Origin of the sequence: Nocardia sp. CNY236 (assembly GCF_000482385.1) — a bacterium.
In the GTDB taxonomy this organism is placed as follows: Bacteria; Actinomycetota; Actinomycetes; order Mycobacteriales; family Mycobacteriaceae; genus Nocardia.
Map to the genome: position 1 here is coordinate 288,358 of NZ_AXVD01000001.1, position 99,584 is coordinate 387,941.

Annotated in this window: 95 protein-coding genes, 4 tRNA genes and 5 pseudogenes (1 of these 104 running past the window's edge); 50 read left to right on the forward strand and 54 right to left on the reverse strand. The window is 64.8% G+C overall.

Annotation, left to right across the window (positions count from 1 at the left end; translation table 11 throughout):
* A protein-coding gene (gene pks13 / locus K940_RS0101280; RefSeq protein WP_081706079.1) for a polyketide synthase Pks13 crosses the window boundary here: on the forward strand, positions 1-762 show its 3' portion. Its footprint begins 4,617 nt before the window's first position; the window shows 762 of its 5,379 coding nt (coding positions 4,618-5,379); its start codon lies off the left edge, out of view; its stop codon occupies positions 760-762.
* On the forward strand, positions 759-2,303 hold the full coding sequence (locus tag K940_RS0101285) for an acyl-CoA carboxylase subunit beta (protein ID WP_028476032.1): 1,545 nt from the start codon (positions 759-761) through the stop codon (positions 2,301-2,303). The genes pks13 and K940_RS0101285 overlap by 4 nt, the downstream gene beginning before the upstream one ends.
* Before the next feature lie 79 nt (positions 2,304-2,382).
* Here K940_RS0101285 and K940_RS0101290 read toward each other — a convergent pair whose 3' ends face one another.
* A complete protein-coding gene (locus K940_RS0101290; RefSeq protein WP_028476033.1) occupies positions 2,383-2,880 on the reverse strand; it encodes a peptidylprolyl isomerase in 498 nt (165 codons plus the stop codon).
* A gap of 195 nt (positions 2,881-3,075) precedes the next feature.
* Here K940_RS0101290 and K940_RS0101295 point away from each other — a divergent pair, with 195 nt between their 5' ends.
* Complete coding sequence (locus K940_RS0101295; protein WP_028476034.1) at positions 3,076-6,441, forward strand: arabinosyltransferase domain-containing protein; 3,366 nt, start codon at positions 3,076-3,078, stop codon at positions 6,439-6,441.
* 133 nt (positions 6,442-6,574) lie between these two features.
* On the opposite strand, the gene K940_RS32795 is transcribed toward K940_RS0101295, so the two are convergent.
* From K940_RS32795 to K940_RS26550, 6 genes are all read right to left on the reverse strand, one after another.
* Positions 6,575-6,733, reverse strand: a complete 159-nt coding sequence (locus K940_RS32795; protein WP_196812066.1) for a hypothetical protein — start codon at positions 6,731-6,733, stop codon at positions 6,575-6,577.
* 304 nt (positions 6,734-7,037) lie between these two features.
* Positions 7,038-7,475 (reverse strand): NUDIX domain-containing protein, encoded by a 438-nt coding sequence (locus K940_RS26540; protein ID WP_051406771.1) that lies wholly within the window; start codon positions 7,473-7,475, stop codon positions 7,038-7,040.
* 44 nt (positions 7,476-7,519) lie between these two features.
* Positions 7,520-7,849, reverse strand: a complete 330-nt coding sequence (locus K940_RS26545; RefSeq protein WP_036527067.1) for a hypothetical protein — start codon at positions 7,847-7,849, stop codon at positions 7,520-7,522.
* Positions 7,839-8,102 (reverse strand): hypothetical protein, encoded by a 264-nt coding sequence (locus K940_RS0101315; protein WP_028476035.1) that lies wholly within the window; start codon positions 8,100-8,102, stop codon positions 7,839-7,841. Before K940_RS0101315 ends, K940_RS26545 begins: the two co-directional genes overlap by 11 nt.
* Positions 8,099-8,305, reverse strand: a complete 207-nt coding sequence (locus K940_RS0101320; RefSeq protein ID WP_028476036.1) for a hypothetical protein — start codon at positions 8,303-8,305, stop codon at positions 8,099-8,101. Before K940_RS0101320 ends, K940_RS0101315 begins: the two co-directional genes overlap by 4 nt.
* 144 nt (positions 8,306-8,449) lie before the next feature.
* Positions 8,450-8,890, reverse strand: coding sequence for a hypothetical protein (locus tag K940_RS26550; RefSeq protein ID WP_051406772.1), 441 nt, complete (start codon positions 8,888-8,890; stop codon positions 8,450-8,452).
* 231 nt (positions 8,891-9,121) lie between these two features.
* On the opposite strand from K940_RS26550, the gene K940_RS0101335 reads away from it, so the two are divergent.
* The 4 genes and pseudogenes from K940_RS0101335 to K940_RS0101355 all read left to right on the forward strand — a co-directional run bounded on the left by K940_RS0101335 (position 9,122) and on the right by K940_RS0101355 (position 11,555).
* The gene (locus K940_RS0101335) at positions 9,122-10,021 is read left to right on the forward strand and encodes a helix-turn-helix transcriptional regulator (protein ID WP_036527202.1); all 900 of its coding nucleotides are present in this window, start codon (positions 9,122-9,124) and stop codon (positions 10,019-10,021) included.
* Positions 10,018-10,407 (forward strand): DUF397 domain-containing protein, encoded by a 390-nt coding sequence (locus K940_RS26555; RefSeq protein WP_036527070.1) that lies wholly within the window; start codon positions 10,018-10,020, stop codon positions 10,405-10,407. Before K940_RS0101335 ends, K940_RS26555 begins: the two co-directional genes overlap by 4 nt.
* Positions 10,408-10,766: 359 nt before the next feature.
* Positions 10,767-10,916 (forward strand): annotated as a pseudogene (locus tag K940_RS33410) (transposase); the annotation flags it as partial.
* A gap of 405 nt (positions 10,917-11,321) precedes the next feature.
* On the forward strand, positions 11,322-11,555 hold the full coding sequence (locus K940_RS0101355; RefSeq protein WP_028476038.1) for a hypothetical protein: 234 nt from the start codon (positions 11,322-11,324) through the stop codon (positions 11,553-11,555).
* Positions 11,556-11,789: 234 nt separating this feature from the next.
* On the opposite strand, the gene K940_RS0101360 is transcribed toward K940_RS0101355, so the two are convergent.
* Together K940_RS0101360 and K940_RS0101365 are read right to left on the reverse strand one after the other, a co-directional pair.
* Positions 11,790-11,975 carry a hypothetical protein gene (locus K940_RS0101360; RefSeq protein WP_028476039.1) on the reverse strand — a complete coding sequence of 62 codons (186 nt, stop codon included), beginning with the start codon at positions 11,973-11,975 and terminating at the stop codon, positions 11,790-11,792.
* Positions 11,976-11,984: 9 nt separating this feature from the next.
* Positions 11,985-12,932, reverse strand: coding sequence for a YafY family protein (locus K940_RS0101365; protein ID WP_028476040.1), 948 nt, complete (start codon positions 12,930-12,932; stop codon positions 11,985-11,987).
* A gap of 190 nt (positions 12,933-13,122) precedes the next feature.
* On the opposite strand from K940_RS0101365, the gene K940_RS0101370 reads away from it, so the two are divergent.
* Positions 13,123-14,067: an alpha/beta fold hydrolase gene (locus K940_RS0101370; protein WP_028476041.1), complete on the forward strand. Its 945-nt coding sequence runs from the start codon at positions 13,123-13,125 to the stop codon at positions 14,065-14,067.
* A gap of 230 nt (positions 14,068-14,297) precedes the next feature.
* Here K940_RS0101370 and K940_RS32800 read toward each other — a convergent pair whose 3' ends face one another.
* From K940_RS32800 to K940_RS0101410, 8 genes are all read right to left on the reverse strand, one after another.
* Positions 14,298-14,477 carry a hypothetical protein gene (locus tag K940_RS32800; RefSeq protein WP_028476042.1) on the reverse strand — a complete coding sequence of 60 codons (180 nt, stop codon included), beginning with the start codon at positions 14,475-14,477 and terminating at the stop codon, positions 14,298-14,300.
* A 142-nt stretch (positions 14,478-14,619) separates the two neighbouring features.
* Positions 14,620-15,165, reverse strand: a complete 546-nt coding sequence (locus K940_RS0101380) for a hypothetical protein (protein ID WP_155980706.1) — start codon at positions 15,163-15,165, stop codon at positions 14,620-14,622.
* Between the two features lie 4 nt (positions 15,166-15,169).
* Entirely contained in the window at positions 15,170-16,378 is a 1,209-nt protein-coding gene (locus K940_RS30615; RefSeq protein ID WP_051406773.1) for a hypothetical protein, read from the reverse strand.
* Positions 16,375-16,674, reverse strand: a complete 300-nt coding sequence (locus K940_RS0101390; protein WP_028476044.1) for a hypothetical protein — start codon at positions 16,672-16,674, stop codon at positions 16,375-16,377. Before K940_RS0101390 ends, K940_RS30615 begins: the two co-directional genes overlap by 4 nt.
* A gap of 99 nt (positions 16,675-16,773) precedes the next feature.
* A complete protein-coding gene (locus K940_RS26570; RefSeq protein WP_036527073.1) occupies positions 16,774-20,106 on the reverse strand; it encodes an arabinosyltransferase domain-containing protein in 3,333 nt (1,110 codons plus the stop codon).
* 122 nt (positions 20,107-20,228) lie between these two features.
* Complete coding sequence (locus K940_RS0101400; protein WP_028476045.1) at positions 20,229-22,178, reverse strand: arabinofuranosyltransferase; 1,950 nt, start codon at positions 22,176-22,178, stop codon at positions 20,229-20,231.
* Positions 22,179-22,417: 239 nt separating this feature from the next.
* Complete coding sequence (locus K940_RS0101405) at positions 22,418-23,179, reverse strand: decaprenylphospho-beta-D-erythro-pentofuranosid-2-ulose 2-reductase (protein WP_028476046.1); 762 nt, start codon at positions 23,177-23,179, stop codon at positions 22,418-22,420.
* Between the two features lie 16 nt (positions 23,180-23,195).
* A complete protein-coding gene (locus K940_RS0101410; RefSeq protein WP_028476047.1) occupies positions 23,196-24,683 on the reverse strand; it encodes an FAD-binding oxidoreductase in 1,488 nt (495 codons plus the stop codon).
* A gap of 117 nt (positions 24,684-24,800) precedes the next feature.
* Here K940_RS0101410 and K940_RS0101415 point away from each other — a divergent pair, with 117 nt between their 5' ends.
* Complete coding sequence (locus K940_RS0101415; protein ID WP_081706080.1) at positions 24,801-25,253, forward strand: GtrA family protein; 453 nt, start codon at positions 24,801-24,803, stop codon at positions 25,251-25,253.
* Between the two features lie 9 nt (positions 25,254-25,262).
* Here the strand turns inward: K940_RS0101415 and K940_RS0101420 are convergent, their stop codons facing one another.
* Positions 25,263-27,449, reverse strand: coding sequence for a molybdopterin-dependent oxidoreductase (locus K940_RS0101420; protein WP_028476049.1), 2,187 nt, complete (start codon positions 27,447-27,449; stop codon positions 25,263-25,265).
* 157 nt (positions 27,450-27,606) lie between these two features.
* Positions 27,607-28,092: a hypothetical protein gene (locus tag K940_RS0101425; RefSeq protein WP_028476050.1), complete on the reverse strand. Its 486-nt coding sequence runs from the start codon at positions 28,090-28,092 to the stop codon at positions 27,607-27,609.
* Positions 28,093-28,287: 195 nt separating this feature from the next.
* On the opposite strand from K940_RS0101425, the gene K940_RS26575 reads away from it, so the two are divergent.
* On the forward strand, positions 28,288-28,764 hold the full coding sequence (locus K940_RS26575) for a DUF4282 domain-containing protein (protein ID WP_081706081.1): 477 nt from the start codon (positions 28,288-28,290) through the stop codon (positions 28,762-28,764).
* Positions 28,765-28,967: 203 nt separating this feature from the next.
* Complete coding sequence (locus K940_RS0101435; protein ID WP_028476051.1) at positions 28,968-29,843, forward strand: helix-turn-helix transcriptional regulator; 876 nt, start codon at positions 28,968-28,970, stop codon at positions 29,841-29,843.
* A gap of 30 nt (positions 29,844-29,873) precedes the next feature.
* On the opposite strand, the gene K940_RS0101440 is transcribed toward K940_RS0101435, so the two are convergent.
* On the reverse strand, positions 29,874-30,302 hold the full coding sequence (locus tag K940_RS0101440; protein ID WP_028476052.1) for a MarR family winged helix-turn-helix transcriptional regulator: 429 nt from the start codon (positions 30,300-30,302) through the stop codon (positions 29,874-29,876).
* Positions 30,303-30,388: 86 nt separating this feature from the next.
* On the opposite strand from K940_RS0101440, the gene K940_RS0101445 reads away from it, so the two are divergent.
* A complete protein-coding gene (locus K940_RS0101445) occupies positions 30,389-31,852 on the forward strand; it encodes an MFS transporter (protein ID WP_028476053.1) in 1,464 nt (487 codons plus the stop codon).
* Positions 31,853-32,256: 404 nt separating this feature from the next.
* The gene (locus tag K940_RS0101450) at positions 32,257-33,291 is read left to right on the forward strand and encodes an alpha/beta hydrolase family protein (protein WP_081706082.1); all 1,035 of its coding nucleotides are present in this window, start codon (positions 32,257-32,259) and stop codon (positions 33,289-33,291) included.
* An 82-nt stretch (positions 33,292-33,373) separates the two neighbouring features.
* Here the strand turns inward: K940_RS0101450 and K940_RS0101455 are convergent, their stop codons facing one another.
* Both K940_RS0101455 and rfbA read right to left on the reverse strand, forming a co-directional pair.
* Entirely contained in the window at positions 33,374-33,925 is a 552-nt protein-coding gene (locus K940_RS0101455; RefSeq protein WP_028476055.1) for a dTDP-4-dehydrorhamnose 3,5-epimerase family protein, read from the reverse strand.
* A gap of 2 nt (positions 33,926-33,927) precedes the next feature.
* Positions 33,928-34,830, reverse strand: a complete 903-nt coding sequence (gene rfbA / locus K940_RS0101460) for a glucose-1-phosphate thymidylyltransferase RfbA (protein ID WP_028476056.1) — start codon at positions 34,828-34,830, stop codon at positions 33,928-33,930.
* 122 nt (positions 34,831-34,952) lie between these two features.
* Between rfbA and rfbB the strand changes: the two genes are divergently transcribed.
* Both rfbB and K940_RS0101470 read left to right on the forward strand, forming a co-directional pair.
* On the forward strand, positions 34,953-35,969 hold the full coding sequence (gene rfbB, locus K940_RS0101465; protein WP_028476057.1) for a dTDP-glucose 4,6-dehydratase: 1,017 nt from the start codon (positions 34,953-34,955) through the stop codon (positions 35,967-35,969).
* Positions 35,970-36,101: 132 nt separating this feature from the next.
* Positions 36,102-38,015: a glycosyltransferase gene (locus K940_RS0101470; protein WP_028476058.1), complete on the forward strand. Its 1,914-nt coding sequence runs from the start codon at positions 36,102-36,104 to the stop codon at positions 38,013-38,015.
* A gap of 64 nt (positions 38,016-38,079) precedes the next feature.
* On the opposite strand, the gene K940_RS0101475 is transcribed toward K940_RS0101470, so the two are convergent.
* The 5 genes from K940_RS0101475 to K940_RS0101495 form a co-directional block, all read right to left on the reverse strand.
* A complete protein-coding gene (locus K940_RS0101475; protein WP_028476059.1) occupies positions 38,080-38,931 on the reverse strand; it encodes an NAD(P)-dependent oxidoreductase in 852 nt (283 codons plus the stop codon).
* Between the two features lie 164 nt (positions 38,932-39,095).
* A complete protein-coding gene (locus K940_RS0101480; protein ID WP_231390203.1) occupies positions 39,096-40,109 on the reverse strand; it encodes a glycosyltransferase in 1,014 nt (337 codons plus the stop codon).
* Positions 40,102-40,941, reverse strand: a complete 840-nt coding sequence (locus tag K940_RS0101485; protein WP_036527079.1) for an ABC transporter ATP-binding protein — start codon at positions 40,939-40,941, stop codon at positions 40,102-40,104. Before K940_RS0101485 ends, K940_RS0101480 begins: the two co-directional genes overlap by 8 nt.
* Before the next feature lie 11 nt (positions 40,942-40,952).
* Positions 40,953-41,783, reverse strand: coding sequence for an ABC transporter permease (locus tag K940_RS0101490; protein ID WP_028476062.1), 831 nt, complete (start codon positions 41,781-41,783; stop codon positions 40,953-40,955).
* A 223-nt stretch (positions 41,784-42,006) separates the two neighbouring features.
* A complete protein-coding gene (locus tag K940_RS0101495) occupies positions 42,007-42,612 on the reverse strand; it encodes a bacterial proteasome activator family protein (RefSeq protein ID WP_028476063.1) in 606 nt (201 codons plus the stop codon).
* Between the two features lie 250 nt (positions 42,613-42,862).
* Between K940_RS0101495 and K940_RS0101500 the strand changes: the two genes are divergently transcribed.
* Positions 42,863-44,065, forward strand: a complete 1,203-nt coding sequence (locus K940_RS0101500) for a cysteine desulfurase-like protein (RefSeq protein ID WP_028476064.1) — start codon at positions 42,863-42,865, stop codon at positions 44,063-44,065.
* 39 nt (positions 44,066-44,104) lie between these two features.
* Here the strand turns inward: K940_RS0101500 and K940_RS0101505 are convergent, their stop codons facing one another.
* Complete coding sequence (locus K940_RS0101505) at positions 44,105-45,109, reverse strand: NAD(P)H-quinone oxidoreductase (RefSeq protein ID WP_028476065.1); 1,005 nt, start codon at positions 45,107-45,109, stop codon at positions 44,105-44,107.
* Between the two features lie 242 nt (positions 45,110-45,351).
* On the opposite strand from K940_RS0101505, the gene K940_RS0101510 reads away from it, so the two are divergent.
* Both K940_RS0101510 and K940_RS0101515 read left to right on the forward strand, forming a co-directional pair.
* The gene (locus K940_RS0101510; protein ID WP_369797451.1) at positions 45,352-45,762 is read left to right on the forward strand and encodes a MarR family winged helix-turn-helix transcriptional regulator; all 411 of its coding nucleotides are present in this window, start codon (positions 45,352-45,354) and stop codon (positions 45,760-45,762) included.
* Positions 45,763-45,786: 24 nt separating this feature from the next.
* A tRNA-Ser gene (locus K940_RS0101515) sits at positions 45,787-45,874 on the forward strand.
* A 32-nt stretch (positions 45,875-45,906) separates the two neighbouring features.
* Here K940_RS0101515 and K940_RS26580 read toward each other — a convergent pair.
* Positions 45,907-46,380: a tyrosine-type recombinase/integrase gene (locus K940_RS26580; protein ID WP_369797446.1), complete on the reverse strand. Its 474-nt coding sequence runs from the start codon at positions 46,378-46,380 to the stop codon at positions 45,907-45,909.
* 249 nt (positions 46,381-46,629) lie between these two features.
* Between K940_RS26580 and K940_RS26585 the strand changes: the two are divergent.
* The 4 genes and pseudogenes from K940_RS26585 to K940_RS0101540 all read left to right on the forward strand — a co-directional run bounded on the left by K940_RS26585 (position 46,630) and on the right by K940_RS0101540 (position 49,559).
* Positions 46,630-47,812, forward strand: a pseudogene (locus tag K940_RS26585) (IS701 family transposase).
* Positions 47,813-47,897: 85 nt separating this feature from the next.
* The gene (locus K940_RS0101530) at positions 47,898-48,230 is read left to right on the forward strand and encodes a hypothetical protein (protein ID WP_028476067.1); all 333 of its coding nucleotides are present in this window, start codon (positions 47,898-47,900) and stop codon (positions 48,228-48,230) included.
* Positions 48,208-48,729, forward strand: a complete 522-nt coding sequence (locus K940_RS31345) for a DUF6879 family protein (RefSeq protein ID WP_231390204.1) — start codon at positions 48,208-48,210, stop codon at positions 48,727-48,729. Before K940_RS0101530 ends, K940_RS31345 begins: the two co-directional genes overlap by 23 nt.
* Positions 48,726-49,559: a helix-turn-helix transcriptional regulator gene (locus K940_RS0101540; RefSeq protein WP_028476069.1), complete on the forward strand. Its 834-nt coding sequence runs from the start codon at positions 48,726-48,728 to the stop codon at positions 49,557-49,559. The genes K940_RS31345 and K940_RS0101540 overlap by 4 nt, the downstream gene beginning before the upstream one ends.
* A gap of 129 nt (positions 49,560-49,688) precedes the next feature.
* On the opposite strand, the gene K940_RS34060 is transcribed toward K940_RS0101540, so the two are convergent.
* Positions 49,689-49,775, reverse strand: coding sequence for a helix-turn-helix domain-containing protein (locus tag K940_RS34060; protein WP_155980719.1), 87 nt, complete (start codon positions 49,773-49,775; stop codon positions 49,689-49,691).
* Between the two features lie 222 nt (positions 49,776-49,997).
* On the opposite strand from K940_RS34060, the gene K940_RS34065 reads away from it, so the two are divergent.
* The 3 genes from K940_RS34065 (at position 49,998) to K940_RS0101555 (ending at position 52,800) form a co-directional block, all read left to right on the forward strand.
* Positions 49,998-50,333: a GntR family transcriptional regulator gene (locus K940_RS34065; protein WP_081706084.1), complete on the forward strand. Its 336-nt coding sequence runs from the start codon at positions 49,998-50,000 to the stop codon at positions 50,331-50,333.
* 282 nt (positions 50,334-50,615) lie between these two features.
* Positions 50,616-51,647, forward strand: a complete 1,032-nt coding sequence (locus K940_RS0101550; protein ID WP_028476071.1) for a HoxN/HupN/NixA family nickel/cobalt transporter — start codon at positions 50,616-50,618, stop codon at positions 51,645-51,647.
* A gap of 76 nt (positions 51,648-51,723) precedes the next feature.
* Positions 51,724-52,800 carry an alpha/beta hydrolase family protein gene (locus K940_RS0101555; RefSeq protein WP_028476072.1) on the forward strand — a complete coding sequence of 359 codons (1,077 nt, stop codon included), beginning with the start codon at positions 51,724-51,726 and terminating at the stop codon, positions 52,798-52,800.
* Between the two features lie 74 nt (positions 52,801-52,874).
* Here the strand turns inward: K940_RS0101555 and hisC are convergent, their stop codons facing one another.
* Complete coding sequence (hisC, locus tag K940_RS0101560; RefSeq protein ID WP_028476073.1) at positions 52,875-53,948, reverse strand: histidinol-phosphate transaminase; 1,074 nt, start codon at positions 53,946-53,948, stop codon at positions 52,875-52,877.
* 135 nt (positions 53,949-54,083) lie between these two features.
* Between hisC and K940_RS0101565 the strand changes: the two genes are divergently transcribed.
* The 3 genes from K940_RS0101565 to K940_RS0101575 all read left to right on the forward strand — a co-directional run bounded on the left by K940_RS0101565 (position 54,084) and on the right by K940_RS0101575 (position 55,076).
* Positions 54,084-54,791, forward strand: a complete 708-nt coding sequence (locus K940_RS0101565; protein WP_028476074.1) for a dienelactone hydrolase family protein — start codon at positions 54,084-54,086, stop codon at positions 54,789-54,791.
* An 88-nt stretch (positions 54,792-54,879) separates the two neighbouring features.
* Positions 54,880-54,969, forward strand: a tRNA-Ser gene (locus K940_RS0101570).
* Positions 54,970-55,003: 34 nt separating this feature from the next.
* Positions 55,004-55,076, forward strand: a tRNA-Arg gene (locus K940_RS0101575).
* Between the two features lie 49 nt (positions 55,077-55,125).
* Here K940_RS0101575 and K940_RS32805 read toward each other — a convergent pair.
* Both K940_RS32805 and K940_RS32810 read right to left on the reverse strand, forming a co-directional pair.
* Positions 55,126-55,476 (reverse strand): hypothetical protein, encoded by a 351-nt coding sequence (locus K940_RS32805; RefSeq protein ID WP_051406776.1) that lies wholly within the window; start codon positions 55,474-55,476, stop codon positions 55,126-55,128.
* 66 nt (positions 55,477-55,542) lie between these two features.
* Complete coding sequence (locus K940_RS32810) at positions 55,543-56,079, reverse strand: hypothetical protein (protein ID WP_051406777.1); 537 nt, start codon at positions 56,077-56,079, stop codon at positions 55,543-55,545.
* A gap of 292 nt (positions 56,080-56,371) precedes the next feature.
* Between K940_RS32810 and K940_RS0101585 the strand changes: the two genes are divergently transcribed.
* The gene (locus K940_RS0101585) at positions 56,372-56,746 is read left to right on the forward strand and encodes a hypothetical protein (RefSeq protein WP_196812067.1); all 375 of its coding nucleotides are present in this window, start codon (positions 56,372-56,374) and stop codon (positions 56,744-56,746) included.
* A gap of 412 nt (positions 56,747-57,158) precedes the next feature.
* Here K940_RS0101585 and K940_RS0101590 read toward each other — a convergent pair whose 3' ends face one another.
* Complete coding sequence (locus K940_RS0101590) at positions 57,159-57,941, reverse strand: hypothetical protein (protein ID WP_028476076.1); 783 nt, start codon at positions 57,939-57,941, stop codon at positions 57,159-57,161.
* 112 nt (positions 57,942-58,053) lie between these two features.
* Complete coding sequence (locus K940_RS0101595) at positions 58,054-58,263, reverse strand: hypothetical protein (protein ID WP_155980707.1); 210 nt, start codon at positions 58,261-58,263, stop codon at positions 58,054-58,056.
* A 422-nt stretch (positions 58,264-58,685) separates the two neighbouring features.
* Here K940_RS0101595 and K940_RS0101605 point away from each other — a divergent pair, with 422 nt between their 5' ends.
* A complete protein-coding gene (locus tag K940_RS0101605; RefSeq protein ID WP_028476078.1) occupies positions 58,686-59,159 on the forward strand; it encodes an NUDIX domain-containing protein in 474 nt (157 codons plus the stop codon).
* Positions 59,160-59,489: 330 nt separating this feature from the next.
* On the opposite strand, the pseudogene K940_RS32815 reads toward K940_RS0101605, so the two are convergent.
* The 4 genes and pseudogenes from K940_RS32815 to K940_RS0101625 all read right to left on the reverse strand — a co-directional run.
* Positions 59,490-59,576: pseudogene (locus K940_RS32815) on the reverse strand (acetoin dehydrogenase); the annotation flags it as partial.
* A 104-nt stretch (positions 59,577-59,680) separates the two neighbouring features.
* Positions 59,681-60,349, reverse strand: coding sequence for a DsbA family oxidoreductase (locus tag K940_RS0101615; RefSeq protein WP_028476079.1), 669 nt, complete (start codon positions 60,347-60,349; stop codon positions 59,681-59,683).
* Between the two features lie 32 nt (positions 60,350-60,381).
* Positions 60,382-61,293, reverse strand: coding sequence for an NADP-dependent oxidoreductase (locus K940_RS0101620; RefSeq protein ID WP_028476080.1), 912 nt, complete (start codon positions 61,291-61,293; stop codon positions 60,382-60,384).
* A gap of 172 nt (positions 61,294-61,465) precedes the next feature.
* Positions 61,466-62,827, reverse strand: a complete 1,362-nt coding sequence (locus K940_RS0101625) for an MFS transporter (RefSeq protein WP_028476081.1) — start codon at positions 62,825-62,827, stop codon at positions 61,466-61,468.
* 460 nt (positions 62,828-63,287) lie between these two features.
* Between K940_RS0101625 and soxR the strand changes: the two genes are divergently transcribed.
* Positions 63,288-63,749 carry a redox-sensitive transcriptional activator SoxR gene (gene soxR, locus K940_RS0101635; RefSeq protein ID WP_028476082.1) on the forward strand — a complete coding sequence of 154 codons (462 nt, stop codon included), beginning with the start codon at positions 63,288-63,290 and terminating at the stop codon, positions 63,747-63,749.
* 367 nt (positions 63,750-64,116) lie between these two features.
* Here soxR and K940_RS0101640 read toward each other — a convergent pair whose 3' ends face one another.
* Complete coding sequence (locus tag K940_RS0101640) at positions 64,117-65,736, reverse strand: MFS transporter (protein WP_028476083.1); 1,620 nt, start codon at positions 65,734-65,736, stop codon at positions 64,117-64,119.
* 154 nt (positions 65,737-65,890) lie between these two features.
* On the opposite strand from K940_RS0101640, the gene K940_RS26595 reads away from it, so the two are divergent.
* On the forward strand, positions 65,891-69,142 hold the full coding sequence (locus tag K940_RS26595) for a BTAD domain-containing putative transcriptional regulator (protein ID WP_036527083.1): 3,252 nt from the start codon (positions 65,891-65,893) through the stop codon (positions 69,140-69,142).
* A gap of 80 nt (positions 69,143-69,222) precedes the next feature.
* Here K940_RS26595 and K940_RS0101650 read toward each other — a convergent pair whose 3' ends face one another.
* The 4 genes from K940_RS0101650 to K940_RS0101665 are packed head-to-tail and all read right to left on the reverse strand — an operon-like array spanning position 69,223 to position 72,210.
* Positions 69,223-69,948 (reverse strand): maleylpyruvate isomerase family mycothiol-dependent enzyme, encoded by a 726-nt coding sequence (locus K940_RS0101650; RefSeq protein WP_028476084.1) that lies wholly within the window; start codon positions 69,946-69,948, stop codon positions 69,223-69,225.
* A complete protein-coding gene (locus K940_RS0101655; RefSeq protein WP_028476085.1) occupies positions 69,945-70,625 on the reverse strand; it encodes a DUF998 domain-containing protein in 681 nt (226 codons plus the stop codon). Before K940_RS0101655 ends, K940_RS0101650 begins: the two co-directional genes overlap by 4 nt.
* A 38-nt stretch (positions 70,626-70,663) precedes the next feature.
* Positions 70,664-71,080: a very short patch repair endonuclease gene (locus K940_RS0101660; RefSeq protein ID WP_028476086.1), complete on the reverse strand. Its 417-nt coding sequence runs from the start codon at positions 71,078-71,080 to the stop codon at positions 70,664-70,666.
* Positions 71,077-72,210 carry a DNA cytosine methyltransferase gene (locus tag K940_RS0101665; protein WP_028476087.1) on the reverse strand — a complete coding sequence of 378 codons (1,134 nt, stop codon included), beginning with the start codon at positions 72,208-72,210 and terminating at the stop codon, positions 71,077-71,079. The genes K940_RS0101660 and K940_RS0101665 overlap by 4 nt, the downstream gene beginning before the upstream one ends.
* Positions 72,211-72,540: 330 nt before the next feature.
* On the opposite strand from K940_RS0101665, the gene K940_RS0101670 reads away from it, so the two are divergent.
* From K940_RS0101670 to K940_RS0101680, 3 genes are all read left to right on the forward strand, one after another.
* A complete protein-coding gene (locus K940_RS0101670; RefSeq protein ID WP_028476088.1) occupies positions 72,541-73,791 on the forward strand; it encodes a KasA/KasB family beta-ketoacyl-ACP synthase in 1,251 nt (416 codons plus the stop codon).
* 110 nt (positions 73,792-73,901) lie between these two features.
* Positions 73,902-75,809, forward strand: coding sequence for a long-chain-fatty-acid--AMP ligase FadD32 (gene fadD32, locus K940_RS26600; RefSeq protein WP_155980720.1), 1,908 nt, complete (start codon positions 73,902-73,904; stop codon positions 75,807-75,809).
* Between the two features lie 139 nt (positions 75,810-75,948).
* Positions 75,949-76,560: a putative glycolipid-binding domain-containing protein gene (locus K940_RS0101680; protein ID WP_081706085.1), complete on the forward strand. Its 612-nt coding sequence runs from the start codon at positions 75,949-75,951 to the stop codon at positions 76,558-76,560.
* A gap of 9 nt (positions 76,561-76,569) precedes the next feature.
* Here the strand turns inward: K940_RS0101680 and K940_RS0101685 are convergent, their stop codons facing one another.
* On the reverse strand, positions 76,570-77,520 hold the full coding sequence (locus tag K940_RS0101685) for a prephenate dehydrogenase (RefSeq protein ID WP_028476090.1): 951 nt from the start codon (positions 77,518-77,520) through the stop codon (positions 76,570-76,572).
* A gap of 58 nt (positions 77,521-77,578) precedes the next feature.
* On the opposite strand from K940_RS0101685, the gene K940_RS0101690 reads away from it, so the two are divergent.
* From K940_RS0101690 to K940_RS0101700, 3 genes are all read left to right on the forward strand, one after another.
* Positions 77,579-78,118 carry a tRNA adenosine deaminase-associated protein gene (locus tag K940_RS0101690; RefSeq protein ID WP_028476091.1) on the forward strand — a complete coding sequence of 180 codons (540 nt, stop codon included), beginning with the start codon at positions 77,579-77,581 and terminating at the stop codon, positions 78,116-78,118.
* 45 nt (positions 78,119-78,163) lie between these two features.
* Positions 78,164-78,598: a nucleoside deaminase gene (locus K940_RS0101695; protein ID WP_036527221.1), complete on the forward strand. Its 435-nt coding sequence runs from the start codon at positions 78,164-78,166 to the stop codon at positions 78,596-78,598.
* A 63-nt stretch (positions 78,599-78,661) separates the two neighbouring features.
* Positions 78,662-78,749: transfer RNA gene (locus K940_RS0101700), tRNA-Ser, on the forward strand.
* 231 nt (positions 78,750-78,980) lie between these two features.
* Here the strand turns inward: K940_RS0101700 and K940_RS30630 are convergent.
* Positions 78,981-80,003, reverse strand: a pseudogene (locus K940_RS30630) (tyrosine-type recombinase/integrase); the annotation flags it as partial.
* A gap of 3 nt (positions 80,004-80,006) precedes the next feature.
* On the reverse strand, positions 80,007-80,546 hold the full coding sequence (locus tag K940_RS30635; RefSeq protein ID WP_231390205.1) for a helix-turn-helix domain-containing protein: 540 nt from the start codon (positions 80,544-80,546) through the stop codon (positions 80,007-80,009).
* Between the two features lie 119 nt (positions 80,547-80,665).
* On the opposite strand from K940_RS30635, the gene K940_RS0101715 reads away from it, so the two are divergent.
* From K940_RS0101715 to K940_RS0101750, 8 genes are all read left to right on the forward strand, one after another.
* Positions 80,666-80,866, forward strand: a complete 201-nt coding sequence (locus K940_RS0101715) for a hypothetical protein (RefSeq protein ID WP_028476094.1) — start codon at positions 80,666-80,668, stop codon at positions 80,864-80,866.
* Positions 80,863-82,866, forward strand: a complete 2,004-nt coding sequence (locus K940_RS26610; RefSeq protein ID WP_231390206.1) for an AAA family ATPase — start codon at positions 80,863-80,865, stop codon at positions 82,864-82,866. Before K940_RS0101715 ends, K940_RS26610 begins: the two co-directional genes overlap by 4 nt.
* Positions 82,863-83,240, forward strand: coding sequence for an HNH endonuclease (locus K940_RS26615; protein WP_051406780.1), 378 nt, complete (start codon positions 82,863-82,865; stop codon positions 83,238-83,240). Before K940_RS26610 ends, K940_RS26615 begins: the two co-directional genes overlap by 4 nt.
* Positions 83,237-84,703, forward strand: coding sequence for a terminase large subunit domain-containing protein (locus K940_RS0101730; RefSeq protein ID WP_028476095.1), 1,467 nt, complete (start codon positions 83,237-83,239; stop codon positions 84,701-84,703). The genes K940_RS26615 and K940_RS0101730 overlap by 4 nt, the downstream gene beginning before the upstream one ends.
* Complete coding sequence (locus tag K940_RS26620) at positions 84,700-85,938, forward strand: phage portal protein (protein WP_036527090.1); 1,239 nt, start codon at positions 84,700-84,702, stop codon at positions 85,936-85,938. The genes K940_RS0101730 and K940_RS26620 overlap by 4 nt, the downstream gene beginning before the upstream one ends.
* A 24-nt stretch (positions 85,939-85,962) precedes the next feature.
* Complete coding sequence (locus tag K940_RS0101740) at positions 85,963-86,388, forward strand: hypothetical protein (protein WP_028476096.1); 426 nt, start codon at positions 85,963-85,965, stop codon at positions 86,386-86,388.
* 103 nt (positions 86,389-86,491) lie between these two features.
* Positions 86,492-87,334 (forward strand): phage major capsid protein, encoded by an 843-nt coding sequence (locus K940_RS0101745; RefSeq protein WP_028476097.1) that lies wholly within the window; start codon positions 86,492-86,494, stop codon positions 87,332-87,334.
* Entirely contained in the window at positions 87,334-87,657 is a 324-nt protein-coding gene (locus K940_RS0101750) for a hypothetical protein (protein ID WP_028476098.1), read from the forward strand. Before K940_RS0101745 ends, K940_RS0101750 begins: the two co-directional genes overlap by 1 nt.
* 10 nt (positions 87,658-87,667) lie before the next feature.
* Here the strand turns inward: K940_RS0101750 and K940_RS33880 are convergent, their stop codons facing one another.
* Together K940_RS33880 and K940_RS0101760 are read right to left on the reverse strand one after the other, a co-directional pair.
* A complete protein-coding gene (locus tag K940_RS33880) occupies positions 87,668-87,790 on the reverse strand; it encodes a hypothetical protein (protein WP_255342568.1) in 123 nt (40 codons plus the stop codon).
* 26 nt (positions 87,791-87,816) lie between these two features.
* The gene (locus tag K940_RS0101760; protein ID WP_028476099.1) at positions 87,817-88,014 is read right to left on the reverse strand and encodes a hypothetical protein; all 198 of its coding nucleotides are present in this window, start codon (positions 88,012-88,014) and stop codon (positions 87,817-87,819) included.
* Between the two features lie 251 nt (positions 88,015-88,265).
* Between K940_RS0101760 and K940_RS0101765 the strand changes: the two genes are divergently transcribed.
* Both K940_RS0101765 and K940_RS31375 read left to right on the forward strand, forming a co-directional pair.
* A complete protein-coding gene (locus K940_RS0101765; RefSeq protein WP_036527093.1) occupies positions 88,266-89,384 on the forward strand; it encodes a helix-turn-helix domain-containing protein in 1,119 nt (372 codons plus the stop codon).
* A gap of 543 nt (positions 89,385-89,927) precedes the next feature.
* Positions 89,928-90,086, forward strand: a pseudogene (locus K940_RS31375) (phage major capsid protein); the annotation flags it as partial.
* 13 nt (positions 90,087-90,099) lie between these two features.
* Here K940_RS31375 and K940_RS32165 read toward each other — a convergent pair.
* From K940_RS32165 to K940_RS0101785, 3 genes are read right to left on the reverse strand one after another with little or no spacing between them, the layout of a single operon-like run.
* Positions 90,100-90,405 carry a hypothetical protein gene (locus tag K940_RS32165; protein ID WP_028476101.1) on the reverse strand — a complete coding sequence of 102 codons (306 nt, stop codon included), beginning with the start codon at positions 90,403-90,405 and terminating at the stop codon, positions 90,100-90,102.
* An 18-nt stretch (positions 90,406-90,423) separates the two neighbouring features.
* A complete protein-coding gene (locus tag K940_RS32170; protein ID WP_155980709.1) occupies positions 90,424-90,576 on the reverse strand; it encodes a hypothetical protein in 153 nt (50 codons plus the stop codon).
* The gene (locus K940_RS0101785; RefSeq protein WP_155980710.1) at positions 90,573-90,758 is read right to left on the reverse strand and encodes a hypothetical protein; all 186 of its coding nucleotides are present in this window, start codon (positions 90,756-90,758) and stop codon (positions 90,573-90,575) included. Before K940_RS0101785 ends, K940_RS32170 begins: the two co-directional genes overlap by 4 nt.
* Positions 90,759-90,975: 217 nt before the next feature.
* On the opposite strand from K940_RS0101785, the gene K940_RS0101790 reads away from it, so the two are divergent.
* Positions 90,976-92,202, forward strand: coding sequence for a helix-turn-helix domain-containing protein (locus tag K940_RS0101790; RefSeq protein ID WP_028476103.1), 1,227 nt, complete (start codon positions 90,976-90,978; stop codon positions 92,200-92,202).
* A gap of 521 nt (positions 92,203-92,723) precedes the next feature.
* Here K940_RS0101790 and K940_RS26625 read toward each other — a convergent pair.
* Positions 92,724-95,678 (reverse strand): ATP-binding protein, encoded by a 2,955-nt coding sequence (locus K940_RS26625; RefSeq protein WP_231390207.1) that lies wholly within the window; start codon positions 95,676-95,678, stop codon positions 92,724-92,726.
* Between the two features lie 2 nt (positions 95,679-95,680).
* Positions 95,681-98,458 (reverse strand): DUF1156 domain-containing protein, encoded by a 2,778-nt coding sequence (locus K940_RS0101805; RefSeq protein ID WP_028476105.1) that lies wholly within the window; start codon positions 98,456-98,458, stop codon positions 95,681-95,683.
* A 319-nt stretch (positions 98,459-98,777) separates the two neighbouring features.
* On the opposite strand from K940_RS0101805, the gene K940_RS0101810 reads away from it, so the two are divergent.
* Positions 98,778-99,389 (forward strand): TetR/AcrR family transcriptional regulator, encoded by a 612-nt coding sequence (locus tag K940_RS0101810; protein ID WP_028476106.1) that lies wholly within the window; start codon positions 98,778-98,780, stop codon positions 99,387-99,389.
* The last annotated feature ends 195 nt before the right edge of the window (positions 99,390-99,584 follow it).

The window sequence follows — 99,584 nt, forward strand, 5'->3', positions numbered from 1 at the left end:
GGAAGCAACACCCTGGTGTACGAGCCGTTGCTGAAGCGGCTGCCCGACGGTACGCCGATGTACGGTTTCGAGCGGGTCGACGGAGATATCGCCGAGCGTGCGCGCCAGTACGTGCCGGAGCTACGCAAGCTCGGGGGCGATGGGCCGTTCGTGCTCTATGGCTGGTCGCTGGGTGCCGTACTGGCCATGGCCTGTGCGCAGCTCCTGCGCGCCGACGGCGCAGATGTGCGTGTGCTCGGCCTGATCGACCTGGCGATCCCGAGCAAGCCCGAGGACAACAGCGCCGAGGAGCGGATCCGGCGTATCGAGCGGTATCAGGAATTCGCGAAGCGGACCTACAACGTGCAGGGCGATCTTCCGCCCGAGCAGGTGCGGGAACTGGCCGCGGCATCGGATGACGAGCAGATCGCGAAGATCGGCGAACTCGCAAAGATGAGCGGCGCGAAGATCCCTGGCGGCGTCCTGGAACACCAGCGCACTTCCTGGATCGAGAGCCGCGCACTCCAGCGGGTCCAGCCGACCCGCTATGACGGTGATGTGGTGCTCTACCTCGCCGATCGCTACCACGACGGCGCGATCGAATTGGAGCCCCGGTTCGGAGAACGACTACCGAATGGTGGCTGGGACGACTACCTACCGAATCTGGAAATCGTGCACATCCCCGGCGATCATCTGCAGATCATCGATGAACCACGCATCGGCACGATCGGGGCCGACCTGACCGCGAAGCTCGCCGCGATCGAGGCGAAAGGGAGCAAGTGAGCACTACTGCTGAGAAACTCGCCGACCTGCGCGCGCGGTTGCACGCGGCGCACGAGCCGGCGGGGGCAGCGGGGGGGGCCAAGCGGGCGAAAAAGGGGATCCCCAGTGCGCGCGATCGGATCGATATGCTGCTCGATCCGGGCACGTTCGTGGAGGTCGGCGCACTGGTACGCAATCCGAGCGACCCCGCCGCGCTCTACGGCGACGGCGTCGTCACCGGGTACGGCGCGGTGGACGGGAGACCGGTGGCGGTCTTCTCTCACGATCAAACCGTGTACGGCGGTTCGGTAGGGGAGATGTTCGGTCGAAAGGTGGCCGGCATCCTGGAATACGCGGCCAAGGTCGGTTGCCCTGTGGTCGGCATCAACGACTCCGGTGGGGCTCGCGTGCAGGAGGCGGTGACCTCGTTGGCCTGGTATGCGGAGCTGGGTCGGCGTCAGGAGCCGCTGTCGGGCTTGGTCCCACAGATTTCGATGATTCTCGGCAAGTGCGCGGGCGGCGCCGTCTATGCCCCGATCAACACCGATGTGGTGGTCGCGACCGACGAAGCGTACATGTTCGTCACCGGTCCGAAAGTGATTCGTGAGGTCACCGGCGAGGATGTCAGCCTCGAGGAACTCGGTGGGGCGCGCAGCCAAGCCGAGTACGGCAACATTCATCACGTCGCCCCGGACGAGGCCGCCGCATTCCAGTGGGTGCGCGAGTACCTGAGCTATCTGCCGACCAGCTGCCAGGAAACACCGCCGATCGTGAATCCGGGGTTGGAGCCGGAGACCACCGACAGCGACCTGGAACTGAACTCGGTCGTCCCGGATTCCGACAATGCCGGCTACGACATGCACGACATCCTGGTGCGCATCTTCGACGACGGCGCGTTCCACGAATTCGGTGCGTCCGCGGGCCGCAATGTCATCACCGGTTTCGCCCGGGTCGACGGGCGTAGCATCGGCGTGGTCGCCAATCAACCGATGGTGTACGCGGGTGCGCTGGATGCGCGCTCGTCGGACAAAGCGGCCCATTTCGTGCGCTTGTGCGACGCATTCGACCTTCCCTTGGTGTTCGTCGTCGACACGCCCGGGTTTCTGCCCGGAGTGGACCAGGAGAAGATCGGCGTGATCAAGCGGGGTGGCCGGTTTCTGTTCTCGTTCGTCGAGGCCACGGTGCCGAAGGTGACCGTGGTGATCCGCAAGGCGTATGGCGGTGGCTACGCCGTCATGGGGTCCAAGCAACTCGGTGCGGATGTCAATTTGGCGTGGCCCACCGCACGGATCGCGGTGATGGGCGCCGAGAGCGCGGTCAGTTTGATGGGGGGCAGACAAATCGAGTCCGCTCCGGAGGAGCAACGCGCGGCCATCCGCCAGCAGATGGTCGACTTCTACAACGCCACCATGGCGACGCCGTGGGTGGCCGCCGAGCGCGGATACATCGATGCGGTCATCGAGCCGTCGGCGACCCGGCTGGAGTTGCGTCGAGCGCTACACCTGTTGCGGGACAAGTCTCTTCCCCGCAATCCGCGCAAGCATCATCTGCTGCCGTTGTGACGACGGTCGGCCACACGGAATTCGAGTCGGGCCGTACCCCAAGGGGCGCGGCCCGATTCGTCTCGCACGACGCGAACGATCAACCGATGCTGGCGGATTCGATGACGACGTCGTCGACCGGCACGTCCTGATGCATCCCCGCCGACGCGGTGGCGACGGCGGCGATCGTGTCCACTACCTCGGCGCCCTCGGTCACCGCGCCGAAGACGGTGTAACCCCACCCGGCGGCGGTCGGCGCGGAATGGTTGAGGAAGTCGTTGTCGGCGATATTGATGAAGAACTGCGCGGTCGCCGAGTGCGGGTCGTTGGTGCGCGCCATCGCGACGGTGTACTTGGCGTTCTTCAGCCCATTGTCGGCCTCGTTCCGAATCGGGTCTTTGGTGCCTTTCTGGCGCATGCCCCGCTCGAAGCCGCCACCTTGAATCATGAAGCCGGGAATGACGCGGTGGAAGATCGTTCCGTCGTAGTGGCCGGCGTTCACATAGTCCACGAAATTACGCACGGTGGCCGGCGCCTTGTGTTCGTCCAACTCCAAGACGATCGGGCCGTGGTTCGTCGAGATATTCACCTTGGTCATACCCCTACCTTTCCATCGTGGCCGGCAACCCTCGGCAGCGCGGGGTCGGTTACCTCGGTGCGGCGGATTCTCGATGTCTTTCTTCGCGTCGCGACACACCATTGCGCCCGTCGGCTCCGAACATTGTGAGGGGCGCGAATCTCTTCGGCCCGCGCTGCGCTCGTGCGGGCATACGGGGAGATACCATTGCCAATCGTGCCCGACGTCGCCACCGCTGTTTTGACCAAGCCTGCTACCGCCCCGGCGGTGGCCCGGCACGATTTCCGTACCGCCCGACTGCTCGCGCTGGTCGTGGGGCTGGCCGGTGCAGTGCTGGCCTTGGCGACGCCGTTCCTGCCGGTCACCCAGACAACCGCGGTGCTGAGCTGGCCACAGAACGGGACGCTGGGCAACGTGCAGGCGCCATTGATGTCCCAAGTCCCGATCGACCTGAACGCCACGATTCCGTGCGCCGCCATTGCGCAGCTGCCCGAGTCGGGCGGCATGCTGCTGGCGACCGCTCCGCCACAGGGCGACCGGGCCGCACTGGAAGCCATGTTCGTGCGGGTGTCGCAGGACTCGGTGGATGTCGTCGACCGCAATGCGGTGGTGGTCTCGGCCGACCGGGACCGAATGAACGAGTGCACCACGTTGACCATTGCCTCGGACAGCAACCGCACCTCGGCGGTGTTCGAGGGGCTTACGACGCGAGTGCAGCGCCAAGTCCCGGGTGGGGCGCCGGGTGACACCGAAACGGTCGCTCTGCCGGTGCAGGGGCAACTGGACGGCGACTTGCGCCCGCAGATCGTCGGGGTGTTCTCCGACCTGCAAGGCGCTGCGCCCGCGGGACTGAGTGTCCGCGCCACCGTGGACACCCGCTTCTCCTCCACCCCTTCCGTGATCAAACTGGTCGCGATGATCGCGGCGGCATTGTGCACGCTGTCCGCCCTGGCTGCGTTGGCCCGACTGGACACCAGTGACGGGCGCGGGCACCGCAGGTTCCTACCGGCGAAGTGGCTGAAGCCGACCTGGGCCGATGGCGCCGTGGTCGGCACCCTGGTGGTGTGGCACTTCGCGGGGGCCAACACCTCGGACGACGGTTACATCCTCAGCATGGTGCGGGCGGCGCCGCACGCGGGCTACATGGCGAACTATTTCCGCTGGTACGGCGTGCCCGAAGCGCCGTTCGGCTGGTACTACCAGGTGATCCAGGTGTTCGCGGAGATCTCCACGGCCAGCCCGTGGGTGCGACTGCCCGCCCTGGCCTGCGCGGTGTTGTGTTGGATGGTGATCAGTCGCGAGGTCGTGCCGCGGCTCGGTCGTGGCGTGCGTACCAGCAAGGTGGCGCTGTGGACCGGTGGTCTGGTGTTCCTGGCGTTCTGGCTGCCGTTCGACAATGGTCTGCGCTCGGAACCGATCGTGGCGTTGGGCGCGCTGTTGACCTGGGTGTCGATCGAGCGCGCGATCGCGACCGGCCGCCTGCTGCCTGCCGCGGTTGCGGTCGTGGTGGCCGCATTCACCTTGGCCGCTGCCCCGACCGGCTTGATGTGCATCGCGGCGTTGCTCGCCGGTATCCGGCCATTGGTGCGGATCGTGGTGCGCAAGCACCGGGAATTCGCCGCGCGGGGTCTCGGGCGGTGGAGTTCGACCTTGCCGCTGCTCGCGCCGTTCGCCGCGGCCGGCTTCCTCGTGCTGACAGTGGTCTACAGCGACCAGACCTTCGCGGGCATCCAGGAAGCCAATCGGGTGCGTCAGCTCACCGGTCCGAACCTGAGCTGGTACGAGGACTACCTGCGTTACTACTACCTGTTCGTGGAAACCGTCGACGGGTCGCTGTCGCGGCGCTTCGCCTTCCTGGTGATGTTGCTGTGCCTGTTCACCACCATGTTGGTGCTGTTGCGCCGCCGGCGGGTCCCGGGCATCGCCAGCGGGCCGACATGGCGGCTGATGGGGGTGGTGTTCGGAACCATCTTTTTCATGATGTTCAACCCGACCAAGTGGACCCACCATTTCGGCGCCTACGCCGGTATCGCGGGTTCGCTGGCGGCGGTCACCGCCGTCGCGGTGTCGGCGAGCGCGTTGCGGGCCCGCAAGAATCGGGCGATCTTCCTGGCGGGTCTGCTGTTCGTGCTCGCGATCACATTCTCCGGCATCAATGGCTACTGGTATGTGTCCAGCTATGGTGTGCCGTGGTTCGACAAGCGCATCTCGCTGCAGGGCTACCAGTCCAACACCCTGATGCTCCTGTTGTTCGGTGTGGCGCTCGCACTGGTCGCGTGGTACGCGCTACGTGAGGACTACACCGCGCCGCAGCCGTCGGCGAAGTCGCCGCGCGGTAGACGGATTCGCCGGTTCGCGGCGATTCCGCTGACCGTGATCGCCGCGCTGATGGTCGCGCTCGAGGTGCTGTCGCTGGTGAAGGGCGCGGTTTCGCAGTATCCCGCGTATTCGTTGGCTCGCTCGAACGTCGCAGCACTCGGCGGTGACACCTGTGGGCTGGCCAGCGACGTGTTGGTGGAACCGGACCCGAACGAGGGCCGGCTGCAGCCGATCATCGATCCGGCGAATCCACCGACCGATCCGGCGGACCCGTTGGCCGGGGTCGACCCGGTCGGTTTCGACCCGAACGGCGTGCCCGACGACTTGTCCGCCGACACCGTGGTGGTGAAACCGGGCACCGGCAATACCTCCACCCAATCGGTCGGCGCCGCGTTCGCCGAAGGGCAGAGTGCGGGCACCGGCGGCGGACAGGGCGCGCGCGGGGTCAATGGCAGCACTGTCGCGCTGCCGTTCGGTTTGGACCCGGCGACCACCCCGGTGCTCGGCAGCTACCAGGACGGCATGCAGCAGCCGGCGGAGATCACCTCGAGTTGGTATCAGTTGTCCCCTCGTTCGCAGGACCGGCCGCTGGTGGTGCTTTCGGCAGCGGGTCGCATTCTGTCGTTCGACGACACTGGCGCAATGACCTACGGCCAGTCGCTGACGGTGGACTATGGCAAGCGCATGCCCGATGGTCGGGTGCAGACGCTGGGGACCTACTTGCCCCGGGACATCGGCCCGTTCCCGTCATGGCGCAATCTGCGGGTGCCGCTGGATGAGATCGCTCCCGACGCCGATGCGGTACGCGTCGTCGCCAAGGACCCGATCCTGATCGGTGACCAGTGGCTGGCGTTCACTCCGCCGCGTATGCCGAAACTGCAGTCGCTCAACAGCTTCCTGGGATCCGAGCAGCCGATCCTGCTGGACTGGGCGGTCGGGCTGCAGTTCCCTTGCCAGCGCCCGTTCGACCATCGCAACGGCGTGGCCGAGGCGCCCGGCTACCGGATCCTGCCGGATCGTCCACTCGCGGTCAGCTCGACCAACACGTGGCAGGCCCAGGAATTCGGCGGGCCGCTGGGCTTCGCACAGATGTTGGCGGCCTCGACCACAGTGCCCAGCTACTTGAAGGACGACTGGGCACGCGACTGGGGTTCGTTGGAGCGTTACGACCAGTACGACCGCACCGCGGTCCCGGCCGAACTGGAGACCGGCACGGCTACTCGCTCGGGCCTGTGGTCCCCGGGAATGTTGCGAGTGTTCTGAGGCACGGTCGCGGCCGACTCGAACACGACGCGGCCGACTCGAACACGGCGCGGCCGACTCGAACACAGCGCCGCCGCGCGGGGCGATACCCGGCGCGGCGGTTGGACCGTTCGTCCGGCGGCGCGAACGAGGTTCAGGACCGCAGACGAACACCGAGTTCGCGGCGCAGCACCTCTTGCGAGGGGAGTCGGTCGAGCACGCGAAGCACCGCGGGGCGCAACTCTCGCTGTTCCTCTTCGTTGAGGAGTCCGACAAGGTCGCTGAGTTCCATTTGATCGAATGCGGTCGTCATGTGAATCACATTAGAGGTCGCAGCCCGATTCGTCCGAAAATTATATCCGCACAGGTGAGAGTGCCTTTTCCATACCGTACAACCGGTTTCGTTGGAGTCGGCCGGTGCGTTGGGAGCGCCACGGCCAGCGGTGTCGGAGTGAGGGCCGAAAATCCACGATCAGCCGATCTATCGAACCCGCTGTACCGCGGCCAAATCAGTGGCCGGCCCGGCCGCGCCTTCACCGAAAGTGAGCCAGGGCCAATCGCCTGACGGTCGACACCCAATGCCGTGAAGCTAGCGGGTTACAGGTCCGCCGACCAGGTCAGCTCATCTCAGTTGGCCGGCTGTTGCTCGTTTCGGATCTGGGTGAAGTAGCTGGCCAGCATTTCGTTTTCCTCGAATCCGAGAACAGTCGCAGCCACCTCGGCCTCGCTGAACCAGCGCAACTGTTGACCCTCGTCAGAACGATCCCGCTCAGATCGAGGTCGAGGCAGGTGCGGAAGGTGTGCTCGAGCAGGCCCCAGCGACGCTCCCGCGTCACATGGTGCTCGACCTCGGCCGGGTCCAGCACCACCCCGATCTCCTCCTCGATTTCGCGGATCACACCTTCTTTCGGCGTTTCGCCGGGTTCGCGGTAACCGCCCAGCAGTGCCCACATTCCGGGACATGGGATATCGGGCTTGTCGTCGCGCAGGAACAGCAGAATCTGGTTGTCGGAGTTGCGGATGATGATGTTCGAACCCTCGGCCGTGATCGCCATTCAGTTGCTCCTTGTAGTGGTTGGTTGGTCCTCGGGCATCGACTTCACTGCTCGAGAATGTCGTGAGCACGATCGATGGCCTGTTCCTCGAGTAGGTCGGCGTATTCCTCACCGTCGTAGCACCATCCGTCGGCGCCGAGGATCGACCAGGAACCGTCGATGTTGTGTAGGTGGCCGATGGGGTCGCGCAGCGACATCTGTGTGTGTCTCGCGCTGCGGATGTAGGTAGAAGCGGTGAGTGCCTGCAGGCACTCGCCGCCGTGTCCGCGGTGGATGCCGAGGACGAATCGGGCCTGCTCGAGAGAGGTTGGTGCGGTCTCGAGGGCGCAGTCGTTGTACTGGTGTCGCCACAGATCGTGGAGTTCAGTGCTCATCGCGCGGACGTCCTGATCGTCGTGGGGGGACACAGACGTGACGCCAGTAGTCGCGGCGCACCGCGTCCCACAGGCGGTCGAGTTTCGGGAATCGTTCCCGTGATGTCACCAAGTCCGGTGCGGCGGTGGGGGTATCGATCGCTATCAATGGTGGACCCGGTGCCGTGGTGGCGACGCGCATGATGCGGATGCGGGCGTTGTCCCACCGCCACACGGCCGTCCATCCGTCGCACTCGGTGCGATACTCGATCATTTCCCCACCTCTTCGTGCCGCGGATCGTGTGGTCGGTCGCCTTCGCTGTTCCCGGTCCGACGCTGGGACGGTTCGGAATTCAACCCCTGCAGGCCCTCTACAACCCGGGCCATCACATCGGCTGGAGGCAGCTCGAACGGGTCCGTCGGAAAGCCGTATTCGGCGGCGTACGCGCCGGGAGTTCGGTGCTGTGGCTTATTCATTCGGAGCCTCTAACTGACTGAAGTCGGCGGCATTGCTCACCAACGTGTTTCGGCCTCGCCGGGTGATCTCGTAGCCCCTTTTGGGCGCGAACTCGCGGATCTGAGCGACGGAGCGGGTGCCTTCGTCCTGGCCCATCTGAGCTATCACGCCGCTAACTCCAACGGGATGGCGAATACTTCGCGCATCTCCAGATGAAAGCCATTGTGTGGATCCATGTTCCACCGCCTGTATCCCGACCGTTCATCGGTCGGCGAAGGCAGCACAATCCAGTCCGATGCGGCACCAGCGTTCAATCGCAGCAGGACGTCGGCGACCACGTACTCATAGCCATCGGCCGGACCGGTCAGGATCGTGCAACTCCCCGATCGTGGATGCGCGATCACCGGCCCCGGTCGTCCATGTGCCGTCAACACCGCCTGCACCAGCCCCGCAACACGTGCTGGCACAACGAGACCGCCGACCGGACCTGAGTAGAGGATGATCCGGCCCAGTGCTGGCATCACCACCACCGGCAGCCCCAGCGTCGCGCGGTAACGCAGACACCGTCCCATCGCGGGATCGTGAAGCTCCAGTCCTGAAGTCATCGCCCCACCTCTGCATACCTGCGGGGATTCGGTGCCCCCGGCCACATCGACAGTGTTCTACAGGCTCATACCGATTGACAATAGAACAAATGAGATTGACCCAAAAAACTTTGTACTGAGTAGCATTGGAGATATCCATCCAGACCCACTCGGAACAGTGTCTTGCTTATTGACTGGTGCTCGACGTTTAATTGGGTGGTACAACTCCTCGACCCGAAACGGGAGGTAGGCGTGTCCTTGGAGACTGTCGGCAGCGCCTTGATTCGCCGTCACATCGGTAGGCGATTCGCGGATCTGCGCACCAAGGCCGGGTTGTCACAACAGCAGGCCGCCGACCGCTTCCAACGCGGTCGCACCACGATCGTCCGGATGGAGGACGGCGATCCCGCCGTCAGGTTCCGAGAGAGCGACGTGGTCACGATGCTCGACACCTATAGAGCAAGCACCGAGGACCGCGTGTTGCTGCTCGCACTCACCGCAGAGACCCGCAACGGGAACAAGAAGGGCTGGTGGCACGACTACACCGAAAGCGGCCTCCCGGAATGGTTCAGCCTGTACGTGCTACTCGAGGACTCCGCCGCCTCGATTCGAAAGTACGAGTCCGAGCTCGTGCCCGGCTTGTTGCAAACCGAGCGATACGCCGAGATCAGTGCCTCTACACCGAGCGGCTATCTCGATACTGGCGAGATCCGCCGGCGCGTCGAGGTCAGAATGGAACGGCAGAACCTACTCGCCCGACCCCACGCACCCAAACTCGACTTCATCCTCAACGAGGCCGTCATACGCCGACCGGTCGGCGATGCCGAGGTGAGGGCCGAGCAGCTTCGACATCTGTTGGCGATGGCAGGGCGGCCGGGCATCACCGTACGGATTCTGCCGTATTCCGCAGGCTTCCACGGCGGGATGGCTGCCAGCGCCTTCAACCTGCTGGGCTTCCCGGCCGGTCCACACGGCGAGCCTTTGGAGCCGCCGCTCGCCTATGTCGAGACACTGACCGGCGCAATGTATCTGAACAAGCCGGATGAGGTCGCTGCCTACGAATTGGTGTGGCGCGACCTGAAGAAGAAAGCGCTCAGCGTCGCGACCTCGCGAGAAGTCATCGAAGAAGCACTGAAAGGACTCGAGAAATGACCAGCTCTGCCACCCAGTGGCGCAAGGCCACCGCAAGCAACAACGGGGGTGACTGCGTTGAACTCAGGTTCACCGAAGACGGGGTGCTGGTCCGCGACAGCAAATACATTCGCGACCCGGCGAACGACCCGGCCGCCGCACCGACGATCACGATCCCGGTGTCGTTGTGGCCCGCGTTCCTCAACCGCGTAGCAGCCGACGCCAATGGTGGGGACAAGGATCAGCGGCTCCCGCTCATCGTGCACTCCGCCGACGGAACCACTCGCCTTCACGCAGCTGATGGCGTGGTTCTCGCCTACACTGCCCGCGAGTGGGACGCGTTCATCGATGGTGTTCTCCGCGGCGAATTCGAACCCACCCCCACCCCCAGCCCCCTGCCAGTCTGATTGCAGGGGCTCAGGCCTACCTCGGGCCCGGCATCAGCCGGGCCCGAGAACCTCGTTGAACAGCAAAATCGTTCGGGCCGCACGGCGCAGGGCGAGCATGTGCAGGATGGCGTCACGCGGTACCGAATCCTCTGCCGATGCCCCGCCGTCACCTACTCGGAAGCGAGTTCATCGACGCTCGCACCTGCCTCGGCCTTGCGAGATCGAAGGCGCTGCAATACCGTCCACTGGCGGCATCCGGATCCGGGTGAAACTGTTGATGTCGAAATCCGCCCCACGGGCATAGAGGGCATCTTACGTGGGTGTAATTCGTTGTCGGGCATAGTGCGATCCGTGGTCGACAGGCTTGCTCGAAGATTGTGCCGGATGCGTTGTGGGACATCGTGAAGCCACTGCGACAGGAGTTCGAACCCAGACCACAGGGTGGTGGGACCGTGCCGGTGGACGAGCGGGCGGTGTTCGTGGTGAGCACTGGTTGCGGGTGGCGGCATCTGCCCGCCTCGTTCGGGTGATCCGCCGGCAATGGTGACGGATGATTCCGGCCACGTAGGTGAGAGTCGGGCGTGACAACGGCAGCGCGGCGCGGTTGAACAACATGGAAGCCTCTGGTAGATAAGTTATCTCGGTCGATCAACTCATCTACCAGGAGCCTCACCAATTTCCAGGTCGACACGGCAGTCGAGGCTCAGAATCCTTCGCCTCGAGCGCTACTGCAGTTCGCCGGTTTGCCTGAATTCGGAAAGAAATTCGGTTACATCTGCCGGGACATCATCATCTAGCGGAGGCTCGATGCCGAATTCGAGTGGAGTGCCGAATTGTGTCGGCTCCGTGGGTTCACCTTCTTCACCCATTAGGGGTGTTCAGGTCGGAAATAAATGAGCCAATCTCGGCGCGTTATTTCTATGAATAGCCTCATGGGGACGACCGGCGAAGTCGTGGGTCATCCATATGTCATGGAACACCATGATATTGGCGACTGGTTCCCTGCTGTTGAATTCTACCGAGAACAAGAGCAGGGAGTCTTCGACATGTTGACATCCATCTTCGTCGAGCCAGGTGCCCGGGCCGGAGACGTGCAGTCTACCGATCACTGCATTGTCGTCTATTTTCAGGAGGGCGTGCCGATCGGAGAGAATCGAGCACTCTAGGGTCGTCGATCTTGCCCGCGACAGGTACCTTCGACTTCGCCCTCGGAACCATTCGCCCTTCCGATATCCAATCGCACTGAATTTCACTGGGAATGAGCAATTGATAACGCTCGGCTATGGTAGCGATGCGTCCGGCCATAGCAATTGATGCAGAGGGACCGTACTGTGTCGAGTTCGGGAACCAGTACCACATGAAGCTCCAGTGATCAGCTCGCATCAGTTTCGGCGGTGTCATCATATGTAGCCTTCGAGGTCGGTGATATCGGCCTGCTCGAAGGCGGTGCGGTCGATCACTGGATCCAGATCGGCCGTGTTTCGGGCGAAATCGATGTCGACGATCCCGACGACCCGGGTGTTCGGCTCCCACTTCAGCACATGGTGCACGTAGTTCGCGACGATGAAGCCCGCTGCGCCGGTCACGAGCGGGCCTCAGCCGTATCGCTCGACGAGCGCGTTTCCGATCGAGGCCAAGTGGTCTCGCACACCCTCAGGGCCGGTCACCTCGAGCCATTCGACCTGCCAGGCGAGCTCGCCGGCGAGCACGTACTCGTCGCGGCCGCGGATCACGACCTCGATGCGGCCGTCGGGCGTGGAACGTCCCACTTGGAGTCGAGCGCCGAGCGCCATGCGGAGCAGTCCTATCCCGTGGGGTGCGCATACTGCCTGGATTTCGAGGGGTGTTCGCTTGCGGTCGACCTCGTCGGCGATCTCGCGCCAGCTTTCGGCGAGGTCGAAGTCCTTGGGGCGGTGCACCGGATCATCGGTTGGGTCGAAGGACGACACGCGGTCGATCCGGAAGGTTCGCCGGCCGGCGTCGGTGTTGCAGACGAGGTACCACGACGGACCTTTGGCGACGATGCCCAGCGGGTGGACGGTTCTTTCGGTTTCGGCGCCTTTGCGGTCGACATAGCCGAGTCGCACCTGGACGCCGCGGATCACCGCGTCTTGGAGCTCATCGAGGAAGCGAGGTGCTCGGTGCTCGGCCCGATTCGACCCCCATTGTTGTGGGTCCATGACCACCGACGACGCTGCCGACTCTGCCTGTACTCGGAACGGCTCCGGCAGAGCGTGGACGAGTTTGCGCAGGGCTGCCTTCACGGCCGGCGTCGCAGCCGACGCCGGGCCAGCGACCAGGAACAGCGCACGGGCCTCACTCGCGGTCAACCCGGACAAGTCGGTGCGGGCGCCGCCCACCAGACGCCAGCCGCCGCCTCGGCCCTGCAGGGAGTACAAGGGCACCCCGGCCATGGCCAGGGCATCGAGGTCACGGCGGGCGGTGCGCTCGGAGACCTCGAGCTCTTGGGCGATCTCTGCTGCTGTTACCTGCTCTCGCCGTTGCAGTAGCAGAAGGATGGCCACTAGTCGGTCTGTTCTCATCCTCACAACTTTTTCACATAAAACCGGTCATAGGGTGACCGGTTTCGCGCGTCAAGATAGCGACATGACTTCACCGACGAGTTCCACTGCCCGCGACCGAGTCGGCCCTTGGTCGATCAGGGGTGCGCCGACGCTGTCTTCGGCCCCCTACGTCGTCTGATCACCCTGGAAAAGATAGAGAGGAAATGCAATGTATGACCCAACCGACTTTCCCGAGCCCACCATCATCCCGGTCAACGGTGTGGAACTCGAAGTCTTCGAAGCAGGCCGGAAGAATGCCGGAAAGCCCATTGTGCTCTGTCACGGCTGGCCGGAGCACGCCTTTTCCTGGCGTCATCAGGTGCCCGCCCTCGCCGATGCCGGCTACCATGTCATCGTTCCCAATCAGCGGGGCTACGGTAACTCGTCGCGTCCGACCGAGGTGACCGACTACGACATCGAACACTTGTCAGGGGATCTCGTCGGACTTCTCGACCACTTCGGATACGAGGATGCTACTTTCGTCGGTCATGATTGGGGTGCGTTCGTCGTTTGGGGATTGACTTTGTTGCATCCGGACAGGGTCAACAAGGTGGTGAACCTGAGTTTGCCGTACCAGGATCGTGGAGAAAAGCCCTGGATCGAGGGTATGGAGGAAGTGCTCGGCGGCGATTTCTACTTCGTCCATTTCAATCGGCAGCCGGGTGTCGCGGATGCTGTGTTGAACGAGAACACCTTCCAGTTCCTGCGTAACCTGTACCGGAAGAACGAGCCGCTCACCGCGCCTGCGCCGGGGATGATGATGATCAACCTCGCCAGGGCACAGACACCGCTCGGTGAGCCGTTGATGAGTGACCGTGAACTGGCTGTATTCGTGTCCGCTTTCGAATCGACGGGGTTCACCGGGAGTATCAACTGGTACCGGAATCTGGACCGGAACTGGCAACTGTTGGCGGATGCGGACCCGATCATCCACCAGCCGGCACTCATGATCTACGGCGACCGGGATCTGGTCGCGAAGTCGCCAACACTGGCCGAGTCCGTACCCAATGTGGAAGTGGTGGAGTTGGATTGTGGTCACTGGATCCAGCAAGAAAGGCCGGATGAAACAAACCAAACGATTTTGAAATGGCTGGAACAGCAGGATTCCGCCTAGAATGGGTATCCCATAGTCTGAGCCCTTCGATGGCGAGCGCCATCGCGAATGCGGATCGGTAGGCGAGGGCGAGCTGGTCGTCGAAGGTAGCGACGGCTCGCCATTGTCTGGCCGCTCTGACCTGCCCGCTGTGCAGCAGCCCTCGGTAGACCATCAGCGCCCGAAAGCAACCCAATTCCAACTCCGACCAGCGAAACACCCGCGACAGCTTAGACTTGTTTGCGCGGGAATCAGCGAACTCTTTGCAAAGAGAAGGCGATACCGACCAGAATCAGATACCACGTGCCGGCGACAGCTGCTGCCACCAGAGGTAGTACGATCGTATCCAAAGTCCGTACTCCATCGAGATGAACTGCGGGATCAGCGCCACAAAAGGCCAGCAATGTCGAGATTCCCGTCACCGCGGCCATCGACTCGTGATGACCGCCTTATCCGGTCCCGGAGATATCGCCACGAAAAGCATCACGCCGGCGAACGCGACGTACCGCGCGGCAGACGACATCAGTGGACCTTGGGACCCGTGAATCGACATTTTCGCAGCCGGTGAGTGATCTAGCTGCCTGTACTCGCGGGTCGGAAGAACCCGAGTTGGCCCGGACGTGGAGCTTTGGGTTCGAGTACGGTGTCGGGCCGAAGGACCTCCACGTCGCCTAGTAGGCCGAACAAATTTCTGCCCGAGTAGGAGCGCACCGATTGCTTCGGAGTCGTGCCTTGGATGAAGACGTAGTACTCCACATGGTCGCGTGCGTCCCAGTTGAAGTCCCAAAGATGAAGCCAGCAGTAGTCCGGCAGCTCTGACCGTGCGTTCAGCCGGTCCCTTCTCGTCCCTTCGTAGACGACCACCATACGATCCCAGTCATCGGACCATTGAGCGGCAGCGGTCAGCTCACCGAGCGAGACGGGTTCGGGTTGCGCAGATTTCGTCCGAACCACCTGTTCGAGTGCGACGGAAGAACCGAGTGCTTCGGTACGTTCCTCTAGGTCGAAGGTCCCAGAGCAGTTGGTACCCAAGCCATTACCCAGGTTAGGACTCGAACTACATCCAGCAGCAACGACAACCGCGAGAACTCCGACAGCGGCGAACTGACTCACACGCATCCGATCACCTCTCGGCCGTCAGCGGTATGTCCGCCGTCTCCGGAGACGACGTTTGGCGCACTGGCACACGGTTGCTCCATTCGATTTGCTTGTCTTGATTGATCACGATCGCTTGACCGGTGTCGATCTTCTCCTGTACCAATCGCTTCAGCTCTGCGGGTGTGGCATTTGGGTGTTCGACCGCGATTTGCCTCCCGATGTCGTTGTTGTAGAGGTCCATAGCCTCTCGATGTGGAGGATTCGCACCGATTCCCTCATGTGCGGTCGCGAAGTCTCTGGTCCACTCTTCACCGTAACGCTGTGTCATCAAGGCATTCCAGTACATGTGTCGGTAGGCATCGCCGTGACCATCGTGCATCGCCCGATCGTCCCCGGGAATCAGGAATACCTCGTTGGCGGCTTCCTCGGCTGCCGACCGGAAATCAAAAAAGTCCATCAGGCGGTTGATTCCGTCCGGGTAGGCGAGCTGCTTCGAAAGCAGAGCTATCTCTTCCGGTGTCATAAACGTGGGTTGGAAGTCCGGCTCAACAGCGCGAATTCCCTTCAGCACCAAACCAGATGGCCACAGTTCGGCACCCGATTCCGAAGGGTCGGTCTGGTATTTGGTCAGAATTTCGGCGAGTTCAGGGTCGGTTGGCATCGGCGTGGACCCGCGTTGCACGTCGGGTGACAACTCTTCGAGCCAGCGACGGATCTGCTCCGCACCTTCCTTGTCGATCTGCTGGATGTCGGTCAGTGCCGAACGGATCGCCGTTGTAAGGAGCAGCTCTCGACCTTCTTTTTCGATCAACCCTTCTGGTCCGAACTTCAGCAGCACTTCCGCATTCGACATCCTGGAGTCGACTGCGCCATCGTCTCGTACGAAGAAGTCGAACTTCGAGTCCTCCGCGTCGGCCTTCTTCTCCCTGATGAGGTCGATGTGTCCTACGAGCGCATCGATTTGGATGACGATCTCCTGCTGAATGTCGATGAGGACTTGTGCGGTTCGCCGGGCGTCGTTGCGGTCCTTGATGGCTCGATTGCGGGCGTTGTTCCCGGTGTCGCCCTTCCAATAGGGGTTCGAGTCGCCGATCAGCCAGGCTGCCTCGTAGGCCTCGGCATCGAGCTTCCGAGCCGTGTCTGCGAGATTGTTCGCGATCTGTACCGCCGGCCGTGGATCCCATCCGAGGACAATTGGAACCGTCAGGGCATCGACATAGGCGCCGCCGCTCATCGCTGGCCGACCTCGTGGAGTCGCTGCGCGTTCTCCTGATCTTGTGCAACGATTCGATCGACCACAGTCTCGGTGATGTCGGCGAACTCGCGCAGGCGTCGAGAGTGGAATCCGATGACCTTGTTCAGCGCTTCTGCAATCGCATCGACGTTCCGACCGATGTCGGACCGTTCCAAGGTGGCTGCCGCAGTGAGCCCTGCTGCAATCGGATCGAGCTTGGCGATCGAATCACCGTGATCACGTACAGTTCTGGCCAGACTGCGAGCTCTTTCGGGTTCGAGATCGAGATTGCCCACCGCTCCCCCTTTGTCGTTTGTCGGTGTAGGTGCCCAGAGTACCGACGCGTGGTTCACCTACGGGCAATAGGGAGCGGGTTCCATCAGGGTCGATGGCGGTCACCGAATCCGGATCGGGTCGTCGCTGGCCAGCCCGCTGCGTGTTTCGACCGTGACGTCGATGGTGGCGGGCGGGGCGTCGCGACGGTAGGGCGTGAACTTCTCCAGCGAGCCCCAGTCCCGACCCCAGTCGTGGTCGAGGTAGCTCGGCACAGTTTGTGCCCGCAGTAACAGGTCGGTCCAGCCGAGCGGTCCGCCACCGATGTCGTCCTGCCAGGCGTTGGACGCATCGGAACCGACTCGATCGGGCAGGATGCGCCACTGCGGGATCTCGGCGACCCCGTCGACGTGGTCGAAGGGTCGCTGGCAGGGGAACGCGAGCCCGACGTGCCAGTCGAGCAGTACGGGTTCCTGTGAGCCGATCACCGAATCGAGTGTGGCCAGTCGGGGCAACCGTGGCGGTGTGACGGCGAGCCACTGCTCGGGCGTGATGTCGTTGTCGATCGCCACCAGTCGCACCGCGTTCACCTCGGCGGGCACTCTGCTCAGCGGTACCCGGAGGTTGCGCCAGGAGGGCGCCGGCCCGATGTCCAGTGGATCGACCGAGCCCAGTATGCGCACGTCGCCGTCGGCGTTGCGCACGCCGTATTCCACCGACAGCTGCTGACCGTAGGTGAACACGCCGTCGGCGTCGACGGACCGAATCCGGCCCGCTGCGGTGATCGCGAGCACCTGGTAGGCGGGATCTTCACGCATGCCCTCGGTCAGGTCGAGCCGATACCACTGCGTGGTCAGCCGGGCTTGTCGTTGCTCGTTCTCCTGGTAGCTGCCGAGCACGGGAGTCGTGGCCGGGTCCAGGCCGAAGGGCAACGCCACCGTGCTGCCGTTGACGCCCGCGCGGTCGGTGGTGCCCCCTCCGGTGCCCGCTCCGGTGGTGCGTGTGGTGGTGTTCTCCGCGTCGGCATTCACCGAGTTCGCACCGCCGGTGACCGTTTCTTCGGCATCGGCGGTGAGATCGCGGGCCACCCCGTTCGGGGTGAATCCGCTGTTCTGCGCGGCCAGTCCGGCGGCAGGTGTGCCGGTATAGGGACGCAGCAGCGAATCGGCGGTGTCGGTTTCCACCAGCACCTCGTTCGCCAGTGCGCACGAATCTCCGCGCAGTGACTGCAGATTGGACTTGGCGATCGAGTACCCCGGGTACTGCGAGACTGCGGCCTTGGCCAGCGAGGCGACTTCGAATACCACGAGGAAGGCCGCCGCGATGGTCAGCGGCGCCGAAGCCCAGCGATCGAGTCGGCGTGGCTGAGCAGCGATCTGTCGTTGGTACGGTTCGCGATAGTGCTGCCAGATCGCCACCAGCAACGCGATGCCGCACAGCCCGAGGAACAGCGTCGACAAGCCCTTACCCGCGATCAGGGGCGCCTTGTCCCACCAAGGAACACCGAAGCTGGACACATACCACCAGCCATTGGGTCCGGTGAAGGTCACCGCGAGCAGAAACAGCACCGCGGCAGCGAACAGAGTGCGATTGCGCGGCGAGCGAATGCCGTTGGCGCCCACGGCGACTGCCGTCAGCGCGGCCAGCGACCCGGCCAGTCCGGCGTACACACCGAAGTGATGAGTCCACTTGGTGGGGGTGAACATCATCAGCAACAGCGACGCGAAGACGATGCCGAGGATCCGCACCGACGGGCCGCGCGAAGTTCCGGGAATTCGTCCCTTGCGCAACACCTGCAGGACGCAGACCAACAGACACAGCAACATCACCAGCACGCCGAACCGTCGCGCCAGCGAACCGTCGGGCGCGAGCGTGAGCAATGCGTCCCACCGGGTGCGCTCGTCGAACCACGGCGCGTTCGGTCCGACGATGGCACGTACGCGAGTGGCTTCCAGAACCGTCGCCAAGGTCTGGTCCGCGAAGATCACTACCAATACCAGCGTGCCCGCCGCGAGACCCGGCGCGAATAGCGCCGTGAACCGGAACATCGTCCTGGCCCGGGATGGCCGGCGTCGGTCCGCAGGAGAGTCGGTGTCGGATGCCGATCCAGTGGTCACGGCGTCCGGCCCCAGCCGTGCGGGGACTGCGCCGCGCACCCGCCGCAGCACGATCAGCAGCACAGGCCGCGATCCGGCGATCAGCGCCGCGACACAAATCAGACCGGTGGGGCCGGCAGCCAGGGAGAATGCCGCGATCAACACCGCGATCGCGGCAGGAAGCAACCGGCCGGTCGCAATGGCGCGTTCGATCGAGCACCAGGTCAGCAGGGCGCCGGCCGCGATCAGCGGTTCTGGGCGCAGACCGTTGTCGTAGGGCAGCCAGAACGCGAGGAAGACCAAACCCGCGGTCCACAGCGCTATGGGGTTGCGCCGTATCCGGGCGCCCAGGCGCGGTAGAACCTCGCGGCTGATCACCAGCCAGCACACGACCCCGGCGGCCAAGGCGGGCAGGCGCATCCACACACTGGCGTCGGAAATCCGTGTCATCCAGGCCAGCACTTCATACGACCAGCCGAACGGCGCCTCCGGCACGGCGAACCATCGGTAGTAGTTCGCCATATAGCCGGAGTGCTCCGAAGCCCGCGCCATGTTCAGGATGTATCCGTCGTCGGAGGTATTGGCCCCGATGACATGCCACAGCGCCAATGTGCCCACCACGACTGCGTCGGCCGCGGTGACTCGCCACCAGTGTGCCGGTAGGAACCTCCGTGCCCTGCGGCCGTCACCGGTATCGAGCAGGTGCAACGCGAGCAAGGCCAGCAGCGTGAACACGGTGGCGGCGACCATGGCGGTCAGCTTCAGCGGGGTCGGCGTCGAGGAGAAGCGGGAGTCGATATCGGCATGCACCTGCGTGCCGCCGAGCCGGCCGGCGTCCAGGTCGGTGAACAGGCCCACCAGTTGCGGGCGGACGTCTCGCTCGACCACCGACCGCAGCGGTGCACCGTCCGGTCCGGAGACTCCGGGGATTTCCGCGACCGTCGCAGCAGCGCTCGACTCGATCGTGAGTGCGGTACAGGATTGGATCGCACTCAGCGGCGTCGATATCAGGGGAATATCCCGAAGCACCACCGAGAGCGCCCCATCATCGACCGACACGACCAGCCCGGCGCTGGTGGCCTGCCCAGATGCCATCGGGACGGTGGACAACAGGGTGACGTCCGTGCCGGCCTCGCGCGCCACCGAACACGGCACCGTCGCACGCAGTCGCAGCGGCTCGTAGGAAACCAAGGGCATGGCGACGCTGGTCGCGCCGGGCTGGGGCCAGTCCAGGGTCGCCCGGTCCTGTTCCACGGGCAGTAGGGGAGTCAGTAGTGCCAAGGTGAATCCGAGCAGTCCGCAGACGACGGCAACAGCGCGGTAGCGCGTGAACGCTCGAGAAGATCGGTCCGGTCGCACGGTGGTTGATGCTAGCTACCGTATGGTCGGTGGCCACTCATCGCGGCGGTGATAGCTCCGGTGGTCGAGCAGTGGGGTCCGCGACCGCGACCTCGGCACCTGCTTGCGCGCCGTCGGAAGGATCAGTCGCGGATCGTGACCAGGGTGAACGGACCGATATCGGAAATGGCGAACCGTGGGTCGTCGAACAGCGCCTTCGGGAAGCTCACGGTGTAGCGCGACACGTTCGGGTCGTTCGGGTAGACATCCTTGGCCAGTCGGAGGGTGTAGGCATCGCCGCTGCGTCGGAACAGGAACGCGTCCGGCGCACGCCACGGGATGCTCGCCAGTGCGTCGAGCAATTCCTGTGGCGTCTGCGTCTCGGTCCATCTTTCGATCGCCGCGGCACGCCCCGCGAAGTCGGCCAGCGGGTTGGCGTAGTGCGAGGTGAGTGCCTGGAAGCCGAGATAGGGGTAGATGGCGAGGAAACTGGTGTCGGCGGTGAGCACCACGGTGTCCCCGCGCGGGCGGTCGGTTCGGGTGGTGAGGGCTGCGTCTACTCGGTCGTAGAACGACACCGACGACGGTGCACGCTCGTCGGCCCGATAGCCGTCGCCGTCGGTGTCGGTGTAGGCGGTGGTGATTTCCGGCGTGAGTATCCGGGGGATGTCCTGGGTGAACGCCAGCGCCCCGGCGACGGCCACCACGATCGCCACCAACCGGAACCGAGCGGGCTCGTTCAACGCTCGATGGATCGCCCGCGCGCCCTCCACGAAACCGAACGCACCCGCGACGGCGAGCAGAACCAGAAGGACCGGTTCCAGCCGGAACGACAGCAGAGTGATGCCCACCGCGGTCGCCGCCATGGACAGCAGTGTCCACAGGTAGATTGCCGCCACGCCGATGGCCAGAGCCTGCGCCCGGCGTGAGGACGCGGTGCGCAGCACCAGCCACACGGTGCCGAGCAGGCACAACGCCCCCAGCAGTGAGAGTTCGAACATGGGCAGCGGCAGGCGCGCCCCTGATTCCGGCAGGTAATGCAACGCGCCGCCGGAGCTGGCAGTCGTGTCGCGCGCCGCCCGTACCAGGTACGGCGCCCAGACGACCAGCGCGACCAGTCCGGCGATCACCCCGATCACCACGACCTTTGTCAGCGCAGGCACGGCAGCACGCCATCTGGTGGGTCCGACGCGTCCTCGGGCCTGTGCCATCCGGTCGGAGTCCTGATCACGTACCGCCAGGATGGCCGCCACCAGACCCATCAGGCCGATCGCGAATGTGGCCAACAGGCAATACAGGGTGTAGAAGGCGGCCGCTGCGCCGAGGAACAGCCCGGTGCCGACGACCGCGCCCCAGCCCCCAGCGGTGGGATATCTGCCGCTTTCGGGTATCGCCGCGCCGTCCGATGGCCGATGCAGCGCGCCCCACGCCAACACCAGAGTCGGGGGAAGAAGGAGCAAGATGACCGCACTGTAGGGCTCCGGAGCGGCGTACGCGATGGTGACTGCGGTGCTCGTCGCGGCGACCGCGACCGCCCAGTCGGCGCGAATGAGCTTCGACCACAGCACCAGCCCGACGGCAGCGGCCACGGCCAGGAAGCCGATCGCATACGGTTTGAACGCTTCCCAGCCCTCCATACCGAGCACATTCGCCACCCGGCCGCCGATCCAGAACCAGCCGGCCGGGTAGGCCGGCGGTAGGTCGGCGTAGGTCATATCGCGCAGCGCGGCGGAGTCGGTGAGTCGGGTGAGGAATTCGGTACGAAATTCCTGGTCCACCGAGATGCCGAACAGATACAGCTTGGTCGCCGCGAGCGGCATACCGAGCGTTACGGTCACGAAGGTCGAAATCCCCGTCCACGACAAGAGTTTCGCCACCCAGGGCCATCGGTGTAGCCGCAGCAGTGCGGTCGCCGCAATCAGTAGCACCGCCGCCGCGACCTGACCGACAGTGGTCATGGCCTTCGTGACGTTCGAGGAGTTGAACGCGGGCCACTGCACTGTGGAAAACGCGACGAGCCCCATGGCTGCCACGACAGCGGCGACAACGGCCGCGAGCACGGCCTCCCCGAGTCCGGAGACGACCTGCCGCACCAGTAGCGGCGCTCGCCCGGGCACCGGATCGGTCGCCCGCGACGGCACATCCCCGATCGCGGTCGCGGTACTCACGAGATCGCTCCGTGTCGGGTGCTCATCGGACCACGCCGCGGCGGGTGCACGTGGGCTGCTCGCATGGGCCCTCCGGGTTGACTGGTGTCGGCTGCGTCAGACGATAGATGCCCGCGCGACCAGAACGATCGCGCGGGCATCGGTCTCGATCCCTACTGCCGGTCTCAGAGAGGCAGTTTGCGGAAGATTGTTCGGGGAATGTGCCGCAGCACCATCATCACGTAGCGGAACGCGCCCGGCGCCCAGACCAGCTCTTTGCCCTTCTGGGAGGCCGAAACAGCCAGCGACGCAACGTCTTCCTTGTCGACGGTGAGCGGGGCTTCCTGAATGTGCGCCGACATTCGGGTACGGACCTGGCCGGGGCGAATCACCAGTACCCGCGGGCCGTGGGGGCGCAGTGCCTCCCCGAGGCCGAGGTAGAAGCCGTCGACACCGGCTTTGGTCGAACCGTAGACGAAGTTCGACCGCCGCACCCGCTCGCCAGCCACCGAAGACATGGCAATGATCCGGCCGTAGCCTTGAGCCTTCATCTTTTCCCCGACCAGCACACCGACCGATACCGCCGCGGTGTAGTTGATCTCGGCGATCTGCACCGCTTTGCGCTGATCGCGCCATAGCTGCTCGGCATCGCCGAGCATGCCGAAGGCGACAATGGCGACGTCCACGTCGCCGGCGTCCCAGGCCGCGTCGATCACCTTGGGGTGGCCTTCGGGGTCGAGAGCGTCGAAGTCGATGACATCGACGTGCTGTGCGCCTGCGGCCTTCATCTGGGCAACCGCGTCGGACCGCAACGGATCGTCGGGCAACGCTGCGAGGATGATGCGTGCGGGCGCCTTTTTCAGGTACTCCGCGCAGATTGCCAGGCCGATCTCCGACGTGCCGCCCAGCAGCAGAATCGACTGCGGGTTACCAACGGCATTGATCATTTCGTAGAACCTACTGTCACTGAAGTTCCAGCCTTCTCGCCATATCGGACATGAAAACGCCTGTAGGATCGACATTTCTGCGGACTTTGATCCATTCGTCGATCCGGGGATACATCTGGTGAAACGTCTCCGCGGTGGTCCGGGAGTCCTTCGCGGTATATAGTCGCCCGCCGAACTCGAGCACTCGCCGATCCAGTTCGCTGACCAGTTCATTGAGACCGGGCTTGATCGGGAAGTCGACGCAGATGTTCCAGCCCGGCATCGGGAAGCTCAGCGGAGCCTGATTGCCCGGCCCGAACAGCTTGAACACATTCAGCGCAGAATAATGCCCCGATGCCTGGATATCGATGATGATCCGCTTGAATTCCTCGACCGCCGCGATCGGCACCACGAACTGATACTGCAGGAAACCGTTGGAGCCGTAGCCGCGGTTCCACTCCGCGATCATGTCCAACGGGTGATAGAACTGCGTCAGATTCTGCACTTTGCCGGTATAGGTTCCGCCCATCCGGTAATAGGCTTCGCCGACCGACATCAGCGTCAGCTTGTTCATCGTCCAGTTCGGAAAGATATCGGGAACGGTCATCAGCTGCGGAGCGTCGAACTTCAGCGGCTTGCGCTGCAGTCGTTTGGGAAGTTCGTCGACCGTCGCCAGCCTTCCGCGGGTGATCGTGGCCCGGCCGAGCTTCGGTGGAGGGTTGATCACGTCGAACCACGCGCTCGAATAGGTGTAGTTCGCTTCGCTGCCGTCGCTGTGCGCGGCGATCGTCTCATCGAGGGTCGTGGTCTTGACACCGTCGTTGAGAAAATAGGCGGTCTCGGTCGGCGTCATCTCGATGGTCGCGCGCAGGATGATGCCGGTGAGCCCATTGCCGCCGACGGTCGCCCAGAACAGCTTGGTATTGCGCTTGGGCGTCAGGTGCATGATCTGCCCGTCGGCGGTGAGCAACTCCATCGAGCGCACATGGTTGCCGAAGCTGCCTTCGCTGTGATGGTTCTTGCCGTGGATATCGGAGGCGATGGCGCCTCCGATGGTCACTTGGCGGGTACCGGGCAGCACGGGGACCCAGAGACCGAACGGCAGCGCGGCCCGCATGAGCTGGTCCAGGCTGACCCCGCCGTCCACGTCCACGAGCCGGGAGTCGCGGTCGATGCGATGGATGGCGTTCAGTGCGGTCATGTCGATGACCAGGCCGCCCGCGTTCTGGGCGTGGTCACCATAGGATCGGCCCAGGCCGCGCGCGATCACGCCGCGACGTAGGTGGGCGGGCTTGCTGTCGTTGTCCTCGGCGACCATGGCAACAGCCTTGGCGATCAGCTCGGGATCGCTGGTCGAGAGCACTTCGGAAGAGGTAGGTGCGGTGCGACCCCACCCGGTCAACGTGCGGGTGCGGGTGGGGAGTGCAAACGCATTCCCCGTGGCCGGGTCCTCGGTCGTGACGCCGGTCCGGTTGTCGTTCCCGGTTGTCGTGGTGGCGGTCGGAGCTTTCGTGGACATCGGCATAGAGGCTACAGGCATGACGCCGAATTCGGCTGTGGTCATTGTGCCCATTCGGTCGGGACAACCGTCGGTGCGGAACCGAATCGGTGTCCGGGCCGCCACGCGGTTACGCTCGTCGGCGTGCAAGCCGAACCGCACCTGCCGCTGCCGGTCGAGTTGCCGCTGGTCGACGAGCCCGGCGGCACCGATGTCGGCCTCAAGACACAGATCGTCCGGTTCACTCTCACCGGCGGATTCTCGGCGATCGTCGACTACGGGCTCTACAGCCTGTTGCTCGGCGTGGTCGGCCTCCCGGTCGGTGTCGCCAAATCGATCGGCTTCGTGGCGGGCACCACAACCGCCTACCTGATCAACCGCCGCTGGACCTTCCAGGCCCCACCCAGCCGAGTTCGCTTCCTCGCGGTGGTCGCGCTCTATCTGGTCACCTTCGCGGTGCAGGTCGGCATCAACCAGGTGCTGTACCACACCTTCGACGAGTCGTGGTGGCGCCAGCCACTGGCCTTCGTGGTTGCCCAGGGCACGGCAACGGTGATCAACTTCGTCGTCCAGCGCACGGTGATCTTCAGGCTCTGAGGCAGGCGCTCATGCCGGGACCAGCGTGATCGGGACACCATTGAACACCGCGTTGCCGGATGGCACGTCGAGCACCGAATCATCGGTCAGCACATTGGCATTGACGCCGGCATGGGCACGGGCCACCGTGTGCGTCAGCTGGGAATGACCCCATCCGTGCGGGAGACTCACGACTCCGGGCATGATCGTCTCGGTTGGTTCCAGCGCTACGGTCAGCGTCCCGGCCGCGGACTTGACCACAGCCCGGTCACCGAGTCCCAGCCGCGCCACATCGGCGGGATTGATCTGCAGGGTGCAGCGGTTGGACCCACCCATCAGCGGCTCGATATTGTGCATCCAGCTGTTGTTGGACCGTAGTTGCCGTCGCCCGATCAACACCATCTCCGGCGCCACTGTGGTGAGTTGGCTACGCAACCGCGACACATCGTCGAGGAGCTGCTGCGGCGCCAGGTCCACCCGCGCGCTCGTGGTCAGCAGCACGTCGGGCAGGCGCGGCTGTAGGGGGCCGAGGTCGATGCCGTGCGGATTGTCCAGCAGCGTGCGCAGATTGAGCGTGCCGCCGTTCCAGTCACCGTAGGGTCCGATCCGCAGCATGAGGTCGATGCGCTGCTCGGTGGTGTCCTCACCGAGGAGTTCGTCACGCCGATCGGCGAGCTGCATCTTCTGCAGTAGTCCCATGATGACGAGTTCGTCCGCGGCGGCCATCGGGTCCGCGCCGTCGGCGGCGCTGTGCGGGGCGCCGGTCAGTGCCGCGGCCAGGCGAGCCACGACGGCCGCCTCCGAGGGCCGATCCCCCAGCGGCACGAGTGGACGAGAATAGCGGGCGTAGTTGCGTACGGCGAACCGCAGCAGCGCGAAATCGTAGTGCGGTGACTGCGTCGGTCGCGGCGGCGGCAGGATCACATCGGCGTGCCTGGTCGTTTCGTTTACATAGCGGTCCACGCTCACCATGAAGTCGAGTTGGGCGAGCGCGGTGTCCAGGCGGGCGCCGCTGGGTGCGGACAGCACCGGGTTCCCGGCAACGGTCACCAGCGCACGAATCCGGCCCTCCCCCGGTGTGAGGATCTCATCGGCCAATGTTGCCACCGGCAGTTCGCCCATGGCCTCCGGCAATGCACGCACCCGGCTGGTCCACCGCCCGGTGCGGAATGGTTTCGTACGCACGATCCCGAGCGCGGCCGCGGTGGCGAACATGGCCCCACCAGGTGAATCGAGGTTGCCGGTCAATGCGTTGATCGCATCGACGAGCCATTGCGTGATCGTGCCGAATTCTGCTGTGCAGGTGCCGATTCTGGCATAGACTGCCGCGGTCGGCGCGGCGGCCAGTTCTCGAGCCAGCCGCTCGATCGTCGATGCGGGTATTCCGGTGCGCGCCGCCACCGTCGGCGGATCGAAGGGCGCTGCGGCCGCACGCAATTCGTCCAGGCCGGTCGCCTCGATGCGCAGATCGAGCAGGTGCTCGGCGAATAGCGTGTGCACGATGCCGAACAGCAGATACGCATCGCTACCTGGCTGGATGAACAGGTGCTCGTCGGCGATCTTCGCGGTGCGCGTCACTCGTGGATCGACCACGACCAATCGGCCGCCTCTGCGCCGCAGCGCCTTCAGCCTGCCCGGGAAATTCGGTGCAGTGCACAGCGAGCCATTGGATTCCAGCGGGTTCGCTCCGAGCATCAACAGATAGTCGGTGCGGTCCAGGTCGGGAACGGGCACGGCCATCGGGTCGCCGAACATCAACCCACTGGCCACCTGCTTGGGCATTTGGTCGGCGGTGGTGGCCGAAAAGATGTTCTTCGTGCCCAGTGCCCGCAGCAACATCGGCACGTAGAGCATGCCCGCCACGGTGTGTGCGTTCGGATTGCCCAGATAGGCCCCGGCGGATTGTTTCCCGTATTCGGCGACGACAGCCGGAAACTGCTCCGCGATGTAGTCGAAGGCATCGTCCCAGGACACTCTGCGCCAGGTGTCGGTCGCGCGGTCACGGACCAACGGTTCGGTCACCCGGTCCGGGTCTTCGTCGAGCTGTCCGAAGCTGGCCCCTTTGGGGCACAGGAAACCATTGCTGAACGGATCGTTCTGATCGCCGCGAACCGCGACCACGTGGTCGTCGGCATCCAGAGTGAGCTCAAGTCCGCAGACTGCCTCGCAGAGCGGGCAGGTTCGCAGGTGAGTGCGGGATTGTGTGATCGGGGCCATAACCCATTCTGGCGTCCGGCGGTGGAACTGAAAAGACAACCCGCCGTGATCCGACCATCGGGGGTGATCGGTCTGTGTCCGGACCGGCGACGCCGGAGGGGCGCCCACGCCCCTCGTCGGCCCGGCCGGCGGGGCCGGACCCCAACGGAGGCTGCGGTCAGCAGGCGATTGTCAGCTTCGTGCGATGTGCGGCAGAGCGTACGGCTGCCGAAATCGCCACGACCGGCGGCACCCAGCGAGCCTCGGCGGGCGAGATGCCCCACGCAGCCGAACCGGCCGACAGGTATGTGGGGGGCAGCGGAATGCCCGCGCCCTCGGTGTACACGGTGGCGCCTGCCTCGCGCAGGGCCTGCAGCGCCATCGCCGCTTTGCGGGTGCCGGTGACCAAGTGGATCTCGCGGCGCGCTGCGCCCGGTATCTCGATCACCGGGCCGGACAGATCGTTCGCGTGCAGGAACCGGCGCACCTCGCCGGCTAGTTCGCCGGTGACCTCGATACCGGACACGCCGTCATCGGTGATCAGGCTGAGACCGTTGGCCGTTTCGGCGACCGTCCATCCGCGCTGGGCATAGTCCCGCGCGGCGGCGGTCATGTCGGCCGCCGGGACGGAAGTCGGAAACGTGGTGCGCACTGTGTTCTCCATTCCCCGAAGATCCTTGGATCCTGCATTCATGGTCGTATCGCCGGGGGGCTCGGCGAGCGTTACGCATTCGCCGTACCAATCTTCGAACTGTTGCCTACATCTCACTTTTCGGCCCCGGGTGCTCGTGGGACAACCACCCGTTGTCCGCAGGCTTCCAGGTAGAAGCGAATGGTGCGAGCAGGGAGGATTCCCGGCATGAGCGATGAATCCAACGGCGCGGGCGCTTCGACCTCTGATGGGCCGGCGGATACGAAGGGCGGTCAGACGCGTACGTGGTGGATCGCCGCCGTGGCGGACGCCTTGCTGGATGTGCAGTTCCGTCGTCCGGTCACGCGTACGTTGTTGCCGTTGGCCTACATACTCGGCCTCGTATTCGCCTGCGTCGCGCCGATCGTGTCGACCGTTTCGATGTGGCGTGTGTCGGTCCCGCTCGGCGTGCTCGCCGCCCTACTCGCGGTGCCCCTCGGTGTGTGCATTGCCGCGGTGGTTCGTCTGACGCTCGAGTTTCTGGTGAACGTCTCGCGGCTGGCGAATCGGGTACAGCACATCAGCGAGCTGGCAGATGATTTGTTTCAAGCGCTGTCGGATGTTGCCGAACCGGTCAACCAGCTCTCCGAAGACGTTCGGGCGGTACAATTCTGGCGCTTCCGTAGAGGGAACTCACGCAGGTAGGGAACGAAAACCCATCGTGTCGTCGCAATCTGGCATGTAGGCGACAGTGGCATCACTGAGCCGTGCGTAGTTGCCGGCGTCGGTTTCGCTGTGAACAATGCTGTTCGGACGCCCGAAATATACATCGTGGTGTCCGAAACAGGCTGGCCGTATCGCCGACTGGACGCAGTCGGCCCGGCCGGGTATGGCAATGAGGGGGAAGCATGGCTTTACCGCAAGGAACGACCGGATCGACCATGCCGCGGCGGCAGCTCGGCCGGTGGTTGCGTGATCTTCGTAACCGGGCCGAGATGACGACGCGGGTGGCTGCGCGGAAACTGGAGTGGTCGGAGGCGAAGATCTGGCGAATCGAGACCGGTCAGACTTCGCTGCGCACTCTCGATGTCGAGGCGATGTGCAAGATCTACGGTGCGCCGAAGGATCTGTTCGAACCGCTCGCGGCGTTGGCGCGCGACACCAAGGCCAAGGGGTGGTGGACCACCTACAGCGATGTGATTCCGGAGGGATTCGACGTCTATATCGGACTGGAGGAGGCGGCCAACCGGCTGTCCGGCTACGAGAACGAACTCGTGCCCGATCTCCTACGGACCGAGAGCTATGCCCGCGTGGTGCTCGCCGAGATGAATCCGAAGCTCTCCGAGGCCGAGGTGGAGCGCAGCGTCCGGCTGGGGCAGGCCAGACAGTCTCGCGTCACGCGGGCCGATGTGCCGCTGCAGGTGGACCTGCTAATCAGTGAGGCAGCGTTGCGGCGGTGTATCGGAGCCCCGGCGGTGGCCGCCGAGCAGCTCGACCACCTGCACCGCATGTGTCAGCTACCGAACGTTCGTATTCGGTTGTTGCCCACCGATTGCGGCTACCACGACGGCATGAGTTCGGGTCGTTTCGTGCTGCTGGAGTTCCCCACGGTGTACTCCGGCACGCTGCCCGAACCCCCGGTCGTGTACCTGGAGTCGTTCACCGGTCCGATCTACCTGGACAAAGACAATGACGTCGCGCGCTTCCGCGCAGCGTTGGACAATATCGAAGCGGCCGCCGTCGACGCACGCGCCGGCATCGAGGACGCGCGTCGAGCGCTCTGAGTCGATGTGCACGAGGCCGCGAGGTGTGAGTCAGCAATACGGCTGACTCGGTAGCTCCCAGGTATCGCTGAGGATTGCTCGGTGGGTCGGCTGGGCCTGGGCGTGGACCTCGCGGCCTCTATCGGTGGCGCATACCGTGATGGCGCGGCGGTCTTCGGGGCACATGATTCGCCGCACCAAACCGTCGCGCTCGAGCCGCGCTACCGCCCGTGACAAGGCGCTTTGGCTCAGATGGATGTCCGCGGCCAGTTCGCTCATGCGGTAGTCGTCACAGTCCGCGTCCATCAGCCGATCCAGTGTTTCGAATTCGCTGAGCCCGATCTGGTGCTGCTCCTGCAGCGCTTTCTCCAACGCAGAACTCACCACGGCGTGCCGATCGAGCAAGGCGCGCCATTCTCCGACCAGTCTGCCGGGTTCAGCGCTGCGTTGCGCGGGGTACTCGGCGGACTGCTTCGGCATGGCCTCATCCTAGCGACCGCCCAACTCTCATGCCAACACATTTAATGCAGTTGCATTTAATGCCAGCGCATGTAATTGTCATTCGCATGACATCACCAGCGCCGAGTACCGCCACTCGGATCACCGATTCGACGAGATGGCCCATCCGCCTGTGGGGCATGCTGATCACCCTGTGCGTCGTCCTGTTTCTCGATGGCCTGGACGTGTCGATGATCGGCGTCGCGTTGCCCTCGATCGGGGCGGAGCTCGATCTGTCCACGTCCACGTTGCAGTGGCTGGTCAGTGGTTACGTGCTCGGATACGGCGGGCTGCTCCTGCTGGGTGGACGCACCGCTGATCTGCTCGGGCGGCGCAAGGTCTTCCTGATTGCGCTGGCCGTCTTCGCGCTGGCCTCGTTGGCCGGCGCCATGGTCAGCTCCGGGCCGCTGTTGATCCTCACCCGCTTTCTCAAGGGTGTCGCCGCCGCGTTCACTGCGCCGACGGGCTTGTCCATCATCACCACCAACTTCGCCGAGGGTCCGGCACGGAACAAGGCACTATCCATCTATGTGGTGTTCGGTGCAGGCGGATACTCCTCGGGGCTTTTGTTCGGCGGCCTGATGACGAGTATCGGTTGGCGGTGGACCTTCCTGCTCCCGGTGCCGATCGCGCTCGCTGCGCTGGCAGCGGCCATCGTGCTCGTGCCCCGAGACGAGCACACCGAGGAAGGCGGCCACGACCTGCTCGGCGCTGTGCTGTCCACCGCGGCCATGTTGCTGCTGGTCTACACCGTGGTCGCCGCGCCGGACGAGGGATGGGCCTCGGTTCGCACGATCGGCTCCTTCCTCGCCGTCACGGTCCTGTTCGGCGCATTCGTCGCGGTGCAACAGCGAACACCGTTCCCCTTGGTCCGGCTGAGCATCCTGCGCAAATCCTCGCTGGTGCGCGCATGCCTGGCGATCGTTGCGTTGGCGGGCTCTTACTTCAGCTGGCAATTCGTCGTGACGCTGTACCTGCAGGACACCCTGGGGTGGTCACCGCTGAAGCTGGCGTTGGCGCTGCTGCCGGTGGGTCTGCTGGTCGTGCTGTCGGCCTTCTTCTCCGACAGATTGGTCGACCGGTTCGGTACCGGACCGGTCATCGCTACCACGCTGACGACAATGGGCGTCGGGTACCTGCTGTTTCTCCGACTGGACACCAGCCCGTCCTACCTGACGATGCTGTTGCCGGCCGTGCTGCTCATCGGGGTCGGCTGGGTCGGCTTCGGAGCGATCAACATCCAGGCGACCAGTGGCATCGACGACGACGAACAAGGTTTGGCTGCCGGCGTGTTGCAGACTGCGACGCAAGTCGGCGCGGCCATCGTGCTCGCAGTGACCACCGCGATCATTTCCTCCGGTATCCACGACGACACCTCTGCGGGCGGGATGCTCGACGCGTATCGCCCCGGCCTGCGGTTCGCTGCGGGTGTGGCCATCGTCGGCGCGCTCGTGGCTCTGTTGGCCCTGCTACCCAGGCGTCGCAACGAGGAGCGGCGTTCGGTCGAAAAGGATCTCGAACTCGTCAGCTGAGTCGCGTTCGACCCCTTTGCGCGGTACGTCCGGCAGCGCATGCTGCCGGACGTACCGCGTTTTTCGGGCGCCCCACGCACCGCGGTCGGTCGCGCCATCCGGTGGATCACGTGGGGCCTACCGTGCAAAGACCACTGCGCGCCGAGTGGAACCAGCGCCGGGTTCGGCGGGACACTGTGAGTCGGGCACGATAAGGTCACAGCACAACCAGAACGCGCGCAGAGAGATTTCTATTGTCGTGACTCGACCTTGCTAAGGCCTCGGCAGTCGAATATCGTCCAGCGAGCGGACTATCGGCATGGTGTGCTTCCGTTTCGTGCCGGAAGTCGGGTTCGGTACGGCGGTGGGCTCACCTGCACAACCACCAGCGCGATAGAGCGAGCAGCAGAAAGAGAGCAGTATTCATGCGTTTCGGCAGGGCGGCTGCGCCGAGAGGAACGGGACCGGTACGACGAAACAGCCAGCGCGGCTGGCGTACTCGTGTCCTAGCCCTGGGTGCTGCCGCATTCGCATTACCGCTCGCAGCCAATGCGGCATACCCCGCAGTCACGTCCGCCGCCCCCATTCACAGCCCGGTCCACCGCGCGCCCGCGGCCGGATTCGAGGAACTGATGGTTCCTTCCTCGATGGGCCCGGTGAAGGTGCAGGCGCAGTGGGCGAAAAATGGTGGTAGCGCCGCAATTTACCTGCTCGACGGGCTACGGGCGCTCGATGATCGCAATGCGTGGTCGTTCGAGACCAATGCCGGGGAGATGTTCGCCAACGACAATGTCAACCTCATCATGCCGGTTGGCGGTCAGTCCAGCTGGTACGCCGATTGGGTCAAGGCCAGCAACACCAATGGTCAGAAATACACCTACAAGTGGGAAACCTTCTTGACCGACGAACTTCCGCGGTTCCTGGAGGGTTACGGCGTTTCACGGACGAACAACGCAGCTGTCGGGTTGTCCATGAGCGCCCCGGCCGCACTACGGATGGCCGCGCTGCACCGCGATCAGTTCAAACATGCCTCCGCATTCTCCGGGCCACTGAACTGGGGCGCACCTGGTATGCGTGAGGCCATGCGGGCCATGATGCTCTCCGCAGGCCGCTACAACGTCGATTCGATGGCCGCGCCGTGGAGTCCGCAGTGGCTGCGGATGGATCCGTATGTGTTCGCACCCGAGTTGCGTGGTGTGCCGCTCTACATTTCGGCCGCCAGTGGCCTGCCCGGCGAGTTCGATCGACCGAACTCGGCGGTGGGAGCGTTCCACACGTCGACGGCCATGGGTATCGAAGCGATCGCATTGGTGACCACCCGCTCGTTCCAGCGTCGTCTCAACTCGCTCGGCATTCCCGCCGTCTACGACTTCCCCGCCCGGGGAACACACACCTGGAAGTACTGGGAAGAACAGCTCGGTAAGGCCAGGCCGCACATCTTGAACGCTCTGCACGGCTGAGCAATCAGCCGCTGCGGACGCCCGCACCTCTGCCGAGAAACCGGCCGCCCGTACGGGCGGCCGGTTTCGTGTCATGTGTGAGTCATGCCTTCCACGGCGGAGCCGCGGCGTCCTTGGCGGAGCGAATGAACTCCAGTGGCCGTCCATCGCGACCCACGGTAGGCCAGTCGATCGCCAAATCACTGTCGAAGGCATCGATTTCGCGGTCGAACTCCGGCGAATACTCCAGGGAGCACAGGTACATCACGGTCGAGTCGTCTTCGAGTGAGAGGATCGCGTGCCCGAGCCCAGGAGAAAGATAGACCGAACGTCGATCGATATCGTCGAGTACGACGCTGTCCCAGCGGCCATAGGTCGGAGAGCCGGGCCGCAGATCGACGACGACATCCAGTAGTGCACCGCGCACGCAGGTCACGTACTTCGCTTGGCCCGGCGGGTCTTCTGTGTAGTGAATCCCTCGCAGCACGCCTGCGGCTGAAACCGAGCAGTTGATCTGGTGTAGATCGAACGGCTGGCCGACCACCTTTTCGAATTCGGTGGATTTGAACGACTCGACGAATACGCCGCGTCGATCTTCGAACTGTATCGGTGTGAACTCCCAGGCGCCGGGAACAGCCAATTCGCGTACCCGCAGTGTCATGGAATCAGGTCCCCTGTGCCTCTATGAGTCGGTGGGTCGGTTTCCCCGAGCAGGCCGAGCAGGTAACTGCCGTAGCCGGACTTGATCAACGGCTTGGCCAGTGCACGCAGTTGCTCGTCGTCGATGAAGCCCTGCAGCCACGCGATCTCCTCGGGGACGTTGATCTTCAAGCCTTGGCGTTGTTCGATGGTACGCACGTAGTTCGCGGCATCCAGCAACGAGTCGAAGAAGCCGGTATCCAGCCACGCGGTACCGCGCGGCATCACCTCGACCTGCAGCTTTCCCTGTTCCAGGTAGGCGCGGTTGATATCGGTGATCTCGTATTCGCCGCGTGCGGACGGCTGCAGTCGTCGAGCGATCTCGACGACTTCGTTGTCGTAGAAATACAAGCCCGGAATCGCATAGTTCGATCGCGGTTGCGCTGGCTTCTCCTCGATGGAAATGGCTCTCCCGTCTGCGAATTCGATGACCCCGTACGCGCTGGGGTCGGCTACTTGGTAGGCGAACACCGCCCCGCCCTCGACATCGTGGAAGCGATACAGGCTGGTGCCCAGGCCAGGGCCATGAAAAATATTGTCGCCCAGGATCAACGCGACATTGTCGGTTCCGATGTGGTCGGCTCCGAGGACGAAGGCTTGTGCGAGGCCGTTCGGCTCCGGTTGCGCAGCATAGTCGATAGAGATGCCGAACTGCGATCCGTCGCCCAACAATCGACGGAACGCCGCGGCGTCTTCGACGGTCGTGACAACCAGTATTTCTCGTATTCCTGCTAGCATCAGTGTGGACAGCGGATAATAGACCATGGGCTTGTCGTAGACCGGGACCAGCTGTTTGCTCACCCCGCGGGTAATCGGATGGAGCCTCGATCCGGTACCCCCAGCCAAGATGATTCCTCGCACGAGCCCCAGTCTCGCAGGAGCGACCCGGATCGACTGCATAGGGGTCGCTGCGTGGTGACCAGCACATGTGCGGCGTCGCCGCACGCCCAATCGAATGGTCGATTCCCACGTAGAGTCGTGGAGTGCGATTGCTCGTCACCGGAGGCGCCGGATTCATCGGCGCGAACTTCGTTCACCACACCGTGTCCAACCATCCCGAGACCACTGTCACAGTCCTGGACGCGCTCACCTATGCGGGGAATCGGGCCTCACTGGACCCGGTGGCAGACCGGATCGACTTCGTGCACGGCGACGTCGCCGATCTCGATCTGGTCGACGACCTGGTCGGCCGCGTGGACGCGGTCGTGCACTTCGCCGCCGAGTCGCACAACGACAATTCTCTCGCCGAGCCGTGGCCCTTCGTGCAGAGCAACATCATCGGTACCTACGCCTTGTTGCAGGCAGTGCGCCGCCATGACGTGCGATATCACCATGTGTCGACCGACGAGGTCTATGGTGACCTGTCACCGCAAGCCCAGGCGTTCACCGAGACCACGCCATACAACCCGTCGAGCCCCTACTCGGCCACCAAGGCGTCGAGCGACCTGCTGGTTCGCGCGTGGTCGCGGTCGTTCGGCGTGCGCGCGACCATCTCCAACTGCGGTAACAATTACGGTCCCTACCAACACGTGGAGAAGTTCATCCCGCGCCAGATCACCAACCTGATCGATGGGGTTCGCCCGCGGCTCTACGGTGCGGGGCATCAGATACGTGACTGGATACATGTCGACGACCACAACCGTGCCGTGTGGGAGATCCTCCACCGCGGTAGGGTCGGGCAAACGTATCTGATCGGCGCCGATGGCGAACTCGACAACAAATCGGTGGTGCGGTCGATCCTGGCGGCCTTCGGGTGGGACCCGGATGATTTCGATCACGTCACCGACCGTCCGGGGCACGACCGGCGTTACGCGATCGACGCGTCGCTGTTGCGCAGCGAACTCGGCTGGCAGCCGCGCTACGTGGACTTCCGCACCGGATTGGCAGCTACCATCCAGTGGTATCGCGACAACGAATCCTGGTGGCGTCCGGCCAAGGCCGACACCGAGCGCGCCTACCGCGAGGCAGGCGAACGGATCTGCTTCGCGGTGAGGGACTGAAGGCCGCGACGCCACTGGGGGCGTGGTCACACAGCAGGCATGGACATGGGTGGGTTGGTATCCTCGGCCCCGCCGAAAGGCATCCAGGGGCGTGTCTGTCCCGTCCGGAACACCGAGAACTTCGAGGATTTCATGGATCCGTCGGCTACCGAGGCCGCTATCGAAACACACGATCATCCCACAGCCGGCGATGCGCCCGCCGCATTGCGCGTCGACCACAGAGCGCCCGACCGGCTCGTGCTGCAGCGCGGTATCTTCACCGGACCGTCGGCTCGAGTGAGTGACGAACTCTACGTCGTCGTCGAGGGTGGTGCTCACCGGCAACGGTCGACTCTGCGAATGGACGAGGGGTCGACCGGGCACACCAACACCTACTTCGGTCGGTTCGCCGCCAGCTACTGGCAGCGCTGGACCACGGTGACCGAGGTGCGCGCCACCATGGTGCTCGATGTCGCCGCGACTGCGAACATCCGACTGGTCGCCTCCGATATCGCTGGTCACCGCCGGATCATCGACAGCGCCCGGGTCGAGGGCAGCGGGCCGGTGACGCTGTCCACCGCACTCGACCAGTATGTCGACGGTGGCGCATTGTGGCTGGAATTCGATGCCGTGGGCGGCGCGCTCACCGTCGGGGAGCTGACCTGGAGCGCTGACGCCCCGAAACGGGTGCGCCCGGTCGCAATCGCCATCTGCACCTTCAACCGCGCGGACGACTGCGCCGCGACCGTCGCCGCACTCTCGTCCGACCCGACCGTTCTCGCGGCGATCGACGCGGTGTACGTCATCGACCAGGGCACCGATGTGGTCGAGAATCGGCCGCGTTACCAGCACGTGGCGCCGATCTTCGGGGACAAGCTGCGCTACATACGCCAACCCAACCTGGGCGGCGCGGGTGGTTTCACTCGTGGGCTCTACGAAGTGTCCGCGGTCACCGAGCATGCCGACGTCATCTTGATGGACGACGACATTCTGTGCGAGCCGGAGACCGTGCTGCGGCTGAACGCCTTCGCCAACCTCACGGTCGAGCCGACGTTGGTCGGCGCGCAGATGCTGTTCCTGCTCAATCCCGACTATCTCAACGTCGGCGCGGAGGAAGTACACCTGCACCGGTTACGCCACGGGCAGCGCGTGCCGAAGGCCCTGCGCAATACCAGCATGGTAACCAAGAACCAGGAGCGCCGAGTCGACGCCGGCTACAACGCTTGGTGGACCTGTCTGATCCCGGCCGAGGTCGTCGCGAAGATCGGCCTGCCGATTCCGATCTTCTTCCAATGGGACGATGTCGAATACGGTATCCGGGCGCGCGAGCACGGCTTCGCCACGGTCACGCTGCCCAATGCGGCGGTATGGCACGCGGACTTCTACTGGAAGGACTACGACGACTGGGCGCGCTACTTCAGCACCCGCAACTCGCTGATCGTCGGCTCACTGCATTCGGACCTGGATGCTTCGCGGATCGCTCGCTTCGTGTTTCGAGAGTTGGCCGAACACTTGGTCGCGATGCAGTACGGCTTGGTACACACCATCCTGCAGGGAATCGAGGACTTCCTCGAAGGACCGAAAGTCCTGCACGACGGCGGCGTCGCCGCGCTGAAGGCCGCACGCACCAGCCGAGACGACTACCCTGAGACGATCAAGCATCCGGCCGCGTCGCCACCGGTCCGATCGGCCGATATCCACGTCCGGCGTGCCGGTGGCGAACCCAGCCGGACGACGCTGGTGTTGCTCAAGCGTGTGATTGCGCAATGGTTGGGCCGAACGCAACCCGGCCTCGTCGGCATCACGCGCGAAGACGCACATTGGTGGCACGTGTCGCTGTTCGACCATGTGGTGGTAACCGATGCCTCGCAGTCTGGCGTGCGGGTGCGCACCCGTGACAAGGCTCGCGCCCGTCGACTGCTGTGGCGCACGGTGCGTGTGCTGCGCCGCCTGCGCCGGGAACTGCCCACCGTGCAGGCACAGTACCGTGCTGCGATGCCGGACCTGTCGAGCCGCGCGAACTGGGAGCGGCTCTACGGCCTCACCGAAACCCGGACGAATCGGTAGCTGCTCACGTCCTGTTCCTCGAACTCACGCGATGGCCGCACGCCCGGGCGTGCGGCCATCCGGTTCAGAGGAACAAGTCGGGGGTGAGTTCGCCGTCGCCCGGAGTCACTCGGTATTTGTCCAGGTCGGTGATGCCGTGGGCAGCCAAGACGTCGTCATCGATGAAGAAGTTGCCGCTGGTTTCCTTGCCGGGGGCGGTGATCACCAGGTAGGCCGCGTCGGCGTAGATGTCGGGTGTCCGCGAGGTAGAGACCATATGCTCCCCGCCGAGCAGGTTCTGCACCGCGGCCGTTGCGATCGTGGTGCGTGGCCACAGCGAATTGACGCCGATCCCGTCGCCTTTGAGTTCCTCTGCCAGCCCCAGTGTGGTCAGCGACATTCCGTACTTGGCGATGGTGTACCCCAACGACGCGCCCGCCCATTTGGGATCCAGGTTCAGTGGCGGGGACAGGGTCAGAATGTGGGGGTTGCGGCCGGTCCGGGCCGATTCGCGCAGATGCGGGATGCTCAGCTTGGACAGCAGGAAGCTGCCTCGGCAGTTGATGTCCTGCATCAAGTCGTATTTCTTCATCGGCAGCATCTCGGTGGGCGACAAGTCGATCGCAGAGGCATTGTTCACCACGATGTCGATGCCGCCGAAGCGTTCGACCGTCCGGCGCACCGCTTCGGCCACCGATTCGTCGTTGCGGACATCGCCGACGAAGGGCAGCACCTGCCCGCCCGCTGCTTCGAGCTCCGCGGCGGCGGTGTGGATGGTGCCGGGAAGCTTGGGGTGCGGCTGGTCGGTCTTCGCGATCAGGGTGATGTTGGCGCCGTCGGCTGCAGCGCGTTTGGCAATCTCCAAACCGATGCCGCGGCTGCCGCCGGACATGATCATCGTCCGTCCGGCGAGCGTCGTGGATCCCGGTTCCGTCATGTGACCTGCTCCTTCGTGTATGCCGCGGGCAGTATGCCCGCGGCTGGGCGCGCTGGTACATCGAGCGCAATCCCTCCTATGCAATCAGTTGCATAACGGTCGCGCAACGGCCCCTCGCGGCGGACCCGTCGACCCGCCGGCGATGCGTCGACGAGCCACCTGCGTCAGTCCGGCTTGCCGAACTGCTCGTTGCGGCCCAGGGAACGCAGGTGGAACCACTCGCGCAGCCCCGCAGGGTCGCGCCGGGTGACGAGAAAGAACCAGGAGAAGCGGATCCATTCCTGGGGAAGAAGCTTGCGCATTCCGGGTTGGGACATGAGATACCCACGGTTGCGGTAGGTGAAATACCGTTTCACGGGGTCATCGGGATACTGCGTGTGCATCCGGCCGCCGAGGATCGGCTTGAACTCGGCGGCGCCGTTCGGATGCAGATACGCCGTCTGGAGGCAGGTACCGAACGGGAGGCCGGAGCGGACCAATCGGCGGTGTACTTCGACCTCGTCGCCACGTACGAACAGTCGCAGGTCCGGCACGCCGATGAGGTCGATCGCCTGGGTGGAGATCAGAGCGCCGTTGAACAGCGAGGCAATTCCGGGCAGGAAGTCCTGGTCGCCGAGTTCGGAGCGCAGTCGCCGCCAGACCACGCCGCGGCGCAGCGGGAACGCGAGACGGTCCGGCTCATCGATGTCGCACACCACCGGGGACACCTCCACCAGGCCGTGCCGGTGTGCGCAATCGAGGAGGGCGGACAGCACGTCGGGGCCCTCGGGTCTGCCGTCGTCGTCGGCGAGCCACACCCAGTCGGCGCCCAGGCTCAGCGCGTGCAGCATGCCGAGCGCGAACCCGCCGGCTCCACCGAGGTTGTGTGCCGAGCCCAGATACGTGGACTCCACCGGCTGATCATCCACCAACGCCGCGACCTCGGGCTCGTTGGCGTTGTCGATCACGATCAGGTGATCCACCCGCCGGGACTGAGAGGTGAGCGCTTTCAGCGACCGCGCCAACAGTTCGTGGCGTTGGTGGGTGACCACGACGGCGACGACGCGGGCATCGGCGCCCGTGGGTGTCGTTACGACGGGATGGCCAACCGGAGCGCCGGAGTGGTCTTCGGCCCGAGGGTCGACCTGGGCCTGCGCTCCACGGTCGATCGGGGTGTTCTGCCCGGTCGGCTCACTCATTCCTGATTTCGCTCAATTCTCGTTCGGTTCCCAGGGTCTGTTCGGCCTGCATTTCGCGTAGCACGGTTGCGACATGGTTTCCGGCTTCGGGTCCCTCATAGGCTCGCACTACTTCTTCGATACCGCCACGCAGCCGGATCCGCCCGTGATCGATCCACATCGCCGTATCGCACAGTTGTGCGAGGAACTCGTTGGAGTGGCTGGCGAAAACCAGGAGTCCGGACCGTTGTACCAATGCCTGCAACCGAAGCCGGGCTTTTTTCATGAATTCCGCGTCCACCGCGCCGATGCCCTCGTCGAGAAGCAAGATTTCCGGATCGATCGAAGTGACCACGCCCAATGCGAGGCGAACACGCATTCCGGTGGAGTAGGTGCGCAGTGGCATGGACAAGTACTCGCCGAGTTCGGTGAAGTCGGCGATCTCCTCGATCTTCGACAGCATTTGTTTGCGCGTCTGACCGAGAAACAGCCCACGGATGATGATGTTCTCGTAGCCGGAGATCTCCGGGTCCATGCCGACACCGAGATCGAAGACCGGCGCAACCCGGCCACGGATGCGGGCACTGCCGCGCGAGGGCTCGTATATCCCCGAAAGCAGCCGTAGCAGTGTCGATTTGCCGGCGCCATTGTGCCCCACCAGGCCGATCCGGTCGCCTTCGCGCAGCGAGAGGGTGATGTCACGTAGTGCTTCGACCACGACGACGTCGGACTCGTTGCGGCCGATGGCGCCACCTGCCTTGCCGAGGAAAGCCTTCTTCAACGAGCGTGACTTGGCGTCGAAGATCGGAAACTCGACCCACGCGTCCCGGGTTTCGATACTCACTCGACTCATCGGGGGCGCTCCTAAACCCAGTACGGTACGCGCGAACGGTACTGCTTCATGGCGAAGATCGCCACGCTCCAGCCGACCAGGGTGATCGCGCCGACGATCAACCAGTGCCGCAATGCCTGCGGCTCGCCGAGCAGGGGCGCCCGGACGATTTCGAGATAATGGAATGTCGGCACGAGTTCTGCGAGCTTGGCGCGGTCTCCGGCGCCGACCTGTGATTCCAGGGTTTTGGTCGTCCACATCACCGGGGTCAGCACGAACAGCATCAGGGTGGTACTGCTGAGAATCGGCGCGATGTCGCGGTAGCGGGTGCTGAAGATGCCGAACACGATCGACACCCACATGGAGTTCAGAAAGATCAGCGCGATCGCCGGGATGGCGAGCAGGCTGGCCGGCTCGAGGTGGCGCCAGACTCCGAACGCGGCGAGCATCACCAGGTAGATGACCATGTTGTGCGCGAAGAACAACAGGTGTCGCCACACCAACCGGTAGACGTGCACGCTCAGCGCCGAGGGAAGTTGTTTGATCAGGCCTTCGTTGGCGATGAAGACTTCGGAGCCGTCCAGAATGCTGGCGTTGATCACATTCCAGACGATCAGCCCGACGGTCACATACGGCAGATATTCCAGCAGCGGCTGGCCGAGCAGCGCCGCGTACAGCACACCCATCGCCGTCGCCTGCAGACCGGTGGCGATGGTGATCCAGAACGGGCCGAGCACCGAACGTCGGTAGCGCTGCTTGATGTCCTGCCAGCCGAGCGACAGCCACAGCTCGCGTTGGGCGAACCCGCCGGTGAAGTCGTTCACGGCACGCTTGAACGTCTGCGAATCCGACACGACCGTCATCGCGAACGCCCCGGAGTGCGGCGTCTGGGTGTTCGACGGCGCGCTGCCATCCGGGGGTGCGCTGCCATCCGGGGGTGCGTGGTCATCGGAACCGACGGGGCTCTCTTCGGGACGCCCCGCACTCGGATCGGGCACCGAGTCGGAACGAGCGGCAGCGGCGGGCACGGTGCACGAGACTACCCTTGCGGCTTTCGGCGCCTGCGTGCCATGCACATCGCCGGTCTCACAAGTACTGGCCGGAGCCGCCGGTGAGTTGACTCGGATGACCGCCGGCCGCTTCGCCACCGTGGATCCCAGGAGGCAGCGCACCCTGGCGCATCTGTTCGAGTTGGGCGCGTGCGGCCATCTGCTGGGCGAACAACGCAGTCTGAATGCCGTGGAACAAGCCCTCCAGCCAGCCGACCAGCTGCGCCTGCGCAATGCGCAGCTCGGCGTCGGATGGGACGGTGTCGTCGGTGAAAGGCAAGGTCAGCCGCTCGAGTTCCTCACGCAGTTCGGGCGCGAGACCTTGTTCCAACTCGCGCACCGAGGACTTGTGAATCTCCTTGAGCCGATTGCGGCTGGCGTCGTCGAGCGGAGCCGCGCGTACCTCTTCGAGCAGCTGTTTGATCATGGTGCCGATCCGCATGACCTTCGCCGGTTGTTCGACCATATCGGCCAGCGATTCGCCCGAATCGTCCTGCTGTTCCGAGTCTTCCCGTTTGTCGCGATCGGCTACGACGCGCGCGGCGTACTGTGCTTCCGATACGGCTGTCGCCGGGATGGCCAACGGCCTGCCGTCGGGTCCGACGACGACGGTACGGTCCGGTGTCTCGTCCGCGTGGGTCATGGTCCCCATCATGTCGCGTCCGCCACGAACGCGCTAAGTCGGTGTCTGCTGCCTGGAACGCAGCGACAACGGCCGGGTCGTGTGGCCGGCGTCGCGGCTCGGAAGCGGCGTTCTATTCTGTTCGGGTCCGTGTGGTTCGGATTTGTCGAAAGTCGGTCACCATGCTGAGTCTCGAGTTGCTGTGCGCCCGCCCGGCGGCGGAGGGGAACGCGGTTACCCAGGCTCGGCCGCTGCCCTTAGAGTGGCCAGCATGACTTACGACGTCGCAAGGGTTCGGGGCTTGATACCGTCCCTCGGCGACGGTTGGATTCATCTCGACCCGCTGGCGGGCATGCTGGTGCCGGATGCGGTATCCCGTGCCGTGTCAACGGGTTTCCGGACTTCTTCCTTTTCACATATCGGTCGCGATGGCGCAGCTGTGCGCAGCGCAGCGATTTTGGAAGCGGCGCGCGCTGCGGTGGCCGATCTGGTCGGCGGCGAACCGGCGGGTGTCGTGCTCGGCCCCGATCGTGCAGTGTTGTTGGCATGGCTTGCCGAATCGCTCAGCTCCCGGCTCGGACTCGGCACCGGCATCGTGTTGTCCCGATTGGACGACGAAGCCAACATTGCGCCCTGGCTGCGCATCGCCAATCGCCATGGCGCCCATGTGCGCTGGGCCGAGGTGGAGATCGAGACCTGTGAAATGCCCTCGTGGCAGTTCGAGGAACTGATCGGCCCCACGGCGCGATTGGTCGCGCTCACCGCCGCCTCGCCGATCGTCGGCTCGGCGCCCGCGGTTCGGGTCGCCGCAGACCGCGTGCACGAGGTGGGTGGCTTGCTCGTAGCCGACGCGTTCGGCGCCGCACCTTACGCGCTGATCGATATCGATGAGCTGAACGCCGATGTGGTGGCGTTGAGCGCGCCATCGTGGGGTGGACCCCAGGTCGGCGCGCTGGTCTTCCGCGACCCGGCGTTCCTGGACCGGATTCCGTCGATGTCGTTGAACCCGTATGCCAAGGGCGTCGAACGGTTGGAGGTGGGCGGGCACCAGTACGCGCTGCTCGCCGGTCTGACCACCTCGATCGACTTCCTTGCCGGGCTGGACGAGCGGGCGCGCGGCACTCGACGCGAGCGTCTGGAGATGTCGATCACTTCGCTGCAGGACTACCACGATCAATTGTTCGAGTACTTGATGGACGTGCTGGATGCGATCCCCGGCCTCACCGTGATCGGACGCGCGTCCACCCGAATCCCGGCCGTCAGTTTCACGCTCACCGGGATGCAAGCCGAGAAGGTCGCCGCGAAACTGGCCGACAGCCGGATCGGCACGGTGAGCGGGGTGCACGGCGGCGGCAGACTGTTGGACGCACTCGGGGTCAACGACGAGGGCGGCGCGGTGACGATCGGTCTCGCCCCGTACACCACCAGGTTCGAGATCGATCAGCTCGGCCGAGCGCTGGTCGGACTGGGCTGAGTGGCGGTCGGGGAGCAGCGGTGGCGTAGAGCCCCGGACTCAGAGGTCTCGCACGCGCAAGATCACTTTGCCGAACACGGTCCCGGAATCCAGCAACCGATGTGCTGCGGCCGCGTCCTCGATGGGCACCTCGGCGCCGATGACCGGATGGATGCTGCCGTTGGCGATCAACGGCCACACGTGCCGGCGTAATTCGGCGATGATCTCGGCTTTACTGCCAACGCCGGTCGGGGGGCGCGATCGGATGGTGGTGGCGTGGACCGTGCCCCATTTACGGAGCAAGGCAGCCAGATTCAGCTGCGCGCTCACTCCACCCTGCATGCCGATCACCAGGAGTCGCCCGTGGTCGGCCAGAGCGTCGACATTGCGTTGCAGGTATGCCGCGCCCATGTTGTCGAGGATGATGTCGGCGCCGGGACCGGCAAAGCCCGATTCCTCGGCGCGTATCGCGGCGACGAAGTCCTCTTCTCGGTAGTCGATCAGCACGCTTGCCCCCAACTCCGCGCAGCGCGCCAGCTTCTCTGCGGATCCGGCGGTTACCGCGACTCGCGCGCCGAGTGCGTTCGCGACCTGAATCGCATGTGTGCCGATCCCGCTGCCACCGCCATGGATGAGCACCAGGTGACCCGCCTGCAGACGCGCGGTCATCACGAGGTTCGACCAGACAGTGGCCGCAACTTCGGGCAAACCGGCGGCGGCGCCCAGGTCGACGCCCGCAGGGATGGGCAGCACCTGTGTTGCGGGGACTGCGACTCGTTCGGCGTAACCCCCGCCCGACAGCAGCGCACACACCCGATCGCCGACCGCCCAGTCGCGTACGTCGTCGCCGAGCTCGGTGACGACGCCGGAGCATTCGAGGCCGATGATCTGGCTGGCGCCCGGAGGGGGCGGATAGAACCCGCCGCGCTGGAGCAGATCGGCTCGGTTCACACCGGCCGCGGCCACCTCGATCACCACGTCACCCCGATTGGGCGTCGGATCGGGCGCGTGGCGCCAGGACATCACCTCGGGTCCACCGAACCCGTTCGAATCGATGGCATGCACACCGTGATCATGCTCCGTGGGGACCGCACGCGCCCGCTCGAGCACCCGACGGCGTGTTGGTGAAGTGCCTGTCGTCCCTCGGCGCTGCCCTCGCTTCCCGCGCAGTCGCGTGCTGACCTGCGGTACTCCACGGTACTCCCCATTTGCCGCCGCATAGAATGTCGGGCGTGTATCCCGAACGTCGAGTGGTGACCGAGCCCCAATGGCTCACCCCGGCGCAGCAGTACGCGTGGCGCGCATTGATGGACGGCCATCAACGCCTGATGGCGGCGTTGAACCGACAGCTTCAGCGCGACAGCGACCTGACCATCGCCGAATACCGGATCCTGGTCTTGCTCTCCGAGGCCCCTGGACGCTCGCTGCGGATGAGCGAACTCGCTGATGGAGTGCTGTCTTCGCGCAGCAAACTGACCCACCAAATCCAGCGCCTGGAATCTCAACAAATGGTGCGCCGCAACACCTGTGTGGAGGACGGCCGCGGCGTGCTCGCCGAACTCACCGACGAAGGCATGCGCCGGCTCGAGGCAGCTGCCCCCGGCCATGTCGAAGCGGTCCGCCACCACTTCGTCGATTTGCTCGCCCCGGACCAACTCGAGGTGATCGCCGAAGTCTTCGGGAAGGTCGACAAGGAAATCGGTCAGCACCCTGGTTGACCGGTCCGTTACGATCATGTGCCTGGAGACGTGGCAGAGCGGCCGAATGCACTCGCCTTGAAAGCGAGCGTCGTGAGAGCGACCGGGGGTTCGAATCCCCCCGTCTCCGCCATGGGTTCGACGGGAACGCACAGGTCAGAGCCTCTATTGTGCGGCAGCTAACTCCGCTAGGCCGTCCGTTGGACACATTTTGGACACATTAGCCAGTGCGGCCCTGTCCAAGGCCTCGCCGATAGCGTCGAGATCGTCATCGAAGAGATCCGAGTAGGTGTCCAAAGTCATAGCCGCCGAAGCATGGCCGAGCATCCGCTGCAACGCCTTCACATTGACCCCCGCCGACACCGCTAGACTCGCCGCTGTGTGCCGGAGATCATGCGGAGTCACCCTGGGTAGGTCGGCAGCCTCAACGGCTTTGTTGAACCATCCTGAGTGACTGATCGGCCGCTTCAAGTGCTTGCCGTCCCTTCCGGGGAATACGAGATCGTCTCGTCGCTTGCCCTCGCACTGTCGGGCCAGCCCTGTCACGACGAACGCAGGAGTCGGCACCGAGCGATCGTCATGCGATTTCGGCGCTCCGATATGCACCTCCATATTGACCTGCACGGCGTTCTCGATCACGATCAACCGTTTGCGCAAAAGGTCTAGTACTCCAGCCGGACTTCGTGATCGATGATGTGGCTGGTCAGTGGGGTGGGCGGTGGGCGGCCACCGCGTGATTATGTCGTGTTTGTGTGGACTACAACAGAATTGGCGGTGGCCGCGGGTGACAGCGTAGCGCCTGAGCGGTGGCAGCGGGAGTTCGATCGGTTGACCGGCTGGATCGGTGGACGGTTCGCGCGGGTGGAGACTCGTCGTACCGCTGCCCGGATGCTCGAGGCGCTGATGTCGGATCTGCCGGTGAAGAATTGTTGGACGTTGGCCGAGTACGCCGGTGACCGGTCGCCGGATGCGATGCAACACCTGCTCGCGGCAGCGGTGATCGATGAAGACGGGCTGCGGGATGACCTGCGTGATTATGTGGTCTCCCATCTCGGTGACACCGACGCGACCCTTGTGGTGGATGAGACCGGTGACCTGAAGAAGGTTGTGTGCACCGTCGGTGTCCAGCGTCAATACACGGGCACGGCCGGCCGGATCGACAACAGTCAGGTCGCGGTCTACCTCACCTATGCCACCCGCGCCGGGCACGCGTTCCTCGACCGCGCCCTCTACCTGCCGAAATCGTGGACGACCGACCCGCAGCGTCGCGTGCACGCCGGGGTACCTGGCCAGACACGGTTCGCGACCAAGCCGGCGCTGGCGAAGCAGTTGATCCTGCGTGCTCTGGACGCGGGTGTCAGCGCGTCGTGGGTGACCGGTGACGAGGTCTACGGCGCAGATCCGAAACTACGCTCGGCCCTGGAATACCGGGGGGCTGGTTATGTTTTCGCTGTCGCCACCAATCATCGGGTCACCACCGCGACCGGTCGCGTGCGTGCCGATGTGCTCGCTGCCGGTCTGCCGAAGCGGGCGTGGCAGTCTTTGTCTGCCGGTGCCGGCGCGAAAGGACCCCGAGTCTATGACTGGGCGTGGATCGAGATCAGTGCCGCCACTGACGATGCCGAACCGGGATATCGATGGCTGGTGGTCCGCCGCAACCAGCGCACCGGGGAACTGGCCTATTACCGCTGCTGGGCGCCCGGACCGGTGACACTGGCCCGGCTGGTGAAAGTCGCCGGCCGCCGCTGGTCGACCGAGGAGAATTTCCAGACCGCGAAAACAATGACCGGGCTGGACCAGCATCAAGTCCGCAGGTGGCGCTCCTGGCACCGCTGGACCCTGCTGGTCATGCTCGCCCACGCATTCCTCACTGCCCTGGCCCTCACCCAAACCACCAACACCCGGACTGATCGCATTGACCCGCAACGAAATCCGACACCTGATCACCACGCTGACACACACACCGATCCGATCCCACGCACACCGGATCCGATGGTCATTACGGCGACGCCGGCACCAACACCGAGCCCGACACAGCCACTACCAGCGACGATCCCGACTCACCCCATGATCACAAAGTCCGGCTGGAGTACTAGCGGGACTATAGGAAGGAACTGATGCAAGACCCTGCATAGCACTTCACAGGAGGCGACATCATGGGGTATCGAGTACTCGGCAAGGGCGGATCTGGCAAGGACGGCTGTCCCGCACTCTGCGCCACCGACGAGGGCAGCTACCTACTGGTTGGTTGGCAGACCGGCCGACCCGAGACGGTAGAGATACCGCATCTCTTGCTTGGCTTCGCCGAATCTCGGACGTTCATCGGGGCACCGATGACCGATACCGGCCGGGGGACGTTCACCCTGTCCGGTCGACCAGTCACGGACCGTGAAACGCTCGAGCAACTGAAGATGGAAGACTACGAAACCGCGATCGAGGTTCCGAAGACTGAAAGGACTTATTTCGGTGGAGTTCCGGACGGCAACTGAACTACTACAGGAAAGCCGGAACGAGGTATTTCATCTCGAGGTCAGAGACTCGTACGGCGAACCGGGAGAAGACGAGGCGTTTAGATGCTTCGTGAATAATGAGCCATTCGACTACCGTGAGTGGTTTCAAGATTGGTACGACTTCGTAAAAGAACTCACGGCGCGCAGTGTCTCGGTAAGTCGGGTTCGTGTAGTCACGGTCCCTCATAGCGATTACCAACGTTGGTTACTTACCTTGACGACTCTAAATGTGGAGGCCGGGGAAGACATCCGCTATCTTCCCCGTCATCTTGCCGGTAAACTACCGCGGGATGACTGGTGGTTGGTAGACAGCGAAACGGTTGTATTCAACCTTTCAGACAAGGATGGCCGTTCGGTTGGAGGATCAGCAGTAACGACCGATCCGGAGATTGTCTCATATTGCCGGAACGTCAGAGACCGGCTTTGGTCTTTAGCGATGCCGTACGCTGAATACACACAGGTGATGTCACAGCAGTGACTGATTCTGTACAGGAGGCACGGGAAGCTCTCGGTAAACGACTCCGTGAGTTACGACGCCGTGGAAATCTCACGGGCCGAGAGCTTGCCCGCCGCGCGGGGTGGCATGAGACGAAGGTCTCGAAGATGGAATACGGAGTTATCCGTCCATCTGATGCGGATATCCGGGCCTACTGTCGGCACGCGGGTGCGGACGATCAACTGGAAGACCTGCTAGCCACGCAGCACAACATCGACTCCGCGTACATCGAATGGCGGCAAGCGCTCGGTACAGGCATGAAGCGTCGGCAGCAACAGACGTTACGGCTCGAATCGAGAGCGGAGTTCATTCGCAACTGGGAACCAGCCATTGTCTCGGGCCTGTTGCAGACAGCGGACTACGCTACGGCGATCATGCGAAACATCATCGGCTTCTATCGTATCCCCGATGATTTGGACGATGCCGTCTCCAAGAGGATGGAGCGGCAGCGCATTCTATATCAGAATGGGAAGCGATTCCATATCCTTATGGCCGAGCAAGCGCTCTACACCACCTTTGGCAATGACCAGGTGATGATCGGACAACTTGATAGACTTTATTCAGTCATCGGCATGTCTCGTGTGACTCTGGGGATTGTCCCCCGCTCCTCTGAGGGTTTGGTCGTGGTTGAGAATTTCTTCATGTTCGACAATCGTATGGTGAAGGTCGAAGGTCACACGGCAGGGATCACCATTACCCAGCCTAGAGAGATAGCGCTTTACGGTCGCGCTTTCGATATCCTGGCGAGTCAATCTGTCACAGGTGATGCAGCACGGGCACTGATCCGAGAAGCGATAAGCGTTCGGACCTAGCCCCAAAGATCACCCACTGCTTAAGCGATTGGACTTGCATACCCATATCCGAGTATGGGTCGGGCTGATTTCGTGGCTTAGAAACGAAAATAGACTCCGGTTTGGCCGGGGTCTATGTCATATCCGTAGTCAGTTCTCCGACAGATACTGATAAATGGTCGCTCGGGAGCATCCGAGCATCTTCGCGATATCCGATGCGCTGATCTTCTTAGCTATTAGCTATTAGCTATTAGCTCTTAGCTCTCGGGCCTTAGCGGTGCCTCAAAATGCTGGATATGCGGCAAAGGCATAGACAAAGACCTACCCCCGCACCGCAGAGCTTCACTGCTGATCATGTAGAACCACTCTCCACAGGTGGTCACATCATGGGTGAAATATGAGCATCAGCGCCAATTGCGCGGGATCGCACACCACCAGCAGCGCGGTTCGTAGCTCGGGTTGCCTTCTGGTCCGCAGCTCAAGGAAAGGTTCGGCGTAGCCAAGGCCACTACCGAGCACGCGATCCGTATCCTGCGCGATGAGGGTTTGGTGGTCTCGCGGAAAGGCAGCGGAGTCTACGTTCGGGGGCGCACGGAACGGCCCGTCGGCCTGGGGCCACACATCGAGCGTTCTTTTGAAGCGTTCAAGGTGACAATCGATTTCGCTGGGTTCTCAGGAGAGACTCTGCACCACGCTATAGCCGAGCCGATCGATCGGATACGAGACGGTCTTCTCCGGCCCGAATCGCTATCTGTCAGGAATCCGACCCCGATTCCAACGGTAGCCAGTTCGTGAAGCAGTCGCAGATGTGGTTCAACAGCATCTGGGACACCGTCGCCCAGGACTTCCACCATTGACCACGCTGCCGGAACTCCTTACGGAGCAGGCAACTGGTGCTACTCGACTTCGATGGTCCGATATGTGGCGTGTTCGGCTTCGCTGGTTCGACGTCTCAGGTCGCCCGATGCACCCTTTGGTCCCTAGTTTCCGAGCCCGTGTGGTTTGCTGGGGCGGTTTGTAGCGGGATCGGAATGGTTCAGAAGTTCGAAGGGTTTGTACGTGCGCAGTGTCCTCGGGATGGCAGTCGCGGTGGTCACACTCCACCTGATCGGCTGGGGAACGCTTCTGTTGGTGGCAGCCTCGGGAAACTACGTGATTCAGGGGTCGGTGTTCGGCATCGGTCTCGGGGTGACGGCCTACACGCTGGGTGTCCGGCATGCGTTCGATGCCGACCATATCGCCGCGATCGACAACACGGTGCGGAAGCTGTTGGGCGACAACGACGACAGGCAGGCCCGGACGGTCGGTTTCTGGTTCGCACTCGGTCATTCCACTGTGGTTTTCGTACTCGTTGTCCTGCTTGCCGCCGGCATGCAGGCGCTCGCAGCGACATTGGAGAACGAGGATTCGTCGCTACTGCGGTGGACCGATCTGTGGGGTGCTGGCGTGTCCGGCCTCTTCCTGATTGCGATCGGCCTGCTGAACTTCGCCTCACTGGTAGGGCTCTGGCGACTGTTCCGGAAGATGCGTCGCGGTGAATACGACGAGGCCCAATTGCACCGGCAACTGGACAACCGGGGACTGCTCAACCGGGTGCTGCGGCCAGTACTCGGCCTCGTTCGGAAGCCGCGGCACATGTATCCGGTCGGCGTGTTGTTCGGTCTCGGGTTCGACACCGTCACCGAGGTCGGACTCCTGGTGATCGCGGGTGGAGCGGTGGCGACCGGATTGCCCTGGTATGCAATCCTCGTTCTTCCCGTGTTGTTCGCCGCGGGTATGACGCTGTTCGATGCGCTGGACGGTGCGTTGATGAGCCTCGCCTACGACTGGGCCTTCGTGCGACCGGTGCGCAAGATCTACTACAACCTGGTGGTCACCGGGCTGTCGGTGGTGGTTGCGCTGTTGATCGGTGGGCAAGGGATTGTTTCGATCGTTGTCGAGCGGCTGGGAATCGAATCGGGTGTCATGGCGTGGGTCGGTGGTCTCGATCTGGGCGAACTCGGGTACATCATCGTGGGGCTCTTACTGTTCACCTGGGCGGTTGCTCTGGCGGTGTGGCGTTTCGCCGACGTGGAACGCCGGTGGGAAGATAGGATTGCGGTGCGCTGAGCGTGCCAGGTCCTCCCGATAGGGGAGATGGTTCGGATCGGCCTCGTGCCGGTGGGTTCTTTGGCAGGATTCCCCTATGCGATCTTGGCGTGGGGTGCGGCGTTGGGTTTCACACAGCCTTGTCGGCGTCACGCTTGTCGCCGGAGTGCTCGCTTTGGGCGTTCCCCGGGGAACCGCCGTCCCCGATGCGTCACCACCGGCGAACACGGGCTCCACGGATGGGCAGCAGAGTCCGGCCGAGCCGACGAGCGCGCAGACTCTGCCGCCGCGGATCATCCGGGTCGAACCGATCGACGATCGCCGGTCGCGAGTCTTCGTCGTCTCGCCCGCGATGAGCCGCGAGGTCGAGGTCCAGGTGTTGCTGCCGCTCGACCGAACCCGCGCTCGGCCCACTGTGTACATGCTCGACGGGCGGGCTGCGAGCTTGGACAGCAACAACTGGATCGATTTCGGGCACGCGGACCGCTTCTACGCCGACAAGCAGGTCAACGTGGTGTTCACCGTCGGCGGTCCGGCGAGCTTCTATACCGACTGGCAGCGCCCCGACCCCGTCCTAGGAACGAACATGTGGGAAACGTTTCTGACCAAGGAGTTGCCCCCATTGATCGACGCCGCATTCGACGGCAACGGCAACAACGCGATCATGGGAGTCTCGATGGGCGCAGAGGCCGCGATGATGCTCGCGTTCCGACAGCCGACCCTCTACACCGCGATCGCGGCCCACAGCGGCTGCTTCTCGACAGGCACCGATATCGGTCAGGCGCAGGCACGCGGTGTGGTGGCCACGTACAACGGGGATCCGAGCAATATGTTCGGTCAGCGAGACGACCCGGATTGGCTGGCTCACGATGTGACGCTGCACGCGGAGGACTTGCGTGGCAAGACGATGTACCTGTCGGTCGGCAGTGGTCTGCCCGGGGAGTACGACGTACCCGGCAACCCGGATCTCGACGTGGTCAGCTCGGTCGGGGTCGGCGGCCCGTTGGAGGCCGCGACCAACGTTTGTACCCGACGCCTCGCGGAGCGGTTCGCTTCCCTCGGAATCCCGGTCACCACGCACTTTCGGAGCACAGGAACGCACTCGTGGCCGTATTGGACCGACGAGCTGGCCAGGTCATGGCCGACGATCGCCACTGCGCTCGGTATTCCTTAGCATTCTTGGACGAGAGCTCTTCTTGGACGAGTTCTCCTCGGACGCAGTCGCTTCTCGTGGACAGGGTCAGCGAGTCAGTCCTGGAACCGTGCGCATACCGCGCGATCGGTGGCGAAGTGCAGGAACGCATCGTTCTCTGCCGGGTCGCCGATGGTGACGCGTACCCCGTCGGCGCCGTACGGCCGCACCAGCACGCCGGCCTCCGCGCTCGCCTCGCCGAATTCGGCACTGCGTGCGCCCAGCGGCAACCAAACGAAGTTCGCCTCGCTCGGCGGCACACGATACCCCGCCGTCACCAGCGCGTCGCGCACTCGTTCGCGTTCGGCGACCAGCAGATCGGTGCGGTCGAGCAGTTCGTGGCGCGCCTCCAGTGAGGCGATCGCGGCCGCCTGCGCGAGCCGATTGACGCTGAATGGGATGTGCACCTTCAGCAGCGCGCCGATCACCGCGGGATCGCCCACCGCATAGCCCACTCGGAGCCCGGCCAATCCATAGGCCTTGGAGAACGTGCGCAAAACCACCACATTGGGTCGGGTTCGGCCGAGTTCGACGCCGTCGGGGCGGTCGGTGAGTCGAACGTATTCGTAGTAGGCCTCGTCCAGGACGATCAGGATGTGCGGCGGCACCGAGTCCAGGAAGCGGGTCAATTCGGCAGCACCGACCGCCGTGCCGGTCGGATTGTTCGGGTTGCACACGAAGATCAGCTTGGTGCGGTCGGTGACAGCGGCGGCCAGTGCGTCCATATCGTGCACCGAATCGTGCGTGAGCGGCACCTGGACGGCCGTGGCATTGCCGACCTTGGTCACGATCGGATACGCCTCGAACGAACGCCAGGCGAACAGCACTTCATCGGTCACCGAGGAGCAGGTGATCTGCACCAGCTCCTGACACAGCGCCACACTGCCGCAGCCGACCGCGACATTGTCGAACCCCACGTCGAGGAAGTCGGCCAATGCCGCGCGAAGTTCGACTACCTGGTTGTCCGGATACCGGTTGACGACGTCGACCGCCTCCGAGATGGCCTTGGCGGCGGCAGGCAGCGGAGCGAGCGTGGTCTCGTTGCTGGCCAACTTGACCGCCCCGGGATAGCTGCGGCCGGGGGTATATGCCGGAATCGAATCGAGGTCCGGCCGGATCTGCGCAGTCACAGCCCAACCCTAATTCACGCACGGGCTTGCGTTCACCCGACGCGAGCCCCGACCAGGTTGCCGAAAATTCTCTGGTAGGCGGGCCCCACCGGACAATTTCTACCGAAGAACAGCAACTCGTCCTAGGCTGGTTTCATGTCGGGCACCTATAACGATGTAGCCCCGTTGCGGGCCGACGACCTCGATGACAAGCGGTCGACAGGTCGCGGGCAGGTGCCCATCATAGTGATCGAGCCGGAGGGCCATGCCCGTGGCGGGATCGTGGTGCTACACGAGGCGCGTGAGTTCACTCGCGCCCTCCTCGACCTGATGAACGCCTTGGCCGGGGAGGGCTGGGCGGTGGTCGCGCCCGATCTGTTCCATCGGATCAACGGCGAACCGCGCAGCGCGGTGTTCGGGGACGAATTGTTCGACGACTTCGATGCCTGCTTCGACTGGCTCATTCGCCGCGGTGTGTTTCCGGACACCATCGGTGTGTTGGGTTTCGACTCCGCGGGCACCGCGGCATTCCTGGTTGCAACCAACCGGCCGGTCGGAGCGGCGGTGAGCGTCGCGGCGCCCGGCATCATCGAACCACTCGATGCCGAGGCCGACGCGTTGGTGAGCGCAGCACCCGGCCTTCAGGCTCCGTGGCTGGGCCTGTTCGGCACCGACGACCCCTCCACGCCACCGGCTCAGATCGACGAACTCCGCGACGCCACTGCACGCGCCGCGGTCGCCAGCCTGGTCGTCACCTATCCGGGCCTGCATCACCGCACGTTTACTCCAGAACTCGGCGATGATTCCGACCTGGTCGATTCGCTGACCCGCATCTTCGACTGGTTCGACAGCAACCTGCGCTGACCAGTCGTTTTGTGATCTGGACGGTAGCTCCTGTAGCCTTTCTGCTCGGTGGTTCGAAAGGACCGACGCCCTCGAAAAGAAGGCTCCAGGAGGCGTGCCAGAGCGGCCGAATGGGACTCACTGCTAATGAGTTGTCCCTTCACGGGGACCGGAGGTTCAAATCCTCTCGCCTCCGCCAGTCCGGGAAACCGGGCATAACTGAATAGGTATATGCGCCCGTAGCTCAACGGATAGAGCATCTGACTACGGATCAGAAGGTTAGGGGTTCGAATCCCTTCGGGCGCACAAAGATCGGGCTCTGAACTGCGAAAGCGGATCAGAGCCCGATCTACGTTCACCGCCGAGACGGCGAAATCCCGTACTTTGCCCATACATACGAGCCCTTACTTTCCGCCCGCGTACCGGTCGAGCGTGCTCCGGCATCCGGGCCCTGGGTCTGGCGCTGGAAGTAGTGCTGCTCGGTTGTGGACAGCTTCGAATGCGACAGCTGAGCCTGAGCCTGAGCCGGGCCGAGATCATCGCGAACCACCGTCTCCACCGTCCGCCGGAAGCTGTACGGCGTCACCCACCGCAACTCATCGGGCAGAGCCGCCCGCAGCGACCGCCGCAGGTTCGCCAGCCTCATCCACCCGCCGTCGCGGTTGGCGAACACCGGGCCGTCCGGATCGGTGGCACTGCCGAACAAAGTGGTGAACGCCTCAACCGCCAGCCTGGGGAGAACAGCGTGTGATCCGGGGCATCCCCTTTACGCTCATCCTGCCGGTGAACTGGCTTCCTGGTCACCTTGCCGTGGTCCAACGCCGTGCCCGAAACAACTATCGTGGGCGGATCCGCCATCAGGTCGACATCGGACCAGCGCAGCCCCAGGACCTCGTTCGGCCGGCACTGTCGAACGCACCACCGCGAACTCTTCCGCAGTCAACGCGCGGGCCGGGACCTTCTTTCCGGTCCGGCGACTCACCTCCCGGATCGGATTGACCGCGAGCACGTCGTACCGCACCGCGGTCGAGAACATCCCGACCAACACCACGCGCAGCATCCGAGCACGCGACACCGGCAGCGAAGCGATATGCCGTTCCGCGCGGCTGGTCGATAGCTCACGTATCCGCAGTGCGCCGAGCTGGGATTCCCCGTGCTTGCTCCACACGCTGCGGTAGTCGGCCCGGGACTGTGGCTTCAGGCGATCCTTCGTCGCAATCCAGACCTCGAACAACTCCGACAAGTCGAGACTGGCGATGCAATCCGATATCGCCTCTTCGGTGACGAACCGGCGGCGACCGATCTTCACCGACCGCAGTTCCCCCGAGCCGATCAGCTCGTTTATCCACCCGCGGCAACAGCACCATCTCGGCGAGAGCGTCACCGCGGCGGACGACGAGTTCGACGGTTCCCGGGCCGACGATGCGGGCGTAGGCCTGCCGAATTTTCGAAACCGAGAAGTGTGGGCGCGACGAGTGCCGTACCCGACTTGCTCTCCCGCAGTCGCACACGAATCCACCGCACCCGCTCGTGGGGCCTGGCTGTCGTCACCACCACGCCATCACCCGATACCGCCCACAACGGTCTGCGAACATATCGAGATGATCAACCACCCGGAACGCAGCTCGCCCGAGGGCCGGCCACCGGTCATCAAGCACGTTGCGGATTGCCGTGACGTTTACGACCTCATCGATCACAACATCCGGCCGCGACCGGGGATGTGGGCGCGGGCTGGCACTTTGCAGGACCTCCAGAGTATTTTCTTCGGCTACTGGGTGGCGCTACAGGTGCACTCTGTGGCCGAAGAGTTCGATCTTCATTCGAGCGACGGATCGTTCGCGCACTGGTTGAAATCGGAATACGGGTGGTCGTTGGCTTTGGGGTGGGCAGGCGCTATCGAACACCATGTCAGCGATGGTGAGACAGCATTGGATGCCTTCTTCCGCCTACTCGACGAATTCCGATCCACCCGATAGTCGCATCCGGCGGTATGAACCTCTGACCGTGGCGCGACCTCCGGCCGCGTGGCTCTGCTGACTGGTGGCCTGCATTGTGTTCCCGCGCCCCTCCACCCTCGAGGGCGCCTACGGCGTCAGCTCCGCTGATGGCTACGCCACCCTTGACCGCGGAGCCTCTACGCGAGAAAGGCAGGCCCTATGGGGCAGGCGGGGAAGCCAACCCCTCTATGCGCATACCACCACCCATCAGGGTCATGTGGTTGTGCCTTTGTGTGCCATCCGATTCCTATCGGTCGCGTTATCGGGGACTGGCCACGATCGTCTGGAACCGGCCCGTCGATGTCCACAGTGGCTTGGTCGATCCCCTGGTTCCCAACTTTCCAGAGACCGAAAACCTGCCAACTACTTGACGCGGGACATTCCCGGCGCGTCACACTAGTAGATCACCGTTCCGAATGCGGTCGACGACATCGCTGGATGCCAGTTCCTTCCGGGCTTCGGGGTGTCGCCAGTAGAAGTTGACCAGGTGATACACGAGTGCCGAGTCCGCGTCGAACTCCAGCGTGTAGATCTCGACGCTCCAGGAGCGCTTGCGGTTACGCGCTAGCCTCGAGATGTCGGACACCTTCACCGAACCCGGAACTGTCTGCAGCCGAACAGTCGCGAATCGCGGCTCAGCGCTTGCCTCGACGAGTAGGATCTCATCCCAGTCGAGTATCTGCCGCATCAGCCCGTTGTTGAGGTGCACACCCGACTGGGTGAGCCGCAACGACTTTCCGCGCTTCAACGAAGTAAGCGTCTGGGCAAACAGCCAGCTCCCTAAGACCACCGCGAGTGCGAGCCCCCCGAACTCGAAAGAACTTATAGCGGCCCGTATCGGATCCGAAGTTCCCTGCGTTGCGGATGGCAGCATACCTATATAAACGACCCCAAACGCGATTGCCGCTATGAGAACCGTAATGAGCACGAGGGAGAACCCGCGCCACGCGGGCACCAAGAGCGCTGTCTCGCCTTCGATCGTCTGCGCGGAGCGGACCTGAGGCAAAGAGCGCCTGCGGGTGTTGAACACACGGACGCAGATGGGGGTGGCGGCAAATGTAACCAATGCACCGGTGAATCCGAACGAGGTCTGCGCAGAGTTACCCTGCGCGATGCCGTCCAGTGACATCATCAGGCCGATGATTCCGATGGCGAGAAAGAACGGCAACAACACGAGAATAGACGACCACCTGCGCCTATTCGGCCCAAACCCTGGAGGCCAAGGCAAAGTAGCCGAGAGATCATGGGTCGGATTTCCACTTGTTGGAGTCAATTTTTCACTACCTTCACAGTATTCTCCCCAAACCACTACCGAGGCCGCCCGTATCGGCCGATCCTGCGGCGACATCCGGCTCGGCTACTTTCGGCTGCACACCGGATCCCACACGGTCGACTACCGGATCGACATCGGGGGAATCGTCGAGATGATGCGTATTCCGCACCAGCGGTTCGCCGCCGAGCTTGTCGTTCCACACCGCTGCCTGCGTCTCACGCAACGCCGCCCGCATATGGCCGCGGTCGGGCTCGGCGGTCGCTCCGGGTCGAACTCGTTCGAGTGGGACCGGTCGAACTCGGAGTCGACCTCTTCGGCGATGAAGTAACCGGGCGGGAGCATGGATAGATGATGCACCAATAGAGGACCGGACCGCTACGAACCTTCGTACGAAACCATGGAGGATTAGTTAGATGGGAGAAACCCCAGGGTGTCAGATTGGCCTGCACGCCACGCACTTGTACAACTCAGTGTTTCGGTTCGACGCCGAGATGATTGTCACCCCATATTTGTTCCGTGCCCGCGGGTATCAACACACAGCGCTCTATCTGCGACGACTTTCCTCTCATGGAATATTTGAATCGTTGGCTGATCAGTTCGAACAAATCTGGGGCACGGTAACCCCTTACTCGCAAGGAACATCCAATGGGCTCACGGCGTGACTATTACAACGACCCGGATGCGCCCAAGGCGAACAGCTTGGTTCCTGGAGGCTCGGCGCTTATCATAGATTCTGAGGGCCGTATCCTGATGCAACGCCGAGGAGATTCTGGCAACTGGTCTCTACCCGGGGGAATCATGGAGATCGGCGAGACGCTGGAACAATGTGTAGTCCGAGAAACAAAGGAAGAGACCGGCCTGGACATAGAAATTACCGGACTGTTGGGTATATATACGGACCCTGGGCACGTAATCGAATATTCAGATGGAGAGATTCGGCAAGAGTTCGCCATCACGTATTACGGCAGGGCGATTGGTGGCCATATCGAGGTCAGCAGCGAGTCGACGTCGGTTCGTTTCCTCGGATTGGAGGAGCTGGAGAAGCTGCCAGTGCATGACACGGTGCGGCTACGGCTCCGGCATCACGCTGAGGAGCGGACCGAGCCTTATCTGGGGTAGGTCCGTCGGTGTCGGCCAGTCGGTCAAACCCAGTGGATAGCCGGGGCGCTGATCCGTTCGATCATGGTGTCTCGCTACGAGTTGGCAAGGCCGTGATCGTCATCATGGGTTTGCCCATTGGCCCAGCGGTGTGCAGTCCTCGGTGACGTTGCGGAAGTCGACACCACGCTCGGTCGACTGTGCGATCAGTTCCACATATGGACGGTGTTGCGGCCCAGTCGGTCCAGCTCCGACATCATGAGCACATGACCGGTGCGGAGATGGCCAGGGGATGCCCACTATCTGTGCCGCATCGACCGACGGCGGGTGTAGCTTCGGTACGGTGCACCAGCCGCCGGGATAGACGCATGTCACGGATACGTTTGGTTTGGAACGTAATTCGGACCGAAGCGACTCGGTGAACCCGCGGATTGCGAACGGCTTCTCGCGGCTAGATATCAGAGTTGCCATTACAGAGCGCTGTGGTTTCATCCAGCTTCGCAGCGTCGATATCGGCCAACACGAAACCGCTGGCTTACCGGTCAGCCTCCGGCGGCCGCGCCATAGGTCTGTACCGCCTTCCCGGTCGACGGCCTCGCTCGATCGAGCACCGCGCGCAGCGCCGCAGCCGATTGCACTCCGGAGAACGCGGGACGGCCATCGATGCTCAACGACGGCACCCCCGTGACGCCCAGTGCCGCGGCCCGCTGCCGGTCGTGGACTACTGTGTTGGCGTAATCATCTGACCTCAGCACCGCGCCTACCTTCGTTGGGTCCAGTCCTGCTGTGACGGCCAGCTCGGTGAGCGCCCGCGGGTCGGCGATATTTGAGCCCTCGGTGTGGTACGCCCGGTACAACTGCTCTGCCATCGGGCCTGCGCGGCCCTCACGGTCGGCTAGGTGGATCACCCGGTGCGCGTCGTAGGTGCTCACCGGGCGAGCCTTCATGAGGTCCAACGTGAGTCCGACTTCGGCGCCTTCCCTCTGGATCAGCGCGACCCGGGCCGGTACCGCGCCGGGGTCCATCCACTCGGCCATCTCCTCCGCCGCGGTGGGTCCGGGTTCGCGCCCTTCGTCGGGGGCCAGTTCCAGGCTGCGCCAGACGATCCGCACCCGGTCACGATGTGCGAAGCCCTCCAACGCGGCATCGAGACGCCGCTTGCCGATGTAGCACCAAGGGCACAGGATGTCGAAGAAGATTTCCAACTGCACGAAACGACCTCTTCCGGATCGCAGTGGAGGGCTCAGTTCGGGGTGATGACGATCTTGCCGCGGACATGGCCGCCTTCCATCTCGTGATGGGCGTCGGCCGCGCGGTGTAGCGGATAGCGGCCGGAGACCTCGATGCGCAGCTCGCCTCGGTCGTACAGCTCGGTGAGTTCCGCAAGCCGGTCTCGGGTCCGTTCACTGAAGATCGCCCGGACGCCGAGCTGCTCGACCCGGTCGAAGTCGACCAGCGTGCCGATTCGGTCGAGATCGGCGACCAGCTTTACGGAGGCGTCGAGGGCTTCGCCGCCGATGGCGTCGAGCGCAGCCGTCACCCCGCCGGGCGCCAGCGCTTGCACTCGCGCGACCAGTCCATCGCCGTACTCGGTGGGTACGGCACCCAGCGAACGCAGATAGTCGTGGTTACGTGGGCTGGCCGTGCCGATCACCGTGGCGCCCCACAGCCGGGCGAGTTGGACCGCCGCTGTACCGACTCCGCCGGCCGCCGCGTGGATCAGCACCGTGTCGCCAGCACCCACCCTCAATGCTCGTAGTGCGGTGTGCGCGGTCTGGGCGGACGCCGACAGTGCCCCGGCCGCATCCCAGGGCATTCCGGTGGGCTTGGCCACGATCTGGTCGACGGGGACCACGAGCTGTTCGGCGTAGCAGGACAGCAGCGCCCACCCCAGCACCTCGTCCCCCACGGCGACGCCGGTGACATCGGCGCCGACCTGGTCGACGACCCCGGCGAAGTCGTTACCCACGGTCTGCGGGAAGGTCAGCGCGGCGCCTGGCGGCGTCCATCCGGCGCGCACCGCGCAGTCGTAGGCCTGCACGCCGGCGGCGGCGACCCGCACCCGCACCTGTCCGGGACCAGCCTGGGGCGTGGCCACCTCCACCACCTGGAGCACCTCCGGCCCGCCGAAGGAGTGGAATGCTGCTGTTTTCATGAGGTCCCCTCTCTGACTTGCGTGTAGCGGCGGGCGCACCCGCCTCCCGTCGATCCTCTAACCTCGAGCACAGTTGAGGTCAATGTGCCGGTGATCACGTCGAGCTTCCAGCCAGGGCAGCGACGGTCGTGGGAGCTGCTGATCGAACTTCGCGCGCCATCGCTGCCGCCTGTCAGCCGGCCGGCAGCCGTGTCCGCCATGCGATCAGCACACCGAGCAGCGCGAGCGCCTGAGCCGGCGCGAAACCGGCCAGATAGGCGGTGCTGGCCGAGTGGGAAAGCCAGACCGCGAAGAGCACTCCGGTGCCGGCGAGCGCCGCGGTGACGAACAGTGACTCGCTGAGTTGGAGCGCCGAGGTGTTGGCGCCCTGCTCGTGCGGGGCCGACAGGGACAGGGTCGCCACCGGCAGCACGGGGTAGATCAGGCCCATTCCGACGCCGAGCAGCACCAGGCCCGCCACGCAGACCGCGATCGGTATGGCCGGCACGACGGTCGCCGTAATGGTGGCGATTCCCGCTGCCTCGATCGTCATTCCGGTGACCAGCCAGCGGGTGGGCGGCCACCGTTCCGGGGTACGGCCCTGCACCCAGGAGGCGGCGAACCAGCCGATCGCGCCGGCGGCCAGGACGAGGCCCACTATCGAAGGTGTCAGACCGCGTTCGCGCACCAGCAGCAACGGTACGAAGATCTCGGTGGCGGCCATCGCCGCGCCGGCCACGCCGCGAAGAGCAATCACACTGGGTAGGCCGGGTCGGGCGGCGAAGGTACCCGGCGGTAGTAGACGCGGCGCGAATCCGACGAGGCCGGCCGTCCCGACGAGGATCAGCAGCACCGCAACGAGTCCGTCGCGTTGGCCGCCGTACTGCATCAGCACGGCTGCAGTGGCGGCGCCGATCGCCCACCACAGCCGGTGCCACCGCGGCGCCGGGCGGTCGCGCCGGTCGGGCTCGCGGTGTCCCCGCACCCGCGGCAGGACCAGCGCCGCGGCCGGAACGGCCAACAAGGCCACCCCGTAGAAGACCCAGCGCCAGCCGGCGTGCTGCACAATGGCGCCGGTGAATGCCGGGCCGACGATGGAGGGCACCAACCAGGCGCCCGCGAGGAGGGCGAACACCCGCGGCCGCAGCTCCACGGGAACCGCCCGGCCGACGACCACGTAGAGCGCCACCGACATCAGGCCACCGCCGAGTCCCTGGATGATCCGGCCCAGCACCAGCAGCCACATGGTGGGCGCCGCGCCGGCGATGAGCAGGCCCGCCACGAACACCGCCACGCCGGCGCGCAGCGGCGCGGACGGGCCGGCGAGGTCGCACCACCGGCCGGACAGGACCATGCTCACCACGCCCGCCGCCAACGTCCCACCGAATGCCAGGGGGTACAGCGAGAGGCCGTCGAGTGCGTGCGCCACTGTGGGCATGGCGGTGGTTACCGCGAAGGACTCGAACGCGACCAATGCCGTCAACGCAATCATGCCGATCGCCAGTACCCGCAACCGCTCCGCGGATGGGGAGGCAGCGTCGATGGTGGAGAACATGATGGCTCGCTTCCGATATATGGGGACGGGAATAGGCGCCAGCTCGGCAGGATGCGTGGAGTCCTGGTATCCGGGAGCTGCCCGGAGCCAACACATAGCTGCGCCAAACCACTGCCGCTGTATTACGCCGGCTCGACCGGCCGGACGTCCGCTGCAACCGACGCTTGTCCCTATAGCTCCACGGACAGTTCAGGTCTGCCCAGACCTCCACCCGGACCATGGGAAGCAGCGTTTCACCTCAACCGTGGTTGAGGTCAAGGCTGCCTGTAGCGGATGTGTCCGGCTCGGCACGGTGACCGGCGAGGTGGATCGTCATGGCCGGTCGGGTGACTCGACGCGGCTGGGCTGCTGTTCGAGCGGGTGGCCGTCGTAGTCGATCGTGGTGGTGTGGATCCCGCGTAGCATGGCGATGAGCGTCGAGCGGCGGCGAGGAGTCCCGGCCGACTCTAGAATGGCCGCCGTGCCGCAAATCCCCTGGTCCACAAAGGAAATCTCTATCGGTCAGTTCGCCGAGCGCAGCGGCGTCTCTGTGTCTGCGCTGCACTTCTATGAGGCCAAGGGGCTTATCCGCAGCCGGCGTACGCCGGGCAACCAGCGCCGCTACGCCCGAGAAGAGCTGCGTCGGGTGGCGTTCATCCGGGCGGCACAGCGCCTGGGTATCGCACTGGGCGCCATCAAGGAGATGCTCGACCAGTTGCCCGAGGAGCGCACGCCGACCCGCGACGACTGGGCGCGGCTCTCGTCTTCCTGGCAGGCTCTGCTCGATGAGCGGATCCAGCAGATGCAGCGGCTACGCAACGCTCTCACCGAGTGCGTCGGGTGCGGGTGCCTGTCGATGTCGCGCTGCACCCTCGTCAACCCCGATGACCGGGACGGACTACGCGGCGCGGGGCCGCAGCGCCTGTATCCCGACCGGGCCTGACGACCGGGCCTGACGACCGGTCGCAGACCAGCCCCTCGGTCGGCTGCCGACGTCGTTGTCGCGAGAACTTCGATCGAGACCTGCTTGCCGAAGGCGGAAGACCTGTGCGCGGCCCTGAGACGGGTGGGAAGCAATCCGGTAGTCCGGCGCATTCAAGTCGACGCTGGAGCACTCGCAGTGCGCAGTGCCACGCTCAGGCCGAACGTGGGGCGCGCCGGCGCTGACGGACTTCATCGCCCGGCGCCGAACGGTCATCGACCCGTCGACGTTCGACCTGACGCCTCTGGCCGACCCACCGCGCAGCGACCACCCGGAGGACCGACCACCCAAAGGACTATTTGCCGATCGGCCGTGGTTCGGGCCTGCGTCATGCCGGAGCCGGCCCACCTTCCCGCGCCGGGTCCGCCGGCGCGTCGGCCAGCGTCCCGCCGGCGTCGTCCATCGGCTCGGGCCCGGCGCCGATCGGCGGGACGTGCCGCAAAATCTTCAGCGCGACACACGCCAGTAGCGCGACTGCGACCAGGCTGACCCAGCCAACGACGTTCATGCCGGCTATGAAGGCGTCCCGAGCCGACTCCAGCAGCGCCTCGGCGGGGCCGGGCGAGAGCCTGGCCGCCTCGCCGTGAGCTGCCACGACGCTTTCTCTTGCTGTGTCGTAAGCCGTTGTCGGCACATTGGCCGGCAAGGACCGGCCCATCTCGCTGCGGTACACGGTGGTTCCGACCAAGCCGAGCAGGGCCACGCCGAAAGCGATGCCGAACTCCATCGCACTCTCCGACATCGCCGACGCCGAGCCGGCCTTCTCTGGCGGGGCCGCACCGACAACGAGGTCGGTGCCGAGCACCATGGTCGGACTGGTGCCCGTGTACACCAGGACGAACCCGGCGACGAGCAGCGGCAGACCCGAGGAGCTGCCGACTTGGCTGATCATCAGATAGCCCAGCCCGGACAGCATCAGCGCCCCAGCGACCACGTAGCCGGGAGATATTCGCCGGGCGATCAACGGGGTCACCGACGACGCCACGATCAGGGCCAGCGCGGACGGCAATAGCCACAGGCCGGCCGCCATCGGCGACAGTCCTTCGATGAGCTGGAGGTACTGGGTGACGAACAGGTAGGTCCCGCCCATGATTCCCAGGCCGAGCAGCAGAATGGCCAGCGCAGCGCTGAAGGAACGCTGCCGGAACAGGCTCAGGTCCAGCAGCGGGTCGGCCAACCGGTTCTGCCGTTGCACGAAAACGACTCCGAGGAGGATCCCGATCACAAGTGCGCTCGCGACCGGCAAACCGAAGCCATCGTCGGCGAACTCCTTTACCGCATACACCACCGGCAGGACGGCTCCGAGCGACAACAGCACACTGGCGAAGTCCAGCCGGCCGGTCTGTGGCTGTCGATACTCCGGCAGCAGCGTCGGCGCGGTCGCCAATAACACCACCATCACCGGTATGCCGAGCAGGAACACCGACCCCCACCAGAAAGCCTCCAGCAGCAGACCGCCCGCGATCGGGCCGATCGCGATACCCACGGAGAAGCAGGCGACCCAGATCCCGATCGCCGTGCCGCGTTGCTGCGGATCACGGAACATGTTGCTGATCAGTGCCAGAGTGGACGGCATCAGCGTCGCACCGGCGACACCCAACAGTGCCCTGGCCGCGATCAGAACCTCGGGGCTGGGGGCGTAGGCGGCCACGACGGACGCCGCGGCGAACGCAGCGGCCCCGATCATGAGAAGTCTGCGCCGACCTATGCGGTCCCCGAGCGCCCCCATGGTCGGTAGGAACCCAGCGATCATGAAACCGTAGATGTCGACGATCCACAGCTGCTGGTTGCTGTCCGGGCGTAGGTCCGCCCCCAGATGGGGGGTGGCCAGATACAACACGGTGGCATCGAGAGACAACAGGATCGTGGGCAGGGCGAGCACGCCCAGACCGATCCACTCCCGAGGTCCGGCACGCTGATTCAACTCGGCCGATGAGCTCGTGGCCATGGGTCCTATCCCTTTCGGTGGGTGGAGCGCGCCCGAGTTCCCGGGCGCCGACGGTCTATGGTCACTTGGTCCACAGTCCATCCACTGCCCGTCCACTGACCACTGCCGGTCAACGGATCGACCGGTGTTGTGGCAACGAGCTATCGTTGCCGTCATGCGCTTCGAGGTCCTCGGCCCCCTGCGGGTGTGGGCGAAGGATCGGCAGCAGGTCAGGATCCCGGGTGTCAAGGTCCGCGCCCTCCTCGTAGACCTCCTGTTGCACGAGGGGCGTCCAGTGTCGGTGGATCGTCTCGTGGAGGATCTGTGGGAGGAGGGATTCCCTGGCGATCCCACCGGCGCACTGCAAAGCAAAGTGTCTCGACTTCGCCGGGCACTGGAGGCCGCCGAACCGGGCAGTCGGTCCCTCGTCGTGTTGGAGTCCGCCGGCTACCGGCTCGACGTCGATCCGCACGACATCGACATCGGGGCCTTCACCGCCCTGACGATCAGGGCCCGTACCGCCCACGATGTCGATGAGCGGGTCGCGCTGTACACCGAGGCTCTGGCCCTGTGGCGCGGTCCCGCCGCAGCCGACTTCGCCGACGCCGCGTTTGCCCGCAGTGCCGTCAGCCGGCTCGAGCAGCTCCACCTGGCCGTCGTCGAGGAGTGTGCCGAAACTCGGCTCGTACGGGGCGAACACACCCAGGTCGCGGCGGAGCTCGGCAACCTCGTCGAGCGGCATCCCCTGCGTGAACGGCTGCGAGCGGTCCACATGCGAGCCCTGTACCGCGCCGGGCGGCAGAGCGAAGCCCTCGCCAGCGCCGCCGAGTTGCGCTTGCGCCTCGGTGACGAGCTCGGCGTGGATCCGAGCCCCGAATCGACCGCTCTGCACGAGGCGATCCTGCGCCAGGACCCCAGCCTGGACACCGAACCAGATGAGGCCCGGACAGTCCAGGTGCGCACCAACCTGCCCGCGGCCATCACCGACCTGATCGGGCGGGCATCGGCGGTCGAGGAGGTCACCGCCTTGCTGGAGGCCAATCGACTGGTCACTTTGGTGGGACCCGGCGGCGTCGGCAAGACGCGGCTCGCGATGGAAATCGCCACTCGTCTCCCCAGCCGGTTCGCCGACGGCGCCTGGCTGGTCGAGTTGGCGGCCTTCGGCCGCCGTGAGCAACCCGATGCCGTCGCGGCCCTCGCCGGGGCCGTCCTGGCCGTGCTGGGAATCCGAGAGGACGGAGTTGGATTCGGCCGGGCCGGCAGGCCGGTCGATATCGAGGCCCAATTGGCGCAGGCGCTGCACGCGCGCGAGATCCTGCTGGTATTCGACAACTGTGAACACATCATCGATGACGTCGCCCGGCTCATCGAACCGTTGTTGCGCGCGGCTCCCCGGTTGCGAATCCTGGCCACCAGCCGGGAGTCGATCGGCTTACTCGGGGAGGTGGTGTGGCAGGTGCCTCCGCTGGATCTGCCCGACCTCGCCGCAGTCCCGGACACCGCGGTCCTACGGCGTTCCAGCGCCGTCGAGCTGTTCGTCCTGCGGACCGTCGCGGCGGCGCCGGGTTTCACCCTGACCGACGCCAACGCACGTGCCGTAGCGGAGCTTTGCAAGCGTCTGGACGGCATCCCCTTGGCCTTGGAGCTGGCGGCGACCCGGGTGCGTGCTCTCGGGGTACACGAACTGGTCGCGCGCCTGGACGACCGGTTCCGCCTGCTGGCCACCAGCCACCGGGGAACTCCGCCCCGGCAGCAGACTCTGCGCGCGATGATCGACTGGAGCTGGGGGTTGCTGCCTGGCGCCGAGCGCGCCCTACTGCGCCGACTCGCGGTATTCACCGACAGCTGCACGCTCGCTGCGATCGAGAGTGTTTGTGCGGGTGAGGCAGTCCCCTCCGAGGAGGTCCCTGGTCTGCTCGCCCGCCTGGTCGATCGCTCCCTGGTGTCTGTGATCGACGACTCGGACAGCGTGCGGTATCGGTTGTTGGAGTCGGTCGCTGCCTACTGTATCGAGCGTCTGCGCCAGGCCAGCGAGGATGGTTCCGTCCGCCGGCGACACCTGCGGTACTACCGCGACGTCGTCGAACAGGCGGACGGTCACCTGCGCGGGCGCAACCAACGAATCTGGCTGAAGCGTCTCGACCTGGAGAGCGCCAACATCCGCCATGCCTTCGATCGAGCGGTGGAGGATGGCGCAGCCGACCAGACCCTGCGCCTGGCAAATGGGATGGCGTGGTACTGGTTTCTGCGAGGCCGGTTGCAGGAAGCGCGCCGGGCCTTTGCCGGCGCGCTGGCCCTCGGCGGGCAGGCGCCCCGTGCCGACCGGGCTCGCGCTCTTACCTGGCAGGCCGGCGTCGATCTGCTGGCCAGTGAGGTGACCGATCGGGTCGGGCACAGCCGGGCGATCTTGCATGCCTTCGACGGTGTCGATGACCCGCGAGGCCTGGCCAGCGCCCGCTGGTTCCTCGGTCTCGCTCTCCACCTCGCAGGCGACCTGGTCACCAGCGAGGACCTGATCGACCAGGCCCTGGCCGGATTCGAAGTCAGCGGTGATCGATGGGGTCTGGCCGCCGCCCTCGGGGAACGCGCCAAACAGGCACTGGTTCGCGGTGATCTCGCCGCCGTGGGCCGAGATGGCGCCCGGAGCGCCGAACTGTTCTGTGAACTCGGTGACCGGTGGGGCCAGTTGCAGACGGTATATCCGCTGGCGGCCTTGGCCGAGATCACCGGCGACTACGACCGAGCCGCGCAGTTGCACTGTGACGGCCTGGCCATCGCGGAGGATCTGGGTCTGTGGACCGAGGCCGCCGACCGGCTGTCCGGACTGGGTCGGATCGCGCTGCTGACAGGGGCATTCGACCGGGCGTGGGACCTGCACGAGCGAGCGCTTCGGTTGTCGACCGAGCAGAGTTTCAAGCCCGGCGAGATTTTCGCGCGCATCGGTCTGGCGCTGGGAGCCCGCCGAGCCGGCAAACTCGACCTCGCCGAGGAACACCTACGTGTGGTGCTCGAATGGAACCGCCAGGTCGAGCTCGAGCCGGGCAACACCCTGGTCTTGGCCGAGCTCGGCTTCATCGCCGAACAGCGTGGTGGCGCCGACACTGCTCGAGCACTGCACCTGGCCGGTTTCGCCGCCGCGCGGCACGTCGGGGATCCGCGTGCTGTGGCTCTGGCGCTGGAGGGGCTCGCCGGCGCCGAGGCGCTCGCGGACCGGTACGAGCAGGCGGCGCGGCTACTCGGCGCAGCCGCCGCGGCCCGAGAGTCGACCGGAGTGCCGTTGCCACCTGCCGAGAGCGGCGACGTCGAACGGATCGACACCGCCATCACTGCCGCGCTCACCGCCGGTGAGCGCGCCGCCGCGTTCGCCCGCGGCCGGATGCTGCGCCCGGACGAGGCGCAGGGGCTGGTCGCGGACGAGGACCGATAGCCGACAGCCGGTCGAAAAACCTATCGTCCTCGGTCTGTAACGCCGAGTACGAAATTCATTGTTGCCAGGTGCTTCGTGTGTTACTTCCAGGCCGGAAGGGTGGGGAGTTCACCGGTCAAATCCGAACCGGGGCGGCGGCCGAGTAACCAGGCGGCAAGCGATGCAGCGGGGCCGGTGATGGTGTGAGTAGCGGGCGAGGCGCCAATGGTGGCGGTGAAGCCGGTATCGGCGGCGTGGATGGCGAAGGACTCCAAGGGGAAGTCAGCGGTCAGGTGGGTCAGATCCTCAGCTGCCCGAGGCAGAATGCGCGCAACGAAAGGGGCCGGCCAGTCGGAGGGCTGATAGCCCGCATTCAAGTCGACATGGTGGATTTCGACTTCTTGTAGCCGCATCCACGGTACTTCGCTCGCGGGTATCGGGCGGCCCTGTCGCGTGCGTACCCGGGCCTGCCAGGTGTCGTCGGTGAGTGATCGTGCGAGGCCCAGCCAGCGTGTTGCGGCTGCCTCGTTGTCGGCGAGTTGCTCGTTGTGCGGGCGTGCTGCGCCCGCCTCGATGTCGTGGTCGCGCAGGAAGCTGCTGGCATACTGCGGGATTTCGACGCCGGTGTGTGCCCACAGCAATAGATTCAGCAGGCTGTCGGCATTGCGGGCCAGGTGTGACAGAACATGGCCGCGCGTCCAGCCAGGCAGCAGAGAGGGTTCGGCAATGGCGCGCTCATCGAGGCCCCGGATGGTGTCGAGCAGGCGGGTGGTCGCCGCGGCGACGCCGTCGAGTTGTCCAGGAATCTGGGAAACAGTAGTCGTCACACCCTCGAACCTAGCGTGGTCGGGTCGGTCCAGTCGGAGCCTTCCACGATCATCGTGACGGCAAGGGCGAGCAACCACGATGAGATTGCCCCGATCTGGATGCGTTGGGCGATGCCCGGGGAGTAGTTGTCGCCGAAAAGCATCCAGATCGTCGCTATCGATCCGATCACCACCGAGACGAAACCGAACTCACGCAGAATTCGCCAGCGTCGATACCGGAACGCAGCCACACCGAAGGACAGCGCGGCAACTGCGATCGAGGTGACTGCCAGCGTGCTCGCCATGGCATGTGGCTGATGCAGCTGGGAAAATGGTGCGCTCGAGGCGTGGTCGCGCAACGGCAGCAGCACGTCCGCAATGGTCGACGCACCGAAACAGCCCAATGCGAGCCAACCCACCGTCGTGAGCCTATGCCGGGGGAACAGCATGATCGCCGTGACCGACGCCGAGATCAGCAGCACTCCGGCAATCGCATCGGCGGTCGTGAATACCTCCCGGTACGGCTTGCCCTCCATGGCCAGCTCGCTGAGAAACGAGTGGGCCGGGTCGCCGTGGATCGGCAGTACGAATTCGAGTACCCAGGACGAATAGCACACTCCAGCGATGGCGAGCGACGTCGCGATGGTCGCCAGCGCCACCCGCGTGTGTTGTTCAGCGATCTCTGGGCTACCGGTCACGATCCCATTGTGCGGCTTCGGCCACCTCGGGAACTATTTCATTGGCCGCAGCTCAGCGCCGCTTGGACGCGGTCGGCCGCGCTGATCGGGTCCTCGTGCTCCCAGACGCGAACGACCAGCCATCCGGCTGCGAGCAGCGCCGCATCGGTGGCGCGGTCCCTGGCTACGTTTCCCGCCAGCTTGGCCGCCCACCATTCGGCATTGTTCTTCGGCGCGGTGGCGTGTTGCGGGCAGCGATGCCAAAAACAACCGTCGACATAGACCGCGACTCGGCGGCGTGGAAACACCACATCGGCGCGGCGGCGCTGCCCGCGGATCGGGGCCCGATCGACGAAATAGCGCAGCCCGCGCCGGTGCAGCTCGCGCCGCAGCGCCAGTTCCGGACCGGTTCCGGTGCGGGGCTGACGCGCCAGTCGCGCGCTGGTCGCCGCATCGGTGCTGGGCCGCCGCGTCATGCCGCCCAACCGCCCATGCGGTCGAGATGACTTTCCACGTCGGCGAGGAACCCTGACGGGAAGCGTAGGCGTCCCCTGCTGGTTCGGCGCAAGAATCCGGCTGTGGCGCGGGCGGACAGCAGTCGCGCATCGGTGAGGAAATCGGTCAGGTCTTCGTAAGGTTCGTGCACCGGCCATGTGGACACCGGCACCTGGTAGGCCATGTCGGCACGCCCCCACGCGGCAACCGGCCACGGAGTACCCGGCGCCAGTGGCCGGTCTGCAGAGATCGGTTCGAGCGGCGCTGCCAGCCGTGCGCCGATCCAGGACGCCATGCGAACGCTCACCGCATTGCCGACCAGTTTCCAACGATGGCCGCTTCGCACGCCGGGGACGTCGGTCGCGGGCGCGGTCCAGCCCGGGGCGAATCCTTGCAGGCGCTCGGCGTCGGCGATGCCGGGGGTCACGATTTCACCGGACGGTAGCCGCACCGCGGGTGGACTCGCGATTCCCAGCGTGGAGCCACCCTTCAGCGTCGGTACGGCGTTCACCGCCCAGCCCAGTCCACGTACGCCTTCGGTCCAATAGAAACCGCAGGGATCGAGCGCGGGATCACCGATGGCGCGCGGCCCGGCATCGTCGCCGAACAGCACCTCGCGCGGGTCCTCGGTCCGCGAGGCCAGCATCAAGACTCGTTGACGCCGCTGCGGCAGGCCGAACGCACGTGCGTCCACCACTCGGTAGGCCCAGGTGTAGCCCAGCTCGCTGAGCGAGCCGGTGAGATGGCGCATCGCCGCGCCGCGATCGAGTCGCAACATGAACGGTACGTTTTCGATCAGTAGCCAACGGGGACCGCGTTTGCGACGCACCAGCCGAAACACTTCGTCGACCAAGCCCGACCGAGCGCCGGCAATACCCGCGGTGCGGCCGGCTTGCGAGAGGTCTTGACAGGGAAAACCGGCCGCGACCAGCTCCGTCCTCGGTGGGATGGCGCGCAAGCGGGTGATGTCGGAATGCAGTGCTACGTCGGGAAAGTGGGCTGCCAGCACGCCTTGTGCGCCGGGATCGATTTCACACAGGAGTTCGGTGCGCCATCCGTGCTGGCGCAGACCGAGCTCGAGTCCACCGATGCCGGCGAACAGCCCGACCATCCGCGCGCCCGTCAACGACCGTCCCTTTCTCCTGTCCCTGCCGGGCGTTGTCCGCGGCCCGTGCCCGGGAGCACGTTACTCGAGTCGCCGACGGTGATCGCCGAACTATGCGACCAACGCCGTCGGTACCTGGTACCGTCCGCGTGTCACACAGTGCGATCGGCGTGCTTTTCGAATAATGCACAGAGGTGGTCGCACATGGTGATGATCTGCTGACCAGCCTGTGCTCCAGTGTCATCCGCTCGGGCCGTCCACGATTCCGGTGGCGCGCTCGCGCACGTGCTTTCTGCTCGACAAGTTCCCAGAGCGACGCCGAGAAAGTGAGCAAACATGCAGACTCCTTCCACCAAGAACGGGCAATTCCCACCCGTTGTGGTCACCGGCCTCGCGGCGACCACGTCCATCGCCGGTGACGTGGACTCCACATGGAAGGGCCTGCTCCATGGTGAAAGCGGAATCGACCACCTGGAAGACGAGTTCATCGACCAGTTCGAGCTGCCCGTGCGGATCGGCGGCCACCTGAAGGTTTCCCCCGCCGCGGGCCTGACCAAAGGTGAGACCCGCGGACTGTCCTACGTGGAGCAGATGGCTGTCGTGCTCGCTCGTGAAGTCTGGCGTAACGCAGGCAATCCCGCGGTGGACAGCAACCGCCTCGGCGTCTGTCTCGGCACCGGGCTGGGCGGCGCCGAGGCGATCATCGACGCGCGGGACAAGCTGAACAACGGCGGCCACCGCAAGGTCTCGCCCTACTCCGTGCGGGCAGCGATGCCGAACGGGTCCGCAGCGTGTGTCGGCCTGGAACTCGGTGCGCGTGCCGGGGTGACCACCGCGGTGTCGGCTTGTTCGTCGGGTTCGGAAGCGATCGCCAACGCGTGGAAGATGATCGTCCTGGGCGATGCCGACATCGTGGTCACCGGTGGAGTGGAGGGCTCGATCCAGGCGGTCGCGATCGCGGCGTTCACGATGATGCGCGCGATGAGTACTCGCAACGACGATCCGAAGAGCGCCTCACGACCGTTCGACGTCGATCGCGACGGTTTCGTCTTCGGTGAGGCGGGCGCGATGATGGTGCTCGAGACGGAGCAACACGCGAAGGCGCGCGGCGCCACCGTCCATGCCCGGCTGCTGGGCGCGGGCGTCACCTCCGACGGCTTCCATCTGGTCGCGCCGGATCCGGACGGTGCCGGCGCAGCGCGCGCAATGACGCGGTCGCTGCAGACGGCGGGTCTGACCAAAGACGATGTCACGCACGTCAACGCGCACGCGACCGGCACCCCGATCGGTGACACGGCCGAATCGCATGCGATCACCGAGGCGATCGGCAAGCACGCGTCGGTCTACGCGCCGAAATCGGCGCTCGGCCATTCCATCGGCGCGGTAGGGGCACTCGAATCGGTGATCACCGTACTCAGCGTGCGTGATGGAATCGTGCCGCCCACACTGAATCTGGACAACCAAGATCCCGAGATCGATCTCGATATCGTGCGCGGCCAAGCGCGGCAGGGCCGCATCGACTACGCGGTGAACAACTCCTTCGGCTTCGGCGGGCACAATGTTGCGCTCGCTTTCGGCCGGTACTGACAACGACGTGGCCGGGATACCTTCTGGTCTTCCCGCCGCTTCGGTGCGATCTGTGTTCGGTGTCATTGCACAGCCGACGTGTCTGTGCGTTGGAAAAGGAAAAGGCGATGATCGACGAAACCTTCGACGACTATCTGGACGATCAGGGCAATATCAAGATTCGCGGGAACAAGACTCTGATCGACTTCGTCGACAAGCACAGCGCGGACAACGGTGACGATCTGGCGTACCGCTACATCGACTATTCCCGCGAACGTGACGGTGAATACCACGAACTCACCTGGCGTCAGTTCGGTGTGCGGCTGCGTGCGGTGGCCGCCCGGCTGCAACAGGTCACGGTGCCGAACGACCGGGTCGCAATACTGGCGCCACAGGGGCTCGGTTACGTGGTGTCTCTTTTCGCCGCCGTGTATGCGGGCAATATCGCGGTACCGCTGTTCGACCCAGAGGAACAAGGTCACACCGACCGATTGCGCGCCGTACTCGCGGATTGCGCCCCCGCCGCGATCCTCACCGCGGGTTCCGCGGCCACCGGCGTGCGGAAATTCTTCCGACACCTGCCCGCGGCACAGCGTCCGCGCATCATCGCGGTGGAAGCGATTCCGGACACCGTCGGTGCGTCCTGGGCGCGACCGAACATCGACATCGACAGCGTCGCCTACCTGCAATACACCTCCGGGTCCACGCGGACACCGGTGGGTGTGGAGATCACCCACCGCGCCGTGGGCACCAACCTGTTGCAGATGATCGACGCCATCGGTGTCACCGAACGTTCGCGCGGAGTCACCTGGTTGCCGCTGTATCACGACATGGGTTTGTTGTGCGTGATCCTACCGACCGTCGGTGGCGGCTTCATCACGATCATGTCGCCGAATGCGTTCGTTCGCCGCCCCTATCGCTGGATCAAGGAGTTGGCTGCGGCGTCCGATGGTGCGGGAACCTTTGCCGCTGCGCCGAACTTCGCGTTCGAGCACGCCGCAGCGCGCGGTAAGCCGAAGCCGGGGGCGGAATTGGACCTGTCCAATGTGATCGGGTTGATCAATGGCAGCGAGCCGGTCTCGGTGTCGTCGATGAAGAAGTTCAATGAAGCATTCGTCCCCTACGGGTTGTCGGAGACGGCGATCAAGCCCTGCTATGGCATGGCAGAGGCGACATTGTTCGTGTCGGCAACCAGATCGCAGGACAAGGCGAGAGTGATCTACGTCGACCGTGCCGAGCTGAACCTCGGACGCATGGTCGAGGTCCCGGAAGACGTCGATCATGCGGTGGCGCAGGTGTCCTGTGGCTATGTCGCGCGGTCGCAGTGGGCGGTGATCGTCGATCCCCAGCAGTGCGTCGAGCGACGCGACGGCGAGGTCGGCGAGATCTGGCTACACGGCGAGAACATGGGCACCGGATACTGGGGCCGCCCCGAGGAAACCCGTGCCACGTTCCGCGCGCGCTTGGCCGCGCGGCAGCCGGACGGCAGCCATGCGGAAGGCATTCCCCAGGACGCCAGCTGGATGCGGACCGGCGATTTCGGTGCTTTCGTCGATGGCGAGCTCTATATCACCGGTCGAGTCAAGGACCTCGTGATCGTGGATGGTCGTAATCACTATCCACAGGACCTGGAATATTCTGCGCAGGAAGCCAGTACCGCGCTGCGGCCCGGTTTCGTCGCTGCGTTCTCGGTGCCCGCCAACGAGCTACCCGAGCAGGTCGTCGGGACGTCGGCCGACGCAGAGGACACTTCCGAGCAACTGGTGATCGTCGCCGAACGCAATACCGGCTCGAGCAAGGTGGAGCCCGCGCCGGTCGCCGACACCGTGCGAGCTGCCATCGCACGGCGGCACGGGGTCACGGTGCGCGACGTGCTGTTGGTGCCGGCCGGCTCGATTCCACGCACTTCCAGTGGCAAAATCGCTCGCCGCGCGTGCCGGAGCGCCTACCTCGAGGGCACGCTGCGCGGCGGCTACCAGCAGCAGGCCTTCCCGGACTCGGCGCACGCGTGGGAATCGGAGACGGTGGTCGCCGGCTAGGACCGGCGTCCGATCGTCGGTAGATTTCCGACCGTGCGCTTGCGCGGACCCGAGGTCGAGATCACACGGCACGCATTGCCCGCGCGATGCGCGACGGTTGCGGGGGCCGGGCTCGGACGTCGCTTACGGTAGATGTGTGATGACCCCAGCCTCCGGCCCAGAGAACCCCGCCGCGAGTCCGCAGGAATCCCGGTGGCCGGCGATTCTCACCTGGCGCGCGCACGATGGGTCACGGATGGAGTCGGTGCGAGTGACGCTCACCGGCAATCGTATCCGCGCCGCGGGACGCATGATCGGGGCAGCGTGTGCGGATCACCCCGCATTCAGCGCCTCTTATGACCTGGTCACCGACGAGAGTGGCGTCACCAGGCGGCTCTCGCTGCGCACCACGACGGCTGGTGGTGAGCGCCATGCCTCGATCGCGCGTGACGAGGAGAACTATTGGCTCGTCGACGCGGGCGGCAGCCATGTGCGCACCACCTTCTCCGGCGCGCTCGACGTGGACGTGGTGCTCAGCCCGTTTTTCAATACCCTGCCGATCCGTCGTCACGGTTTGCAGCGTGGAGTCGAGGACGTCGAGGTCCCTGTCGTCTATGTCCGTTTGCCCGACCTTCTGGTTCAAGAGGCCACGCTGGTCTACAGCAGCGCCGCCAATGGCATCAGCGTATTGTCTCCGGTTTCCAGTGCGACCGTGACTGTGGATGCCCAGGGTTTTCTCCTGGACTACCCAGGACTGGCGCAGCGGGTCTGAGCTGCCCGTTCAGCTCAGTCGGCTGAGAATGCCGCCCCGCGCTCCGGCGGCGCGCAAGGTCTCGAGCCATCCGTGGTCGCCGGGCCGGACGCCGGTGATCTCCCACCCGTGGGCCGATTCGTAGCGCTGTCGCGCCTCGTGTCCGGTGTCGGTGAGCTCGCCGAGCGAGGTGTCGGTGGCCAGGCTATCGCGGGCCGCGCCCAGGACATGAAGCGCTTCGTCCAGAACTTCCAGCAGGGCGCCGGAATTCGGATCGCAGATCGCGCGCACCAGTTCCGGTGCGGTGCCCGCGACCCGTGTGCCGTCACGGAACGACCCCGCGGCGAGGCCGAGTGCGAGGTCGCCGCCTGCAGCGCCGACCACGGCGAGTGTCTCGGCAAGGACATGGGGCAGGTGTGAGACGCGCGCGACGGCGCGATCGTGTTCCGCGGCCACCACCGGGACGACGACGGAGCCGCAATCCACAGCGAGCCGCACCAGCTGTGTCCAGGGATCGGCGTGGGTTCCCTCGTCCACGCCGACAGCCCACACCGCACCACGGAACAGGTCGGCATCGGTAGCCGACCACCCGGAGGCGGAGGTACCGGTCATCGGATGGCCACCGACGTAGCGGCCGGCGAGACCGTATCGCTGTACCGCGGCCATGACCGGGGCCTTCACACTCACCACGTCGGTGAGTGCGCAGTGTGGCGCGAAGGTCGCGATTGCGGAGAGCATGCTGTCCACCGCGGGCATCGGCACCGCGATCACGATCAGCGCGTCGGTGTTCGCGGCGCGCTGCAGCGCGGTGGGCAACTCCTCGGTTACATCGAATCCGTCGGCGCGTGCGGCCTGCGCACCTGTGGAGGAACGGTTGTATCCCCAGGCCGTATAACCCGCCGCGACGGTTGCGCGCAGCAGCGACCCGCCTATCAAGCCAGTTCCGAGGATACAGACGGGCGTGTTGTTTCCCGAAGTCACCGGAACAGATTGGCATACGACTTCAACATTTCCGCTCGAGCAGACTACCGTTGCGGCCATGGCAGCACAGCGCTCGGGCACCAATAGGGCGGCGTCGGACGATTACGATGACGTAGAAGGGTTCGCAGTGGCGGTGGTCCGCGAAGACGGCAAATGGCGATGCAGTCCGCTGAGTCGGGCCGCGCTGGCCAATTTGTCTGCCGCGGAAAGCGAACTGAAGGCCTTGCGCAGCTCTGGAGCGGTGTTCGGATTGCTCGATGTCGATGACGAGTTCTTCATCGTGCTTCGACCCGCGCCGAGTGGAACACGGATGCTGGTCTCGGACGCAACCGCAGCGATCGATTACGACATTGCCGCAGATGCATTGGATGCGCTGAATGTCGAAATTCCCGATATCGATCCCGACGACCTCGATGATGTCGAACCGTGGGAGGAAGGCGACCTCGGTGTGCTCGCCGATCTCGGTCTGCCCGAGCCCGTGCTGAGTGTCATCGTCGCCGAGTCCGAGCTCTACCCGGACGAGCAGCTCGGCATGATCGCGCAGCGGCTCGGTTTCGCCGACGAGCTGTCCGCGGTGTTGGACAAACTGCCGCGCTGACCCGTGGGAATCCTGCCGGACGATTCGGCCTCCTCGGACGCCGACATGGTGCGGGTCGCGTTGGCCGCCGCGGCGACCGCAGGGAAGCACGATGTGCCCGTCGGAGCAGTGGTATTCGATGCCGAGGGACGCGAGCTGGCACGCGCCGCGAATGCGCGCGAGGCGCTCGGCGACCCGACCGCACACGCGGAGATCCTGGCACTGCGGCGCGCCGCCGCGGTACACGGTGACCGATGGCGGCTGGAGGGCGCCACCCTCGCGGTCACATTGGAGCCGTGCACGATGTGCGCCGGCGCGCTGGTGTTGGCCAGGGTGGATCGGCTGGTCTTCGGTGCGTGGGAGCCGAAGACCGGCGCTGTCGGCTCACTGTGGGACGTGGTGCGTGACCGTCGGCTCAACCACCGGCCCGAGGTACGTGGCGGAGTGCTCGAGCCGCAGTGCGCAGCGCTGCTCGACCAGTTCTTCCGCACTCGGCGCTGACACCGTAGCCCCGGCTACGGGCGTGATTTAGTGATCGAGTGCCAGTCGGGTATGGTTGTGCGCGGTGGCGTGTCCGAGCGGCCTAAGGAGCACGCCTCGAAAGCGTGTGAGGGGTAACCCCCCTCCGAGGGTTCAAATCCCTCCGCCACCGCTTCCGCCCATCATCTGTTCGCGCAGGTGATGGGCATTTTTCTTCGCCGCAGAACGCGCGGTCGGGGCTTGTGCCCACATTTTGCCCACATTCGGGTGTGCCCACATCGTGCCCACGCTCCGGCGGCGCGTATGCCTTGTCCATCGCGCTCGCTACCTTGTCGAGGTCTTCGTCGAACAGATCGGAGTAGGTGTTGAGCGTCTCCTTGGCGTCCTTGTGGCCGAGCAAGCGCGCCAGCGCCAGCACGTTCGCGCCCGCCGATACCGCCAGTGACGCGCAGGTATGGCGTAGGTCATGAGGCGTGATCGGCTGCACCTCTGCCCGCTTCACGGCCCCTGTGAACCAACCATCAACGGTCTTCGGCCGCGGCAAGTACTTGGTCGCGTCGTCCGGATGCAGGAACACCAGAGCATCGGGAGCGCGCCCCTTGATGTGCGCGACCAACTCGGTGAGGACGAACCGGGGCACCGGGACGCTACGAATCTCCTTGCCCTTGGTCGGCCCCTTGGCGTGGTCGACACCAAGTTGTACAGCGTTGTCGGCCACCGTAAGTCGGCCCCGGACGATATCAACGTCACGGACCCGCAATGCGATCAGCTCACCCCAGCGCGGACCGCAGTAGGCCAGCATGAGCACCAAAAGGCGATGTTTACCAGCCTCTTTCGCTAGACGGGCCACGTCGTCGGACTTGAGGTAGACATGCCTCTTCATGGTCTTCGTCGGTAGCACTCGGGAGACGGTCTTGCCGCGTGCGAGATTCTTCGGCAGGAGCTTCTTGGTCTCGACCGCCGTATCGAGGATGCTCGCGAGGACGCCGAATGCGCGGATAACCGTGGTCGCCCCGGCATTGATATCAGGCTTGCCTTTGGCCTCGGCGCGTTCCTGAGCGGCCAAGCGCATGTCAACGATCCAGTCCCGCACCGCATCCTGAGTCACGTCGCCGATGCGGACGCCGCCCCATCGCGGTTCGACATGTGTGCGCCATGCGGAGTCGAGAGTCCGATAGTTGGAGGGCGCGACGCTGGCCTTCTTCTCCTTCAACCAGTCGGGAGCCAGTTCGGCAACCGTGATGCGGCCCAGTGACGGCGCGATGTAGTCGCCGGTCATCTTCTTGACCTCGACCGTATTCAAGAACTGCTCGGCATCGCGCTTGCGCTTAAACCCGCGCTTGTCGGTCTGCTTTCCGTTGGGCATGCGGTAGCGGACGCGGTACCGAGTGCCCGACTTGGTTTCGTACGACTCGACGCTCGCCATCAGCTATCCCTCAATCGGTGCGTCGGGATCTCCGGCGCGCAGGTCTCGCAGCATCTTTTGGAACAATTCCGCCGTGTATTCACGGTGCCCTGTGCCGGGTACCTGCCCGAACTTCATGCCTTCGGTAGTCCAGCGGGGTAGTGCGTCGGCAATGAACTTCATTCCGTCGCGGACGTCGCGTTGATCTTCCGTTTTGCCGACATGCTCGATAGGCACCTCGAGGCTTAGCCACCCGAGGATGTCCTGTGCCGGGCCTTCGATGCCGGTCGCGCTGACCGGATCGTCGCGTCGTGCGGCGTCTGGCATCAGCAATGTGGTGGGCGAGACCTCGAGCGCCACAGCAAGGGCCAAGAGGTCGTCGGCATCAACTCGCCGCTCTCCCGCTTCGATTCGAGAGAGGCCGAGCACTGGGATCTGCCGGTTGATGGAGTCCAGTCTGCGCGACAGTTCGGCATATGTGAGGTTGAGGCGCTTCCGGTGTCGGGCGACGTTCGCCCGGACGGCTTCACCGGTCGGTCCCAGTGGGTTCATTTTCGGAGCCATGAGCGAAGACTATCAAAATGATCTGACTATGTATCAACTTGACTCCGATTCGTTCAATCTGCATCATCGGACTGGAAGATCAAAGCGATGCAGATACGCATCATTTCGATAGGAATCGCATGGCTGACGAACGCTTGACCCCGAAGCAGCTCGCCGGACGTTGGCATGGTCGGCCGAACGAGCGAACGCTCGCGCAGTGGCGCTATCTGCGGGTCGGCCCTGACTACATCAAGGTTGGCAAGCACGTCTTCTACCCGCTGTCCAGCGTTCTGGAGTTCGAGGAGCGGAACACCGTGAAGTGCAACGGCGTGGGCGCGTGAGCGCAACCAGCGCATTCGAGCGCTTCGTCGATGCTTTGGGAGGCGCTGGCTGCAAGGTCACGGTCAAGGGGGACCGTGGCCGCGCCTCCGCGCCGGGCCACAGCCACGACGACGACGGAATCTCGTTCCGGCGCACCGAAGACGGTGTGATCTTCCACCCCTTCAATGCCGATCCTGATGGCGTACTTGATTCTCTCGGGCTGTCCAAGGTCGATCTGTTCGACCGTCCGCGTACTCGCTACGACTACCCGGACGGCCGCCAGGTCATTCGCTTCTACACCAGGGGAGGGAACAAGAAGACCTTCGCTCAGGGCGGGAAGAAGGAGGGCAAGGCCCTGTTCGGGTCCGACCGTCTCTCCGCCGACACTGACACGGTCATCTATGTGGTGGAGGGTGAAAAGGATGTCGTTGCGGCCCGCGCGGCTGGTATCTACGCGGTAACGCAGAACCAGGGCGCGGACCATCCGCCGGGCAGGGCAGATTGGTCGCCGCTGGCCGACCGCACTGTGATCGTCGTCGCCGACCGAGACGACAAAGGCCGTGCTCGCGCCGACAAGGTCGCCAAACACCTTGTCGGACTAGCGAAGTCGGTGACGGTCGCCGAGGTCAAGGCAGGTAAGGATCTGGCCGACCACATCGCCGCCGGGCATAGTGCGGAAGACCTTGTTGTGCTCGGTGAGGTGCGGCCCGCACGCAAGCTGAAGGTCACGCGCGGCTCCGAGGTGGCAGCCAAGCGGGTGCGGTGGGTCATGCCCGACTGGATGCCGGCCGGATCTCTCACCCTGCTCGCCGGGCGTGAAGGTCTCGGTAAGTCCACGATCGCGGCGCAGGTAGCGGCCGAGGTGACGTGCGGCGGACTGGCCGGAGGCGAGTGGTTCGGGCAGCCGCGCACCGTGATCTACCTGCACACCGAAGACAGCCGCGAACACACAGTCGCGCCCCGGCTCCGCGCCGCGGGTGCGGACATGTCGCGGGTGCTGTTCCTGGACGTGCAAACCGAGCACTCCGACGCCGGGGTGCTGTCGCTGCCATCGGATATCGCCATGCTCGACGGCGTCATCACCGCCGAGCGGGTGTCGCTAATCGTGCTGGACGCGGCCACCTCGGCCATGTCGGCGGAACTGTCGGGCAAGGACGACCGACAGGTGCGGCAGTTCCTCGAGCCACTGGCCCAGCTCGCCGCCCGGCGTGACTGTGTGGTGCTGGGCGTGTGCCACTTCGGCAAGCGCGACGGCAACGACACCGGGAAGTTGATCCTCGGCTCTATCGCATGGTCGCAGGTGGCCCGGTCGGTGCTCGCGGTCGCCCGCGACGACGAGGGCGGCAACCTGGTCGTGACGAACACCAAGGGCAACCTCGCCCCGCGTACCCGGTCCATGGAAGCGGTGATCGAATCGACCACGGTCGCCACCGAGGACGGCCCGGCCGAAGTCGGTGCGATCCGCTGGTTGGGTGAGACCGACCGTGACGCCCGCGAACTACTCGCCGGAGCTGCTGGCGCCCACGACGAGGACGAGAAGGCCGAGCGCTCGACGGCCGAGAGGTGGCTGCGGGACTACCTTGAGGCGGCCGGGTCGGCGAAGTCGGCCGACGCCAAACGCGACGGCGTCAAGGCCGGATTCTCCGACCGGACACTACAGCGGGCGCGCCGGAAACTGGGCGTGGAGATCTCCGACAGCGGCTATCCCCGCACCACCTATTGGCGCTTGCCTACCAGTGCTGCCACCGACACCGCCGACGCCCTCACACGTGGCACGATTGGCACGACTGGCACAACTGAACCCGACCAGGGAAAACAGGGTGGCACGACTGAAGAGAATCCGCAGTCGTGCCAACCGCCCACACATGACACGACTGCGGCACAACCGGCCGACAAGTGCCCGGTGTGCGCGTACGCGCTCGGCGCCATCGCTGCTCGTGATGGTATCCACGCCGACTGTCGTGACCGAGCGGCCACCACCGATCATCAACTCCGGCTCGTCGGCGGGGGCGCGGCATGACCTTGCGCCCCTGCCTGGAATGCGGTGAGCCCAGCGAAGCCGCCCGCTGCCCGGATCACGCACGTACCGATGACCGGGTGCGTGACCGTGATCATGTGCATTGGAACGGTGCCCGGTGGAAGCGGTTGTCGCGTCGGCTGCGGCAGATCCAGCCGTGGTGCACATCGTGCGGTGCCACCGACGAGTTGACCGTCGACCACATCGAACCGGTCTGCGCACGCCCGGACCTGGCCTACGAGCTGGGCAACCTTCAGGTGCTGTGCAAGCGGTGCAACAGCCGCAAGGGCACCAGGGGGATAGCCCCTGCACGGGTGGGTTCTCCGTCCCCGGGGCAGGCGGAGTTCGCGTTACACACCGTGCGGGGCCGGTCATGAGGGCGGGGCCGAAGGGGCAGATCACCGCCGAGCCCCTGGATTTCAAGGGCTGGCCGCGTGACCGGGCCAAGCGCCGCGAGCGGTTCATCAAGACGTATTTGGTCACCCCGCGCGGGCACGGTGCCGGAAACCCGTTCGTGCTGCGTGGTTTTCAGTCCGAGATCGTGCGGGGCGCGTTCGCTCCCGGTGTCCGTACCGCCTTGGTGTCGATTCCGCGCGCGAACGGCAAGACCATGCTCGCCGCCGCGCTGGCGCTGGCGGAACTGTTCGTCGGCCCGCCCTCGGCTGAAGTCCTCGTCGTCGCCTCCGATCAGCGCCAGGCCAACATCACCCTGCGGTACGCGCGCCGGATGGTGGAGCTGAACCCGGTATTGGCGGAGCGGGTGCAGGTTTACGCCGACCGGCTGTATGTGCCGGAGAACGATGCGACCTTGTTGCCGCTGCCCGCTGAACCGGGTGCGCTGCACGGGCATGACCCGTCGCTACAGATCGTCGACGAGTTGCATGTGGTCACCGAGCAGGTGTGGGAGGCCGTCACGTCGGTAGCGGGTAAGCGCCCGGAATCGTTGACCCTGGCCATCTCCACTCCGGCGGGTAGCCCGGACTCGATCATGTGGCGCCTGGTCGAACACGGCCGTGCCGGGGACGATCCGGCGTTCTACTTCCGCGAGTTCGCCGCCCCGCCCGGGTGCGCGGTCGACGACCGGCAGGCGTGGCGGATCGCGAATCCGGCCCTGTCGTGCAAGGACCCGTTCCTGTCCGAGGACGGACTCGAGGCAGCGCGGAAGACGATCCGGGAACCGGTGTTCCGGCAACTGCGGTTGGGCCAGTGGGTGACCGGTGCCGAAGCGTGGTTGCCGTGGGGAGCGTGGGCCGCGTGCGCTGTCGAACGTGACAGGCTGACACTCTCGACGAACAAGGCCCGCGTGGTGCTGGCCTTCGACGGATCGGCGTCGGGGGACTCTACGGCGCTGGTGGGCTGCACCCTGGACGGGCACCTGTGGGTAGAAGGGTTGTGGGAGAACCAGAACGATCCCCGCTGGCGGGTACCACGCGCCGACGTCGACAACGCTGTCGCGGTCGCATTCGACACCTATGACGTGGTGGAGCTGGCGTGCGATCCGTGGGGGTGGCGCAGCGAAATCGAGACATGGGCCGCCCGGCACGGGGAGAAGCGGGTGCTGGAGTGGAATACCGCGCACGCGGCGCGGATGGCACCGGCCACCGACCGGTTCTATCAAGCCGTGGTCACCCGGACCATGACCCATGACGGTGATCCGCGCCTGGCCGCGCATATCGCGCACTGCGTCGCCAAACCCACCCCGATGGGAGACCTCGTCTCCAAGGACAAGCGCGGCTCGCCCCGCAAGATCGACGCCGCTGTCGCCGCCATCGTCGCCTTCGACCGCGCCGCATGGCATTCCACGAAATCCAGCAAGAAACGAGTGAGGAGTTTCCAATGAACGATCTACTGACCCGGCTGCTCCAGCGGCTCGACGAACCCGCCGCCCGCTATGCGGAATTGGACCGCTACTACACCGGCCGACAACCTCTTGCGTTCCTGTCGCCGGAGGCGAAAACGGCGCTGGGCAACCGGTTCGGCCGCATGGCCTCCAACATTCCTCGCCTGGCGGTGACCGCGCTGGCCGAACGGCTGCGGGTCACCGGATTCACCGGCGCGCAGGTGTGGGAGGACTGGACTCGCAACGACCTCGACCAACTGGCCGGAGTCGCCCACCGCGAAGCACTGCTGCTCGGGGACGCCTACGTGATCGTGTGGGCCGACCAGTACGGGCGCCCGAAGGTGACTGTGGAATCTGCCAAGCAGGTTGCTGCCCTGACCGATCCGGGAACTCGGCGCATCACCCACGCGGTGAAACGGTGGGAGACCGATACCACTACCGAGGCAGTCCTGTATGGGCCGACTGAGATCCTGCGGCTGCGCGCCGAGCAGACGGGCGCCACCACGGCAGGGTTCCGGGTGGTCGAAACGCTGGCGAACCCGCTCGGTGTCGTCCCGGTGGTGCGGCTGCGCAACACCGACCGGTTGTTGGAGGAGGGGTGCAGCGAGATCGAGGATCTGAAGCCGTTGGTGGACGCGCTCAACAAGTCGCTGGCCGACATGATGGTCACTAGTGAGTACGTCGGCCGGCCGCGCCGCTGGGCCACCGGTATCGAGCTGGAGGAAGACGACGCCGGCCGCGCGGTGAACCCGATCCCCGAAGGCAACCGGGCCATGATCAGCGAATCCGCCGACTCGAAATTCGGGCAGTTGGCCGCTGCGGACCTGTCCGGCTACGAAGCGTCGGTGCGGGTACTGCTCGGTCAGATCATGGCCGTGTCCGCGCTGCCCGCCCACTACGTCGGCGTGTTCACCGACAACCCTGCCAGCGCCGATGCCCTGCGCGCTTCCGAGGCATCGCTGACCGCCCGAGCCGAGGCACGGCAAGCCCAGTTCGGGCGCGCGTGGGAAGACGTGGCCCGCCTGATCGTCGCCGTCCGCGATGGCACCGGCCCCGAGCAGGTGGATGTGCGGGTGCAGTGGGCCGACGCCGCTACTCGTTCGGTAGCTCAGGAGGCCGACGCGATCGTGAAACTGTTCACCGCCGGACTCCTGCCCGCCCCCTACGCGCTGCGGCGCCTCGGCTACACCGACGACGACGTACACACCATCCCCTCTATCCCCGCCATCGCATAACCCACCACATCAGGAGGCCATCCCATGCCCGAAACCGATATCCAGAACACCGACGACAACCAGATTGCCGACACCGACACCATGGCCGATCAGGAGATCCGACAGACCGACCCCCCTACCGACACCGACACTTTCGACCGTGCCTACGTCGAGAAACTGCGCCGGGAGAACGCCCGATACCGGGAGCGCTCGACCCGGGTCGACGAGATCTCGCAACGGCTCCACACCGAACTCGTCCGCGCCACCGGCAGACTGGCCGACCCGACCGACCTGCCGTTCGACGCCGAGCACCTGAACGACCCGGAAGCACTACTGTCCGCGATCACAGAACTACTCGACCGCAAACCGCACCTCGGGCGCCGCACCCCGACCGGGGACGTGGGCCAAGGCGCCACCGGTACGGCAGGCACCGTGGACCTGGCGGGCATCCTGCGCGGACGCGCCGGATAGCGCGGTGCCGGTACGATAAGGGGACGTTCCCGGTGAACGTCCCCTTTCTCGTCCTGGTGGCAGTGGGTAGACCGATCCCCTTGTCACGGAAGGACACCCCGTCATGGTCGAAACGACCGCCAACGCTGAACTGCTCAACGACCAGGTTGTCTCGCTGCTCGTCCAGCCCCTCGAGGCCGCGTCCGTGGTCCTGTCGTCGGGGCCGCGCATCTTCGACACCTCCGGCGTGCTGCGCATCCCCAAACTCACCGCGGGCCACACTCCGGGTTTCGTCGCCGAGGGCGGACTGATCCCCGACACCGCCGACGTGAGTTTCGACGAGGTCACCCTCATGCCCACCGAGCGACGCGCAATCAAGACGATCCTGCGCTACACCAACGAGTTGGTACGCCAATCGGTGATCGGCATCGACGCCGTGCTCAAAGCCCGCCTGGTCAAGGACGTCACAGATCTGCTCGACACCGCCCTGCTGACCGGCAACGGCGCTACCGACTCGATCACCGGCATCATCAACCAGCCCGGAGTCACCACCGCCACCCTAGACATCTCGAACCCGGACAGCCTGCTGGACGCGATCGCCGCGCTCAACGCCCTCGAGGTCAACCCCGACCGGTGGTTGCTCTCCGGCGCCGACTTCGCCGCCCTGCGCAAACTCAAGGAAGGCACCCAATCGGCCCGCTACCTCCTCGAACCCGACCCGTCCAAGGCCAGCACCACCAGGTTGTTCGGCATCCCCGCCACCGTCACCAACAAACTTCCCGCCGGAACCGCCGTGCTAGCGGATTTCTCGAATATCGCTGTAGCACGAGATGTTTCACCGTCCATCACCGTGCTGTCGGAACGTTACGCCGAATATGACGAGATCGGGCTGCGGGTGACCACTCGCTACGACCTCGGGCTTCTGCACCCCGAAGCCGTCGCCGTTCTCACCCCGGCGGCGCCGTGATGGCAGTCACCGGTCAACAGGTGGCTGATTTCCTCGGCCGAGGCAGCGAACCGGAGTTCGTTGCCCTGGCCGGGCAGCACGCCGCCATCACCACCGCCCTCGCCTCGGCCTACACCCGGGGCGAAGGCTTCACCGATGGTGAGCCCAACGACGACATCGCCGCCGTCATCACCACCGCCACCGCCCGGCTGGTCGCCAACCCTGTGCAGCTCCAGCACCTCGACACGGTTGGCCCGTTCACCGAGCAGTTCAGCAGTGCGTTTCGGGGCTGGAATCTCGCCGAAACCTTCGTCCTCAACCGCTACCGCAAGCGAGCACTGTAGTCGGCGCCGGCTATTCGTCGTCCTCATCCTCGATCCGCCGCCGGATCGCCTCCACCGAGCGATCTTTCGGGATGCGCTCGGGCCACAGGATCGCCGTCACCAGCACCGCCACGGGCAGGCCGATCACGACCACCCACCCGAGGGTGATCCATCCACAAGTCATCGAATTTCACTGTCCGGCGACAAGATCAGTTCCATGTCGATCACTGGCAGAGTCATGGCCGCGATGGCCGACAGGGCATCGGGGCAGAGTTCGTCCAGTTCGTCGATGGGGATCGGCCACCCGTCCAGGTCGACAATCGACCATGTGCCGTCGATGTGCTGGAGGTACCGCCCCGGCACTTGCGCGTGATCCATGGCTTTGTCCCCTTCGGTTGCCTCTTGGTACGCACCCGCCGCCGGGGACCAACGGGGGCAAAGTGTCTACCCGGCGGCGGGGCTTGCTCAGAGCCTCCCGTATGAGCGGTGTCCGGCAAGAGTGGCAGGCAGGGTGGCATACGGGGAGCGCTCGCGGCCGGTCCCGCCGGACGAAACTGCGCTAGTGGCATAGGAGTGGTACCCCTCGAACGAGGGCGCGCGGTGAGGATGGATAGTGCAGGCTCGGTGGCATGTCGGCGGACACGGGAACATTGATCAGGCAGTTGCGTGTTGCTAAAGGCTGGAGCCAAGGAAAGCTTGCCAGCGAGTTGTCCGGGGTGTCCGGATGCAACATGACTCGCGAGTACATCTCGCGCCACTGGGAGTCGGGTAAAACCGAGCCTTCGCCGTTCTGGCTCGGGCATCTCGCGACAGTGCTGGACTGCCCGCCGGAAGTGTTGGAGGCCGACGTGAACCGCCGCGATTTCCTATCTCATCTCGCCGCGACCTCGATAGCACCTGTCGTCGCATCCGATCTTCTGTCGCAAGGGTTTACGACACGACTGCATGGTTCCGGTCCCAGCGTGGAAGCGTGGGAAGCGAAGCTTTCTCAGTACGGCACCGATTACATGCGTCAGGGTGCGGCCCAGATTCAGCAGCGCCTCGCCGCTGACCTGGTCGTGCTACAGCAGCAATTGGACTCGCCGCGTATGTGGGCTGTCGCGGCGCGGCTGATGACGCTGTTCGCGAAGACGTATCCGGGCAGCGACGGGAACAAGGCCATTTCGTGGTACCGAATGGCTTCGGAGGCAGCCGACCGATCGGACGACACCGACCTTCAGGTCTGGGTGCGTGGTCGGGCCGCGATCGCGCTCGGCTACGAAGGCGCCTCGTTGTCGGTTGCCCATCGGTTCGCCGACCAGGCTCTAGCTATCAGCGATCGGCATAGCCTCGGACGCCTGAATGCCCTCTGGGGTAAGGCACACGCGGCGTCCCTACAGGGCGATGTACGCACCGCGCACGAATTGATCGACACGGGCCGCCGCGAATTCGATGTGTCCTACAGCGAAGAGCAGACCAGCGATTACGCCGTGCCCTGGTGGCGCGTGAATGTCTTCCTGTCCCTACTGGCCGCCCGCATCGCCGACGAACGGCTCGCCGTCAAAGCGCAGGACGACGCCCGCGCCGAACTTCCCCCAGAGTTGCCGCGATTCGCAACCCATCTCGATATGCACAAAGGGCTCATGCTGGTACGGGCTGGAGACCGTGACCAAGGCGTCGAGCTCGCCCGCGCCGCGCTCGACGCCCTACCGCCAGAGAAGCACTCACTGACGCTCCGGATGCTGATGGACGAGATCACCGGCCAATGACGCGGGGCTCGGCACCGAATGACCGGACCTGCCCAGTGCCCACATTTTGCCCACAATCGACCGAGAACCAGCGTTATTCACCCTGAATGTCATAGATGTGATTTCGCAGGTAAAGCCCTATTCGACCCCCTGACCAAGATCGCTAGAAGAGTTCAAATCCCTCCGCCACCGCCATGTAACACAGCCGGGTCTACCGCGCAAACGCGCTGGTAGGCCCGGTTTCTTTTCCACTCGCTAACCCTGCGATCCACTCGCGTCTACCCGCGTTCGCTCTCAAATTCTTATCACGACAGACGCATTGTGGACGGCCGTGGAGCCCGACCACCACCACCCCAGCACAGCGCCAGCCGCGTGCATCACATGCGCCTACATGACCGCCAGGCGGTGCCAGCGCCATCTCGCCGAGTCCCAGGCTCGCCCATCGGACCCGACCGTATGGCACACCCCTCGGCCCGGACAGAGCGGCGATTGCTGACAGGATGCCAACTCCGGCATGGACAATGAGCGCCACCGGCATACTGCCGGAACGGACTGTGTCGTCTCTCGAATATTGCTGTAGCACGAGATGTTTCGCCGTCCGTCACCGTGCTGTCGGAGCGGTATGCCGAGTACGACGAGATCGGGCTGCGCGTGACCACTCGCTACGACCTCGGGCTTCTGCACCCCGAAGCCGTCGCCGTTCTCACCCCGCCGGCGCCGTGATGGCAGTCACCGGTCAACAGGTGGCTGATTTCATCGGCCGGGGCACCGAACCGGAGTTCGTTGCCCGGCCGGGCAGCACGCCGCCATCACCACCGCCCTCGCCTCGGCCTACACCCGGGGCGAAGGCTTCACCGATGGTGAGCCCAACGACGACATCGTCGCCGTCATCACCACCGCCACCGCCCGCCTGGTCGCCAACCCTGCGCAGCTCCAGCACCTCGACACCGTGGGACCGTTCACCCAGCAGTACAGCAACGGCTTCCGGGGCTGGAACCTCGCCGAAACCTTCGTCCTCAACCGCTACCGCAAACGAGCACACTAGGGCAGGCGGTGCCGATCACCCGCCGTCCTCGTCCTCGATCCGCTGCCGGATACCCTCCACGGACCGATCTTTCGGGATACGTTCGGGCCACAGAATCACGGCCACCAGCACCGCCAGGGGCAGGCCGAACACGGCCACCCACCCGAGCATGATCCACCCGCCGCTCATCGAACTTCGTTGTCCCGCACCCAGAGCGGTTCCATGTCGGTCACCGGCAGAGTCACGGCCGCGATTGCCGGCAGGGCATCGGGGCGGAGTTCGTCCAGTTCGCCGATGGGGATCGGCCACCCGTCCAGGTCGACCAACGACCATGTGCCATCCGCGTGCTGGAGGTATCGCCCAGTGTTCATCGCTGAGTCCACGTGGTCTGTCCCATCTGGTCGCACGGTTGGTAGGCACCCGCCGCCGGGGTCGAACGGGGGAAGTGTCGTCAACCCGACGGCGGGGCTGAGATGCACGCTAAGTGCTTGTTTCCCGGTGGTCGGGTACGTTTCGTACCCCCTTCCCGACCGCCAACATCCGGCTACGCTTGAACTACTCGAACCATCCAGCGGAAGGAGTGAGGCGATGTACGGACCCGATGACAGTTCGCCAGTCGGCAGACGGATCAAGTGGCAGCGTGAGCGTGTCGGCATGTCGCGGCCCGTGCTGGGCGGTTTGGTCGGCCGATCGGCCGAGTGGCTAAAAGCGGTTGAGAACGGCCGGATTCAGACTCCACGGTTGCCGATGCTGCTACGTCTCGCGCGCGCCCTCGAACTCGAGGACCTGGCCGAGCTGACTGGGAACGACCACGCGGTGCCGGTATCGGTGTTCGCTGGCGAGCGGCATTCGACCCTGAACGACGTGCAAGCGGCGCTGACTTACTTCCGGCTGAGCCCGCCGGACCGGGCCGCGAACGTCGACCACCTGGCCGAGCGGCTGCGGCAGGCGTGGCAGGTTCGGCACACGAGCCCGGATCACCGGACTCAGCTCGGTTCGCTCCTGCCTGGTCTGATCAAGGACGCACAGGGCGCGGCCCGTTCGACCGGAGATGAGCGCCGGGCGGCCCGCCGCGCGCTTGCTGGCGTCTATCAGCTCGCTGACTTTTACGTCGCATATCAGCCTGCGCCCGAACTGGTTTGGATGGTCGCTGATCGCGCACTGAACGAGGCGTATGAAGCCGATGACCCGTACACAATCGCGTGCAGCGCGTGGGCAATGGTGCAGGCGCTACGAGATTCCGGCCGATGGGGTGAAGCAATAGCACTGGCGCGCAATGCAATTGAAGTACTTTCACCGTACCTGGACAGGGCCGAGACTTCCGACCACTGGCGCGGCATCGCGGGTGCTCTCGAGGCTGAGATCGCTTACGTTCACGCGCGCCGAGGTCGCTACGGCGAAGCGTGGGAGCACTGGGAGCGCGCCGACCAGACAGCCCGGCAGCTCGGTCCGAAGTACCGGCACGTGCAGACTTCGTTCTCGATGCCAGTAGTCGCAGCACACGCGACCACTCTCGGTGTCGAGCTTCGCCGTCCGACCGAGGCATTGCGGGCGTCCGAAAGGTTCGACGCGGACAGCATTGCCTCGCTGCCGCGCCGGAGCCGACATTTCATCGATGTAGCCCGAGCGCACTTCCAGCGCGACGAGTCGACGGCCGCGCTGACCCTGCTCGACAAGTCCGAGCGGACAGCGCCCGAAACGATCCGGTACAACGGCTATGCCCGCGAGATGCTCCGTGCCCTGGCGGAGCGTCCGCCGTCCGGTATGCGCGAGGACGTTCGGGGGCTGTGCCAGCGCGTCGGCGTCGCCAGCTGAGCGGGCACAACTGGGCCGAATTCAGCGTGACCGACAGTTCGATGCGGTCTGGCACACGCCCGGCACTGACCGATTGTCGCGCGGTTCGACCTCCGGGAAGCTTGCCGTTCATTCCTAACGATTTCCCAACAACGGCCCCAGATCGGGGGTGATCGAGCGTGAATGACAGCGATGTGATTTTGCAGCCAGACGGCGCGAACGACATACGCCGAAAAACGGTTTCGATATCGGCAACGTGCATGAGCCCGTCCAACTCGAGCGCGCCGACGTGACCGGGCGCGGGCAGGATCACCGCGTCAGCCCTGGCGTTGCGTATCTGATCGGCCAACGCCAGCAGCGCGGGCCGCTCAGGCCACACCAACCGATACCCGAGCCGCCGCGCGAGGCGCTGCACTCGCGCAGCCTCCCACTGCGGTGCCGCACTGCTGTCGTAGTCAATCCATCCGAGAGCGATCTCGGCTGAGGAATCGGCATAGGCGGATCGTATTGCGGCGGGTGATGTTCGACTGGTCCGGCCGGATTCAGTCGGGATCGAACTCGGATCGTTCGAACTGGAGGGTGTTCGCGTTCTCGCTGACCGTGCGAATTTTCGCCTCGTCGAACCCGTTCTCGGTGACTGCGGTGATCTCCAGACGGACTTCGAGTCCGACGCCGTCGGCTGCTGCGAGATGTTGGATGACCTCTGTCGCTATACGCCCGAAGTCGCGGGCGTAGAAGTCCGGGCTCAGCGCTGCGGCGCCGAAGTAGCGGGTCTTCGGCTTACGTTCCGGTTGTGCGGACACCGTGTGGGTCGATATCGAAGGACCGGCTGTGCGGGCGCCGCTGGCCAGGGTTGGCGAACCAGAAGCGCCCGATGGCTCGAGCTCTGCCCGCCGCATCTCGGCCAGGTCACGTTCGCGCTGCCGGGCCGCCCGGCTGGGCTCGACGAGCAGCAGTGCGTCGACCGCCCTCGGTTCGGATGCGCCGTCCGTGGGTAACAGCAGGCCCGTGTAGTTCTGGCCGTCCCAACTCTCGGCGAGCGCGAAGCCCTGAACTTCCCAGTCGGCGGGGGTGTCCAGTGTGGAGAGCACGCCCTTGTGCAGGACGCTGCGGTCCCGCAGCCGCGCAAGGTACGGATAGGTCGTGTAGTAGTCCCACAGCATGCCCAGGTCGATATGCCCGTCGCGCTCGAACACTGTATGCAAGGCGGTGTCCAGGTCGAGGCGAATCGCCGCGGACGCGCGTTCGAGCACCAACTCCGACTTGTCCACCAGCCGCTTGGCGGTCCGCACGGCGAGGTTCTCGGTGCTGCCTTCGGCCTTGATCGCATCGAGATGCAGCGGACGGGTCGGATCCGGTTGGATCGGTACCAGCGCCCAGTGATACGCGCCCAGCAGACGATCGCGGGCGGTCGCATCTGCTCGCTCGAGCCGATCGTTGGCCTGTTTCGTCTGCTGGGCCGTGAGGTCCAGCACACCGTCGACGTTGTCGCGCACGTACTTCCAGGCGAGGAAGTCGCGAATCGACGCTTGTAGTTCCTCGTAGCGGGCCGAGTCGGCGGCTAGGAAGACGAGCATGTTCCGGTGCGTGCGGGGTCGGCTGCCGCGTCGGTCGAGGACCTTTGTCGACCACGTATAGGCCGACGATTCCCGGCCCTGGCGGCGGTTGTAGACCTGCGAGGGTGGCACGATCACCAGCCGAACCTCTCGACCGTCGGGCACATCCGAGGAAGAGTCCGGGGCGATGTGCACGGCGGCGAACCCGTTTCCGGTGGGGCTGCGGTGATCTCGTAGCCGACGGGTGATCTCGGCCCACACCTCCTCCGGATGCAGCCGCTCGGCGTAGTCGCGAGCGGTACGGGTGGTGTTGGCTTGCGTGTCGAACCAGAATTGTGTGCCGGAAGCGTAGAAGTAGGTGGCTTTGTCGGCGAGCTGATTCAGCGCCGAGTGGAAATTGCCGGGCACATCCCCGGGCAGTGCGGTGCCGAGAAGGATCCGTGCCTTGTCGACCCCCTTGTGGGAGCCGTGCAGCGTGGGTGTCGCACCCATGAACACCGTTCGCGCCAAACGCTGGGTGACGAAGCGTTTGCCGAGTAGGTCGGGACTGGCGTGATCCACCAGGGCGGGCGCGGCGTGAGGTCCATCGATGTCGGCGTCGATGATCGCCTTCCACCGGTCTTCGAGGTACTGGGTGAACTCGGTTGTCACCTCCGGTTCCTGCAGCGGCACCGAGCCGGGCACGATCAGCGGCGCGGTGTCACCCGCGCGCCACAAGGCGCCGACGATGGCGTTCATCAGCCGCAGCACACCACGGGTGCGTTGGAAGCGTTCCAAGGTCGACCAGTCCTGGTAGAGCCGGTCGAACAGTTCGGGATGCACCGGGTAGGTGGCACGGATCCGGTCGAGGTAGTTGTTGTCGATGGCATCGTCGGGGAACTCGCCGTGATGGGCACGATAGAACTCGACCACTGCCTGCGCGGTCGCGCCGATCCGGGCGAGCGCCTGTCGGTCCGGTGCGGTGAACAGCCGGCGGCGAACGATCTCGAACGATTCCTCGGGGCTGGCGGCCTTCCACTGGTCGGCCACCCTACGAACGACGTTCTGCAGGCGATGCAGTGCCTCACGACCGTTCTCGCCGCCGACCTCTTCTTCGCTGACCTGGTCGTGTCCGTCGTCGCCGCGGGCCGAGGCGGGTATCGAGATCACCACGAGTGCACCGGGCACCGCCTTCGCGGCCTCCGTAAGGGTTTGGGCGAAGGTGAACTGGGTGTCGAAGCTGCCGCCCGCGAGATCGTCTCGGCCGTAGAGCTGACGGGCATAAGCGACCCATTCGTCGATCAGGATGATCACCGGGGCGTATGCGGCGAACAGTTCACGCAGGCTGTCACCAGGGTTGGTGGAGGTGCGGTCGGCCGCGGCGATGATCGCGTAGGCATTTCGCCCTCCGAGCTGCCAGGCCAGCTCACCCCACAGTGTGTTGACCTTCGTGCCGTCCGGCTTGGGTTTCAGGCCGGAGGGCTCGAGGTGGCTACCTACGAGTGCGACTCTGCCGATCGTGCGATCGAGTCGAATCGTGCCGAGCAGGTCCTGTAGTTCCTGCGGATAGTCTGTGACCGTCCGTCCGGATGCCAGGTGCCACAAGGCAAGCATCGAATGTGTCTTGCCGCCACCGAAATTGGTCTGCAGGTTGATCACCGGAGAGGCGTTCTTGTCGCCGGTGATACGGGCGACTGCGCGGGTAATCAGGTCCTGCAGCCCACCGGTGAGGAAGGTACGGCGAAAGAACTCGACAGGGTCGGTGTATTCGGGGTCGCCCTCACCGCGCGCGACCATGGCCAGGTCGGCGGCGAACTCGGCCGCGCGGAAGTTTCCTGTGGCGACATCGTCGTGAGGGCGCAGTACTTCCCGCCACGGCAGCAGCCCGGCAGAGCCGACCTCCGCGGCCCCTGCGGCCTCGACCACTGTGCGGTACTCCTGCTCGTTGCTGATCTTCGGCATGCCTACTGCTCCTCGTAGTCGAACATTGCCGGGGACGGTTGCGTTACGGCCACGGGGGCGGCTGCAGCGATCTCGTTCCACGCGGTACCCAGCGCATTGAACTCGACGGCGATCTTGGTTTGTCTGCGGTCCTCGGCGATCGAGAACAGCAGGAATGCGAGTTCCTTGCACAGATCCGGCTCGACCTGTGCGGGCACCCGACCCAGGAGCGAGGAGGCCGCCGGGATGCCCTGGGTGGACAGGGCGTGGGTCAGGCGCATCACGACTTCCCACACGCTGATCGACGGATCGGTAGCCGGGTCGTGGTCCACGTCGAGCTCGTCGGGAGCCAGCAGGGCCACCTTGCCGGCACGGCTGGTGAGGATTCCGGCCTGGTCGAGGTGGTCGATCGACGCATTGCGGGCACGAGCGATGTTGTCCGCATCCCCGTATGCACCGGGATCGAAACCATACTGGCGGAACCAGGCGATGGCGAACCGGGTATCCGGGTCGAAGTCGCCTTCCTGTTCGGTGAGCACCTCATCGAGCACTTCATTGATCAGTGCCAGCGCAGTCCGCACCCGCATCTTCGACCCGTCGTCCGCCAACACCGCCGAGTATCGGGAGAAGACCGCCATACCGGGGCCGATCGCAGCTTGCGGCATATCGACCGGCGCGATCGCGCCTTGCTGCAGTTCCTCGAGTGCTTTCGGGAGCTCCGCCTTCAACGTGGTGATGAACCTACGGCGATCGGTTCGTGGCGCATTCTCCGGCTGTGGACGCAGCACCAGCACGATCGACGACGCGAGCGCGTTGGTGCCGACGCTGATCATCCGACCGCCTCGCTCGCTGCGGAGCGGCCACGTCGCGGTCACCGACCAGCCGGCACGGATCATGCCTTCGAGGAGAGTCTCCCAGCCGGTGGATGCTTGTCCATCCTCGGTGATCTCGGACTGCTTGAAGGCGTAGTAGACCGTGATCGGGAAGTCCGGCAGCGCCGACTCGCGGGCCCGCCGAAATACCTCTCGGAATCCGTCTTCGAAGAACTGGTGCGCACCCTCCTTGCCGTCGTGGCGGAATGGGTTCGCGACAAGCTCGTCGGCTTTCGGGACGAGCATCGTGCTCAGCAGGTCGGGGTGAACCGACTTCAGCGAGCGGCGCAGCCACACATAGAAGAAGTCCGAAAGGTCCGAGTAACCGATGTTGTCGTAGTAGGGAGGGTCTGTGCAGATGAGGCCGCGCAGAGGTCGCTGGGCGGCATCGGCTTGATCGACATGGACCGCGGTCGCCCCTGCCGGTAGTCGTTCGACGGAATCGGCGACCCAGGCGGTATGTGTGCCGATATTGCCAACGGAGTTCGAGAACAGGTTCACCTCGGCGTAGTCCCAGACCATGGGCAGCGCCTGCCGCGCAAAGGTGTCGCGGACGCCTTGGATCGGCGAGATCCAGGAACATAGCGATGACGACCAATCAGCCGCCTTGCTGTTCGCGAACGCAAGGTAGGTGGCAACAGCATCGGCGTAGGCAGCGGCTCCGGCGCCCCCGGTCGCGAGCCGGTCTCCTTCGGGCATTCCTGCGGCCATGGCGTCAGCGAGGACATGGCCGCGGGCTTCGATGACGAGGTCGCTGAACGTGGTGAGCGCTGTGAGCTGACGAGCGGTGAACAAATCTGCGAAGGTCGTCAGCCCGTACAACGGCGTCCAGATGTCCTTCGGGTGATAGCCGAGTTCCTGATCCGGCACCTCCGTCGGGCGTGGTACCTGTGCGGCAACCTCGTGTTCGGGGGTGGGTGCGAGGTAGATCCGAGTGCGTCGACCCTCGGCGACGGTGGCCAATAGTTGGCTGCCCATCCGGCCAGCTCGGCCTTCGGCCTTGATGTGGTTGCGTCCGACGGCTGCACCGCACCCAACGCAGGCTGCGCCGTTTCGGCCGACGGTACCGTCGGTGTCCTTCGTCGGTGCAGCCTCGATGTCGTTGCCAACGGTGAAGCGGACGCTGCGGTCGCCGACGGATGGGACCAGATAGGCTTCCTTCCCTTTCTTCTTGCTGAGCCACCATGACCGGACCAGGGGTATGGCGATGCCGCACGCTGGGTTCGGGCAGGTGACCGTGCGGCCCCAGATCCACGCCACCACGGTGGCTTGCGACCCGTCGGCGAGAGTGGCCTTCGGGTAGAGGTGGCCGATCCGATTTTCGGCTTCGACGCGCATCCACTGGCCGTAGCGGCGCACGTCCTCGGCGAGGCCGGCCGCGCGGGGCCATGGTGAGCCGAGTTGCTCCCTGGCGACGTCGGGGTGGACAGGAGGTCGTCCATTGAACTTCGGGGGGAGCTCGACGAGTGCCGTGTTGATCAGCACCGCCACGGGATTGAGGTCCGACGCATAGGCTTCGAGCCCGAGGCGTTGGGCTTCCAGTGGGATGGTGCCGCCGCCAGCGAAGGGATCGAGAATGGGTGGCGGATTCCCGTCGGTCGATTCCAGGATCTTGTGGTGGGCTCGTGCGAGGAGTTCCTCGTCGTTGGAGTTCTCCCACACCACCAGCTGCTCGATCAGCTCGTGGAGATACTTGCGTTCTTCGGTGACCGCTTCCTCGGTGGGGAACTTGTCCGGATGCGCGGAAGGGTCGTCGACCAACTGTGCGAACAGCAGTCCGCGCGCGGCTGCGAGTGGACGGCGCGCCCACCACAGATGCATGGTCGCAGGGTGTCCCTTGCGCGGAACGGATTTCTCGTGCGCCGATTGCTTGTTGATGACCTCGAGCGGGATGCCGACCTCGATCAGCTTGCGCTTCTGCGTGCTCACGTCCGGCAGCCGCGCGATGCGGTGGTGGCTGCGCGCAGGAAGGCGACGGGCCAGGGTCCGGTCATCGGTGTCAACTCCAGTGGTCACTTGTCGGCGTAAGGATTGGGTGAACGGTAGCAACCAGAACTGGACTCACGTGGCCCACAGTTGCGGGCGTCGGTTGTTCAGCAGCGGCGCTGCCTGTGGTCCATGTTTCGACCTGTGCAGGTGCTGAGCGCCCGCACTGCGCAAGGGTCTGGGACGATAGGGTCCGGATCGATGCTCCATATCTACATACGGAGCGTTGCTCCGTATGGTGAGCGAGCAGGAGGAGCCTGGAATGACGACCCCCGATACGCCACCGCCCGCCACCGTCGGCCGGCGACAGCGCTCCGATGCCCGGCGCAACCAGCAGACTCTGCTCGACGCTGCCGCTGTCGTGTTCGTCCGGGCTGGGGTCGACGCACCCGTTCGCGACATCGCTGCCGAAGCCGGCGTCGGAATGGGCACCATCTACCGGCATTTTCCTACCCGAGCCGACCTGGTGGTCGCGGTTTTCCGGCACCAGCTCGACGCTCTCGCCGACCCTACGACAACCACCCCGATACCTGGCGAGACACCATACGAGGCGTTGCGGTCGTGGGTTTCCCGGTTCACCGATTTCCTGGTCACGAAGCACGGCCTGGCCGAGGCGCTGCACTCGGACCAGGCCGGGTTCGAACGCCTGCACGCCGAATTCATCGACCGACTGTTGCCGGTGCTAGACCAACTGTTGCACGCATCCGCCGCCGCGGGCTACACGCGCTCGGATATACCACCGTTCGACCTGATGTTCGCCGTGGGCAATCTGTGCATCGGGGTCGAGACCTACCCCGACTACCATGCTCGCCGCATGATCGACGTGCTCCTCGCTGGTCTGGTACGGACCCCGGCGCCGGCCGGCGCCGTCTAGGCGCTGCCGAAATCGTGCCGTCTAGGCGCTGCCGAAATCGGGCGCTGCCGAAATCGATAGCCTCATTCACCTCGGCTCAGCACGGACCTTGCCGTCGGACAGCGCGTGGAGCCGCTCTGCTCGTTTCACTTCTGCACCCCAGCGAAAATCATGTCAGAAATGGTGACACACCCTTGTCCTAGGGGTATGCGAGTA

Coding starts and splice junctions, on each gene's coding strand:
- K940_RS0101495 (WP_028476063.1), bottom strand. CDS start 42,612: ATGACCCACGCGGACGAGACACCGGACCGTACCGTCGTCGTCGGACCC.
- K940_RS0101695 (WP_036527221.1), top strand. CDS start 78,164: ATGGTGCGGGTCGCGTTGGCCGCCGCGGCGACCGCAGGGAAGCACGAT.
- K940_RS0101435 (WP_028476051.1), top strand. CDS start 28,968: ATGGCTTTACCGCAAGGAACGACCGGATCGACCATGCCGCGGCGGCAG.
- K940_RS0101320 (WP_028476036.1), bottom strand. CDS start 8,305: ATGAATAAGCCACAGCACCGAACTCCCGGCGCGTACGCCGCCGAATAC.
- K940_RS0101640 (WP_028476083.1), bottom strand. CDS start 65,736: ATGGCCACGAGCTCATCGGCCGAGTTGAATCAGCGTGCCGGACCTCGG.
- K940_RS0101605 (WP_028476078.1), top strand. CDS start 58,686: ATGGGCTCACGGCGTGACTATTACAACGACCCGGATGCGCCCAAGGCG.
- K940_RS26595 (WP_036527083.1), top strand. CDS start 65,891: ATGCGCTTCGAGGTCCTCGGCCCCCTGCGGGTGTGGGCGAAGGATCGG.
- K940_RS0101500 (WP_028476064.1), top strand. CDS start 42,863: ATGACTTACGACGTCGCAAGGGTTCGGGGCTTGATACCGTCCCTCGGC.
- K940_RS0101660 (WP_028476086.1), bottom strand. CDS start 71,080: ATGACGCGGCGGCCCAGCACCGATGCGGCGACCAGCGCGCGACTGGCG.
- K940_RS0101715 (WP_028476094.1), top strand. CDS start 80,666: ATGGCTGACGAACGCTTGACCCCGAAGCAGCTCGCCGGACGTTGGCAT.
- K940_RS0101740 (WP_028476096.1), top strand. CDS start 85,963: ATGCCCGAAACCGATATCCAGAACACCGACGACAACCAGATTGCCGAC.
- K940_RS0101370 (WP_028476041.1), top strand. CDS start 13,123: ATGTATGACCCAACCGACTTTCCCGAGCCCACCATCATCCCGGTCAAC.
- K940_RS0101510 (WP_369797451.1), top strand. CDS start 45,352: ATGGACGGCCATCAACGCCTGATGGCGGCGTTGAACCGACAGCTTCAG.
- K940_RS0101790 (WP_028476103.1), top strand. CDS start 90,976: ATGTACGGACCCGATGACAGTTCGCCAGTCGGCAGACGGATCAAGTGG.
- K940_RS0101670 (WP_028476088.1), top strand. CDS start 72,541: ATGCAGACTCCTTCCACCAAGAACGGGCAATTCCCACCCGTTGTGGTC.
- K940_RS26615 (WP_051406780.1), top strand. CDS start 82,863: ATGACCTTGCGCCCCTGCCTGGAATGCGGTGAGCCCAGCGAAGCCGCC.
- K940_RS0101365 (WP_028476040.1), bottom strand. CDS start 12,932: ATGAGAACAGACCGACTAGTGGCCATCCTTCTGCTACTGCAACGGCGA.
- K940_RS32800 (WP_028476042.1), bottom strand. CDS start 14,477: ATGGCCGCGGTGACGGGAATCTCGACATTGCTGGCCTTTTGTGGCGCT.
- K940_RS0101470 (WP_028476058.1), top strand. CDS start 36,102: ATGGATCCGTCGGCTACCGAGGCCGCTATCGAAACACACGATCATCCC.
- K940_RS0101485 (WP_036527079.1), bottom strand. CDS start 40,941: ATGAGTCGAGTGAGTATCGAAACCCGGGACGCGTGGGTCGAGTTTCCG.
- K940_RS0101445 (WP_028476053.1), top strand. CDS start 30,389: ATGACATCACCAGCGCCGAGTACCGCCACTCGGATCACCGATTCGACG.
- K940_RS0101490 (WP_028476062.1), bottom strand. CDS start 41,783: ATGACGGTCGTGTCGGATTCGCAGACGTTCAAGCGTGCCGTGAACGAC.
- K940_RS0101450 (WP_081706082.1), top strand. CDS start 32,257: ATGCGTTTCGGCAGGGCGGCTGCGCCGAGAGGAACGGGACCGGTACGA.
- K940_RS30635 (WP_231390205.1), bottom strand. CDS start 80,546: ATGGCTCCGAAAATGAACCCACTGGGACCGACCGGTGAAGCCGTCCGG.
- K940_RS26625 (WP_231390207.1), bottom strand. CDS start 95,678: ATGCCGAAGATCAGCAACGAGCAGGAGTACCGCACAGTGGTCGAGGCC.
- K940_RS0101785 (WP_155980710.1), bottom strand. CDS start 90,758: ATGAACACTGGGCGATACCTCCAGCACGCGGATGGCACATGGTCGTTG.
- K940_RS32170 (WP_155980709.1), bottom strand. CDS start 90,576: ATGAGCGGCGGGTGGATCATGCTCGGGTGGGTGGCCGTGTTCGGCCTG.
- K940_RS26575 (WP_081706081.1), top strand. CDS start 28,288: ATGAGCGATGAATCCAACGGCGCGGGCGCTTCGACCTCTGATGGGCCG.
- K940_RS0101425 (WP_028476050.1), bottom strand. CDS start 28,092: ATGGAGAACACAGTGCGCACCACGTTTCCGACTTCCGTCCCGGCGGCC.
- K940_RS0101290 (WP_028476033.1), bottom strand. CDS start 2,880: ATGACCAAGGTGAATATCTCGACGAACCACGGCCCGATCGTCTTGGAG.
- K940_RS0101555 (WP_028476072.1), top strand. CDS start 51,724: ATGCGATCTTGGCGTGGGGTGCGGCGTTGGGTTTCACACAGCCTTGTC.
- K940_RS0101475 (WP_028476059.1), bottom strand. CDS start 38,931: ATGACGGAACCGGGATCCACGACGCTCGCCGGACGGACGATGATCATG.
- K940_RS0101625 (WP_028476081.1), bottom strand. CDS start 62,827: ATGTTCTCCACCATCGACGCTGCCTCCCCATCCGCGGAGCGGTTGCGG.
- K940_RS0101550 (WP_028476071.1), top strand. CDS start 50,616: ATGGCAGTCGCGGTGGTCACACTCCACCTGATCGGCTGGGGAACGCTT.
- K940_RS0101420 (WP_028476049.1), bottom strand. CDS start 27,449: ATGGCCCCGATCACACAATCCCGCACTCACCTGCGAACCTGCCCGCTC.
- K940_RS0101565 (WP_028476074.1), top strand. CDS start 54,084: ATGTCGGGCACCTATAACGATGTAGCCCCGTTGCGGGCCGACGACCTC.
- K940_RS0101730 (WP_028476095.1), top strand. CDS start 83,237: ATGAGGGCGGGGCCGAAGGGGCAGATCACCGCCGAGCCCCTGGATTTC.
- K940_RS0101585 (WP_196812067.1), top strand. CDS start 56,372: ATGATCAACCACCCGGAACGCAGCTCGCCCGAGGGCCGGCCACCGGTC.
- K940_RS32795 (WP_196812066.1), bottom strand. CDS start 6,733: ATGACGACCGCATTCGATCAAATGGAACTCAGCGACCTTGTCGGACTC.
- K940_RS26555 (WP_036527070.1), top strand. CDS start 10,018: ATGACCAGCTCTGCCACCCAGTGGCGCAAGGCCACCGCAAGCAACAAC.
- K940_RS0101620 (WP_028476080.1), bottom strand. CDS start 61,293: ATGAAAACAGCAGCATTCCACTCCTTCGGCGGGCCGGAGGTGCTCCAG.
- K940_RS0101405 (WP_028476046.1), bottom strand. CDS start 23,179: ATGATCAATGCCGTTGGTAACCCGCAGTCGATTCTGCTGCTGGGCGGC.
- K940_RS0101750 (WP_028476098.1), top strand. CDS start 87,334: ATGGCAGTCACCGGTCAACAGGTGGCTGATTTCCTCGGCCGAGGCAGC.
- K940_RS26545 (WP_036527067.1), bottom strand. CDS start 7,849: ATGAGCACTGAACTCCACGATCTGTGGCGACACCAGTACAACGACTGC.
- K940_RS30615 (WP_051406773.1), bottom strand. CDS start 16,378: ATGAGCGGCGGCGCCTATGTCGATGCCCTGACGGTTCCAATTGTCCTC.
- K940_RS0101440 (WP_028476052.1), bottom strand. CDS start 30,302: ATGCCGAAGCAGTCCGCCGAGTACCCCGCGCAACGCAGCGCTGAACCC.
- K940_RS26540 (WP_051406771.1), bottom strand. CDS start 7,475: ATGGCGATCACGGCCGAGGGTTCGAACATCATCATCCGCAACTCCGAC.
- K940_RS0101380 (WP_155980706.1), bottom strand. CDS start 15,165: ATGCGTGTGAGTCAGTTCGCCGCTGTCGGAGTTCTCGCGGTTGTCGTT.
- K940_RS0101530 (WP_028476067.1), top strand. CDS start 47,898: ATGGGGTATCGAGTACTCGGCAAGGGCGGATCTGGCAAGGACGGCTGT.
- K940_RS0101410 (WP_028476047.1), bottom strand. CDS start 24,683: ATGCCGATGTCCACGAAAGCTCCGACCGCCACCACGACAACCGGGAAC.
- K940_RS0101810 (WP_028476106.1), top strand. CDS start 98,778: ATGACGACCCCCGATACGCCACCGCCCGCCACCGTCGGCCGGCGACAG.
- K940_RS0101760 (WP_028476099.1), bottom strand. CDS start 88,014: ATGGATCACGCGCAAGTGCCGGGGCGGTACCTCCAGCACATCGACGGC.
- K940_RS0101355 (WP_028476038.1), top strand. CDS start 11,322: ATGGGGACGACCGGCGAAGTCGTGGGTCATCCATATGTCATGGAACAC.
- K940_RS26550 (WP_051406772.1), bottom strand. CDS start 8,890: ATGACTTCAGGACTGGAGCTTCACGATCCCGCGATGGGACGGTGTCTG.
- K940_RS0101315 (WP_028476035.1), bottom strand. CDS start 8,102: ATGATCGAGTATCGCACCGAGTGCGACGGATGGACGGCCGTGTGGCGG.
- K940_RS0101480 (WP_231390203.1), bottom strand. CDS start 40,109: ATGAGTGAGCCGACCGGGCAGAACACCCCGATCGACCGTGGAGCGCAG.
- K940_RS0101765 (WP_036527093.1), top strand. CDS start 88,266: ATGTCGGCGGACACGGGAACATTGATCAGGCAGTTGCGTGTTGCTAAA.
- K940_RS0101690 (WP_028476091.1), top strand. CDS start 77,579: ATGGCAGCACAGCGCTCGGGCACCAATAGGGCGGCGTCGGACGATTAC.
- K940_RS0101745 (WP_028476097.1), top strand. CDS start 86,492: ATGGTCGAAACGACCGCCAACGCTGAACTGCTCAACGACCAGGTTGTC.
- K940_RS26620 (WP_036527090.1), top strand. CDS start 84,700: ATGAACGATCTACTGACCCGGCTGCTCCAGCGGCTCGACGAACCCGCC.
- K940_RS0101680 (WP_081706085.1), top strand. CDS start 75,949: ATGACCCCAGCCTCCGGCCCAGAGAACCCCGCCGCGAGTCCGCAGGAA.
- K940_RS0101665 (WP_028476087.1), bottom strand. CDS start 72,210: ATGGTCGGGCTGTTCGCCGGCATCGGTGGACTCGAGCTCGGTCTGCGC.